The following is a 115,343-nucleotide window of genomic DNA, read 5'->3' as shown; positions in this document are numbered from 1 at the left end:
CGCGCGACGTTACTCCACGGGATGTGCGGCCGGTCTGACCATACCATATCCATATGAATCTCATCGGAGATAACTTTTACACCATGGCGCTGACACAGTTCCGCCATGGTTTCCAGCTCGTCGCGCGTCCACACTTTGCCCGTTGGGTTTTGTGGGCTGCAAAGCAGAAGAATTTTGCTTTCAGGTCGAGACAGGGCTTTCTCCAGCGCAACCATGTCACAAAACCAGCCGTCGGCGCGTTTTTCTAGTCCGACTGCGCACACCTGGCGCTGATTACCTTCAATCGCTTTGTAAAACGCATCGTACGCCGGAGTATGGATAACCACCGCATCGCCCACGGATGACCACTGGCGGATCAACTCCGACACCATATAGATGACCGAGGGGCCATATACCAGCGACTGAGGATCTATTTGAGTGTTATGCCGCGAAAGAAACCAGTGGCTTATCGCCGCCAGAAACTCATCGTTTTTCCAGCGGCTGTAACCCAACACGCCATGTGACAGGCGCTGAGTCAGCGCCTCCAGAATGCAAGGTGCGGTGGCAAAATCCATATCGGAGATGGTGAATGGCAGCAGGTCGGCTGAACCAAAACGGTCGGCAACGTAATCCCACTGAGTACACCAGGTACCGTGCCTGTCCACAACCTTTGAAAAATCAAACATATTGTTATCCTTAAGCCTGTACGGTGTTCATCAGAACCGCGATCTCGTCTTTCACTGACTGGACCTGCGGACCGATAACGACCTGAAGGTTATGCTGATTGAGTTGTACTACGCCAATGGCACGATTGTCCTTCAGAGCCTGTACGTTAACAAGCGACATATCTTTCACTGACAAGCGCAGACGGGTGATGCAATTATCCAGGCTGACAATGTTTTCTGCGCCGCCCAGCGCCGCCAGAATAGCAGGGACGTTATAACCTGATTTACCAGGCGCTCCGGCCATTACTTTTTCGATATTGCTGGCAATTTCGACTTCACGGCCCGGCGTCTTCAAATTGAAACGCGTGATGGCGAAGCGGAAGATCACGTAGTACACCGCAAACCAGATAGCCGCGACAACAGGGACCAGGTACCACTTGGTGGACAATCCGTGCAGGATGCCGAACACCACGAAGTCAATCAGGTTACCGTCAGTGTTACCGATAGTGACGCCAAGCACTGCCATCACGGTGAAGCCAAGACCGGTTAGCAGGGCGTGGATTACATACAGAACCGGAGCGACGAACAGGAATAAGAACTCGAGTGGTTCAGTTGTACCGCCGATGACACAGGCAATCAGACCAGAAATTAATAACCCTTTAATTTTATGACGATTTTCAGGGCGTGCGCAGTGGTACATGGCTAATGCCGCACCCGGTAAACCGCCGAGGAACGCCGGCATTTTACCCTGGGACAGGAAACGTGTTGCGCTTTCAGAGAAACCTTGCGTTGTCGGGCAGCTCAGTTGAGCCTGGAAAATAGTCAGTGCGCCGCTCACGCTATGGCCGCAGACTTCCTGTGTGCCGCCAGCTTCGGTGAAGCGAATGAGTGCCACCAGAATATGGTGCAGGCCAAAAGGCAGCAACAGACGCTCACCGGTACCAAACAGCATAGGACCAAATTCCCCCGCGCTATTGATGATGTGACCGAGTCCGGTAATGCCCATGGCGAAAACCGGCCAAATCAGGGGAATGACTAGCCCGACCAATCCCATCACCACCGAGGAGATGATAGGCACAAAGCGCGTACCACCGAAAAACGCCAGCGCATCCGGCAGACGAATGTTGTGGAAGCGTTCATGCAGCATCCAGACAATGATCCCGGCAATAACGGCACCGAGGATCCCGGTGTCGATCGACTGGATCCCCAGAATGTTTTGCACGTTGTTGGCTTTCAGGATCGCCGCATCTGTGGTGGGTAAGATACCTTTGGCGGTTAACCAGAAATTGACGGCGAGGTTCATGACCGCATAACCGACAAAACCGGCGAACGCCGCAACGCCTTTGTTCTCGCGCGCCAGGCCCAGAGGAATGGCAATACAGAACATGACTGGCAGGAAGCTAAACGCAAATGATCCAACTTTACTCATCCAGGTAAAGATGGCCTGCAGCAGCGGATTCCCCAACGCCGGGATCAGCGTTAAGACATCATGGCTGCTCAACGAGCTGCCGATCCCCAACATGATCCCGCAAAATGAGAGCAGCGCTACAGGCAGCATAAAGGTTTTGCCCAACTGCTGGAAAAATTCCCATAACGTTATTTTTGGTGTGGTTCTCGCCGTCATCAAACGACTCCTTGTAAAGGCTAGCTGACTAATGATGGCGAGAAGATAAAACGTTTTACCTAATTTTAGTGCGGTATAAATCACATTATCGAACGATAATAGGGGGTATAAATATAAGTGATTGATAAAACGTTTTATCTGTCACGTTATCAGGGAGTTTTCTGTTTTTATGGCTATAGCCAAAAAAATAACCATCCATGATGTTGCGCTGGCTGCGGGGGTTTCGGTCAGCACCGTCTCATTGGTGCTCAGTGGAAAAGGGCGAATTTCATCAGCGACTGGGGAGCGGGTGAATGCTGCTATTGAGCAACTGGGGTTTGTGCGTAACCGCCAGGCATCAGCGCTGCGCGGCGGGCAGAGCGGAGTAGTTGGTTTGATTGTACGCGATCTTTCAACGCCGTTTTACGCCGAGCTGACGGCGGGTCTGACGGAAGCGTTAGAAGCGCAGGGGCGCATGGTCTTCTTACTGCACGGCGGTAAAGATGGGGAGCAGCTGGCGCAGCGTTTCGCGATGTTACTCAACCAAGGGGTAGATGGCGTGGTCATTGCCGGGGCCGCTGGCAGCAGTGATGCGCTGCAACAGTTGGCCGCTGATAAAGGGATCCCGGTGGTATTTGCATCACGCGCCAGCTACATGGATGACGCAGACACCGTCAGGCCCGATAACATGCAGGCTGCACAGTTACTGGTTGAACATCTTATCCGCCACGGACACCAGCGTATTGCCTGGCTGGGCGGGCAGAGTTCTTCATTGACTCGCGCAGAGCGCGTCGGCGGTTATTGTGCAACGTTACTAAAATATGGTTTACCGTTTCATAGCGACTGGGTGTTGGAGTGCTCATCCAGCCAGAAGCAGGCCGCAGAAGAGGTAACGGCGCTGTTACGCCGCAATCCCACGATCAGCGCGGTGGTGTGCTACAACGAAATAATCGCCATAGGCGCCTGGTTTGGCCTGATGAGAGCAGGACGTCAGAGTGGTGAAATTGGTGTCGATCGCTATTTCGAACAGCAAATATCGTTGGCCGGATTCGCTGATGTGGCGGAAAACGCGTTGGACGATATCCCGATTACCTGGGCCTGTTCGCCCGCGCGTGAAATGGGATACACCCTTGCTGAACGTATGCTACAACGCATTGCCCACGATGAAGGTCATTCACGCAATCTGACGCTTTCCGCTCGTCTGGTGGCGGCGAAATAAAAAAGCCCGATAAACACTGTTATCGGGCCTGTCACTGACGAGTGATTATTGTTGCGGGATGGCAGGGGCATCCGGCTGTGTAAGAGAAGGCATACCGAACATACCAACAAACTCATCCAGCGGCATTTTTTGTCCGTTCAGCGTCACCTGGCCGTTTGCGTATTGCAGGCTGGTGCCGATAACGTTGTCCTGCAAAGTCGTAATGCGGAACATCTGCCCCATCGCCGCCAGGCCATTAACCTGTTGCTTCGCCAGACCAGCCGCTTCTTCCTGCTGATATCCTTCCAGTTTGGCAATTTGCGTCATGAACTCAGTCGCCATATCGACAGGGATGGTCAGTTTCGCATCCAGCGATTTGACGGAACGATCCACTTCCTGGGCCAGCGTTTGCGGCTCCACCGTGTTTGCTGTCGGATCTTTTAGCAGCAGTGACAGATTAAATGTGGTTTCACCTTTTGCATTCTTCCAGCTCAGTGGAGCAATGGTGACAACCGGTTCGCCTTTCATCAGAATCGGTAGCGCATTAAAGAAGGCTTCGGTGACTTTCTGCTGATAAAGCTCAGGATTTTGGACCACATCAATCTGCGCCATCAGCGCTTTGGTTTGGGCGCTGTACTGCTGGCTGAACTGGTGCAGCGCTTCACCGTCAATCTGACCAACTTTCAACGTCAGCTTACCGCTCCCCATATCCTGGCCCTGCAATTTAAGGCTGTTCAGGGTGTAATCCAACTGGCTGTTGACGGTTTTGCCATCGTTAATCAGATCGGATTTGCCATCGATACCCATGCCTTCCAGCACCGCCAGCTCTTTGCCCTCGACTGAAATCGACAGTTTTTCGAGGGACAATTTCTGATCGCCGATGCGCTCACCAAAGCTTGCGATACTGCTGGAACCTTCAGTTTTCAGGTTATTGAAAGTAACTTGTACTTTCTGATCATACTCATTGACGGCATTGACCAGGCCACTTTGCGCCTCGCCAGTCAGCGACACCGCATTACCATCCTTATCTGCCGTAAACTGGAACTCCCCGCCACTAAAGGCCACTTTTTCGTCGCCTTTCTCGTAGTTCAGCGGTTTGAGGGAGAGATCGGAACGGGTATCCCCACTGTAGCCAATACGGGAATTAATGATGAATGGCGTCTCACCTTTGGCAATATCAAACAGCGGTTTCGTCACGTCGTTATTGACCAGCGTCGTTTTCACGGAGGCCATTGCCGGAACAAGATTCAGTGATTTCAGCTGAGCCAGCGGGAAAGGGCCGTGATCCACGGTTTCATTCAGGACGATGCTTTGTCCCGGTTTCAGCCAGGAATCTGCCTGACCGGCGACAGGTTTCACCACCAACTGCAGTTGGCTATTGAACACGCCGCGCTGGTAGTTTTGATAACTCAGTTCAATGCCCGCCTCTGGGGAGTAGCGTTTTAACTGATCGTTTGCCTGCGTCACCATCTCGGCGAGATGCGTTTCGAGTTTCTTTCCTGTGTACCAGGCGCCGCCCGTCCAGACGATACCCAGTGCAACCACCACACCCGCAGCTACCAGCGATTTTTTCATTTTGATATCCATAAAATAAAACCAGGCGTTTGAAGACGCCTGGAGGAGTGACATGTCTTTAACTCACTACAGCTTAGCAAGAGTTGTTAAAAATATCAGTATCTTGCTACAGCTTGTTATAAACCCGAGCTAAACGGCCCGTGCCGCTGACGTTTACCGGCGATTCATTCGCGCTAATAAAGGCCGACTCACCCGGCTGCAGCACCAGACGCTGCTCGCCCTTGCTCAGCACAGCTTCACCTTCGATGCAGAACAAAATGGCCGCACTTTGCTGGCTGATATCTGCGCCATTGGCGGTCAGTTCATGTAAGGAGAACGCGAAATCGTCGACCGGAATGGGGAAGTCCAGTTCGCTGTCAGTCTTAACTGGCGTGGTCAGCAGTTGATTGGCTGGCTTGGCGACAAACTTAACGTTGGCGACCAGCTCCGGGATATCAATGTATTTTGGCGTCAGTCCGGCGCGCAGCACGTTGTCCGAGTTAGCCATTACCTCCAGCGCCACACCTTGCAGGTAGGCGTGTGGGGTTTCGGCAAATAAGAACATCGCTTCGCCAGGATTGAGCTTCACCACATTGAGCAGCAGCGGGGAGAAGAGCCCGCTGTCATTCGGATAGAAATCGGCGATCAGGCGAATGGTTTGCCACGGTTCACCCTGCTGGCTGTTCAGCGCCGATTTCAGGATCGCCAGCGCATGGGATTTCTCCTCATCCTGCATATTCAGCAAGCTGGCGAAAAGATAGCTCAGACGTTCCGCACTCGGTTCCTGCAGGAAATGCGCAATAGCCGGATGCGCGGCGGACACCGGTTGTAACAATGCGACAATGTCAGAGAACTCGCGGAATGCGTTCATCGCCAGGAACGGTGTCAAAGCAAAAACCAGTTCCGGTTTGTGGTTAGGATCTTTGTAATTGCGCTCGGCGGCATCCATCGGGATCCCCGCCGCGTTTTCTTTGGCAAATCCGATTTCAGAGTTGTGCTTGTTAGGATGAACCTGAATCGAAAGAGGTTGCGCGGCGCACAGCACTTTAAACAGGAAAGGCAGTTCACCAAAGCGTTTCGCAACAGCATCGCCTAACAGTGCGGATTTATCGTGTTCGATGACATCACGCAGAGCGACCGTCTGGCCGTCAGCGTTCAGAACCTGCGAACTGCTTTTCGGATGCGCGCCCATCCACAGCTCAGCCATCGGTTGCTGAGTGGGGTTGGCAATCCCATAAAGTTCCGTTAACGCAGTTTTACTTCCCCAGGCGTAGTTCTGCACTGAGTTGATGAGTTTTTGCATTCTCAAGCCCTGTTTCAATGTGGAATTTTCTACGGCTATTAAACCAAGAAACCCTGAGCGAAGTAACCTGCACATGTAAAAAGTCGTACTTGTCTCAGTTTTTGTTAAAAAATTGTGTAGGATATGGTGACTCGCTTTTAATACCCTGAGTAATTCCGGTTGCAGAAAGCCTTTCCTTCTACAACCCGACCTGCGGCAGGGAAGCAGGGCAATGGAACATCTGCCCAGAGAATAACCAGACCGAGCAGTAAGTGAGAGCACAATGTCAAACAAACCCTTTCATTATCAGCATCCTTTCCCCCTCAAAAAGGATGATACCGAATACTATCTGCTGACCAGCGACCATGTCTCCGTTGCCGAATTTGAAGGGCAGGAGATCGTTAAAGTCGCGCCGCAAGCCTTAACGCTGCTGGCTCGTCAGGCCTTCCATGATGCATCGTTTATGCTGCGTCCAGCGCATCAGCAGCAGGTGGCCGACATTCTGCGTGACCCGGAGGCCAGCGAAAACGACAAATATGTGGCCCTGCAATTCCTGCGGAATTCTGATATTGCGGCAAAAGGTATTTTGCCGACCTGTCAGGACACCGGCACCGCGATTATCGTGGGTAAAAAAGGTCAGCGCGTCTGGACCGGCGGCGGGGATGAAGCTGCGCTGGCGCGCGGTGTGTATAACACCTACATCGAAGACAACCTGCGCTATTCACAAAACGCCGCGCTGGATATGTATAAAGAGGTGAACACCGGTACCAACCTGCCGGCACAGATAGATTTGTATACCGTCGATGGCGATGAATACAAATTCCTGTGTATTGCCAAAGGCGGTGGTTCGGCGAACAAAACCTATCTGTACCAGGAGACCAAAGCGCTGCTCACGCCGGGCAAATTAAAAAATTACCTGGTTGAGAAAATGCGAACGCTGGGAACAGCGGCCTGTCCGCCGTATCACATTGCGTTTGTTATCGGTGGAACGTCAGCGGAAGCCACGCTGAAAACGGTGAAACTGGCGTCGGCTAAATATTACGATGAGCTGCCGACCGAAGGTAACGAACATGGTCAGGCATTCCACGATGTAGAGCTGGAAAAAGAGCTGCTGATTGAGGCACAGAATTTGGGGCTGGGCGCGCAGTTCGGCGGGAAGTATTTCGCTCATGATATCCGCGTGATCCGCCTGCCGCGTCACGGTGCGTCGTGTCCGGTTGGTATGGGCGTTTCTTGCTCAGCCGATCGAAATATCAAAGCTAAGATCAACCGTGAAGGTATCTGGATCGAAAAACTGGAGCATAATCCAGGCAAATTTATACCAGAAGAGTTGCGCCAGGCGGGAGAAGGCGAAGCGGTACGCGTTGACCTCAATCGTCCGATGAAAGAGATCCTGGCCCAGTTGTCGCAGTACCCGGTTTCTACACGTCTGTCGCTTAACGGTACCATCATTGTTGGCCGTGATATTGCGCATGCGAAACTGAAAGAACGTCTGGATAACGGCGAAAGTTTGCCGCAGTATGTTAAAGATCATCCGATCTATTACGCTGGCCCGGCAAAAACGCCGGAAGGCTATGCCTCTGGTTCGCTTGGACCAACCACGGCAGGGCGTATGGATTCGTATGTTGACCAGCTTCAGTCCGCAGGTGGCAGCATGATCATGCTGGCGAAAGGCAACCGCAGCCAGCAGGTGACCGATGCCTGTCATAAGCATGGCGGCTTCTACTTAGGCAGTATCGGCGGCCCGGCAGCGGTGCTGGCCCAGGGCAGTATCAAGAGTCTGGAGTGTGTGGAATACCCTGAACTGGGGATGGAAGCCATCTGGAAAATTGAAGTGGAAGATTTCCCGGCGTTTATCCTGGTGGATGACAAAGGCAACGATTTCTTCAAGCAGATTCAGACGTCGCAGTGCGCACGCTGCGTTAAGTAACGTCAGCCGCCCTTCGGGGCGGTTTTTTTTACCGCACGAACCACCAAACGACAGATTAATCCTCGTTAATACTCATAAGACCAATGCAAATGGGCAATGTCGAAACATAACCTAATCAATTGTTAATGTAAGGAGCAGGTAATGGTAACGGTACGCCGCGAGAATGATTCAATGGGGGCGATTGATGTTCCAGCCGATAAGCTTTGGGGCGCGCAAACCCAACGTTCGCTGGAGCATTTTCGTATCTCTACGGAGAAAATGCCGGTCTCGCTGATCCATGCGCTGGCGCTGACGAAACGCGCCGCAGCAAAGGTTAACCAGGATCTCGGGCTGCTGGCGGAGGATAAAGCCAGGGCTATTATGCAGGCCGCAGATGAGGTGTTGGCGGATAAACACCGCGATGAGTTTCCGCTGGCCATCTGGCAAACCGGGTCAGGTACGCAAAGCAATATGAACATGAACGAGGTGCTGGCAAACCGGGCCAGCGAGTTGCTGGGCGGCGTGCGGGGGATGGAACGGAAAGTTCACCCCAACGATGATGTTAATAAAAGCCAAAGCTCGAATGATGTGTTCCCGACCGCAATGCACGTTGCCGCGCTGCTGGCACTGCGTAACTCACTGATCCCGCAGTTAAATGTGTTAACCAAAACGCTCAGTGATAAATCACACGCTTTCGCGGATATCGTCAAAATTGGTCGTACACATCTGCAAGATGCAACCCCGCTTACGCTCGGCCAGGAGATTTCCGGCTGGGTGGCAATGCTTGAACATAACCTCAGACACATTGAAAACAGCTTACCCCACGTGGCGGAACTGGCGCTGGGGGGAACCGCGGTAGGGACCGGACTGAACACACATCCGGAATATGCCCGTCGGGTCGCGGATGAATTGCGGGACATTACCTATGCGCCGTTCGTTACCGCACCGAATAAATTTGAAGCGCTAGCCACCTGCGATGCTCTGGTTCACGCCCACGGCGCGCTAAAAGGGCTGGCGGCATCGCTGATGAAAATCGCCAACGATGTGCGCTGGCTGGCATCCGGTCCGCGTTGCGGGATTGGTGAAATTTCGATTCCTGAAAATGAACCGGGCAGCTCCATTATGCCGGGTAAGGTCAATCCTACCCAGTGTGAAGCGCTGACCATGCTTTGCTGTCAGGTAATGGGCAACGATGTCGCCATCAACATGGGCGGAGCGTCAGGTAATTTTGAGCTCAACGTTTACCGACCAATGGTCATCCACAATTTCCTGCAGTCGGTGCGTCTGCTGGCTGACGGTATGGAAAGCTTTAACGAGCACTGCGCGACAGGAATCGAGCCTAATCGTGAACGAATCGATCAACTGCTCAACGAGTCGCTAATGCTGGTGACCGCGCTCAATACCCATATCGGTTATGATAAAGCCGCTGAAATTGCCAAAAAGGCGCACAAAGAGGGGCTGACGTTAAAAGCTTCCGCCCTGGCGCTGGGGTATCTAACCGAAGCGGAGTTTGACAGCTGGGTACGCCCGGAACTGATGGTTGGCAGTATGCGGTCAGGCAGTTAATCCGCAACGTACAGGTGCAGCCGGGGAATAATCAATCTCAACGGCTGCGCCTGAGGTTTAAAACGATGCTGAACATTGTCGGCATCATAATTCAGTAACTCGCCGATATCTGGTACGGTCATGCCGTTTTCATTGTTGATCAACGCGATCAAGGGCGTCGGGCAGGCATATTGCACCTGCTTTTGTTCTCCTTTGTACCAGACGCGGGCGATGGGCTGCACTTTTACCGGCCGTTTAATCTTCAGGCGCGCCTGCTGGCCCAGGGCGGCGACATCCTGATATTCCCGTTCAAGCTTCGCCTGCCACTCTTCCCGCGTCCAGGGATGTACGCTGCGCGGCGACGTCAGGCTTTTTTCCAGTTGTTGTAGTACTTCATCGCGTTTCAGATTTTTAATAATGTGTTTGTTGGCCCAGCCAAATCGCAGGGTGGCAGGCTCTCTGACAAGGGTGAGCGTACGATAGGCATTCAGCGTAATCAGTCCCGGCAGGTGGCGATGCACCCATTCGAAACGCGCTGCCGGTGCCAGCCCTGATTCCACCGTGACAATGCGCTCGAAGGTGGTTTTTAGCTGGTTAATACGCTGTATTTGCTCTTCCAGAGCGCGCTGAGCTGCGTTATCTACCTGGTAACACAGTACGCCTGGCAGGCGGACGGCCGCTTTGCTGCTACGATTCTCGGACTGTTGCTGGATAAACAGATGACGATAGTGGCGTAGCGCCAGCGTTTCAGCCTCTTTACCTAAATGTTGCTTAACATCAATGTTCTGCAGTGGGGCATGCTCTGCCTCTTTGGCCACTTCCGGTAACGAGAAGACGCGCGCAATCAGCAGCGTCTGCTGCAACAGATTGTCGTTCAGAAGCGCCAGCTCTTGCTCCATCTGGCGGAAGGTGCCGTTCAGGCGGTCGACGAGATCGTAACGGGCCATAGATTTACCATTTTAGTTACAACATACTTTTTTATAGCACAACCTACACCATTTGACCACCGAGCCGAATGGGTCAGGCAGCTGAAATTTCAGGAATGTTATGCCAGACGGGCCAACTGAAACAAAAGCGGGCGCCGCCGAGTTCACTTTCATCACAAACGACCGTACCGCCCATAGCCAATGCGATCGAGTGAACAATGGCTAGCCCAAGCCCGCAACCACCGGTCGCCCGGTCACGGCTGGGGTCAAGGCGTACAAACGGTTCAAAAACCTGTTCGCGGGCGTCTGGAGCAATACCGGGACCGTCATCCTCCACAACCAGCGTTGCCTGATTGCCATTCAATAACAGGCTCGCTTGCACCGTAGACTGGCAATAGCGTAGGGCGTTATTCAGTAGATTATCCAGTACGCGCTCCATCAGGCGCATATCCAGCGCGCCGTAGTCGCCAATATTAAGATGGCGTAAGCGCACCGCACGCTCAGGATTTACGCTTTGCACATCCTCCAGATGGGTTGTCAGCCAAACGGCCAGGTCTGGTACGCTGAGCTTCAGTTCATTTTGCGGGCGGTCCAGCCGGGCATAGGTCAGTAATTCTTCGATTAACCCTTCCAGTTGACCAATATCGCGATTCAGCGCCTGGGATTCCTGCGCGGTGAGGTTATCACTCATTTCCAGCCGGTAACGTAAGCGTACCAGTGGGGTACGAAGCTCATGGGCAATGCCATCGATAAGTTGTTTCTTACTGGCGATTAGCGCATTGATATTGTCTGCCATCTGGTTAAACGCGATACCCAATCGCTCAAAGCTGGAACCGCTGTCAAAATGGAGGCGTTCGCCCAGATGTCCTTCCCCAAAACGCTGTGCAGCAGCTTCCAGTCGTAGCATTTCCTGCCAGTGCGGACGCATCCAGATAAGTACCGGAAAGGCCAGTGAGATAGCAATAAACGCCATCAACGCGATGTCCAGCAAGCGCATTTGATGAAGAAAATAGAGATAGGGAAGCGGGCCGACGGCCAGCACGTAATGGCTGCGTGGGATCCGTTGAATAAATGTGTACTGATCGTCAAGCGCCACGATATCGCCTTCGCGCAAACGTTGCATTGTTTGAACGTCCAGCGTGTACTTATTTAGCGGTTCAACGCGCAGGTCAAAGGAGAGGTTCAAATCCATCTCCTTCAGCGTTTTACCCCAGTCACGTGGCGGGATCTCGCGAAGCTCGCTGCGCATCAGGTATAACGAGCTTTTCATTAAATCGTCGAGCGATTGTCTGCCTGCGCGCTCTGCGGTGAATTTATAGACCAGGCCGACCAGCAGGGTCATCACCAGAAAGCAGACAAACAGCAGGAGATAAAACTGTACAAACAGCTTCTTCATAAAAAATCACCGAATACATAATATAATGCTCACCGATACTCTCAAAATTGCTGTGATATAAAAATATGAATTTCAATCGCTGTTGTTATTTACTACTCATTTTCACGGCGTTAGGCTGCATTTTCACCTCGCATCCCTTTGTTATATGGTTTTTGCTCGCCAACATACTGACGTTGGCAATGTACGGTGCGGATAAAATGGCAGCGCGCAGGGCCTGGCGCCGAGTACCGGAGTCCACTTTGCTGCTGTTTGGCGTTGTTGGCGGGTGGGGTGGCGCGATAGCCGCTCAACAACTCTTTCGCCATAAAACACAAAAACAGCCATTCAAAACCTACTTTATTATCAGTGTGATAGTTAATGTGTCTGTCATCGGAGCGGCCTATCATTTCTATCCCATTTCATCCTGGTGAACGTCAGTGACAGGCAGCCTGCTTACTTGAGACAGGAAACGTACTTTTCACCTGAGCGCTGCACGATGTCATCGGCATTTTTCGTTATGTCTTTCCCTTCAAACGCGCCATAGAGTTGCTTAAATTTCACCGTACTCAGGCGGTGGGTAATGTCGCTGACCGTTGCGGCTGGCAGTGGCAACATATTGGGGTAGCTCCACATAAAGGAGACGGCATGCGCCCCAGGGGTGACCTGAACGATATCGCCGGAAAGCACCACGCCTTCATCTCGCGCCCAGTGCAGAACGCAGCCGCCAGCAAAGTGTCCGCCGAGGCGTATCACACTGACGTCGCGTGTTAGTTCCAGGGTGTCGCCATCCCAAAATTTAATCCACGGGCTGTCGCGCATTACCCACTTGCAGTCGTTGGCATGGAGATAAATGGGAGCGTTAAATTCGTCAGCCCAGTCTTGCATGGTGGTGTAGTAATGAGGATGCGAAATCGCGATGGCCTTAAGCCCGCCCAGGGACGTTATAAGCATTTTTGTGGCGTCGTCGAGCGTGGCAATGCAGTCCCATAAAATATTGCCTTCTGGAGTACGCAGAATAAACGCCCGTTGATCAATTGCAAAACCAGGAACGGTGCGGATGCTGAGGAGGGTGCTGTCATGTTGCCGCCACTTATTTGTGTGCGAAGCACAAAGTGCGGAAAAATCGACCCATTCCTGCCCGGTCGCGGGGACATACTGACGTTCGTCCTGGCAGATATCGCAATGTTCAGGAAGGGCGTCTGCCACCTCATAGGATGTTCCACAGGCTTTGCATAACGTGATCATCGTGTCTTCCTCTATTGAAAAAACACAGTCAGCATGGCACACCGATACGCAAGGGTGTGGTCTTTCGTGCTCTACACGATAAGCCAGGAATGGTGGGCGTGGGTCGTTGTGGCCCAACCAGCAGAAAGCAGGAATAATGTCTACACCGTCCCTGTCGAGGGTCATTTCCGGCGAAAAATGAGGATAATGTTTGGAAAATAGTCTGTTCAACACCTGGCTCAGCCATTGGGGACTTACTCCTGATGGCCAACCGCTTGAGACGCACACATCACAGCTTTTGCCCGTGGTGACCAAAGATGGTCAGAAAGCCATACTCAAACTCACCGACGATGACAGTGAACGAAACGGCTGCGAACTAATGGTCTGGTGGAACGGGAATGGTGCTGCGAAAGTGCTTGCTCATGCAGCAGGGGCGATGCTGTTAGAACGTGCAACAGGGGCGGGGTCTTTAGCGGACATGTCCTGGTCCGGCAATGATGCGCAGGCCTGTCGCATTATTTGCCATGCAGCCAGTCGACTCCATCTCCCCCGGAATGCGTCAACGCCTGCGTTAACACCGCTACTTTATTGGTTTCGCGATCTGGCTCCTGCCGCGAAAAAGCATGGCGGCATCCTGACGCATTGTGCAGAGGTGGCAAACGTATTGCTCTCCTCTCCCCTGAATGAAGTCGTATTGCACGGTGACTTACACCACGGCAATATTCTTGATTTCGGAACGAAAGGATGGCTGGCTATCGATCCTAAAGGGCTGGTGGGTGAGCGTGGCTTTGATTACGCCAATATTTTTACTAATCCCGATCTTGCCGATCCCACCAAACCTGTCGCCATTGAGCCAGAAAGATTCGCACAACGGGTAAATATTGTGTCTGAAATCGCGAGGATTGAACGGCAACGTTTGCTGATGTGGATTATTGCCTGGTGTGGGTTGTCGTCTGCCTGGTTTCTGCAAGAAGGCGACTGCGCCACGATACCCCTGCGCATCGCAGAGTTAGCGAGCGCGGAACTCGCTTTTGGGGGTAATCAATTTTGATCTACGACACTGGGCTGGTAATTCTTTAGAGTTATCATTAGCCTGGTAAATGTTTTATTAATCAATCAGTGAACGGCGGTGTGGTGTGTTTTTTAGCGCAAATTTGACAGGCTGTGAGCAATGAACGCATTGTTTTTATTATTAAAAAAACGCCCGAACATTATTTTGTTGATGGTCTTACTCATCGGGGCAAACATCGTGGCGTGGCTATGGGCTTTCACCGCGTTTAGCAACAACACGTCGTTACTGGCGCTTAGTTTGATCGCGTGGTGCTATGGTTTGCGCCATGCTGTTGATGCCGATCATATCGCCGCGATTGATAGCGCTACGCGTAAACTCATGCAGCAGAAAAAACGCGCCCTGACGACGGGAGCCTGGTTTTCCCTTGGGCATTCCACCATTGTGGTACTGGCAAGCATTGGCATTGCGTTGACCACCAGCGTGTTTAAGCAACACATGGCATGGTTTCAGAATGTCGGCGGTCTGATAGGCACCACGGTCTCTGCCGTATTTCTGCTGATTCTGGCTACCATTAATCTCGTTATATTCTGTCATGTCTGGAAGGCTTTTCGTCATCTAAAACGCACGGGTACTTACGATGGCACCACAGAGGAAATGACAGTTTCAGGCCCGCTGAACTGGCTTTTCCGCTCGGCGTTTCGGCTGGTAGGCAAAGACTGGCATATGTATTTTGTCGGCTTTTTGTTTGGCCTGGGTTTTGATACCGCTACTGAAATTTCTCTGCTCGGAATTTCTGCTTCAAGCGCGTCCAGTGGCATGTCGGTGTGGTCAATTCTCGTGTTCCCGGCGCTGTTTACCTGCGGCATGGCGCTGATTGACTGCCTGGACAGTATCCTGATGGTTGAGGCCTACGGATGGGCATTCAATAAGCCGCAGCGTAAGCTCTATTACAATATGACCATCACCGGGACCTCGGTAATTGTTGCGCTTTTTATTGGCGGGCTGGAGGCGCTGGGGCTTCTCTCTGACGCATTTTCGCTCCAGGGAGGTTTGTGGGATACCGTCAGCGAGTTGAGTGACCATATGGGGAATGTCGGGTTTGCGATTATTGGCGTCTTTATCGGCTGCTGGATTATTTCTGCAATAAATTACCGTTGGAAAAAATACGACGGGCTGACGTTTAGTTGACACAAAAGAAAGCCTTCCGTGAAAGGGAAGGCTTGGATCTTACCTGAGGGCTGACTAATTCGCGGTGATGATACACACCATCTTCATCACCCAAATCTGGGTGATATTATAAGTGACGGTGTAACGTATAATGGTCGGCCCGATGGGATTACATTTGAGGTTCATCGTCCCAGGCGTGCGGTGCGAACAGATAACCTTTGTTGCGCACCGTTTTGATTCGATAGGGTTCAGTCGCGTTATCGAGCAGTTTTTTGCGTAACCGGGAAATCGCGACATCAACGCTGCGATCCATGCCGTCATAACTTACGCCGCGCAGGTTCTTCAGCAGCGCATCGCGGTCCATAATTTGCCCGGCATGGGTTGCCAGCTCCCACAGTAATTCAAAATCTGCGGTGGAGAGTGAGACTTGCTCGCCGCCGAGCAGCACCGAACGATTGGTTGGGTCGATAGTGAGTGTGCCAAAGCGCAGCGTTGTGTGCGGCGTGATGGTTGCCGCCTGAATGCCTTTAGACTGGACTGAGTGTTCATTCTGGCGCAGATGCAGACGCAGGCGAGCAAGCAGTACAGCTGGCGGCGTTGTCTTCAGAATATAGTCACAGGCACCCATTTCCAGCGCCAGAATATGGTTCATATCGCTGTCCAGCGAGGTGAGCAGGACAATTGGACCCTGCCAGCGTCCGCGCAAATCGCGGCAGATAGTCATCCCATCTTTGCCCGGCAGCATGATATCTAATAACACCAAATCGGGTTGAACTTGCAGGATTTTCTCCTCGGCCAAATCACCTCGAGGCTCAACGATAACCTCAATATCATGCCGGGCCAGATAGGCTGCAATCAGCGAGCCAACTTCGGGATCATCTTCAACAAATACGATGGTGTTCATATCATTCATTTTGAATATAAAACGCCAACATACACCGCCCCGGTTTTTCCTTCCATTAATCTTTTCTAAACAAGAACGCTTCCGTTATGCTAGAGGCTGATGTTATTGATGTGTTAAGGCAGGGTGATGGGACTCGTTATAAAAGCGGCGCTCGGTGCGCTGGTGGTGGTGTTAATTGGTGTGCTGGCGAAAACAAAGAACTACTATATTGCCGGATTAATTCCGTTGTTCCCGACCTTTGCGTTGATTGCCCACTATATCGTGGCCAGTGAACGTGGGATCGAAGCGTTACGTACAACCATTGTCTTCAGCATGTGGTCGATTATTCCCTATTTTGTCTACCTCGTTTCGCTGTGGTATTTCACCGGATTTATGCGCTTACCCGTTGCGCTCGGCGGTTCAGTGGTGTGCTGGGGCCTGAGCGCATGGTTGCTTATTTTTTGTTGGATTAAACTGCACTAACGCAGATGACGTCCGCCATCAAGGGCAAAACTACGCCCGGTGACAAAACAGCTGGTCAACAGATAGTCAATTAAATCAATGACCTCTTTTTCACCCGGCGCTGTTTTCATCAGTGATTTGTTCAATGCCTGCTGACGATACTCTGCATCGTCACCCTCGTTAAACAGGATTAGCGAGGGGGCAATCGCGTTCACTTTCACTTCTGGTGCCAGTTTGCGCGCGAACGAGCGGGTCATGTTGTCCAGCGCCGCTTTGCTGGCTGCATAAGCGATGTGCTTATCGCTGCCACGCTCCACAACATAATCCGTAAAATGGATAATATCGCTGGCCGCGTGTCCATGCCCGCGCAGCAATCCTTCCAGCGCGTGGTTGAGCAGGTAGGGGGTATTGACGTGAATCTGCATCATGGCTGACAGCACTTTGGTTAACGGCGCACCGGGCTTTTCTGCAAGCCAGGCACTGGCATTATGCACAATACCGCGCAGGCCATCCGTCTGTGCTTTGACCTCATCCGCAAAGGCCAGTACGCCTTCATCGGTGGAAAAATCAGCCTGGATACACAGCACGCCCGCATCTCGCAGGCCATCAATAGCCGGATAATGCGTGCGGTAGCTAACGATAACTGGCTGTTTTTGATTAATAAAGTGCCATGCGACGGCGAGGCCGATACGTCGACCTCCTCCGGTGATAAGAATTGGCAAAGGGGGTTTTTTACCCATCGTAATCTCCATGTGTCGCGAACGATGGGGACAATGTTACCCCATCAACATCCAGGTCGCCGGAACAGCAGCAACTAGCAGCAGGCCGATCAGCGCCATTTCCTGGCGTTTTAATACGTTTTCATGCGCGTGTGTTTTACGGGCATAAAGGAAGACCAGCAGCCCTGGCGCATACAGCACCACAGACAGCAGCAGGTGCATCGGACCTGACGCATACAATAACCATATGCCATAAATACTCGCACCGATACCGACAGCCTTATGAATTGGACGAGTGGCAATTTTCAGCAGAAATGCGCCGACCAGTAAATAGGGCACCAGAATCATTTCTGAGGCGATGGTTAATAACGTATTGTAGTCGGAACCTGTGAGCCAGATCAGCACCAGGCAAATCTGTACGCAGATATTGGTCAGCCACAGCGACGCCGATGGCGCGCCTTGCGCGTTCTGCCGCGCAAAAATGCGTGGAAACGCTTTGTGCGTGGAGGCGAGGAACGGCACTTCCGCCGCCATAATCGTCCAGCTTAAATAAGCACCGCACACGGAGACAATCAGACCTGCGGCAATAATAATTTCACCCCATGGCCCCATCATTTTCACCATCAGACCGGCCATTGACGGGTTGCGGATCTCCGCCAGTTCGGGACGTGCGACAACGCCCAGAGACAGCAGGGTGACAAGCAGATAAACGCCCAGCGCGGCGAGTACCGCCAGCAGCGTAGCGCGTCCGACATCGCGTTTGTTTCTGGCACGAGCTGAAACCACCACCGCGCCTTCCACACCGATGAAAACCCACAGGGTGATGAGCATGGTGTTTTTTACCTGCTCCCAGACGGGAACGCCCAACGCTACGCCGGTAAAATCGAGGGTAAAGGTGTCGAGCTTAAACAGCATAAACGCCAGCACGATAAATAGACCAAGCGGCAGTAATTTCGCCAGCGTCGCCACCAGGTTAATACTGGCTGCCGTTTGCACACCACGCAGCACCAGAAAATGGACCACCCACAACAGCACCGATGCGCCAACAATCGACTGCCAGGTATTACCGTCGCCAAACAGACGTAACTCCGGCGTGTCGGTAAAGAAGCTGAGCGCAGAGAAAACAATCACCAGATACGAAACGTTAGCGATAACAGCACACAGCCAGTATCCCCACGCGGAGCAAAAGCCAATCAGCTCACCGAAACCTTCACGTGCATAGGTAAATATGCCGCCATCCAGTTCAGGACGGATACGCGTCAGAATCAGCATGGCAAAGGCGAGCAAAAGGATACCCGCACCGGTAATCGCCCAACCAATCAGTAATGCAGCCGGGCTTGCTACCGCCGCCATATTTTGTGGCAGGCTGAAAACACCAGCGCCGAGCATTGAGCTTAAAACCAGCGCGGTGAGTGCGCTCAGACCCAATTTCTTTTCCATTTGTATCCAGTGACAAAAACGAGAGTGAGAGAATAATTATTTTGGCAAACCGCATAAAAATGGTGAAAGCCACTAAGGCGCGGGATTTTACGGAGAGAAGAGAACGCATGCAATGGGGATAGAGAGATTTGTGACTAATAGTGTGAAAAGTAGTCTTAATACTGCTGTTTTTGTTTCGCCCGAGGGGAGGATGGCGGGAAATTATCAGGTCTACAAGGCTGTAGACCTGATAAGGTACTGAGTATTACTTATACAGGTCAGCGCTGATGGTCATGTTATTACCACGTTCAGACCACTGGCGGGTGATGTGATAATACTTAGCGCCTTTCTTCGCTGCGCGTTTGGCAACCTGGTAAGAGATTTCAGTCATGTTGCCATAGTTACCGGTGAACTTGATGCTGTCGAACGGCACCATCATAGCGGCGGTTGCTTTGTTCAGTTCTTCAACTTTGGTTCCATCCGGCAGCGTGACAGTGTAACGCCCACCTTTGGTGGATTGCGTTTCGAAGAAACGACCGACTTCAGCGCTCGGAGACGCGGTAGTCGCAACGCCTGGGATCTCAACTTTCTTCGCGGCTTCGCCACCGGCGGCTAATGCGGCACGTCCGGCATCTGAATCTGCTGGGATCGCATCAGGGCTTTGTACTACGCGTTTTTTCGCATCAGCTTTATAGATGAATGCGGTAATACGCTGGTTGCCACCCTGGTTGGCATCGACCTGGCGCACGATGTAGAAGGAGTAAGCGCCTTTCTCTTTCGCTGCTTTGGTGATGGCATCGTTCACTTCAGGCTGGCTGCGGTAGAAGCCCTGCACCGTAACGGTATCGAATGGTTCTATCAGAACGGCCTGATCTTTCGGTAATTCCATCACGCCGTTAATGACACGGTTTTTGGACGCTTCCGCTTTTTCAGCATCGGCTTTATAGATGTCGGCTACAACGCGCCAGTTACCGCCGCTGCCAAAATCTGAGGTATCAACAACATAAAAGGAGGCTGCACCGTCTTTATCTGCACGGCGTGATACTGCGGTCACCGCGTCACCGATAGCATTAAAACGACCGGTAACCACAATGCGGTCATAGGGTTTCAGGGCAGCCGCTTGCTCCGGCGTCAATTCTGTCGCTGCATTTACAGAAAAAGCAGTCGCAGAAATAAGTGCGGACGCCAGGAGAGTGTTCTTAAGCTTCATAAAAATAATCCTTCGCCTTGCGCAAACCAGGTACTGGTATTGTTATTGACTAGAAACGTCGCTGATTATTGCATTTAAATTGTGTCAGTGTCTGCGTCATTTTTCACTCATCGTGCCACGTGACGTAACAACACAGATAACATTTTGTGATATGTCGAAAATTTCGGCGTTTGGCGACCAAAACTGATAAAGCAGTTGAATTTCATAAGTTAATTTAATGTTAATCAATTGTTTTTGGCAGGCACGTAATCATGTTTTGCCGCTTCGCTTGAGCGAATTATCGGCCTTTGTGGGCTATTTTTAGGGTATTTTATCTGCCAGCGGTCCGATTCATCTCTATTTCGCGAATTTCATAATAAATACTGTTTTTTGGCGCTAGATCACAGGCGTCATTTTCAGTAGGTTATACAGAGTTTGTTACTGTTTTATTTTATTGGGGTAACACTGACCTCTTTCGAGAGTGCGCGCATGCCTCGTGCGAACATTGATAAACCATCATCACAAATACAGATGGAAGGGAACATTATGCGAATTGGCATACCAAGAGAACGGTTAACCAATGAAACCCGCGTCGCAGCTACGCCGAAGACGGTTGAGCAGCTGCTTAAGTTGGGTTTCAGCGTCGCGGTTGAAAGCGGTGCAGGTCAACTGGCAAGTTTTGACGATAAGGCGTTTGTACAAGCAGGCGCAGAAATTGTTGACGGAAATGCCGTCTGGCAGTCAGAAATTATCCTGAAGGTCAACGCGCCGGAAGAGGCGGAAATCCCGTTGCTCAACCCGGGCACGACGCTGGTGAGTTTTCTTTGGCCCGCGCAAAACCCTGAGCTGTTGCAGAAGCTGGCAGAGCGCAACGTGACGGTTATGGCGATGGACTCCGTGCCGCGTATTTCGCGCGCGCAGTCGCTTGATGCCTTAAGCTCGATGGCGAATATCGCCGGGTATCGTGCCATTGTTGAAGCCGCTCATGAATTTGGCCGCTTCTTCACCGGGCAGATCACCGCCGCGGGCAAGGTTCCACCTGCCAAGGTCATGGTGATTGGTGCGGGTGTGGCAGGTCTGGCTGCTATCGGTGCGGCAAACAGCCTGGGCGCTATCGTTCGTGCTTTTGACACCCGTCCGGAAGTGAAAGAACAAGTTCAGAGTATGGGCGCTGAGTTCCTCGAACTGGACTTTAAAGAAGAGGCCGGCAGCGGCGACGGTTACGCCAAGGTGATGTCCGAAGCGTTCATCAAAGCTGAAATGGCGCTCTTCGCCGCTCAGGCGAAAGACGTTGATATTATCGTTACCACCGCGTTGATTCCGGGCAAACCGGCACCGAAACTGATCACCCGTGAAATGGTCGATTCGATGAAGGCGGGCAGCGTGATTGTCGATCTCGCCGCGCAAAACGGCGGTAACTGCGAATACACCGTGCCTAACCAGGTGACCACCACCGAGAACGGGGTGAAGGTTATCGGTTATACCGATCTGCCAGGCCGACTGCCGACGCAGTCTTCCCAGCTTTATGGCACGAACCTCGTTAACCTGCTCAAGCTGTTGTGCAAAGAGAAAGACGGCAATATCACCGTCGATTTTGACGACGTGGTCGTACGTGGCGTTACGGTAGTTCGCGAGGGTGAAATCACCTGGCCTGCACCGCCTATCCAGGTTTCTGCTCAGCCGCAGGCTGCGCCAAAAGCCGCGCCCGCGCCGAAAGAAGAGAAAAAACCGGCCTCACCGTGGCGCAAATATGCGTTGATGGCACTGGTCGTCATACTGTTTGGCTGGCTTGCTGATGTCGCGCCGAAAGAGTTCCTGGGTCACTTTACGGTGTTCGCGCTTTCCTGTGTAGTGGGTTACTACGTGGTCTGGAATGTGTCGCACGCGCTACACACTCCGCTGATGTCCGTGACGAACGCTATCTCCGGGATCATCGTTGTCGGGGCGTTATTGCAAATTGGCCAGGGTGGCTGGGTGAGTTTCCTGAGCTTTATCGCGGTGCTTATTGCCAGCATTAATATTTTCGGTGGCTTCACCGTGACTCAGCGCATGCTGAAAATGTTCCGGAAAAACTAAGGGGTAACATATGTCTGGAGGATTAGTTACAGCTGCATACATTGTTGCCGCGATCCTGTTTATTTTCAGCCTGGCGGGGCTTTCGAAACACGAAACCTCTCAACAGGGTAACAACTACGGTATCGCCGGGATGGCGATTGCGCTGATTGCCACGATTTTTGGCCCGGAGACCGGCAACGTTGCGTGGATCCTGGTGGCGATGATCATCGGCGGCGCGATTGGTATTCGTCTGGCGAAGAAAGTCGAGATGACCGAGATGCCGGAGCTGGTGGCGATTCTGCACAGCTTCGTCGGTCTGGCGGCGGTACTGGTGGGTTTCAACAGCTACCTGTATCACGACACGGGCCTGGAACCGATTCTGGTTAACATTCACCTGACGGAAGTGTTCCTTGGTATCTTCATCGGTGCGGTGACCTTTACCGGTTCCGTGGTGGCGTTTGGCAAACTGCGCGGTAAGATCTCCTCTAAACCGCTGATGCTGCCGAATCGTCACAAAATGAACCTGGCGGCGCTGGTTGTTTCTTTCCTGCTGCTGGTGGTGTTTGTTCGTACCGAAAGCGTGGGTCTGCAGGTTCTGGCGCTGCTGGTGATGACCATTATTGCGTTAGCCTTTGGCTGGCATCTGGTGGCGTCCATCGGTGGTGCGGATATGCCGGTCGTCGTTTCAATGCTTAACTCCTATTCAGGATGGGCGGCGGCGGCGGCGGGCTTTATGCTCAGCAACGATCTGCTGATCGTCACCGGTGCGCTGGTTGGTTCTTCCGGTGCGATCCTGTCTTACATCATGTGTAAGGCGATGAACCGTTCGTTTATCAGCGTGATTGCCGGTGGCTTTGGTTCTGACGGTTCTTCTACGGGGTCTGATGAAGAAGTCGGTGAGCATCGTGAGATTAATGCGGAAGACACGGCAGAAATGCTGAAGAACTCGCACTCCGTGATAATCACCCCAGGCTATGGCATGGCCGTGGCACAGGCGCAATATCCGGTTGCTGAAATCACCGAGAAACTGCGCGCCCGCGGCATCAAGGTACGCTTTGGTATTCACCCGGTAGCAGGGCGCTTGCCAGGTCATATGAACGTGCTGCTGGCGGAAGCCAAAGTACCCTATGACATCGTGCTGGAAATGGATGAAATCAATGATGATTTCGCCGATACCGATACCGTGCTGGTAATTGGCGCCAACGATACGGTAAACCCGGCGGCGCAGGACGATCCGCGTAGCCCAATCGCCGGTATGCCGGTGCTGGAAGTATGGAAAGCGCAGAACGTTATCGTGTTCAAACGTTCTATGAACACCGGCTATGCTGGCGTGCAGAACCCGCTGTTCTTTAAAGAAAACACCCATATGCTGTTTGGCGATGCCAAAGCCAGCGTGGATGCGATCCTGAAAGCGCTGTAATCGTCAGCGCAAACCAAGACGGCCTCTGCGGAGGTAATGCTTGTCAGTTAACGAGGATGAGTGGCATATACGGAGGTAATGAATCTGTTGCCTCCGGTATATTGCTGCGTTCACCTTATGTTTGTCACTTCTCTGAGGCAATACAACCTGTGAACGTGTTAAGGGTACTATCGCCGTACCCTTAACAATCCCGGCTCCCGGCGGGAAAATTGTTGCTGCGCAATACCCTCCGCTTATTCCTTCAGGCTAACGGGCCGGGCGCGAGGTAGCGTCCCTGCAAAACGCGCCCTGAACCCGCATCCCTGCGGGTTCTCCCTGCCTTACGGAAACACGTCGGCAATTTTCAGCCGGACCAGCCCACACCTGACCCCCTGCGTTTTTTATCTGAACAGCAAAACAGAGTTAACTGGAAGTCAGTGCGTTGCAGCGATGACCCCGTTCCGGCTGAAAATCGATGAGGCGTTGACGGCTGACCGGGTCTGCCCGCAGGACTGCGGGCAGAGGGGGCGGCCTGCAGGGACGCAGGCCCGGCCCCGACCCGACAGGCAGACGGCATAAGACGAATGAATCGCGTAGCGACGATTTTCCCGCCGGGAGCCTGGGTTGCAAGGGAGGCGGCGGTGCACTGCCTCCCTTGCACGTTCACGGGTATCTGCGCTTCAGAAAAGGGATACCGCCGAGGTGAACGGAACCCTGAGCAAGAATCACATGTTCTCCATAATGATTAACTGACGGGCATAACCTCTGCGGAGGCCGTTTTTTTTTAATACTCCCCTATTCATGATTACTGCTCATAAACCCATACGGTTTTAACCGTCTAATCACCGTAAAACGCCGTGTATATTCATTCTTTATTGAGATCGCTCAGCAACACGGCAATGCTTTGACCGCCGTTGGTTTGTTCAAGCGCGATTTTCACGATGATGGTCAGCGGCACAGAAAGCAGCATCCCGACAGGCCCCAGTAACCAGCCCCAGAAGATTAACGACAGAAACACCACCAGCGTAGACAACCCAAGTCCACGCCCCATGATCCGCGGTTCGAGGATATTCCCGAACACCAGGTTAATGACCAGATAACCTGCGAAAACCACCAGGGCGTCATAAAGGCCGCTAAATACCAGCACCTGAGCAATAGGGGGAATGGCGGCCAGCACCGAACCGATATTAGGAATATAGTTGAGTGCAAAGGCCAGCAGTCCCCAGACAAAGGCGAAACGCACGTCGAGTGCGGCGAGCATGCCCCAGGCTACCAGCCCGGTCACAATGCTGATCGCCGTTTTGAGCACCAGATAGTGGGAAACGCTGTCGATGGCGCGTTGAATCGCCGCCATTCCCTCAATGGGACGACTCATCATTTGTTTGAGTTTGTTGGGTAACTGCGGTACTTCCAGCAGCATAAAAACCACCGTCAACAGCAGTAAAAATATCGATGACATGGCATTAGACAACTGCGCCAGTAAATTGGTCACCAGCGTCATTGCCGCGTTCGGGTCGATATATTTGACGAGTTCATCTACGGAAACGCCGATCCCTGCGCGCTGTAACCACGGCTCAAGGTTTTTGAGTGGGATAACCAGTGAAGAGCGATACTGCGGCAGCGTTCGCGCAAGCTCGTTTAAGGATGTACCTAAATACGCTAATAGCAACACCATTAGCATCACAATAATAACAATGAGCAATGATACCGCTATTACGCGCGGTATGCGAAGTTTGACCATCCGCTGCACCACGGGGTTAAGCACGACGGCAATAAATAACGCCAGAATAAATGGGACGATGATATCTGCGGCAACGCGGATGCCGCTCAGGATGATAACCAGCATGCCCAGCATAATGACTATTTTTAGGCCGTTAAGCGTGATGATCGGTTTCGCCATGTGTATTCCTGCATTTTTCATTTTTGAATCTGAATAATAATGTGATTTGCGTCGAGCCGTTATAACAAAAATCAAATGGGGCAGGTAAAGAAGTGAAAAGACTTTGAGTTCGCATTGAAGCTATGGTACAAATCATCTGTGTTTAACTACCGAGGACAATTATCATCCGCGATGATGAGAAGCAACACTGCGGATAATTGTAATATTATGGACAATATGTTCAGGATGTTTTTGCGTTTACCTTCACTTCTTCGTACCTCCTCCACTTTCTTGCTTGCGGGTGAGCAACACTGGCGCAACGCGCTTTAGTCCCTTCTTCTGCCTGAGCTGGCGCTGTGCGCTGAGCTAACTAATTTTATTTTTTGGTTTACTGCATGCAGTAGGCCCAAAGGACTATATTCTCAAGCAGGAGAAGCATTATGTTTTACTGGATATTATTAGGTCTGGCCATCGCGGCTGAAATTACTGGTACGCTGTCAATGAAATGGGCAAGTGTCGGCCATGGTAATTCGGGCTTTATTTTAATGCTGGTAATGATTGCCTTATCGTATATTTTTCTCAGTTTTGCCGTTAAAAAAATTGCCCTTGGTGTGGCCTATGCCTTATGGGAAGGTATCGGTATTTTATTTATTACGCTGTTCAGCGTGCTGTTATTTGACGAAACCTTGTCCACGATGAAGGTGGCTGGACTGGTCTCGCTGGTGTTAGGTATTGTGCTGATTAAATCCGGTACACGAAAACCGACAAAGGCGGGCAGAGAGGTGAGCCATGCAGCAGTTTGAGTGGGTTCACGGCGCATGGCTTGGCATAGCCATTGTGCTCGAAATCGTCGCTAACGTCTTTTTGAAATTTTCAGATGGGTTTCGCCGCAAGACTTATGGCGTGCTGTCGCTGGCAGCCGTGTTAGCGGCCTTTAGCGCGCTGTCCCAGGCGGTAAAAGGTATCGACCTTTCTGTTGCCTACGCCTTGTGGGGCGGCTTCGGGATTGCCGCGACGTTAGCGGCAGGTTGGGTATTGTTTGGTCAGCGCCTGAATCATAAAGGCTGGATCGGTTTGGCGCTGCTGCTTGCCGGAATGGTGATGATTAAACTTGCCTGATCTCAGTGCTGCCCGTTACTACGGGCAGCATAGGTTATTCGTTCGCCAACTCATCCAGCTTATCGCGAAAACCGGTCACGGATATGGCGCGATTATCGGCCCGCCAGCGATCTTTCGCCGCCGGAGCGGAGCTTTGTACACCAATCAACTGCCAGCCAGTATCTGTCTTCAACATCAATGGTGAACCGCTGTCGCCCGGGAGTGTGTCGCACTGATGCGACAAGACGGTATTCTGCGCCCAACCGGTCACCACGCAATCCTGATGCGTGTACAAATCATCGAGATGATCTTCCGGGTAGCCCGACTGCGTAACTTTACGATCTGCGGTTTTCAGCGCCGCGGTTAATGCCGCTTTATCACCTTCAAATAATGGCAGCGGTGTGATGCCAGAAGGTGGGTAACGCAGCACCACCAGACCAAAATCCCACGGGGCCGCGGAAGACGGCACAATCCAGCCATCGCCATCGGCTTTTAAACGTTTTCCGAGCGAGGGATCTACCCGTCCTTCAATGCCGTGGATCTCGTAGCGCCAGACACCCTTTTTCGACACGAAGCGTAATGCCACGGCTTTATCCGGCTTGCCTTTCGGGGGGGTGAGTAAGCAGTGTCCGGCAGTCAGTGCCAGACGTGGTGATATGAGCGTGGCGGTACACAGGTTACCGCTGGCGGTTTCCAGTTGCCCGATAGCGTCCCAAGGAGATTGCGTTGGGTCAGTCACTTTTATGCGATCGTCATGACCAAAAAACAGCGTTTTTACGTTTTCTGCTTCAGCGCTGGCCGTTGCAGGCTGGTCCGCATGCGCAACGACAGGAAGTAAACAAATTGAACCCAGTAACACAGCAATGGTTTTATGCATATCACACTCTGGTGGGGAATTATGATTTTTAACAGCAAACCCTCAGTTAATACTATAGACGGGACGGCGGGAAAGTGGGAGTAAAATCAGATAACTACACTCAGGAAAGATAAAAATGCATGGCAATGAGGGCGCAAATTATCAGGGTAATAAGAATGAACTCAAAGCGATAATGTGACACCATTTTACCCTCCAAAAGGCGGCGCTAAATCAGGTCGATTTAGCGCCGTATGCTATGGCGTGGGGGACGCCATAGTAACTACAAATGTGTTATGCAGCTGGCTGAGCAGCGGGTTTAGCGGTGTCGTGTTTTACGGCTTTTTTGGTGTGTTTTTTAGCTGCCTGAGCTTTCTGCTCTGGTGCTTTTTGTTCTGCAGCGGGTTTGGTCGCTGCTTTTTTGGTGTGTTTTTTAGCAGCCTGAGCTTTCTGCTCTGGCGCTTTCTGTTCTACAGCCGGTTTTGTGGTGGATTTTTTAGCGTGTTTCTTGGCAGCCTGCGCTTTCTGCGGCGCTGCTTTGTGCTGTTTTTTATGATGAGTGGTTTTTGCCGGAGCTGCTTTGGTGGTTGCAGCAGCAGCCGGAGCGGTGGTAGCAGTTGTTTCAGCAGCAAATGCAGCAGAAGACAGACCCATAGCAGCGGCAACAACCAGAGCTAATACTTTTTTCATTCTCATACCCTCGATTTGGTTTTTCATTTAACCCCACTGCGGGGCCGTTGAAATAACTATATCGCTGTAATCACAGGGCTTCCGTGAGTCATTGGTTTCGGCGTGTAACGATATGTACAATGACTCACGGTATGAGATTACAAATAGCGGGCTTCCAGGTGAGCGCGGAAATAACGGCTGCTGAGCGGCTCTCCGGTGGCCTGGGTAATAAGCTGTTCAGTGGTAAAACGGCTGCCATGCTGCCAGATATTCTGACGTAACCAGTCAAACAGGGCACCAAACTCACCTTGCGCAATAGACTGCTCTAAATCAGGCAATGCGCGGTTAGCGGCACTGAATAACTGCGCCGCATACATGGCGCCTAAAGTATAGGAAGGGAAGTAGCCAAAGCCGCCATCGGTCCAGTGAATATCCTGCATACAACCGTTACGATAGTTACCGATGGTTGACAGCCCCAGCCAGGACTGCATTTTCTCATTCCACAATGCCGGGATATCATCTACTTCAATATCGCCATTAATGAGCGCGCGTTCGATTTCATAACGCAGGATAACGTGAGCAGGATAGCTCACCTCGTCGGCATCAACACGGATAAAACCGGGTTTAACCTGCTGGTTCCAGGCGATGAAATTGCTTTCTTCAAACGCAGCCTGATCGCCAAAGTGGCGCGTCACAGCAGGAATTAACCGCGTCAGAAATGCTTTACTGCGCCCCAGTTGCATCTCAAAGAACAGACTCTGGGACTCATGAATAGCGGTTGAGCGTGCCAGTGCGATAGGTTGCCCTGACCAACTGTGCGGCAGATTTTGCTCGTAGCGGGCGTGACCGGTTTCATGGATCACGCCAAACAGCGCGCTAAGTAATTCGTTTTCATCATAGCGGGTGGTGATACGCACATCTTCAGGTACGCCACCACAGAAGGGGTGCGCACTGATATCCAGTCGACCAGCCGTAAAATCGAATCCCAACTGCGCCATCGTTTCAAGGCCCAACTCTCGCTGGATTGCGGTTGGGAAAGGCCCAACCGGGGCGATGAGCGACTGCTGAGACTGCTTTGCCACCACCTTGTTGAGCAGATCCGGTAACCAGCTCTTAACGTCTGCAAACAAGACATCCAATTGGGCACTGGTCATCCCTGGTTCGAATATGTCCAGTAGCGCGTCATACGGCGAACAGCCTGTGGCTTCGGCACGCAGCCGGGCTTCTTCACGACTGTGCTTCACGACCTCTTTCAGGTTTTCGGAAAATCCCTCCCAGTCATTGGCTGGTCGCTGGCTGCGCCAGGCATGCTCACAGCGGCTACCCGCGAGTGATTTCGCTTCTACCAACGATTCAGGTAGTAAGGATGCCTGATGATGCAGTCGCGACATTTCGCGTAGGTTGGCCTGCTCAACATCGTTAAGGTCTTCCTGTTGGGCTGCGGCGATCCACGTGGCCACCTTCGGGTCGGTTAACAACTGGTGCTCAAGCACGCTCAGCTCGGCCAGCGCTTCGCCGCGAGCTTTGCTGCCGCCAGATGGCATCATGGTAAACATGTCCCAACTGGCGATTGCCGAGAGGTGGGAGAAGCGAGAGAGCCGCTGGAACGTGCGGGTGAGCTGATGGTAATTATCATTGTTACTCATTTTTTGTTCTCGTTCTGTTTAGGTGTGATGAGAAGTTTACCGTGATTCATTCACTTTTCATAAACACACCTTTGTACCCGACTTTGCGTAACAGCTTTTTATAGCGAAAAGCCAGTAGCACGAGAAAACAGAGGGCATAAATAATGGGGAGCGGTGATAACACTTTTACCGACCACAGATAATGCAGCGGAAGCAAAACGGCCGCCAGGTAGACGTAGTTGTGCAACGTTTGCCAGCGTTTGCCCATTTTACGCTGCGCGGCTTGCGTGGAGGTCAGCGTCAACAGGAATAAGATTATCCAACCAGTCATGCCCAACGTTAGCCATGGGCGTGAAACCAGTTCACGTCCCAATAATCCCAGATTTTGTATACCCAACTCCAGCAGCGCATAGCTGGCCATATGCAGCGTGGCCCATGCAAAACACCATAACCCTAATAATCGACGGGTGCGATACAACAACGGCTGCTTTGCGTAGCGAGCGAGCGGTGACACCAGCAGGGTAGCAAGCAGAAACTTCAGCGCGGTGATGCCCGTAAAGTGCTGGATATCTTTACCCGGGTCGGCCCCCAACTCACCATGCTGTGCGGCCCAGAAGAGCCATAGCAGGGGTAATAAACCGGCGAGATGCAGCAGTACTTTCAGGCCGGTTATCTGTTTTGCGGTTAACCTCACTTAAAAATACTCCCGTAGATCCATGCCCTGATATAAAGAAGCCACCTCATCGGCATAACCATTAAAAGGCAACGTGGGCTGTCGCTGTACATCGAGAATGCCACCCGAACCGATAAAACGCTCAGTGGCCTGAGACCAGCGGGGGTGATCGACTTGCGGATTGACGTTGGCGTAAAAACCGTATTCGTTAGGTGCCGACATATTCCAGGTCGTCGGCGGCTGTTCACGCGTCAGCTTAATACTGACTATCGATTTAATGCCCTTGAAGCCGTACTTCCAGGGTACGGTCAGGCGTATTGGCGCCCCGTTTTGCGGCGGCAACGCTTTGCCATACACGCCCACGGTCAGAAGGGTAAGCGGGTGCATGGCCTCGTCCAGACGTAAACCTTCAACATAGGGATACTTCAACCCGCCACCAATGAAGCGATCTTTCTGGCCGGGCATTTCATCAGGCGCGTAGCGTGTTTCAAAGGCGACGTATTTGGCGTGGCTGGTGGGTTCAACCAGCGCCAATAATTTATGCAAAGGAAAGCCGACCCACGGTACAACCATCGACCACGCCTCAACGCAGCGCATCCGGTAAATACGCTCTTCTAATGGAAAACGAGTCGTCAGCGCATCATGATCCAACGTTAAAGGTTTGTTCACTTCACCGCTGATGGTTAACGTCCAGGGATCGGTTTTCAGGCTACCGGCATTCGCGGCAGGATCGGCTTTATCCAGACCAAATTCGTAGAAATTGTTGTAGCCCGTGACCTTGTCTTCCGGCGTCAAGGGCAGATTGTTTTGCCAGATCTCGGGTTTTGTGAACTCGAGCGGTTTGCCCGCTGGTGCAGACGGGCGATCGTTGCCTTTAAACCAATTCAGCAGACCGGCTTGTGTCGGGGAAGAGAACGAAGCCGCCGCCGCACCTATCCCAAGAGCTTTGAGGATCTGTCGTCGTTGCATAAAAAAAACGGACTCGGCGGTAACATCAGCTTCCCGAAGTGGATGTTTTTTCTGCATAACTTTTCCTTTTTATTTTCATGTTAAGGAAAACAAATCGACGTTTCCCTGTTGATGCCTGACCTATCTATAACGACATACTGGACGCATGCGTATCCCTGATTCCTCACGAAAAGTTAAAAATTTTGTGATAACTTCCGCCCCTTGCCTGAGGTAAACTTTCAGCATGACGAGAGGGGGATGACACTGATGGCAGGCGCAAAAAAGATATTTTTGGTGGAAGATGACAGCGATATTGCCTCACTTTTGCAACTTAGCCTGAAGGATGAGGGGTACGAAATTATTCATGAAGCTGATGGCGCGCGAGCGGTCGAGCTACTGGAGAAGCACGTCTGGGATGCCGTTATCCTCGATTTAATGCTGCCGGGCGTGGACGGCCTGGAGATATGTCGTCGCATTCGGCAAATGAGTTTCTATCTACCTGTCATTATTATCAGCGCTCGCACCAGTGAAACTCACCGCGTACTGGGGCTGGAAATGGGCGCCGATGATTATTTAGTCAAACCTTTCTCGGTGCTGGAATTGATGGCCCGGGTGAAGGCGTTGTTTCGCCGTCAGGAGGCGATGAGTCAGAACCTGCGTATGGAGGCGGGGATTATCACCGTCCATGGTGTGGAGATTGATCCATTAGCCCGGGAAGTCCGCCTGCAGGGTAAATCCCTCGATTTAACGCCGCGTGAATTCGATCTGCTCTATTTTTTCGCCCGCCATCCCGGGGAGGTCTTTTCGCGTCAGGCGTTGTTAGACCAGGTGTGGGGCTACCAGCACGAAGGATATGAGCATACGGTGAACAGTCATATTAATCGCCTGCGGACCAAAATTGAAAAAGATGCTGCGGAGCCGGAAATTATTCTTACCGTGTGGGGACGGGGCTATAAGCTTGCTGCGGTTAACGCGGAGCATCAACCATGATTTATCGATTGTCGCTGAGCCAGCGTCTGACCCTGGTCTTTACCGCTATTATGTTGATTTGCGCGGTTGCGGTCAGCGTTGTCCAGATCCGCAGCAGTAAACAGTATGGCGACGCTATGGTGCAAAGGCTCTCGCTGGAATTGGCGAGCAAGATTGTCAAAAGTGAGTCGCTTATTGATGCCAGCGGGCAGGTTAATCGGCAGACCTTAAAAGGACTGTTTAATCACCTGATGACGCTCAACCCTAGCGTGGAGCTGTATCTGGTTTCACCGTCAGGCGAGATACTTGCTGATGCCGCTCCGCCTGGGCATATTCAGCGCCAGAACATTAGCGTACAGCCGATCCAGGTTTTCCTTAATTCGGACGAGCTGCCCGTTTATGGCAATGATCCGCGCAGCAGCCAGCAAAAGGTATTCAGCGCCGCGCCAGTTTTATTTAACGGCAAGCTGCATGGCTATTTGTACATTATTCTCCAGGGCGAAGATCTCAATATGCTGGCGAATGCCGCCTGGCAAAAAACGCTTTGGAACACCGTGACCGGGACGTTAATACTGGTTTTATTAGCCGGTGCAATCGCGGGGTACCTGGTGTGGAGATGGGTGACGAATCCGGTGAAAAGGCTGACAGGTCAGGTGGTTAATCTGGAGCAGGACAGCATTAGCGTCATAAAACAGCTGGCGCAGAAAAAGCCCGATTTAGCTCCGGCGAATGAAATTGCGTTGCTGAACAATGCATTTATTGAGTTAGCACAGAAAATTGCTCACCAATGGGATTTATTAGCTGACAGCGATCGTCAGCGCAGAGAGTTTATCGCTAATATTTCGCACGATTTACGTACGCCGCTCACTTCACTGCTGGGGTATCTGGAAATGCTGTCGCTGAAAGCCGATACGATGACGCCGGAGGAAAACCGGCATTATCTAAGCATTGCACTGCGCCAGGGGCATAAGGTTCGCCATCTGTCACAACAGCTTTTTGAGCTGGCGAGACTTGAGCATGGCGGCATAAAACCGCAGCGTGAACGTTTTGCTATTGGCGAGCTGATCCAGGATGTGGCACAGAAATTTGATCTACCCGTTGCCACGCGTCATTTGCAGTTGCACCTTGACGTAATTGGTCCGTTACCGCTGGTGAATGCCGATTTATCGATGATGGAAAGAATCGTCACTAATTTGCTGGATAACGCTATCCGTCATACGCCTGACGGGGGCGAAGTGTGGCTAAAAGTCTGGCGTGATGAAGACCGCTTGTTAGCAGAAGTGCAGGACAGCGGGCCTGGCGTCGAAGAGGCTGTTCGCGAAGTCTTATTTCAGCGCCCGACGGCGTTACTACCCCGTGAGCAGCGGGCTGAGCGTGGTGGTCTGGGCTTACTGATCGTGCGCAGAATGCTCGAACTGCATGGGGGAGATATCCGCCTGATTAATTCGACGGCAGGGGCCTGTTTCCGTTTTTCGTTGCCGCTGGCGGAATCCCCACTGAGTAGCTGATGAGAATGTTCCGCTGAAAAGAGTCTGTAACGCTATACGCGTTGTAAATCGTGGGCATTGCGTAAAAGTTGGTAGGTTGTCAGTGATAATGAGAATTTTTATCATATATTGATAATTCATCAAGTTATCTTTGATAAGCGCAAGGAGATCGTATGTCACTGGATGCCGACAACCTGTATATCGTCAGGACCAAAGCGGTTGCTGGCTGTTTTACCATGTTTTTGCTGATGTTTGGCCTCACGTTTATTCCGTTGTTTTTCCCCGCCAGCCAGGTTCTGCTTGCCAAAGGGCTACTTTTTCCGCTGCTGTTTGCGCTGGAATTTGTTGTGCTGGTCCCGCTGTATTACTTCTTCTTCAGAAAAAGAGAGGGGCTGGGAAAGGGAATTTTCAACGCCAGGTGGTTTGCCATTTTGTTCGTGGCGCTGCTGTTTATTCAGCTTATCCTGCCATGGTTTCTGGGCCTCAGACAAACCGAAGCGTGGGTGACCAGCCAGATATCCCTAAACAGCTACGCGCTGTGGTTATCCACTCTGACCCTGATATTTATTGCGCCAGTGTATGAAGAGATTGTTTTCAGGGGCTGTTTATTTAACGCATTCCAGTACTGGTTCAATAATAAAACCTGGCTGTCGTCGGTGGTGGTATCGGTCATTTTTGCCATCATGCATACCCAGTATGTGGATCTGCGCACGTTGCTGATGCTGTTTCTTGTGTCGCAGGTTTTGATCATCGCCAGACTGAAAAGCAACGGCCTGCTGATGCCGGTTATGCTGCATATAGCGATGAACGGGACGGTTATTGCCCTGCAAATGGGAGCTCAGACGTTACAGCATGGTTGATGAAGGCGATGCCCGGAACCCGGGCATCGTGGATTATACGTGCAGACGATGGTGCAGACGTGCACCGACCAGCAACGCCAGCACCAGCATCAGGGCGATAAATCCGCCCACGCCGTTCCAGCCGTAGCTGTGCCAGAATACGCCACCCAGCGTACCGGCAATACTGGAACCCAGATAATAGCTGAACAGATACAGGGAAGATGCCTGGCCTTTAGCGCGTTTTGCCCGTGGTCCAATCCAACTGCTTGCCACAGAGTGCGCAGCAAAGAACCCGGCTGAAAAGAGCAGCATCCCGGCGAAGATCAGCCACAGTGATGTGAACAGGGTCATCAACAGTCCAACCAGCATCACGCCGGTTGAAAAGAGCATTACCGGACCACGTCCATAGCGGGTGGTCATCGACCCCGCTTTCGGTGAGCTCCAGGTCCCGGTCAGATAGGCCACGGACAACAGACCGACAACCGCCTGGCTGAGTTCCCACGGCGAGAGCATCAGACGGTAGCCGATGTAATTAAACAGCGTGACAAACGACCCCATCAGTAAAAAACCTTCCGCAAACAGCAGCGGCAACCCTTTGTCGCGCCAGTGCAAACGAAAGTTGATAAACAGCGTTTTCGGTCGCAGCGACGTTGGTCTGAAATGACGAGATTCCGGCAAGATTTTCCAGAACATCAGCGCAGAGGCGAGGGCAAAACAACCGATCGCCGCCAGCGCGATACGCCAGTTAAAAAAGTCGGTAAACACGCCGCTTATTAAACGGCCACTCATACCACCAATCGAGTTACCGCTGATATATAAGCCCATTGAGAAGGCGACGAAGCTGGGATGTATTTCCTCGCTCAGATAGGTCATTCCCACTGCCGCCACGCCGCTGAGCGAAAGACCTATCAGCGCACGCATGATTAAAATACCGTGCCAGCTGGTCATCATCGTCGAAAGCAACGTACAACAGGACGCGAGCAGCAGGGCGGTAACCATCACCGGCTTGCGGCCTATCGCATCGGAAAGTGGACCGGTAAACAGTAAACCGATCGCGAGCATCGCCGTTGAGATGGAAAGCGAAATACTGCTGCTGGCGGGAGAGACCCCAAACTCGTGCGAGAGCACTGGCAGTATGGGTTGCACGCAATAGAGGAGAGCAAATGTCGCCAGTCCGGCCGAAAACAGCGCCAGCGTGACGCGCATAAATGGGGATGTTCCGCGTTTGATAAAACTATCCGGCGGGGTAACTCTCTGTTCATCAACATCGCTTGTCGGCGCGGTATCGACAGTGGTTGTACGGCTCACTTGAAATCCTTGCTCAATCAATTACCTCTACATGACTAGCTTTAAGAGTATGAAAATCGCATTATTCTGTCTAATATATTAATAATCTCAAATGATATCTTAAAAATATGAATATCGAGCTGCGTCATTTACGTTACTTTGTAGCGGTTGCCGAAGAATTGCATTTTGGCCGGGCGGCGGCACGGCTGAATATTTCGCAACCGCCGCTGAGCCAGCAAATCCAGATCCTCGAGCAGCAGGTCGGCGCCCGACTTCTGGCGCGCACTAACCGCAGCGTGGCGCTGACCTCTGCCGGAAAGCAGTTTCTGGCAGACAGTCGGCAGATCCTGGGGCTGGTTAATGAGGCCGCTGCCAGGGCTGAGCGTCTGCATCTGGGAGAAGCGGGGGAATTGCGTATCGGCTTTACGTCATCGGCACCGTTTATCAAAGCGGTTTCAGATACGTTATCCCTCTTTCGCCAGAGCTACCCCGCTGTACATATGCAAACCCGTGAAATGAACACACGCGAGCAAATTGCCCCGCTCAATGAAGGAACGCTGGATTTGGGACTTCTGCGCAACACGCAGCTTCCGGAAACGCTGGAGCGTGAAATCATTCTGCATGAGCCGCTGATGGCGATGATCCCGCGCGCGCATCCGTTGGCGCAAAAGCCCGTGGTCACATTGGCGGAGTTGGCCAATGAGCCATTTGTCTTTTTTGATCCGCATGTGGGGACGGGGTTGTATGACGATATTCTTGGCCTCATGCGTCGCTATGGACTGAAGCCGACTATCACTCAGGAGGTTGGCGAGGCGATGACTATCATCGGGCTGGTGGCCGCAGGATTAGGCGTTTCCATTCTTCCCGCTTCCTTTAAACGGGTGCAATTGTATGAAATGTGTTGGATCCCGATAGCGGAAGAAGATGCCGTTTCGGAAATGTGGCTAGTGTGGCCAAAACATCATGAGCAAAGTCACGCCGCGCAACGCTTTCGCGAGCAACTGCTGGCGGTCGTTCAGGCGATTAATTTAGTTTAAAAATGGGCGAAAATGTGCAGTAAATCACAAGGCTAAGTAAAAAGTTGACGGAAGCCATTGAAGTGCTTCACCATAGCCCGCAGATTATTTCGGAGCGCGAAAATAAAGGGAGTAAGTGGTGGTTGCTGATAGTCAGCCTGGGCATATCGATCAAATTAAGCAGACCAATGCGGGCGCGGTTTATCGCCTGATTGATCAGCTGGGTCCGGTATCGCGTATTGATCTCTCTCGCCTGGCACAATTGGCGCCTGCCAGTATTACTAAAATTGTCCGCGAAATGCTCGAAGCGCACCTGGTGCAAGAGTTGGAAATCAAGGAAGCGGGCAGCCGTGGACGTCCGGCCGTTGGGCTGGTTGTGGAAACGGAAGCCTGGCACTATTTATCCATTCGTATCAGTCGCGGCGAGATCTTTCTGGCGCTGCGCGATCTGAGCAGCAAACTGGTGGTTGAAGATTGTCTTGAAATGGCGCTGGTCAGTGAAACACCATTGCTGGAACGCGTTATTACCCAGGTCGATCAGTTTTTCATCCGCCACCAGCAAAAGCTGGAGCGCTTAACCTCCATCGCCATTACCTTACCCGGCATTATTGATACTGAAAACGGTATCGTTCATCGCATGCCATTCTACGACGATGTCAAAGAGATGCCGCTGGGTGAAGCGCTTGAAAATCATACCGGCGTGCCGGTCTATATTCAGCACGATATCAGCGCCTGGACTATGGCCGAGGCGCTTTTTGGCGCATCGCGCGGTGCGCGCGACGTCATTCAGGTGGTGATCGATCATAACGTGGGGGCCGGAGTAATCACCGACGGTCATCTACTGCATGCCGGCAGCAGTAGTCTGGTGGAAATTGGTCATACCCAGGTGGACCCCTACGGCAAACGCTGTTATTGCGGCAACCATGGTTGCCTGGAAACGATCGCCAGCGTCGACAGCGTGCTCGAACTGGCACAGGTACGCTTGAAGCAGTCGATGAGTTCTTCTCTACACGGGCAACCGTTAACGGTAGACGCGCTGTGTCTGGCGGCGATGCAGGGGGATTTATTGGCGAAAGATATCATTAGCGGCGTCGGGACCCATGTCGGACGGATTCTTGCCATCATGGTGAATTTGTTCAACCCGCAAAAGATATTGATTGGTTCGCCGCTCAGTAAAGCGGCGGATATTTTGTTTCCCACTATTGCTGACAGCATTCGTCAGCAAGCGCTCCCGGCCTACAGTCAGCATATTGTCGTCGAAAGTACGCAGTTCACCAATCAAGGGACGATGGCAGGGGCGGCACTCGTGAAGGACGCGATGTATAACGGTTCTTTGTTGATTCGTCTATTACAGGGTTAACATTTTTTAACTGTTGTACGAAAAATTGCGCTATCTCAAGCCGATTCTCGTCGTCATACCTTAGACTTTCTCCACTGTATTATTTTCCTGACTTATATTTTCAAAGCATAACGGTGGAGTTAGTGATGCTGAAGCGTTTCTTTATTACAGGTACAGACACTTCTGTTGGGAAGACCGTGGTTTCCCGCGCATTACTACAAGCGTTAGCGTCAGGGGGTAAAAGCGTTGCGGGCTACAAACCCGTGGCCAAAGGAAGCAAAGAGACACCTGAAGGTCTGCGCAACAAAGATGCGCTGGTGCTGCAAAGCGTGTCCACTATCGAACTGCCCTACGAGGCGGTCAACCCGATTGCGTTGAGTGAGGATGAAAGCAGCGTAGCGCATAGTGGTCCGGTCAATTACACCCTGTTATCCAACGGCCTCGCAAGCCTCAGCGAAAAAGTGGATCACGTTGTCGTTGAAGGCACCGGAGGCTGGCGGAGCCTGATGAACGATCTGCGTCCGTTATCTGAATGGGTGGTGCAGGAACAACTGCCGGTGCTGATGGTGGTGGGTATCCAGGAAGGCTGTATTAATCATGCCATCCTCACCGCACAGGCGATTGCCAGCGACGGACTGCCTTTGATTGGCTGGGTCGCGAACCGAATCAACCCGGGGCTGGCGCATTATGCGGAAATCATTGATGTGCTGGGCAAAAAATTACCCGCACCGCTGATCGGTGAACTGCCTTATCTGCCTCGCGCAGAGCAACGCGAGCTGTCTCAGTACATCCGTCTGTCAATGCTCGGCAGCGTGTTGTCGGTAGATAGAGTCCTGGCGTAACGTTCGCGACAGCACAGACGCCACCACACAGGCAATCAGCAATCCGGGGAGCAGACGATACTCCCCGGTCATTTCACAAACCATCAGTGTCGACATTATTGGCGCATGCGTGGTCGCTGCCAGCAGCGTGGCCATCCCCGTTAATCCCAGCAGAATGGCAATCTCATCCGGACCCGGAAGCCATAATCCCCACACTCGTCCCAGCAGCATACCCACCGAAAGACCGACAAACAGCGTTGGCGTAAACACACCGCCAGGCGCACCGGAACCACTGCTGGCAAGCACCGCCAGTAATTTGCAGATGAAGATCCCGCTTACCACGGCCAGCAGCGGTGGGGAGAGTAAATATGACTGCACCACGCTGTAGCCGTTACCCCAGACCGCAGGCGTGAGCAATGACAGCAGGCCAACGATCAGCCCGCCAAGCGCCAGTTGCCACGGGGGCGAGAGTTTTAAGCGCAAAAACCCATTATGGCTGGCGGTCATCAACCACATGAATAGCGGTCCGCAAACGCCGGCAGCCAGACCGGTGCTGATGATCATGACGTATTCCAGCGCATGCAGTTCCCGTGTGAAGTGCACGGCATACAACAGCGCATTGCTGGCGCTCAGCATATTGGTGGTGAGCAAGGCGACGACGGCGGATACCACTACCGGTCCCAGTGACGCGAGGATCAAGGTGCCAAACAACACTTCAGCAATAAATAGACTGCCCGCCAGTGGGGCATGATACGCTCCGGCCATACCCGCAGCGGCTCCGCAGGCAATCCATAACTTCCATTCTGTGCGCGGGGTGAAGCGTTGAGCAAAGCTGGAGGCTGCCAGCGCTGCCAGTAAAATCATGGCACCTTCGCGCCCGATGGCACTCCCGCTGGAGACGACCAGTAACGAGGCCAGCGATTTCACCAGGCTTGCACTGACGTCAAATTGTCCGTTAGTTTGCAAGGCTTCCATGTAATCAGTGGGAGCCTGCGGGCGTAACCGGTTGAACGTTTGCCATCCCCAAAGCAGCAAACCCGCCGCCAGCCCTCCTAACGCAGGTGTCAGCATGCGTCTTACAGGGGAAAGGTTTGTTGCCGCGTTGACCAGACTCCCTGTGTCATTGCTCAGGAACAACCATTCAAGAAGGAGCATGGCGTGGCGAAATCCTGCGACGGCCAACGCAGCAAGGATACCAATCAGCGCAGCAATCAGCAGGCGGCGGAACATGGCGCGCAGGTCAGGATAAGCATGTAAATGATGCATGAGTGGCCAGACAGGAAATTTCAGACGCTTTATTTTGCGGCTATTTGGCAACAGAAGCAAAAGCTCAGCGTGCGCAACAGGATGCTACACAGGCAGGACACATCCTGCCTGTGATGAAACTAACGGAAAAGTGGCTTATCGGCTATCGGGATCAGTAACTGCGACTGCCATTGCGCCAGCGTCAGACGGGCCAGCTCCCCCAGCGCCTGGTAAAACGGGTGATCAGCTTTTTCGATAAACACATCAAGGAAGCGGGATGACCACGGGAACAGATGCCAGGCCAGTAGTTGTTCGCACTCGGTGTGGCGTTCATTTTCAGCAAGCCAGGCCGTCAGCAACAGCAGTGAACCAAAGTGATCTTCTGGCTCATTTTGCTGCATGGCAAACTGGATGCCGTTGTCCCGCATCCACTGACGAAGTGCCAGCGTAGAGTCGCCAAACAACACGTTTTCACGATCCAGCCAGACAGATCCCCAGGGCGGAGAGGGCAGCGCATATGGACCGACAAACAGGCGTTGCCAGGCCTGCGGGAGAGGCTCATCGACCTCGGCTTGTAGCCGTGCAGCCAGCGGGAAAAGCATTGCCTGATCGAGCGGCCACTGCGCCTGCCAGCCATCGGCTCTTAACGCACTGACTAATGCAGAGGCTTCCGCGCTATCTGGCGCATAGTAAAACAGTGCGCCGAGTACACGCGCCGCGGTAGAAAAGTTGTCACCTTGCGAAAAATGGGTCATGCAAACAATCCTGAACAGTGCGGGTTGCCCCGCACCCGAAAGTTAACCTGCAACAGCCATTCCGACTGTCATATGTAAACCGTAAAACAATCCGCGGCCAATGATTTCACCGGCGAGGACTAACACTAAGCCCAGCGCCAGGCCGCCGACGGATGGTGCTTTACGACGGATCAGCGGGCATATCCAGCAGCCCAGACCGGCGGCCAGCAGAATGATGCGCCAGACCTGTAAGCTTCCGTAGTCGGGAACCAGCGCGCTGGCGGATTGTACCGAACTGTGGATCCCGCCGAGCGACAGTCCCTGCAGAACAATAACCGCCACGATCACCAGTAGGGCCAAAACGCTCACGTAGGCGAATCTGGCGGTGCCAGAGGAAACACCCGCAGCACGCAGTAGCAGGGCGGCAAACAGCGGTCCGCTTAGCAACATCGTCATAAAAAATGCCACCGTAGTGTAGCCGTTATACCAGGTCGGGACAGTGTCTATCTGGTAGACGCTGGTCATCGCCAGCACAAATACCAGACCCAGCAGCATGCCCACCAGCAGCCAGATTTTACCTAACGCTGCGGGCATTTTACCGAGAAACGCCACCAGCCACCACAGGCCACCGACGGCGAAAAACAGTGAACCACTGGCGATTTCGTTACTCAGCGCAGATGCGCCAACTCTATTCAGCGAGTTAAAGGCGCGCAGTGGCGAACCCAGGTGCATTACCGAGGCGAGAAAGGCGATGCCCATTACCAGCCACAGAAAAAACATGCTGCGCACGATACGTTGTTTTGCCACCTCGTCTTTAGCGGTCAGCCAGCCATAACCACTCACTATCAGCGCCCCGGCCACGCACTGGCCCAGCACCGTAAACAGGACCAGCGGCCATTCATGCCATCCATTGCCCATGTTACACCTCCTGCGGATTCGCCAGATAACCCGTGGTATCCCCGGTCGGGCGGCTATTGGCGTTGGGTTTGATCACAATGTTCGGTTTGGTGAAGTGCGCACCTGGCAGCGGAGCGACCGCCGCCAGTTCACCGTGCTTTTTGCGCAGCTCATCAATTGGACCAAAGTCCAGCGCGCGCAGCGGACAGGACTCGACGCAGATGGGCTTTTTGCCGTCGGCCACGCGGTCATGACAGCCATCGCACTTGGTCATATGACCTTTGGCGGCATTGTACTGCGGTGCGCCGTACGGGCAGGCCATGTGGCAGTAGCGACAGCCTATGCATATGTCTTCATCCACCACCACAAAACCATCTTCACGCTTATGCATAGCGCCGCTGGGGCAAACCTTGGTGCAGGCCGGATCTTCGCAGTGGTTACAGGCAATGGAGAGGTAATAGGCGAAGACATTCTGTTGCCAGACGCCGTTATCTTCCAGCCAGTCGCCTCCAGCGTATTCGTAAATACGCCGGAAACTGACGTCGGGAGTGAGATCCTTGTAATCTTTGCAGGCCAGCTCGCAGGTTTTACACCCCGTGCAACGGCTGGAATCAATAAAAAATCCATACTGAGTTGTCATGGGTTAGTCCTTATGCCTTCTCGATCTCGACCAGGTTAGTATGCTGTGGGTTGCCTTTTGCCAGCGGCGACGGGCGCTGAGTTGTCAGCGTATTGACGCAGGCGCCATGGTCAATCTTATCGCCAGCCATATCGGCATCGTGCCATGCACCCTGGCCCATTGCGCTTACTCCGGGCAAAATTCGTGGCGTTACTTTTGCTGGGATACGCAGTTCACCGCGATCGTTAAAGACTCGCACCATATCGCCATTTTCAATCCCCCGTTTTTGGGCATCGACGGGATTTATCCATACTTCCTGACGACAGGACGCCTGGAGAACATCGATATTGCCGTAGCTGGAGTGGGTGCGGGATTTGTAGTGGAAACCAAACATCTGCAGCGGGTATGAACTGCGTTTCGGGTCATCCCACCCTTCAAACGTGGATGCATAAACGGGAAGCGGACTGATTACCTCGTCCTTTTGCAGTTCCCATGTACTGGCAATTTTCGCCAGTCGGCTGGAGTAAATTTCAATCTTGCCAGACGGCGTTTTGAGCGGGTTGGCCTGTGGATCCTCGCGGAATTTTCTATAGGCGACAAAGTGCCCATTAGGATCTTTGCGTTTATAGATCCCCATTTTTTTCAGCTCGTCATAAGTCGGGAGCGCGGGGTCTTTAGCCAGCATTTTTGCATACAGATACTGAAGCCACTGCTCCTGGGTACGGCCTTCAGTAAACCGTTGATAGACATCATCGCCAAGACGTTTTGCGACTTCACTCATTATCCAGTAGATCGGTTTGCGCTCGAACTTAGGCGACGTCGCGGGTTGAATAAAAATGAGGTAACCCATGTTGCCTGCATAATCGTTAGGAATGATGTCTTCCTGTTCGACGGTCATTAAATCAGGCAGCAGAATATCGGCATATTTGGCCGAAGAGGTCATGAAGTTTTCAATGACCACAATCATTTCGCATTTCGTGTCGTCCTGAAGGATCTCATGCGTTTTATTGATATCTGAGTGCTGATTGGTGATGGTGTTGCCCGCGTAGTTCCAGATAAATTTAATCGGCACATCGAGCTTATCTTTCCCACGTACGCCATCGCGGGTAGCGGTCATTTCCGGGCCCCGGACGATTGCGTCGGTCCAGCTAAAGCAGGATATCTGGGTCTTAATGGGATTTTCTGGCAGCGGCATACGCTCAATCGTGATGGTGTAGGTTGATTCTCGTGCACCGCTATTGCCGCCGTTGATGCCGACGTTGCCGGTCAGGATCGGCAGCATCGCGATTGCGCGTGAGGTCAGCTCGCCGTTAGCCTGGCGTTGCGGACCCCAGCCCTGACAAATATATGCGGGTTTTGTACTGCCGATTTCCCGAGCCAGTTTGATAATGCGCTCGGCTGGGATCCCGGTAACATGTGAGGCCCACTGGGGAGTTTTAGCGATACCGTCATCACCGTTGCCCAAAATATAGGCTTTGTAGTGCCCATTAGCGGGTGCGTCGGCGGGCAGGGTTTTCTCGTCGTAACCGATGCAGTATGTATCCAGAAACGTCTGGTCAACGAGATCTTCGTGAATCAGGACCCAGGCGATTCCGGCTACTAATGCGGCATCGGTGCCTGGACGAATAGGGATCCATTCATCTTCACGACCCGCTGCGGTATCGGTATAACGCGGGTCGATGACGATCATCCGGGCATTAGAGCGCTCCCTGGCCTGTTCCAGGAAGTAAGTTATTCCACCTCCGCTCATACGCGTTTCGGCGGGATTATTGCCGAACATCACCACCAGCTTCGTGTTTTCGATATCGGAGGTGCTGTTGCCTTCGTTTGAACCATAGGTATAAGGCATTGCCGCCGCGATTTGTGCGGTACTGTAGGTGCCGTAATGACTCAGGAATCCGCCATAGCAGTTCATCAGGCGAGCGACCAGCGAGGCATAAGGGGAGGAGCGAGTAATGTTGCCGCCTACAATGCCAGATGTGTAGTTGATATACACGGCCTCGTTACCGTATTTGTGCACGGTATTTTTCAAACTGGCACTGATGGTGTCCAGTGCTTCCTGCCAGGTTATACGCTCAAATTTACCTTCACCACGTTTGCCTACGCGCTTCATGGGGTAATTCAGGCGATCCGGATGATTGATCCGTCGACGGATTGAGCGGCCACGCAAACAGGCGCGAACCTGGTGTTGACCATAAATATCGTTCCCGGTCGTATCGGACTCCACCCATACGACTTCATTATCTTTAACGTGGGGTTGCAGGGCACAACGGCTGCCGCAGTTTACGGAACAAGCGCCCCAAACCACTTTTTCTTCAACGGGTTGTATCGCCTGCTGTACCGCTGCGGCGGCAGTGCGCATTCCGAAAGGTAACGACAGCCCACCCGCGGCAAGCGCCAGCGAACCGTTTGCCGAGGATTTCACTAACGTCCTGCGGCTAATGCCTCCATATTGCTCAGTTTTTGACATTACTCACCCCATTATAGTTATCGCTATATATTAATTCCTATAACGAAATTAATAGCATGCTAATAATGGTTTGAGTTTACCCACTTATGGGTATGTCATCTTAATGCATATCAAACTGGAGTGACCCTCCGCGTACGGAGGGCGTGATTTATTGCGGTTCGGCGACGTGCCCGTCCTGGGCAGGGGTGCTATTGGCAGGGGCGTTGCCACTGTTGGTTCGGGTATAGAGAATTTTGTGCGTATCGTTTGCACAATGTCCCACGACCAGTGAATCAGGCTGATCGGCCTGATCGTTGGGGACAATGTTCAGCGTAAAGCTGGATTCAGCAACGCCATTATTAATGATGCGCTGTTCGATATCACTTTTCACACGTTCACATGACGCCGGTGCCGCCAAAACCTGCGGGGACGCGACGGCCAGTAAGAGCGCGGCAATTCCTGTTATGTATTTCATCATCAGCTCCTTTATGATCGACCTGGACTAAGATTAGCATTTCTGGTGTAAATAACTGTATTTGCTAATATGATTGAGAATTATCTTCTTATCCCGGTGAAAAATGTGAAGAAAAAGATCTTATTAGGTTTCCTGTGCGTCGTGCTGGCCGGGTGTGATAACGCCAAAGGCCTGGATTCCTTTACGCCGGAAATGGCCAGTTTTTCCAATGAATTTGATTTCGATCCGCTGCGCGGGCCGGTTAAAGATTTCAGCCAGACGCTGCTTAATGACAAAGGTGAAGTCACCAAGCGCGTTGTCGGTACGCTCTCACAGGAAGGGTGCTTCGATACGCTTGAATTGCATGATATTGAAAGCAATACCGGCATGGCGCTGGTCCTGGATGCTAACTATTACCGGGACGCCAAAACGCTGGAAAAACGGATCCGCTTACAGGGTAAATGTCAGTTAGCAGAACTGCCTGCGGCGGGCGTGGTATGGGATACCGACGATAACGGTTTTGTCGTTTCCGCCACGGGAAAAGAGATGAAGGTGCAATATCGCTATGATGCGGAAGGTTACCCGCTGGGTAAAACCACCGTCAATAAGGACAATACCTTGCAGGTTGATGCCAAACCGTCGGTTGACCCGTTGAAGAAGCTGGATTACACCGCGGTAAGCCTGCTCAATAACCATCCGTTAGGTAATGTAAAACAAACGTGCAAGTATGATGACTATGCTAATCCTGTCAACTGCCAGCTTGTTATCGTTGACGAGAGCGTGAAGCCGGCAGTTGAACACCATTACTCGATTGAAAACACCATCGATTACTATTAGTCAGTCTTTACTGAGCGGTAGGTTGCAGCAGGTTAGGACCTGACGTTTTATGTTCTGCCAGATACTGCTGCTGGAAGATACACATGCGGATTGTGTTGCGGTATTGGCCGTTGATAAAGAATTCATGAATCAGTTCGCCTTCGACCATAAAGCCGAGTTTACGGTAGATGTGGATGGCTTTTTCGTTCTCTTTATCAACGATCAGATACAGCTTATATAAGTTAAGTACGGTAAAGCCGTAATCCATCGCCAGCTTAGCAGCCCGGGAAGCCAAACCTTTGCCCTGATATTCCGGCGAAATAATGATCTGGAATTCTGCCCGGCGGTGCACATGGTTAATTTCAACCAGCTCTACCAGTCCGGCTTTTTCACCGTCGCATTCCACAACAAAGCGACGTTCACTTTGGTCGTGAATATGCTTGTCATACAGATCTGACAGCTCCACAAATGCTTCGTAAGGTTCTTCAAACCAGTAACGCATTACGCTGGCGTTGTTATCAAGCTGATGGACAAATCGTAAATCTTCACGCTCCAGCGGGCGCAGCTTAACACTGAGGGCGCTAGTCATATCGTATCCTTTCAATATCTTTCAAAGTGCAATCATTATGGGGCAACGGTGCGGCCAGTGCGGCGGTCGAGGCAGCGCAGGGTGTTGGGCTCCCAGTACGCATTAATATTAGCGCTCTGTTCGCACTTATCACGGCTATCGAAAGCAGCGTCGGTTTTGTCCCACTCTTTCTCTGCACGCTTGTTGACCTTCTGGCGTAGCTGACGCGTATCGTTCCATTGTTCCTTTTCCATTGCTGCCTGTTGACGACTTTGCGCACTGTCCCCGGATTCAATGATCAGTTTACTGGTTTCAGCAAATGCGGAAGAGGTGTACACAGCCGCAGCCAGCGTCAGCATAGCCGTCAGGCACAGGCGTTTGGTCAGTGTAATATTCATGGTGAATTCCTTTTATGGGAAAGGGAAAAAACAATAAAACAGGGCTAAATTCTACACTATTCTGGCTTGCGGGCATACCCACTCAGCGGAGATGGATACGCTAACGACATTCTGTCGTATCATGGTTAAACCGAAGGTAACTGAATAACATCAATGCTTAAGACCACATTCCTTTTTTTCATCACCGCGTTATGCGAAATCATTGGCTGCTTTTTACCCTGGCTCTGGCTTAAGCGAGGGGCTACGGCTTGGCTGCTGATACCCGCCGGGATGTCACTGGCCTTATTCGTCTGGTTACTGACGCTGCATCCGGCAGCAAGCGGGCGTGTGTACGCGGCCTATGGTGGAGTTTACGTGGTGACAGCGTTGCTTTGGCTACGTATTGTTGACGGCGTAAAACTTAGCCTGTACGACTGGTCAGGCGCGCTGGTGGCATTGTGCGGCATGCTGATTATTGTGGCTGGGTGGGGGCGCGCATAGCGCCTTTTTTGTGATCGAACAGTGCTTTTTTGATCTTCATACTTGTATGGTAGTAGCTCAGTTGGGTAAATTTCCTGCATCACAAGAACAAATGCAAGGAATAAGAGATGAAGATTGTTGGGGCTGAAGTGTTTGTCACCTGTCCGGGGCGTAATTTTGTCACGTTGAAAATTACGACAGACGATGGGATCACTGGGCTGGGAGATGCCACGTTAAACGGACGCGAGTTATCCGTAGCGTCCTATCTGAAAGATCATGTTTGTCCGCAGCTGATTGGTCGCGATGCGCACCGAATTGAGGATATCTGGCAGTTTTTCTACAAAGGCGCGTACTGGCGTCGTGGTCCGGTCACCATGTCGGCGATTTCCGCGGTGGATATGGCATTGTGGGACATCAAAGCGAAAGCGGCGAATATGCCGTTGTACCAGCTGCTCGGCGGTGCATCTCGTGAAGGCGTTATGGTTTACTGTCACACCACAGGCCATACCGTTGATGACGTACTCGAAGATTATGCGCGCCATAAAGAGATGGGCTTTAAAGCAATTCGCGTGCAGTGCGGCGTGCCGGGTATGAAAACCACTTACGGTATGTCTAAAGGCAAAGGACTGGCCTACGAACCCGCCACCAAAGGGCAGTGGCCAGAAGAGCAGTTATGGTCAACGGAGAAGTACCTCGATTTCACACCAACACTGTTTGAAGCCGTGCGCGACAAGTTTGGTTTCAACGAACATCTTCTGCACGATATGCACCACCGTCTGACGCCAATTGAAGCGGCCCGTTTCGGCAAAAGCATCGAGCAATATCGTCTGTTCTGGATGGAAGACCCAACCCCGGCTGAAAACCAGGAATGCTTCCGCCTGATCCGCCAGCATACGGTCACGCCGATTGCGGTAGGGGAAGTTTTCAACAGCATCTGGGACTGCAAACAGCTTATCGAAGAGCAACTGATCGACTATATCCGCACCACCATCACCCATGCGGGCGGTATCACTGGCATGCGTCGAATTGCCGATTTCGCGTCGCTGTATCAGGTACGTACCGGTTCGCATGGACCTTCCGATCTGTCCCCAGTATGCATGGCCGCCGCGTTGCACTTTGATCTGTGGGTGCCGAACTTCGGCGTACAGGAATATATGGGGTATTCCGAGCAAATGTTGGAAGTGTTCCCGCACAACTGGACCTTTGATAACGGCTATATGCATCCTGGAGACAAACCAGGTCTTGGGATCGAGTTTGATGAAAAGCTGGCGGCGAAATATCCGTATGACCCTGCATATCTGCCTGTTGCTCGTCTGGAAGATGGCACGTTGTGGAACTGGTAAGGAGTGATTTGCTATGAAAAGTATTGTGATTGAAAAACCGAATACGCTGAATATTGCCGAGCTACCGGTACCAGAACCCTCTGCAGGCGAAGTCAGGGTTAGGGTGAAACTGGCGGGAATTTGTGGTTCTGACAGCCATATTTATCGCGGACACAATCCATTTGCAAAATACCCACGTGTGATTGGCCACGAGTTTTTTGGCGTGATTGATGCGGTAGGTGAAGGTGTTGACCGTTCGCGAATGGGCGAGCGAGTATCCGTTGATCCGGTTATCAGTTGCGGACATTGTTATCCCTGTTCAATTGGTAAACCTAACGTTTGCACATCGCTGGTGGTGCTGGGCGTGCATCGCGATGGCGGTTTTAGCGAGTACGCTGTCGTGCCAGAGAAAAATGCCTGGACGATCCCCGATGCCGTGCCTGATGAGCATGCCGTTATGGTTGAGCCTTTTACCATCGCCGCAAACGTAACCGGGCAAATAAATCCAACAGAAAACGATATTGCGCTGATTTATGGCGCGGGTCCTATGGGACTGACCACCGTACAGGCGCTTAAACGTGTCTATAAAGTAAAAACAGTGGTGATTGCTGACAGAATCGATGAACGCCTTAGCATGGCGAAGCAGTGCGGTGCAGACTGGGCAGTCAATAATAGTCAGCAATCGTTGCAAGATTTCCTGACGGAAAAAGGGCTAAAACCGACCATCATCGTGGATGCAGCTTGTCATCCATCTATTTTACAGGAGGCTATCACGCTGGCATCGCCAGCCGCGCGGATTGTTCTGATGGGCTTCTCCAGCGATCCTTGTCAGATTGTTCAACAAGGCATTACCGGGAAAGAACTTTCAATTTATTCCTCAAGATTAAATGCGAACAAATTCCCGGTTGTTATTGATTGGTTAGTCAACGGACTAATCGAGCCTAACCAACTTATTACCCATACTTTTGACTATCACCACGTTACCGACGCAATTGAATTGTTTGAGAAAGATCAGCAGCACTGCTGCAAAGTTTTACTCACATTCACTGAATAATATAAATAACTGCGAGTAAGTGGTACGCATCTTACCTCTTAGAGATAGCCAATATGAATCAAGAAAAACACGAAAGATCAACGAAGGATCTGGTCAGAGCCGCCGTATCCGGATGGTTAGGTACTGCGCTCGAATTTATGGATTTCCAATTATATTCTCTGGGGGCCGCGCTGGTATTCCATGAGATATTTTTCCCGGAACAGTCTGCAGCGATGGCGCTCATTTTAGCAATGGGTACCTATGGTGCAGGATATATTGCTCGTATCGTTGGAGCATTTATATTTGGCAAAATGGGAGACAACATTGGGCGTAAAAAGGTGCTGTTTATTACCATCACCATGATGGGGATCTGCACAACATTAATCGGCGTACTGCCAACGTATGCGCAAATCGGTATCTTTGCTCCCGTATTGCTGGTGACGCTGCGTATCGTACAAGGGCTTGGCGCGGGGGCTGAAATCTCGGGCGCAGGGACTATGCTTGCTGAGTATGCGCCAAAAGGCAAACGCGGCATCATTTCCTCGCTTGTCGCCATGGGGACAAACTGTGGAACCCTTAGTGCAACTGCTATCTGGGCGGTGATGTTCTTTGCTCTTGACCGGGAAGAACTGTTAGCCTGGGGCTGGCGAATTCCGTTCCTGGCAAGTGTCGTGGTAATGATTTTTGCCATCTGGTTACGTATGAACCTCAAAGAAAGTCCGGTATTTGAGAAAGTTAATGATGAGGAAAATTCTCCTGCATTAAATAATTCGTCGGAAAATACACTAGGGGCGATGTTTACCAGTAAATCCTTCTGGCTGGCAACCGGTTTACGGTTTGGACAGGCGGGTAACTCTGGGTTAATCCAAACCTTCCTTGCTGGGTATTTAGTGCAGACGTTGTTATTTGATAAATCAATACCCACCGATGCTTTAATGATTAGTTCGGTACTAGGATTTATTACGATACCGCTGCTCGGTTGGTTGTCTGATAAGTTTGGTCGCCGGTTGCCTTATATTATTCTGAATATTTCGGCAATTATTCTGGCTTACCCAATGCTCTCAATCGTCGTGGATAAAACGTATAGTCCGGGCGTTATTATGACGGCACTGATTGTTATTCATAACTTTGCCGTATTGGGATTATTTGCTCTCGAAAATATTACCATGGCTGAAATGTTCGGTGCCCGTAACCGATTCACACGCATGGCGATTTCAAAAGAGGCGGGTGGGCTGGTTGCCGTTGGTTTTGGTCCGGTTCTGGCTGGTATCTTCTGTAACATGACTAACTCCTGGTGGCCAATTCTGGTGATGGTCATTGCCTACTCACTGATCGGTTTGTTTTCCGCGCTGCTGATGCCAGAGGTGAAAGACCGCGATCTGAGTGCGCTTGAGGATGCTGCTGAGGTGAGTAAAGCCGATAAGATGCGTTGTTCAGCGACCCAGACAAGCTAATCCACAGCCGCAGCATGAACGGAGGCGCTCGTTCTCCGTTTATGCTGGTACACAGCTTTAAGTGATGTCATACCAATCATTAAAAGCTTAATGCAAATCAAAACATACAACCATACAGGCGTTACTCTGAATCAATCCTGATTTCATTGATAAGTAGGTCATACCATGCAAAACAAGCTCTTAACGGCAAAGGCTGCACTTCCCGACTACGATCGTACAAAACTGGTCCCGCGTATTGTTCATCTGGGGTTTGGCGCATTTCACCGCGCACATCAGGGGGTTTACGCTGACATTCTCGCTGCAGATCACGGCAGTGACTGGGGCTATTGCGAAGTGAACCTGATTGGCGGCGAGCAGCAGATTGCCGATCTGAAACAGCAAGATAACCTGTATACCGTTGCAGAAATGTCTGCGGATGCATGGACTGCAAGAGTCGTGGGCGTGGTGAAAAATGCGCTGCATGCGCAGGTTGATGGTCTGGAAAGCGTACTGGCTGCGATGAGTGAACCGCAGGTTGCGATTGTTTCCCTGACCATTACCGAGAAAGGGTATTGCCATTCTCCGGCGACCGGTCAATTGATGTTAGACAACCCGATGATTGCCGCCGATCTACAAAATCCAAAACAGCCAAAAACTGCGCCAGGCGTTGTGGTTGAGGCGCTTGCACGCCGCAAAGCTGCGGGGTTACCCGCTTTTACCGTGATGTCCTGCGACAACATGCCGGAAAACGGTCATGTGATGCGCAATGTTGTCACCGCGTATGCCCGGGCGGTGGATGCGGAACTGGCTGCGTGGATCGAACAACATGTCACATTCCCGTCGACAATGGTTGACCGCATTGTCCCTGCAGTTACCCAGGATACGCTGGACAAAATTGAACACATTACCGGCGTACGCGACCCGGCAGGCGTGGCATGTGAACCGTTCCGTCAGTGGGTTATAGAAGATAACTTTGTCGCTGGCCGCCCTGAATGGGAGAAGGCGGGAGCGGAGCTGGTTGCTGATGTCATTCCGTTTGAAGAGATGAAACTGCGTATGCTCAACGGCAGCCACTCTTTCCTTGCTTATCTGGGGTATCTGGCGGGATATCAGCACATTAACGATTGCATGGGCGATGAAAATTATCGCCTCGCCGCGCGCGCGCTGATGTTGCAGGAACAAGCGCCCACGTTAAAAGTGAAAGGAGTGGATCTTCCGCACTATGCCGATCTGTTAATTGAGCGCTACAGCAACCCGGCACTGCGTCATCGCACCTGGCAGATCGCGATGGACGGCAGTCAAAAACTGCCGCAGCGTATGCTGGACTCCATTCGCTGGCACATTGTGCACGGTAGCCACTTTGAACAGCTGGCGCTGGGCGTGGCTGGCTGGATGCGTTACGTCGGCGGTGTGGATGATCAGGGCCAGGCGATTGAAATCAGCGATCCGCTGTTACCGGTGATCCAGAAAGCGGTGCATAGCAGTAACGAGGGCGAAGATCGTGCCCAGGCGCTGCTGGCGATCGATGCTATTTTTGGTCGTGAACTGCCGCAGGTAGAATTGTTCAAGAATCAGGTCACACAAGCCTATCTTGCTTTACTGGCTGAAGGGGCGAAAGCAACCGTTGCGAAGTATGCAGCAAAACTGAAGTAACGAGAACATCATTTAAGTCGCCATCTGGCTATAAACGGGCCAGATGGCGCATTGTTTTCTGGCATTCACACCAATTAGTTCATGCCCAAACGAATCAGTTCGAGGGGGGCATATTTACCTTCACACCCTTCGATTTCCACTGTTTTCCCGCGGCGAATTTGCTCCGCGGTCAGGCCATCGGTATCTATCGCTGTAATGCGGCCTGTAAGTCCGGTGTCGCTAATCATGACGCGGCTGCCAGTGGTGATTGCGTTACGGTTACGATCGTATGTTTTCATGGTGTTTTCTCCTTTCCAACTTACCGTCAAAGCCCGTGGGCTCTAGTCCCACGTAACGGGCGCAATATAAATACGCTTCTCGTTAATGATTTTTTTTGTTTTCGATCAAAATCACAGCTTTTTTTATGCAGATGTGCGGGAGAGGAGAAACTCACCTCGGTGTGAGGTGAGCGTAATATTAATCTTCGCTGAACCAGTCGCTATTTTCCTGACGGATTAGCTGAACGGACTCACCAATTTCCTGGAGATGCAGCATCATTGCGCGCTCTACGGCATCGCCATCATGTTTCTCAAGTGCGGTAAAAATATCGTGATGCTGACGCAGCAGCATTTCAGGCGGAGAGATATGATCCAGGCTCATATAGCGAACGCGGTCAATCGTGGCCTTAATATTCTCAACGGTGTCCCAGGCGAGCTGGCACTCGGCGATTAAAGCCAGTTTCTGATGAAATTCGTCATCTAGCTGGAAGAAATCATTGATTTGTTTTCGATCAATCGCGATGCGTTGCTGATGCAGATTTTGTTCGAGCTGATAGCACTGTTTATCGGTGATCAGTGATGCGGCGCGGCGGACCACGGCACATTCAATTGCCTGGCGAACAAAACAGCCGTTCTGCACCTGCGACAGCGAAATTTTGTTTACGTAGCTGCCACGCTGCGGGCGGATCTGAATCAGACCGTTCTCTGCCAGTTTGATGAATGCTTCTCGTACCGGCTGGCGTGACACATTAAAGCGTATGGAAACCTCTTTCTCCGACAGCGGCGTACCGGGTGCAATCAGACAGTGCACGATATCACGACGAAGAATACGGTAAATCTGTTGATTTACCGGTTGTGTAGGGTTGAGCTGCGTTTCTACGGTCATTCATTCTTACTTTTTAGAGAGTTAACCCGGAGATCTTATCACTTATTTCAGGCTATCTATACCCGGCGCAAGGCCGGGCAGAGAAATTAGCTCCGATGAATACTCAGTCCGGCAAAAGACTGTGTGACAGGCATCATTTCAAGGGTGTTAATGTTGACATGAGCGGGTAAGGACGCCACCCACCATACCGCTTCTGTAACATCTTGCGGGGTCAGCGCAGTGGTATTTTCGTAGGCTTTTTCAGCTTTAGCGTCATCGCCTTTGAAACGTACGTTAGAGAATTCCGTACCGCCAACCAGACCCGGTTCAATGTCGGTAACGCGAATCGCAGTGCCGTGTAAGTCAGTACGTAAATTCAGGCTAAACTGGCGAACAAACGCTTTGGTCGCACCGTAGACGTTCCCACCAGCGTATGGCCAACTGCCCGCGGTAGAACCGATATTGATAATATGACCGCGGTTGCGCTCAACCATGCCTGGCAGAACGGCACGGGTCATATAAACCAGGCCTTTGTTGTTGGTGTCGATCATATTTTCCCAGTCTTCAACGCTGGCCTTGTGGGCTGGCTCAAGGCCCAGCGCCAGTCCCGCGTTGTTGACCAGAACATCAATATCGCGCCATTCAGCGGGTAAGGCGTCCAGCATCTCTTCAATTGATGCACGATTACGTACGTCCAGTTGCGCGGTATAGAGGCGGTCACCCAGCTCATCTTTGAGTTCCTGCAGGCGCTCCTGGCGGCGTCCGGTGGCAATAACTTTATGCCCATTCTCAATAAAACGACGCGTAATGCACTCACCAAAACCTGCGGTTGCTCCGGTTACTAAAACGATCATCTCACTGTTCCTCAACGCTTTTTATGTAGTACTACCATAGCACGTCATTTCCGTTCAGAGCTATTCCTGCTTAACGCGATTGCGGTCGATTACCGGGAAGTCTACTCTGGTAAACAAATCGTTTTCAGGAGTGAAAGATGTCGTTAACGAATCCATTTTTACATCACAGCACATTGCCGTATCAGGCACCGCAGTTTGATCAAATCGACGTGCAGCATTATCGTCCAGCGTTTGATGAAGGCGTGCGGCAAAAACGCGCCGAGATCGACGCTATTGTGCAAAACTCACAGGTTCCTGATTTTGCTAATACGTTGCTGGCGCTTGAACAAAGCGGGGGGCTGCTCACGCGTGTGACCAGCGTTTTCTTCGCGATGACGGCGGCGCACACCAACGATGAACTACAGCGCCTTGACGAAGAGTTTTCCGCAGAGCTGGCGAACCTTGCCAATGATATTTATCTCAATGGCGCGCTTTTCGCCCGTGTCGAAGCTGTCTGGCAACGGCGTGGTACGCTAAGTCTGGATAGCGAATCAATACGTCTGCTGGATGTTGTGTATCAGCGTTTTGTAATGGCCGGCGCCCGTCTGAACGAGACCGATAAAGCCAAACTTAAAGCGCTCAATACGGAGTCAGCCACGCTGACCAGCCAGTTCAATCAACGGTTGCTGGCAGCCAACACGTCAGGTGCTATGGTGGTGGATGATATCCGGCAGCTGGAGGGGCTGAGCACAGAAGAAATTGCCATTGCCGCCGAAGCTGCAAGGGCGAAAGGGCTTGAAGCGCGTTGGGTTATCCCGCTATTAAACACAACACAGCAACCGGCGCTTGCGGTTTTACGCGATCGTCAGACCCGCGAAAAACTGTTCACCCGCGCATGGACGCGGGCTGAAAATGATGATGGCAACGACACGCGAGCTATTATTCAGCGACTGGTAGCAATCCGGATGCAGCAGGCGCAACTGCTTGGTTTTGCCAATTACGCAGCCTGGAAAATTGCCGACCAGATGGCAAAAACGCCGGAAGCGGCACTGACATTTATGCGATCTATTGTTCCAGCCGCGCGGGCGCGGGCGTTGGATGAGCAGGCTGAAATCCAGAACGTTATCTTTCAAGAACACGAGTCGTTTAGCGCCGAGGCCTGGGACTGGTCGTTTTATGCCGAGCAGGTCCGTCGTGAGAAATATGACCTTGATGAGGCACAGCTCAAACCTTACTTTGCCCTTGATTCGGTGCTGAACGAGGGTGTTTTCTGGACGGCCAATCAACTCTTTGGCATCAAATTCGTTGAGCGATTCGACATTCCGGTTTATCACACGGATGTTCGGGTATGGGAAATATTCGATCATGATGGCGTAGGGTTGGCGCTATTTTACGGTGATTTCTTTGCCCGGGAATCAAAAAGCGGCGGAGCCTGGATGGGCAATTTTGTTGAGCAATCGCTGCTTAACGAAACCAGACCGGTTATTTACAACGTCTGTAATTATCAAAAACCAGCACAGGATCAGCCTGCATTGCTGCTGTGGGATGATGTTATTACGCTATTTCATGAATTTGGACATACATTGCACGGTCTGTTCGCCACTCAGCGTTATGCCACGCTTTCTGGAACCAACACTCCGCGTGATTTTGTCGAGTTTCCTTCACAGATCAACGAACACTGGGCGAGCCATCCTCAGGTCTTTGCCCGTTTTGCCCGACATGTTGATACCGGGGAGCAAATGACGCAGGCATTGCGGGATAAAATGCAGCGGGCCAGTCTGTTTAACAAAGGTTACGACATGACCGAACTGCTCAGCGCTGCATTGCTGGATATGCGCTGGCACTCTCTGGAGTTGAGCGAGTCATCTCATCCGGTCGATCAATTTGAACAGCAGGCGCTGGCGGCGGAAGGTTTGGATCTCAAGGCCGTGCCGCCACGTTATCGCAGCAGTTATTTTGCCCATATCTTCGGTGGCGGTTATGCCGCAGGTTATTATGCCTATCTGTGGACGCAAATGCTGGCCGATGACGGCTACCAGTGGTTCGTAGAGCAGGGCGGATTAACCCGTGAAAACGGACAAAAATTCCGCGAAGCAATTTTGTCCCGCGGAAACAGCACTGATTTAACTGAACTTTATCGCCAGTGGAGCGGGCGTGAACCGCGCATGGAACCCATGCTGGAACATCGTGGTTTGAGCGCTTAAGACAGGTCAGCCAGAAAATTAAACCGGGCGTGGTGCCCGGTTGTTAGCTGGATTTTTTCTTCAGCAAAATGAATCGTTGTTGGGTATTGATGCCTTGCATCTCATAGAGACGCTCGGGTAGGGAGTGCTGCTGGTGAAAGGTCGGCATTGTTTTCCTGTTCTTACGTTACTTGACTGGTTTGCTTTGGGAAGGAAGGTAGGTATTGCCGCAGTTGGGGCAGACTAACGTTATGTTGTTTTTTATTCTCGACAGGCTGTGCATTGACTGGCGGCAGCAGTGAGGACAGGTACTTTTCACTGGTCGTAAAGTACGCATCTTAATATCTTTGAGTATCGACATATTGATTGTCCTTGTGATGGGGTGCTTACCATACACTATGAAGCAATAAATAGCTCATTTTATAACCATTGCGATAACATGGATTACTGTACGGTTTGCAAGAATCTCATTAGCGGCCAACATGTCTTATAGAAGGTAGTTACGTTTCGTTTAACGTTCATTGGGGTTGTCGATGATAGATTAGCCAACTATCCGTTATCTTCGCAGGGAATTGCCAGGTAGCGTATAAAAGCAAAACACAAATCTATCCATGCAAGCATTTACCGCTGGTTTATCCGGCGGTTTTTTTTATCTGTACATCAGGGAAAAGGTGCCGGGAGGGGGAATTCAGGTAAAAAAATGGCCCCTTGTGCAGCTACGCAGCAAGGGGTCGGTTCAGGACTATCTCCGTTCATCAATCATCCCATCTGTGGCTAAAATACGCGGCCAGGAAACCGGAAAATAAAATAATTCCCAGAACAGCCATAAAAATATTCATATTACCCAGCATAGTAAATGCTCCTTTATTTGTGAGTTTCCTCTCTTACCTTAAGTTCACCTCGCTTATGACTATAGTAGCAATTCAATCTTAAACAAAGGCTGAACTGTGTGATTATTTCGGCGGAAAAGTAAAATTTTGACGTGATTACGTCGGGAAAAATAAATAATAGTGACAAGGCTCGGTTATCTGCGAACAAATAACCATGTTTTTATACCGGGGCGCGCCGTTATGACCGTGTGTGACAGACACAGATTGTTGCACGTTTATAATGCAGAGTTGTCTCATTGTGGTTCAATGTTTCACGCGATTAATCCTTCTGGCGGCAAAAATTAATACTGATTTTTGTGCCTAAAACTCTAATTCATTGATTTTATATGATGTTTTAATATCTGGCATCGTTTTTGCCTTATCACTTCTGAATACCCTTAATTTGCACCGTTTTGTCTGCCCGGCTGCACCGGAGCTTTCAACAAGACTAATTTCAGGAGTGAAACTATGCAGCGTCGTACATTTTTAAAAGCTTTTGCGCTTTCCGCCTCTGTTGTCGCAATGGGAATGAGTTTTAGCGTTCAGGCGGCCGACACTATTAAGATTGGCATCATGCATTCGTTATCCGGCACCATGGCTATTTCCGAAACGCCGCTGAAAGATGTGGCGTTGATGACTATTAATGAAATCAATGCGCAGGGTGGTGTGTTGGGCAAAAAGCTGGAACCGGTGGTGGTTGACCCGGCTTCGAACTGGCCGTTATTTGCTGAAAAAGCACGTCAGTTACTGAGCCAGGACAAGGTAGCGGCGGTTTTCGGTTGCTGGACATCGGTTTCGCGTAAATCGGTTTTACCGGTATTTGAAGAATTGAACGGTCTGCTGTTTTACCCGGTGCAATATGAAGGTGAGGAGATGTCGCCTAACGTCTTCTATACCGGCGCTGCGCCTAATCAGCAGGCGATCCCGGCGGTTGAGTATCTGATGAGTGAGGACGGCGGCAGCGCTAAGCGCTTCTACCTGCTGGGTACGGACTATGTCTATCCGCGTACGACTAACAAAATTTTACGCGCCTTTTTGCATTCGAAAGGCGTGGCCGATAAAGACATCGAAGAGGTGTATACCCCATTCGGACACAGCGATTACCAGACCATTGTTGCCAGTATTAAAAAATTCGCCGCAGGGGGAAAAACGGCGGTGGTATCGACCATCAACGGGGATTCTAACGTTCCATTCTATAAAGAGTTAGCGAACCAGGGCCTGAAAGCCACGGATGTTCCGGTGGTGGCATTCTCTGTGGGTGAGGAGGAGTTGCGCGGTATCGATACTAAACCGCTGGTGGGCAACCTGGCTGCGTGGAACTACTTTGAGTCCGTAGATAATGCGGCCAACAAGAAGTTCGTCGCGGATTACCGGGCGTATGCCAAAGCGCATAAGCTACCGAATGCTGATTCGGTGGTGACCAACGACCCTATGGAAGCCACTTATGTTGGCCTGCATATGTGGGCGCAGGCAGTAGAAAAAGCCGGAACTACCGATGTGGATAAAGTCCGGGCTGCTATGGCAGGACAATCATTCGCAGCACCATCAGGATTTACCCTGACCATGGATGCGACCAACCATCACCTGCATAAACCCGTCATGATTGGCGAGATTGAAGGCAACGGCCAGTTTAACGTGGTGTGGCAAACCGAAGCGCCGGTTCGCGCCCAGCCGTGGAGTCCGTATATCACCGGTAATGATAAAAAATCTGAACAGCCCGTTAAAACCGCCAGCAACTGATCTTACGCCCTCCTGCGGGAGGGCAACGCTTTGGAGAATGCTCATGAAAGCCATGCGCTTTATTCGTGGTGTGTTGTTGCTGACGTGGCTTTTGCCGTGGATAGCGCAGGCCGCAGATGCCGATACCTTTACCGCCGCCAACCGGACTCAGCAGGCCGCCTTGCTAGAACAATGGTCGGTAAAACCCGATGTTCAACGCTTGCCGGTGCTCAAAGCGTTGAGTGATGAGAACCTGCTGACAGATAACGCGAAAAACGCGTTCATCATGAACGGCTCGCACGTACAACCGCTAGGAACGGCGGCAGGCCCGAACGGCGAGCTAAAAAAAATCCGCCTGACTAACCGCCTGCGTAATCTGGTTGCCGGAACCTTGGCCGTCCACCAGCTCTTAAGTGACAGTGTCACGCAAAGGAGCGGGGCAGCGCGTACATTACAGCGTGAGGCCCAGCCGGGGATGCTGCCGTTTTTGCAGCAACGACTGGCCCAGGAGCCCGATGCTGGCGTGAAATCTTTACTGGCTATTGCACTGGCAAACCTGCAACTGACCAGTACTTCGCCTGAGATCAGACGTCAGGCAATCGAACTGCTAGGGGCGTCGAACGATCCTGAAACCCAGGCGCGCCTGCAGCCATTCACCCATGCTGAACATGAACCTGATGCCCGCGTTCGTGCTGCCGCTGACGAAAGCCTGAATTCCATCGCGCATCGCATGAAGGTTGGCGATCTTCTTGGACAGGCATTTATGGGATTGTCGCTGGGTTCCATTTTGCTGCTGGCGGCATTGGGTCTGGCGATAACCTACGGCTTACTTGGCGTCATTAATATGGCGCATGGTGAGATGTTAATGCTCGGCGCTTACGGTACCTGGATGGTGCAACAGCTGATGGGCCAGTTTTTCCCGCAATGGTTGGCCTGGTATCCGGTTATTGCGCTTCCGGTCGCCTTTTTGCTTACCGCTGGGGTTGGAATGCTACTCGAGCGCGGAGTGATCCGCCATTTATACGGGCGTCCGCTCGAAACCCTGCTGGCAACGTGGGGGATCAGTCTGATGCTTATCCAGTTGGTGCGTATGTCCTTCGGCGCGCAAAACCTTGAAGTCGCTAATCCGGATTGGCTTTCCGGGGGCATTCAGGTTTATGCCAATCTGATTTTGCCGTGGAACCGAATTGTGGTGCTTGGCTTTGCCATTCTGGTGCTGTTCTTCACCTGGCTGTTGTTGAATAAAACCCGTCTCGGGCTGCGCGTACGTGCGGTGACGCAAAATCGCAATATGGCGGCTTGCTGCGGCGTACCTACCGGACGTGTGGATATGCTGGCCTTTGGTCTTGGTTCAGGGATTGCCGGACTGGGGGGCGTCGCGCTCTCGCAGTTAGGCAACGTAGGACCGGAGCTGGGGCAAAGCTACATTATCGATTCGTTTCTGGTGGTGGTGCTGGGCGGCGTGGGACAACTCGCGGGGAGTGTAGCCGCTGCGTTTGGGCTTGGGATCTTCAACAAAATTCTTGAGCCACAGGTGGGAGCGGTTCTCGGTAAGATTATGATTCTGGTGCTGATTATTTTGTTTATTCAGAAACGTCCTCAGGGGCTGTTCGCGTTGAAAGGGAGGGTTATTGACTGATGACGATGCCAATGACATTAACGCTGGCGCGTAAAGCGCCGCGCGCGACACGCATCCTGGGGCTGGGTTTACTGCTGGCGCTGATTATTCTGCCGTTTCTGGCGCTGTTACCTGCGGATCATCCGCTGGCCATATCGGTGTGGACATTGACTCTGGCCGGGAAAATTCTCTGCTATGCCATTGTGGCTGTGGCGCTGGATCTGGTGTGGGGCTATGCGGGAATGCTCTCGCTGGGCCACGGTATTTTCTTTGCGCTGGGGGGATATGCGATGGGAATGTACCTGATGCGCCAGGCTTCCGGCGAAGGATTACCGGCCTTTATGTCGTTTCTGTCGTGGACCGAGCTGCCCTGGTTTTGGTGGGGAACGCAACATTTTATCTGGGCGATGTTGTTGGTTGTGTTGGTGCCGGGCCTGCTGGCGCTGGTATTTGGCTGGTTTGCCTTCCGTTCAAAAATCAAAGGGGTCTATTTCTCCATCATGACTCAGGCCCTGACTTTCGCCGGAATGTTACTGTTTTTCCGCAACGAAACCGGCTTTGGGGGAAATAACGGTTTTACCGGTTTTACCACCATTCTGGGATTTCCGGTAACCGCGACCTCAACCCGTATCGCACTGTTTCTGGCGACGGTCATGCTGCTGGTGCTGGCAATATGGCTGGGACTGGCGCTGGCCCGCAGTAAGTTTGGTCGAATTCTCACTGCCGTGCGCGACGCCGAGAACCGACTGATGTTCTGTGGTTACGATCCGAAAGGTTTCAAGCTGCTGGTGTGGACGCTTTCCGCCGTGCTGTGTGGCCTGGCGGGGGCGTTGTATGTTCCGCAGGTGGGAATCATTAACCCCAGCGAAATGTCGCCGACCAACTCGATAGAAGCGGCGATTTGGGTTGCCCTCGGCGGGCGTGGAACCCTGATTGGCCCGGTATTTGGCGCCGTACTGGTGAACGGCGCTAAAAGCCTGTTTACCGTCATTATGCCGGAATACTGGCAACTGTTTCTTGGCCTGATCTTTATTGGCGTTACGTTGTTTTTACCTCGTGGTGTGATGGGTCTGTTTCGCAAGGGAGACAAATAATGCAGCCAGATGAAGGGCTTTTTACTCGCCAGATGCCAGGCGATCGGTTTCGCAACCAAACGGACCCGGTGCTCCAGCTGGAAAAAATTAACGTTAACTTCGATGGATTCCAGGCGTTAACGGATCTCACGCTCAATATTGGCGTTGGGGAGCTGCGTTGCATCATTGGTCCCAACGGTGCCGGAAAAACGACGCTAATGGATGTTATTACCGGTAAAACCAGGCCGCAAAGTGGTCGGGCGATATACGATCAGTCGACCGATTTAACAACGCTGGACCCCATCGCCATTGCACGTCAGGGGATTGGGCGGAAGTTTCAGAAACCCACGGTGTTTGAAGCGTTAACGGTAGAGGAGAATCTGGAGCTGGCGCTGAAAAGCGATAAATCTGTCTGGGGTTCTTTACGGGCGCACCTCACCGGCGAACAACGGGATCGTATAGATGAAATACTGGCGCTGTTGCGGCTGGGCAACGAGCGAGCCCGCCGCGCCGGGCTGCTTTCTCACGGGCAAAAACAGTTTCTCGAAATTGGCATGCTGTTGGTACAGGAGCCGCATTTACTGCTGCTGGATGAACCCGCGGCGGGCATGACGGATGCGGAGACGGAATACACTGCGGAGCTGTTTCGTAAGCTTGCCGGGAAGCACTCGCTGATGGTTGTTGAGCACGATATGGGATTTGTCGAAACCATTGCCGATCGCGTCACGGTCTTACACCAGGGACGCGTTCTGGCTCAGGGAAGTCTGCGCGAAGTGCAGGCCAACGAGCAGGTTATTGAAGTTTATCTCGGGCGTTAAGGAGCACAGATGCTGCAGGTGAAAGAACTGAATCAATATTATGGTGGCAGCCATATTCTGCGAAGTGTGAACTTTGAGGCGCGTATCGGCGAGGTGACATGTCTGCTGGGGCGTAACGGCGTGGGGAAAACGACGCTTCTGAAGTGCCTGATGGGGCTTATTCCTGCCCGCAGTGGGAGTGTGTTCTGGCAGGAGAAAAATGTCACTCACTGGAAGCCGCATCAGCGGGTCAGGGCCGGTGTGGCGTATGTACCACAGGGTCGCGATATTTTCCCGCGTCTGACGGTAGAAGAGAACCTGCTGCTCGGCCTTTCCCGTTTTTCAGCACAGGAGGCCAGACGTGTGCCGGATGATATCTATGCGCTCTTTCCGGTTCTACAGGAGATGAAACATCGGCGGGGTGGAGATTTGTCCGGCGGGCAACAGCAGCAACTGGCGATTGGGCGAGCGCTGGCCAGTCGCCCGCAGTTGTTAATCCTCGATGAGCCCACGGAGGGGATCCAGCCGTCGGTGATTAAAGAAATTGGGCAGGTGATTTCTCAACTGGCGCACCGGGGTGACATGGCCATTTTGCTGGTAGAGCAGTTCTATGATTTTGCGCAGCAACTGGCCGACAAATACTTACTCATGTCGCGAGGCAGCATTATTCAAAGCGGTGACGGTAAAAATATGGAATCCGAAGGCGTTCGAGGGCTGGTCGCCATTTGAGATTCGCGACAGAGCGGCTTTGGCTCTGTCGCGATCATCATTAGCAGACTGCCGTCTGGCCCCAGGGTTTGGCGCGCATGCCTTTTATCATTAGCGCCCAGGCAAGAACGATCGCCACCATCAGCGCCACAAACAGCGACCACGGTGGCAATGTGGTTAAAATGACGCCGCTGACTAATGGGTTTACCGCTGCGCCCAACCAGCCTAACGACTGGGCAGAAAAATAGCTGGCTTTCATTCCTGCAGGCGCGATGTTGTCGATGAGCATGTATTCACCCGGTGCGTAAATGACTTCGCCGATAGTGAAAAAGGCCGCAGAAATGCCCCATAACACCAGGTTGTTGCCGGAGAAGGTGAAGCCAACCAGACCGACCACAAAGAACAGCGTGCCTACAGTCATTAGCGGGCGGATATTGGTGGCGGTGAGCCTGCGCCCAAGGGCATATTGCAGTGATACCACAATGGCGGCGTTAACAGGCAGGACGACTGCCACCACTTTCTCGGCAAAATCGCCGTCTGCAACCACCATAACGTATTGCGAAATACAGGACGCAAAGGCACCACCAACGAATGACGCCAAAAATGCTGACAGCGTAAACCAGAATAATGCTCTGTCGCGCAGCAGTACCGAGGGGGACCAAACTGCGGCGTTCAAACCTTCTGATGCTGCTGGTGAACGTTTTACCCAGGTCTGGATAAATACCAGAGGGAGTGCTGAACATGCAGCAGCGAGCCAGAACGGCAGGTTAATGCTTTGCATCACCAGTAGCGTGCCCAGCGGTGGGCCTACGGTCCAGCCGATGTTCAGCACGGTATAGTTAAGCGAGAAAATTTTAGTTTTGTTGGTCGCCGAGAGATTATCGGCAAACTAGGCTTTCAGCACCGTGGCGAAGACGGAGTAGGCGCAGTTGATCAGGGCAAAGAGCAAAACCACTACCACTACGTTATGCACCAGTGGAATAGCAATAAAGCCAGAGGCAAAGCCGCAGATAGCCAGCAGCATATAGCGTTTTTTATCAAACTTGTCGGCCAGAATACCAAAGCCAAGGCTGAACACGACGCCAATGGTCAGTGCGACCGTCATCGCATAACCGATCAGGTCGACGCTCAGATTGTACTGTCGGCTGAGGTAGATCGTCATAAAGGGCAGCGTGGCGCCACGCCCAATCGTTAATAACAATGATGACGCGAGTAACGCGAGAGTGGACCTTCTCAGAGAGATATTCATTTTCCTGCCCGACAATGCATGTTGTTATGTTTTTTTTAGATATCAGAAACAAATAGCATGCTAAAAGTGTGATGTACACTCAATAAGTTGTCCGAAAATGCCCTGTGTGGCCTACCTGAATTAATGATCTGTTACGGCACAACGATTTCCGTTACTTTAATTTGTTTACAAAAATTTAATATTCGCAGGGGCGGTGGTATGTCGCGTAAAGACGGGTTATTAGCGTTACTGGTCGTTGTGGTTTGGGGGCTGAACTTTGTCGTCATCAAAGTGGGGCTCCACAATATGCCACCCTTAATGCTGGCAGGGTTGCGTTTTTTACTGGTGGCATTTCCGGCGATTTTCTTTGTTGCCCGGCCGAAAATTCCGCTTTCACTGCTGCTCGGCTATGGGCTGACCATCAGTTTTGGGCAGTTCGCGTTTCTCTTTAGCGCCATCAAATTCGGTATGCCTGCCGGGTTAGCTTCTCTGGTATTACAGGCTCAGGCGTTTTTCACCATCATTCTGGGGGCATTCGCCTTTGGTGAACGTCTGCAAGGTAAACAACGGGTAGGGATTGCGCTGGCCATATTTGGCGTGCTGGTGCTGATTGAGGCCAGTCTGAACGGACAGCATGTCGGCATGCTCGGTTTTATGCTGACGCTGGCGGCGGCACTAAGCTGGGCCAGCGGTAATATCTTTAATAAAAAAATCATGCAGCATACGTCACGCCCGGCGGTGATGTCGTTGGTGGTATGGAGTGCGTTGATTCCTGTTGTCCCATTCTTCCTCGCCTCAATACTCCTCGATGGCCCAACGCAAATTATCCAAAGTCTGGTGACGATAGATATGACCACCATTCTGTCACTGGTTTATCTGGCGTTTGTGGCAACCATTGTGGGTTATGGCATCTGGGGATCTTTACTCGGGCGTTATGAAACCTGGCGTGTCGCGCCGTTGTCGCTGTTGGTGCCGGTTGTTGGACTGGCGAGCGCGGCCGTGCTGCTGGATGAAACGCTTACCGGATTACAACTGCTCGGTGCGCTGCTGATCATGGCAGGATTGTACATTAATGTGTTTGGCTTTCGGTTGCGTAAGACTGCGCAGGCGAGAGGGTAAAAAAAGCCCCGCAGTGACGGGGCAAAAAAATTATAGGTTGCGCATATTGTAATAAGGCACACCTAATTCGTCGGATTTGTCGCTGCCTGCACCCATATGATTAAAATCGAACGGGGACCGATCGTGTGCAGGCGGCATAATCATCGCGTCACGACTGTTTTGTGTGGCAGGCTGCGCGGTCTGTTCCGCCATGCTCTGGCCCGAAACAACATACAGCAGGGCCAGCATCGCATAAGACAGAAGTTTCATGATTTCCTCGGTTACGTCGTTAACTGGCGATTAGCAATTACATTGATTGAGTGGCAGCAAATAGCGTGATTCGCCGTGCATATTCGTCATACGGTATTTATGCGGCGGAACATCAAAATAGTTTTTGAATGTCCGGGTCAGCGTTTGCTGGGACTCAAAGCCGTAACGCTCCGCCAGATAAAGGATCGGCTCGTTACTCTCTTTTAATTTTTGCGCTATTTCAGTCATTTTACGGCTACGGATGTATTGACCCAGTGAATGACCGGTTTCTTTTTTAAACATCCGTTGCAGGTGCCATTTGGAGTAACCTGAACGCTCTGACACCTTTTCCAGCGAGAGCGGCGATTCAAGGTTATTTTCGATCCAGTCCAAAATGCTATGAATAGTGATTGTGTCAGTATTGCGTCTGGACATCGTCATACCTCTTTCTGTTTACGGCAGGATTTTCTTCAGCAAATGCTCAAGCGTGGTCACTTCATCCGCCGTTAAGTTTTTTGTTAGTTCCTGGTGCAGTTCTTGCCCTACTAATTGATGACACTGCTCGCAAATTGCCGCGCCATGCTCGGTGAGTTTCACCAGCACGCCTCGCTTGTCATGTGGATTCGGAAGCCTTTCTATCCAGCCTTTACAGGCCAGCCTGTCCAGCATCCGCGTCAGGGCGCCGAGATCGACAGACAGCACTTTTTTCAATTCGACAGGGGTAATACACACCGCGCAACGGATGGAGCAGAGCACCTTGAACTGTGATGCCGTGATATCTAGCGGTGACAGATAGTCGTTTAGCAAACGATCTTTTTTCTGATTAACCATGTAGATCAAACGACCCAGTGGGATGATTTCGTTAAACAGATCACTGGTGCTTTTCACAATGGTTGCCCTGGCAAGTAGTTAGTCACGGCTGATATTATTGCTTAGGCAAATATAAGTCAAATGAATGGGTCAGCAAATGCCACGTTTTGCTAAATCATCAGACTCAATTTTTGGCGAGTGGAATTTTAACGGTTTGAAAATTATGGCTTATACGTGCGGATGAAAAATGAATCCTTACACCGCGAAAATGGCTTATCTCCCGGATTTCACCGTATACTTGCCGTTGACGATTAACGCACAGGAAAGATGACATTATGATGGACTTGTTTAAAGCAATAGGACTGGGGCTGGTAGTCCTGTTACCGTTGGCAAACCCGTTAACCACCGTGGCGTTGTTCCTCGGCCTTGCCGGCAACATGAACAGCGCAGAGCGTAACCGTCAGTCACTCATGGCGTCCGTTTACGTGTTTGCCATCATGATGGTGGCGTATTATGCCGGACAACTGGTGATGAATACCTTCGGGATTTCGATTCCCGGGTTACGTATCGCGGGTGGGTTAATCGTTGCGTTTATCGGCTTTCGAATGTTGTTTCCACAGCAGAAGGCACATGACTCCCCGGAAGCGAGAAGCAAATCAGAAGAACTGGAAGATGAACCGACGGCGAATATTGCATTTGTTCCGCTGGCCATGCCAAGCACCGCGGGTCCGGGTACGATTGCAATGATCATCAGCTCGGCGTCCACCGTGCGTCATGGGGCTGAGTTTCCGGACTGGGTGATAATGATCGCACCGCCGATTATTTTTGCGGTGGTCGGGGTTATCTTGTGGGGCTGTTTGCGCAGTTCAGGCGGGATCATGCGCCTGGTCGGCAAAGGTGGTATTGAGGCGATCTCCCGTCTGATGGGCTTCCTGCTGGTATGTATGGGCGTGCAGTTTATTATTAACGGCGTGCTGGAAATCATTAAAACTTACGCTTAAAACAACGTGCCCGGTATTGTCTATCGGGCACGCTTTTATGAATGCTGAGGCTGCTCTTCCAGTGATACTGGCCATTTACGGAAGATAATCACCGACCATATGAACGCCACAACCGCAGGCACTGCACCTACGTAACCAATCGTAGACATTGACCAGTGCAGACTCACCTGATTTCCCACCAGCGCGCCAGCGCCTATCCCGATATTAAAGATACCAGAGAAAAGGGCCATTGCGACGTCGGTGGCATCCGGGGCCAGCGCCAGCACTTTCACCTGCATACCCAGGCCTATCAACATAATGGCGATGCCCCAGAATATACTCAGGACGGCCAGATGCATTTCGCTGTCCGCTGCGGGCAGTAACAGCACCAGGCACACCGTCAGCAGGGCAATGGCGCTACTAATCAATACGGAAGCATGTTGATTACCCAGCTTGCCAAAAATGACGCTACCGACAATCCCCGCGCCACCCAGAACCAGCAGCAGCACGGTGGCAAAGTTTGCGCTCAGTCCGGCGACGGTCTGTACAAACGGTTCGATATAGCTGTAGGCCGTGTAATGCGCGTTGACCACAATCACCGTCAGCAGATACAGGCTCATCAATGCCGGACGGCGGAATAAAACCGGCAGGCTTTTTAATGAACCGGAATGCTCACTGGGTAATTTTGGCAGGAGCTTAATCAAGCAAAGTAGGGTGACTAACGCCCCCATACCGATGGCGAAGAAGGTGGTACGCCAGCCAAAATACTGGCCAACAATGCGCCCGATAGGCAGGCCCAGCACCATCGCCAGCGCGGTGCCGGTCGCAATCAGGCTGAGAGCCTGCGCGCGTTTCCCGGCAGGAGCCAGGCGAATCGCCAGCGATGCGGTGATCGACCAGAAAATAGCGTGGGCAAAAGCAATACCGATACGACTGATCACCAGCACGGTAAAATTCCATGCCAGGAAAGAGAGAACGTGGCTGGCGATAAAAACGACAAACAGGCAGATCAGAAGTTTGCGGCGTTCTACCTGGCTGGTAAGCAGCATGAAAGGCAGCGACATCAGGGCGACAACCCAGGCGTAGATCGTCAGCATGATCCCGACCTGAGCGGTCTGCATATTAAAACTTTGTGCGATGTCGGATAACAAACCGACAGGGACAAACTCAGTGGTATTGAAAATAAAACCGGCAATGGCAAGCGTAACTACCCGAAGCCATGCGACCTTGCGGGAAACAGTGTCTGTTGTCATATCAATTAGGTGGATTAGCTGCGAAAAGGTAAGGCCACGATCTTAAAACTTTTGCTGGCTAAAATACAATCATTTCGTGATGCAGATCTCATTTCATTGACTGGGTGGCAAAATTGACTGCCGAACATTTCGCGTAATTTTAACTATTTCATTATTAATGAAATTCCGGGCGTGAGAATTCACCCGGAACGCTATTTATGGCGTTGTTTGAGAATCGCGAATTATTCCGTGCTTTTCGACAACTGAGGGTTCAATACCTCAATAAACGCTTCCAGTTGCCTCGTCATTGCCCCTCTGCGCCAGACCAGCCACGTATTCAGCCAGCGCCAGTTTTCGCTTAGCGGCCAGGCGTTGACCTGGTGGTGTCCTGGCATGCTCTCCAGCATCGAACGCGGGATCAGCGCGATACCCGCACCGGCAATGACGCAAGCCAGCATGCCGTGATACGACTCCATTTCATGAATGGTGCCGGGCATTGCGCGATCGGCATGAAACCAGCTTTCAAAATGGCGACGATAGGAACAGTTGGCGCGAAAGGCGTAAATGCTGCAACCGTTAACGTTGCTGGCCCGCTGGATAGGGGGATGACCGTGCGGAGTGACTATCATCATCTCTTCACGGTAGACCGGCATTCCTTCAAGACCTGGATGAGTAATTGGGCCGTCGACAAAGGCGGCGTTCAGCGTCCCGTCGAGCACGCCGTCCAGCATCGTGCCTGAAGGACCTGTCGCCAGCGCAAACTGAATTTTGGGGTAACGCTGATTATATTCAGCCAGCGTGGCGGGGATCCGCACAGCGGCAGTACTTTCGAGTGAGCCAAGAGAGAACAACCCCTGCGGTTCATCGCCGGCGACGACCATTCTCGCCTCGTCAACCAGGGCGAGGATCCGCTGGCTGTAGCGTAAAAAATTGTGCCCGGACGGGGAAAGCCGCAAACGCTGATTTTCACGAATAAACAGATCGACGCCAAGGTCGGCTTCAAGCTGGCGAATACGGGTGGTGAGATTGGATGGCACGCGATGCACCTTCGCGGCGGCCTGCGTAATACTGCCTGTCTCCGCGACGGCGTTAAACATTTCCAGTTGCGTCAGATCCATAATATTCTCTTTTCGTGAATGGTGTGGTTAATATTATTCATTTTTCAGAAAGAGTAAATATGCGCATGATATGACCATACCCTGCGATAAAGAGAGGCACTTATGACTATCACAGCAGCAACACATGCGATTTCCGTTAACCCTACCAACGGTGAAAGGTTGGCGGCAATGCCGTGGGCCAGTACTGAAGAGATTGCACATGCGCTGAGCCTTGCCGCGAATGGCTACCGCGAATGGAAACACACTGCCGTTGAGCAGCGTGCGCAAACGCTGCGTCATATCGGGCAGGCTCTGCGTCATCGCGCCGAAGAGATGGCGCAGTGTATCTCACGTGAAATGGGGAAACCCATCAAGCAGGCGCGTGGTGAAGTTGCCAAATCAGCCGCATTGTGTGACTGGTACGCCGAACATGGACCGGCGATGCTCAACCCGGAACCTACGCTGGTGGAGAACAACCAGGCGGTGATTGAGTATCGCCCCGTTGGAACTATTTTGGCGATCATGCCGTGGAACTTCCCGCTCTGGCAGGTACTTCGCGGCGCCATTCCAATTCTGCTGGCCGGAAATGGCTATCTGTTAAAGCATGCGCCAAACGTAACCGGCTGTGCTGCGATTATCGCGCAGGTTTTTGCTGATGCGGGCGTTCCCGCGGGTGTTTATGGTTGGGTGAATGCCGATAACGCCGGGGTAAGTCAGATGATCAATGACCCGCGTATCGCGGCGGTAACGGTGACGGGCAGCGTTCGAGCCGGTGCGGCGATTGGTGCTCAGGCGGGTGCGGCGCTGAAAAAATGCGTGCTTGAACTGGGGGGTTCCGATCCGTTTATTGTCCTTAATGATGCTGACCTCGATCTGGCCGTTAAGGCGGCGGTCGCCGGTCGTTATCAGAACACCGGACAGGTTTGTGCGGCAGCAAAGCGCTTTATTATCGAAGAAGGAATTGCGGCAGAATTTACGGCTCGTTTTGTGGCGGCCACGAGCGCGCTCAAAATGGGCGACCCGCTGAACGAAGAAAACGATCTGGGTCCGATGGCAAGATTTGATCTGCGCGATGAGCTGCATCAGCAGGTCGAAGCCTCCCTTGCCGAAGGCGCGCGGTTACTTCTCGGCGGGGAAAAAATCGCGGGTCAGGGCAATTACTATGCCGTGACGGTTCTGGGGGATGTCACCCCGGAGATGACGGCTTTTCGTCAGGAGCTGTTTGGCCCGGTTGCAGCGATTACCGTTGCAAAGAATGCGGAACATGCCTTAGCGCTGGCTAATGACAGTGATTTCGGCTTATCAGCCACGGTGTTCACCGCGGATGAAGCTCTGGCGCAGAAGATGGCGTCACGCCTGGAGTGTGGGGGCGTATTTATCAATGGTTACAGCGCCAGCGATGCCCGCGTTGCTTTTGGCGGCGTGAAGAAAAGTGGTTTTGGCCGCGAGCTTTCACACTTTGGTCTGCATGAGTTTTGTAATGTACAGACCGTCTGGAAAAACCGCCTCTGATGGTGTGGGTGCCTCCGACGGGGGCACCGGCCTTAATTCTGCGATGTTTCGGTCTGCGTCATGAATCTCACCCGCTCATGCAGACCGTGGCCAGATTCCGCCTTCCGGCCTGACGCTGCGTATTCAGCTCTGTTATACTCGCAGGCCTTTCATACCTGCGAGCAAGGAGCATGTTGTGGCCAGGGCCATGGACAATTCAATTTTAGAGACCATTGTGCAGCAGGTTCGTCCGCTGATTGGTCAGGGTAAAGTCGCTGATTACATTCCTGCCTTAGCTTCTGTCGACGGTTCAAAACTGGGTATTGCTATTTGCACCGTCGATGGACAGCACTATCAGGCGGGGGATGCGCAAGAGCGCTTTTCTATTCAGTCAATTTCAAAGGTGCTCAGTCTGGTCGTGGCGATGCGTCACTATCAGGAAGATGAGATCTGGCAACGTGTCGGCAAGGATCCTTCCGGTCATCCTTTCAACTCACTGGTGCAGTTGGAAATGGAGCAAGGGATCCCACGCAATCCCTTTATCAACGCCGGGGCGCTGGTGGTTTGCGATATGCTGCAAGGACGTCTGAGCGCACCGCGTCAACGGATGTTGGAAGTGGTACGGGCGCTAAGCGGCGTTTCGGATATCGCCTATGATGCGACGGTGGCGCGTTCTGAGTTTGAGCACTCGGCGCGTAACGCGGCTATTGCCTGGCTAATGAAGTCCTTTGGCAATTTTCACCATGACGTGACCACCGTTTTGCAAAATTACTTTCACTACTGCGCACTGAAAATGAGCTGTGTGGAGCTGGCGCGCACGTTCGTCTTTCTGGCGAATCAGGGACATGCTTTTCATCTTGCAGAGCCCGTGGTGACGCCTATGCAGGCCCGGCAGATCAACGCGCTGATGGCGACCAGTGGCATGTATCAGAACGCAGGGGAATTTGCCTGGCGAGTGGGCTTACCGGCGAAATCTGGTGTGGGGGGCGGTATCGTGGCTATCGTGCCTCACGAGATGGCGATTGCCGTCTGGAGTCCGGAACTGGATGCGGCGGGAAATTCGCTGGCGGGTATCGCCGTGCTGGAGCAATTAACGCAACAACTGGGGCGCTCGGTTTACTGATGAACACGCTCGATCCTCTTTTTGCCCGGCTGGCGAAATCAACGTTTCGCTCGCGGTTTCGCCTTGGCCAGAAAGAAAGGCAGTATTGTCTGGATAAAGGCGCGCCGGTTATCGAACAACACGCCACGGATTTTATTGCCAAACGGCTGGCGCCCGCGTTTCCTGCCAATGACGGTAAGCAGACACCTATGCGCGGGCATCCGGTATTTATCGCTCAACATGCCACGGCGACCTGTTGTCGGGGATGTCTGGCGAAATGGCATGATATCCCTCAGGGTGTGGCGTTAAACGATGAACAGCAGCGTTACGTTGTCACGGTTATCTATCACTGGCTAGTGATCCAGATGAACAAGCCATAGATAACATAATCCTATGATATGACTCCTTGTGTTGTGCAATTGTTAAAAGCAGTATGAAGGGGGTCATTCTAAGGAGAAAAAAAATGGCTTCCTGTAAACCCTGCTTTGTGCTGAGCGCGGCCCAGATTCTGTCGAGAATCGATGAATTCAGCGACATCCTTGAAACATGCGTCAATGATGGCGCCTCTGTCAGCTTTATGCTCCCTTTTAGTGGTGATAAATCACGGCCTTTCTGGATAAGTGTCGCGCAAAGCGTTGACCGTGGAGAAAGGATTGTTCTGGGTACACAGAACGCACAGGGGGTGCTTGTCGGTACCGTCCAGCTCATTATCGATCAACCCGAAAATCAACCTCATCGTGCTGATGTCGCCAAGCTGCTGGTTCACCCCTCAGCGCGGCGCGGTGGTGTTGCCCGGACGTTGATGAACGAACTCGAAAACTGCGCGCGTCAGCAAGGGAAAACGCTGCTGGTGCTTGATACAGCGACGGGCAGTGGTGCTGAGTTGTTCTACCACAATTCTGGATGGCAAAAAGTAGGGGTGATACCGGACTATGCAAAAATGCCTGACGGGAAGCTGACCGGAACCACACTTTTCTACAAAACTCTCTAATTTGTCGCCGGGGATTGATCAAAACAGGGTTTCAATGTATTAAAGTTTGCTAACCTATTGGACCAATTCAATCAGGTTGTATGACTAATTAAAAAGGGAACCCATTGTGCAAACACTAAATCGTCGCGATTTCCCCGGTGCTCAGTATCCTGAACGCATTATTCAGTTTGGTGAAGGAAACTTCCTGCGCGCCTTTGTTGACTGGCAAGTCGATTTGCTGAACGAACATACCGATCTGAACGCTGGTGTAGTCATTGTTCGTCCCATCGAAAGTACCTTCCCGCCATCGCTGAGTACGCAGGATGGTCTTTATACCACCATCATTCGTGGTTTGAATGAGAAGGGCGAGGCCGTAAGCGATGCCCGTTTGATCCGTTCGGTTAACCGCGAAATCAGCGTCTATAGCGAATACGATGAGTTCCTGAAGCTGGCGCATAATCCAGATATGCGTTTTGTGTTCTCCAACACGACTGAAGCGGGCATCAGCTACCACGCGGGCGATAAGTTTGAGGATGCACCGGCCGTGAGTTATCCGGCTAAACTGACCCGACTGTTGTTCGAACGCTTCAGCCATTTTAATGGCGCGTCGGATAAAGGCTGGATTATCATTCCTTGCGAACTGATTGATTACAATGGTGATGTGCTGCGTGAACTGGTCCTGCGCTACGCTCAGGAGTGGGCGCTGCCGGAGGCATTTATTCAGTGGCTGGATCAGGCCAACGTATTTTGCTCCACGCTGGTGGACCGCATTGTTACCGGTTATCCGCGTGACGAAGTGGAGAAACTGGAAGCTGAGTTGGGCTATCACGATGCCTTCCTCGACACTGCAGAACACTTCTATCTGTTCGTTATTCAGGGACCGAAGTCATTAGCTGCAGAACTGCGTCTGGATAAGTATCCGCTCAATGTCCTGATTGTTGATGACATCAAACCGTACAAAGAACGGAAAGTGGCGATTCTCAACGGCGCACACACCGCACTGGTTCCCGTTGCCTGGCAGGCAGGGCTGGACACCGTGGGGGAGGCGATGAATGACGCAGAGATTTGCGCCTTCGTTGAAAAAGCAATTTATGAAGAGATCATTCCGGTACTGGATTTACCCCGCGATGAGCTGGCGTCTTTCGCCAGCGCGGTGACCGGTCGATTCTGCAATCCGTACATCAAGCATCAGTTGCTGTCGATTGCCCTGAACGGCATGACTAAATTCCGTACCCGTATTTTGCCGCAGCTGCTGGCAGGGCAACAGGCTAGCGGTAAACTGCCGGCGCGCCTGACGTTTGCGCTTGCCGCGCTGATTGCTTTCTATCGTGGAGAGCGTAACGGTGAGGCTTATCCGGTCCAGGATGATGCGCACTGGGTGGCACGTTTTCAACAGCTGTGGTCCCAGCATCATGACCGCCAGATAAGCACCGACGAGTTAGTCAAATCGGTACTGGGCGTTAAAGAACACTGGGAACAGGATCTGACTCAGGTTTCCGGACTCGTGGAGCAGGTTTCAGCCGATCTGGATACCATTCTGGCCAAAGGCATGCGTGAAGCCGTTAAGCCATTGTGCTAAGAAGACAACCCGGCTCAGGCCGGGTTTTTTATAGAACATTCTTTAGTTACAACATACTATTGTTTATTAATGACTACACCGTTCTGTAACCCCGGTGCGTTGCGGTTCTGGCAGAGCAAAAGTTGTTTAGTTAATGTTGCGATTAACTTGCAACATTGATCATGATCGCGTCTAATGTGATGGATTTCACATTTTCCCGAAGAAAACCATGATCGTTCGCCCCCAACAACACTGGCTACGCCTGATATTCGTTTGGCATGGGTCAGTATTATCTAAAATCTTTTCACGACTGCTGCTGAACTTCCTGCTCTCCATCGCCGTTATTATCATGCTTCCGTGGTATACGATGCTGGGAATCAAATTCACGCTGGCGCCATTCAGCATTCTCGGCGTGGCGATTGCAATCTTTTTAGGTTTTCGCAATAACGCCTGTTATTCACGTTACGTTGAGGCCCGACACCTGTGGGGGCAGTTGATGATTGCTTCCCGATCGCTACTGCGTGAGGTAAAAACCACCTTACCGGACGACGCCGAATTAGGGCAGTTTGTTCGTCTGCAAATCGCGTTTGCCCACTGTTTACGCATGACTTTACGTCGAAAGCCGCAGGCAGAGCCGTTGGCGAAGTACCTCAGCGAGAAAGATCTGCAGACGGTATTTGCCTCACAATCTCCAGCAAACCGCATTTTGTTGTTGATGGGAGAGTGGTTGGCCGTGCGCAGGCGTAATGGTCAACTGTCAGACATATTATTTCATAGTTTAAACAATAGGTTAAACGATATGTCTGCGGTACTGGCTGGTTGTGAGCGGATTGCGAATACGCCGGTCCCGTTTGCTTATACTTTGATCCTTCATCGCACGGTATACCTGTTTTGTATCATGCTGCCATTCGCGTTAGTGGTGGATCTGCACTACATGACACCGTTTATCTCGGTGCTTATTTCCTATACTTTTATCTCGCTCGACACGCTTGCAGAAGAGCTTGAAGATCCGTTTGGCACAGAGAACAATGACCTGCCGCTGGATGCGATTTGCAATGCGATCGAAATCGATTTGCTGCAGATGAACGATGAAACAAATGTGCCAGCAAAACACATGCCTGATAAGCATTACCAACTAACTTAGTTACGTTCGTTTTGCCACCAGGCTGGCTGCATATCGGAAAACGAATGAAACTCTGGCGCCAGGTCTTCATCGTTAGGGTCATCAAAAGCCCCGGCTAAAAGTGCAATTACCGGGGCATCATCAATAGCGCCCACGGAACTGCCGCACTGAGGGCAAAAGGCTCGACAACTCGTTTCTGATGAGCGCCAGGTTGTCGGTTTTCCGGCTTTTCCCGTCCATTCTACATTTTCTGCATCAAACTCAATCCAGACGACGGTCGGTGCGCCCGTATGTTTCCGGCATATATCGCAGGAACAGGTATGGGAATTATTAGGACTGCTGGCCGTGAAGCGGATCGAACCACAAAGACACCCACCAATGTAGACTTTAGACATAACAACTCCCGTCGGAAACACGTGGCAAGACACTAGCAGATGCCTCGCATTGTCACTAGATCCTTATGTTAAAAAGGCGAGGGCGCGCATAGGCGATCCTCTATTCCTGTGATCTATCAGATGATAAATGCTTAATTATTGCGTCGGGCAACAATAAACAATCGGGGAAATGCCAGTAAAATTTTGCCATTTTCCTGCAGTGGATATTGCTCCTGAAGTAGTTCGTGGTAGCGTGCCAGATACTGACGTTGCTCGCTTTCTCTCAAATCCTGTAACCAGGGGCGCAGGCCTGTAGAACTTACCCAGTCGATAATTGCTTGATGAGAATCCATAATGTGATAATACGTGGTGCGCCAGATATCCACCTCACAGCCAGTTTCGGTCAAAATATCATAGTAGGCATGTACGCCAGGAAGTGGCGCACGACCCCGGTCCGGGAAACCCTGTTCATAAGCCACTTCGCGCATCAGAACATGCGTGGGTTCCAGCCAGTTATCCGGCATTTGTACGGCCAGAACGCCGTTGCGACCCAGCAGCGATACCAGGTTCGGCAATAGTTCATAGTGATCGGGTACCCATTGTAAAGACGCATTTGCGTAAAGCAGATCCACAGGATGCTCGGGCTGGAACTGACTGATATCCGCTTCAATAAAATGGCATTGCGGTAATGCGTTGCGCGCTTCATTCAGCATGGCGGGTGAGGAATCAACCCCGGTTATTACAGCCGAAGGCCAGCGCTGATGCAGTAATGCCGTGCTGTTTCCAGGACCACAGCCAAGATCAACAACTGAACGAACACTCTCTAACGCCACTCTGTTGAGTAATTCCGCTGCGGGTCTTGAACGTTCAGTTTCATATTGCAGATAAAGCGAAGGGTTCCAGTCAGCCATGAATGAATCTCCAGTATGAGAGAAAAAGGCAGAAAGGACCGCATAAGTCCTTGCCGGTGAGCCATTTCATTTAGAAGATTATATGATAATGAAGGATAAGGGCAGAAATATGCCAGGAAGACAGATTGGCATGTCTGTGGTTTGCCTGCGTGAACTACAGTTATCAGTTTTGATGTTCAGTGTTAGCGCTGGTAACGGCATTTGAAAAGAGGTTTTGCCATCATTATTGAGCAGCACAGAGCTTCAGATTCTACCTTACTCTATGTGTGTCAAAGCTCAGTAGAAATGTCTAGGCGCTGGCTCATTAGAAATGACCATCTAATTATTGGTCAAAATTACTTTATAACTATGAGTGTGATATCATGCTTAGCCTTTTTCTTTAAATTATCGCAGGAGCACTTATGAGTGATAACTTTCCCTTTGCTATTTTTAACGTCAAGTTTGCCCCTTGGAATGATAGAAATCAAATCAGCAAAAAAACGTTAAAAATCAAGTTCGGAATTGTGAGCAAAAAAGATGAATGTCCTTATTTCAACCTCATAAATATACACGAAAGACTGATAAAACCCAAAAAAAGACATGTTCATATATCCACAAAAATAAGTTTCCCAATAAGTGATGAGAGAGGTTTCCGTAAGCTAATCCAAAAAATGGAAAATGGAGAGGATATAAACTCACATCTTAGTAAATTAATTTTTAATACAAATAAAAATGATGGAATGTTATTAGATTTTGGCCTTCATCATTTTCATTTAGGTGAAAAAATAGAATTAAAAAAGAAACAAAAGACCACGTCGAAAAATGATTTTATTGATAGAACTGGCGCTCTGCTTGTCGCATTAGTCAGAGATGATGATATTTATTGCTTAGGTGTTTTTGACCATGGAAATGACTTATGGATTAATACTGATCTCATTGAAATAATACATGCTGAGTGGCCTCATGCTTTAGATAAAAATAGAATCAATTCGGTCATTTCTATATCCCCAGAACCAAATAGTATTGATAGAAAAAAATATAGAGATAGTAATTTCAACACAATAGTTGAAGTTAGTGATGGAACATACTATCAAATGCTTGGCGGTGGGTTTAATGCCGCAGGGAGTAGTGCATTAGCTGGGCTGAAATTTGCCAATAATAATCTTACTGTTTCATTACTTGAGTACTATGCTCCATCAAAAATAGTGCAAATGATTATTAATCATTCATTTGTATCTGATAAAGGAGCGATACACTTAAAATTATTAACTATACCTCATTTTTATCAAAATATTATCTTCCATGAAGATACTGGAGATTTTTATGTTATAGGGTTTTATGAAACAAAGGGCTATAGAAAAGATGGGGTTTTATTTGATGCGTGGGTAGAATACTATAATTTACGATATTTGTCAGAAAATGCTGTCTATCATGAAAATTTTGCTCTAAGCCATATTGCAGCAATAGTTATAGCAGCTACAAAATGTTATAAAAATACCAATCGCAGTATCTTACCTATTATCTAGACCTGATTGCATCAAAGCACTTATTGCCTCATCAACAAACCTTGTAACAAATGCGCTGCGGGTTGAATTTGCACCGCGAAGCGGTTCGGGGTTCTGTGACACACGAACTTTACCCCGGTTTTCCGACGTCTTCCTTTGTATATAATATCATTGAAGTTATTTGCATTTCTCAGAAATTTTCTCAGGATTTGATTGCATTAGCTGCAAACAGCGCACACATCGCTGCTGGTCAGTGAGTATGAGGTTTCACCAAGTTCACCTTTTTCCAAAGATGGCCTCAGAGCTCCCCTGAAGTTTTATCATGGCTTCAAGCAGGTCATCTTCGTTCAGTGAGCGCTGGGATTTGTTGATACTAGGGGCGTGCCGTCTGCGGGAAGGCTCATCACCAGAACAAGGTAACGATTTTGAGCGATTATTGTCCCGTTTTCTCTGGACCTGACGGGCAACATCCAACACATGGCCAAGTCTCTTGTTATCCACAATTGCTACGGGATCAACCTCAGAAAGCCGGTCATAGGTGGAGCAGGGCAGTAGCACGCCATTCAGTCTCAGTTCCTTATGTCCGTCAGGATAGTGCCAGACATCAATATACTTGCCGATGGCGCTTCTACTGTATTCGCTGTCCTCAATCAGATAGAGCATTTTGTCATACTGTACGGTCAGGTTTTTTGACACCCGCCGTGGCTCTCGCCAGGTAAATTCCGCATCCAGGTCATCGTCTAATGCCAGCGGACGGTGCGCGTTAAAATCATGCAGGGGGGCTTTGGCAAAGCGCCGGTTATAATCTGCCATGTATTCTTCAGTAAATGCATTCGCAGCTTCTATCGTACTGATCCCTTTAAGCCTGAGCTCCTTAACCAGTCGGTCCTGAAGTGTCAGATGAGCACGTTCCACGCGCCCCTTGGCCTGGCTGGTTTCCGCGCACAAAGGGGTGATGTTAAGGCAGCGCATGGCCCGGGCAAACTGCGTTTCACCTGGACCGGTGGTGGCATGTTTATTATTGACCCGGAAGACACTCGCTTTATCGCTGTAAAGGATCATGGGTTTACCGTATTTCTCGATATAGCCACGGGTCGCTTCAAAATAGGTAAAGGTGGACTCAGATTTCACAAACAGCAGGTGCATCAGACGACTGGTGGCATCGTCGACATAGACCAGTGCCGTACAGGGCCGACCCCGGTTTTCAAACCAGTGATGGTCACAGCCGTCAATCTGTATCAGCTCGCCAGTACAGGGCCGCCGGTAACGGGGCTGATGAATTTTCGGTGCCGGGGGATCCAGAGTCCGGCTTTTATCATAAGGCGTCTGATGGTTTCCTTGCCCAAGACCAGACCGTGAACTTCCTCCAGTTTTTCCCGGGCCAGCGTGGGTCCAAAATCGCGGTAGCGTTCCCGGATGATACTCAGTGCCAGGTCAGTCAGTGATTTGGGCAACAGACGGTTGCCAGTGCGACCGCGACTCTGATTGTTCATACCAAGCGGCCCGGACTGGCGATAACGCTTCAGCAGACGGCTGCAATGACGTGGCGTGATGCCGAGTATCTCGGCAGCCTGGCCAGGACGCAGGTTACGTTCAATGACATCCTGAAGGATTTTGAGGCGGTTGATTTCTTTCACGGTGAACATCCCGGCGTCATGTATAGCCACAGAAAACTCCTCATCAGGAAAAAGCGAGTCGTTGTCTAGACATACAGGTCTGAAAACTATAGCCTGGACATTCCTAATGAGCCACAAATAGACATTAGCATTGAGCCCCTACAATGTGAGTGCGCATAATGTATATTATGTTAAATTTCCTACGAAGGTCATTTATTTCACCATTCACATCCACACACAGATAAATCAATACGTTGTGATTTCTGACTTCCCTCCCGTTTCTTTGTTAATCATAAGGTCAAAGCTGTGTATTTACTAAATCAGTTGGTTATCTCGGGTTACATACGGCAATGGATCCTGATGGACATGGAAAGCTGTCTGCCATTGTTGTATCCCCTCAGATACCACATTGACCATCTGGCTCACCGCTCATTGTCCACACAGTCAGCTTCGCTTCAGTCTGTGAAGTTTTTGCAACCAGTATCTGAAGACGATAAAAATACTGCCCTACGCAGACGCCATGAACGACGGGATGAACACGCTTACCTGCCCCGTTAAAAAAATGATCTTGATTCTCTTTATGGTGCGTTTGCGCTCCTGGTCATCCGGCTTGCCAGAACGTCAGAGCCTGTAACAGAACGCGTTTCGGAGGCACTGGCCGGCGGCCTGTTTTCTTATTTTCGTAAAGAGCAGATCATTCATACACTCGAAAGACTCAAACGAGACCCGTTTGTCCCTTATCAGGGGTATATGCTGTCGGCCGCCGAATATGCCGGACAGGTTCCCTTTTTCAATGACATACTGGACCGGTATATTGAGGCGTTTAGCCGCAGCAGGACAGCTGATATCCTGGCAGCAGAAGTGGATACGGAACGACTGAGAAAGAGCGATATCCGTCTGACGGCAGAGTTGCCGGGTGCGTTGTCAGAAGATCCTCTCCTTTCACGGTTCAACTTCACTGCGGACCCGGATTTCCGACATGACTGGTAAATGAGGTGCTATTCAGCAGAAGTGCCCAGAGAATATGTGGCCCGCCATCTGAACACAAATTTTTACGGCGATTTTCCTGCCACGGCAGACCTGAAGGGAAGCATGCTTCACCGGCTGCATTTTATGCTGGGTAGAAAACGATGGCATCCAGCGTATTTCTTCCGTTGCGGATGACCTCAGCGAGTACCGTAGTATGCAGGTAGCTGTTTTCCTTTGCCTGACTATCAGCCAGCATTTCAGCAAGGAAACTGTCTATCAGGAAAACAGTAGTTTTTTGCACCTCCGAAAACGGAGCGAGAGTCTTTTGCACCCGCGAGAAATTCTCGCTGTTCCACTTATGCGCCCTAACAATATCGCCTAAAAAACCGCAATGCAGCCTCTGTTCCGGTTTCAGGGTGAATGCAGACACATGGATCTTATCCCCTGGCTGGGCGCCGATTTCTGCCAGGCAGCCATGATTGCTAATAGAGGCGTATAAAATAGACATTCCCTACGCCACCAGAATGGCCGCATCCAGCTCGCTATCCCCCGCTCGCTCATCAGCTGCGTGCGTTCGGCCTTTTTGTGTTTTTCCGTCATTCTCAACGCAAGAAATAAGATGGGGGCACCACGCGGAATAGCGCTTCTATCTTGCTCGCCAAGACAACGCCTTCGGTATATTTGCCCGCCGCTTTCGCGGCAGAGAGCAGTAGCTGGCGCTGGGCATCCGTTAGGGTTTTAAATCGATCCAGCTGTTCCACCTATTTTCAATGTGGTGGATGATTTTAACGGCGATAGAAATGTACAGCGAAATACGCCTGGCATGAAACCAGAATCGGGGCTGCAGGCGCTCGCACTCTGGCTGAAATGCTGACCCAAGACGGCATCCGAATGAGCCGTTAGCCGTTGGACATAAATCGTGCATTGCGCCAGTTTTGAATGGCAATGGCGGCCGTATCACGAGTAATAGCGATATTTGCCTGCAGGACATCAATATTCTGCTGCAGGGCGGCCCCAGAATCGCAGAGCGTATCCATCGCCGATGATATATTGCTAAAAGGGATCTCCGTGACCGAATAGAGGCTGTGTTTACGGTGCCAGCCCTTTGCTTTGGCATTTAGCCGGGCAAGGGAAGCATAGAAATATTTCGAGTAGCTTCGCTCAAATTGTATGTTCAATTGTTCTTTAAAAATGGATGGCTCCACCGGCTTACCAAAATGCAGAAGCAGGGCATGAAGGGCCGCTAAATAGTCGTCGATGTCGATGTTTTTATAGGCACAGGCTGGCGTGGTGTAGAGCATGCGATCCACCTGAACAACACTCCCCTGTTCAATCATGTTGTCTAGATAAAACGACGCATGTGCTAGGCTTTTACTCTTCAGCAAATTGGCAATTTCAGGTTTCGTTAGTGGCTTATCGTTGTTGTTCATCGCTTCAACGATGACGTCCTTTTGCGTGATGTTCTTAAAGCCTTTCTCCAGCCCGACCGAATCCGCCTGGGATTTTCCGTCAAAGTAAAAACCGTAATCCTCTCCGAAATGTTTTACAAAATGGCGAATGACATAGTAGTCATGCTTTTTCAGATTGCGCGAGGCAAGGTAAAACTCATTCAAGTGGAATACCGGACGGGAATTTTTCTCAGCGTATTCCATCATTTCCAAGAAAATGTCGTCTATCAGCGTCGCATCGGCTTCGATAAAACTGGTGTGTTTGTAGGTACCCTTGCCGGACAGATAGATATAATCAGGTAGGTTAAATGCTTCGTGATCCAGGCGGTCCTCGTAAACAGGGATGCGTGAATAATTATTCCCATTGATTAATTTCGCAATATCCATCCAAGGCAGCCCTTTTTCGTGTTTTATTAGCACGCAGGCGCTGGCCTCCGCTTTCTTTAGTTGCAGGGGGAAGACGTTTTCATCTTTAAGCTGGATGACGCCTTGTTGCGCAAGATGACGAATCGCATTGTCAACGTAGGGTATTTCGATGCTGCAGACGGAGGGGATAAACTCCCGGATGTCGTCAAGGTGGATTGGTGCGCCATTCTCGGCAAAGTAGGTATTCAGGATTGCTTTATCAATCTCGGGATAGACATGAGCGATAAGCTCTGTCTGACCTGACACCATATCCAGAAATTCGAAGAAGTCACGTTCCGAGGAGAAACAAGAAAAAAGCGTCTGCATTTTCACACTAAGGTCCGGCGATATCTCAGGCTCCAGTGCCTCCCAAACCGATGGTTGACTGACCCGCATATGCCCAAGGAATTCTTGTCTGATATCGACCTGAATCTGGCGAATGCGCTCTCTCGAAACGACGTAATCGGCCCCGATCTCTTCGAGGGTCTTTTTTTCTTCGACGAACCCCCAGCGGCGTTGGGCAATGTCGACCTTCATTTCACTGCTTTTATCGAAGTAAGATTCGATATCTTCCAGTAAAACGGCTTCAAGTTTATTTAATGGGCAGTTTATAAGCCGTTTTGGAACGATCAAGACGGATTCAAGCGCCAGGTAGTCAATGTCACCATTCTGAATGGCGATGATCTCTTCCCGTAACCTGTCTCTGAATGCCAATAACTGTGTGATGCTTCCTTTTCCCCAGGTCGGAATGGCTACTAATTGCTCATGTTCGGCATGCAAAATAGCCTGCAACATCTCGCCCATATCTAATGAGATGGTCACTCCCTCCTTCCCGGTACTATGCTGAGGACAGGCTTTCATTCGGAGAACTATCATGGAAAACATTGCGCTCATTGGTATCGATCTGGGTAAAAACTCTTTCCATATTCATTGCCAGGATCGTCGCGGGAAGGCTGTTTACCGTAAAAAATTTACCCGGCCAAAGTTGATCGAATTTTTGGCGACATGCCCCGCTACAACCATCGCAATGGAAGCCTGTGGCGGTTCTCACTTTATGGCACGCAAGTTGGAAGAGTTGGGGCATTCCCCAAAGCTGATATCACCACAATTTGTCCGCCCGTTCGTTAAAAGCAATAAAAACGACTTTGTCGACGCCGAAGCTATTTGTGAAGCTGCATCGCGTCCGTCTATGCGTTTTGTGCAGCCCAGAACGGAATCTCAGCAGGCAATGCGGGCTCTGCATCGTGTCCGTGAATCCCTGGTTCAGGATAAGGTAAAAACAACCAATCAAATGCATGCTTTTCTGCTGGAATTTGGCATTAGCGTTCCCCGAGGAGCTGCCGTTATTAGCCGACTGAGTACCATTCTTGAGGATAATAGTTTGCCTCTTTACCTCAGCCAGTTATTGCTGAAATTACAACAGCATTATCACTATCTTGTTGAGCAGATTAAAGATTTGGAATCCCAGTTGAAACGAAAGTTGGACGAAGATGAGGTTGGACAGCGCTTGCTGAGCATTCCCTGCGTCGGAACACTGACAGCGAGTACTATTTCAACTGAGATTGGCGACGGGAAGCAGTACGCCAGCAGCCGTGACTTTGCGGCGGCAACAGGGCTTGTACCTCGGCAGTACAGCACGGGAGGTAGGACGACATTGCTGGGAATTAGTAAGCGAGGTAATAAAAAGATCCGAACTTTGTTGGTTCAATGTGCCAGGGTATTCATACAAAAACTGGAACACCAGTCTGGCAAATTGGCCGATTGGGTCAGGGATTTACTGTGCCGGAAAAGCAACTTTGTCGTCACTTGTGCTCTGGCAAACAAGCTGGCCAGAATAGCCTGGGCCCTAACGGCACGACAGCAAACTTATGTAGCATAACGGCAGAAATACACCGGTTTAAAGAATTACTGATCTGGTTTTGCGAATACTGATATTGATGATACTAACGGCCCACCGGCCTGTTGAGGAACCTGTAAAACGGAAAGGCTCATTGAAGCCGTATATTTTCTGGAGGTTCATCAGGCGCGGAACTCATCAAGGCGCGGGAATAAAATCCCATTCAGACGCCGGATAGATTCAAGCAAGCCAACTTGTCGTCAAAATCGGTGTTGCAAAAACGGGAGTGACCATAGATTCCGTTTTAAGATAGCGACTAAATTTTTCCAGTGCTTTCGTATAGTTGGCTTCCACGCCCGCAAGGCTCAACCGCATCTGGCTGATATCTACCTTCGCGAAATCAATGCCCATATTAGTAGTGTCGATAGCCTCAACGTAAGGTGAAGACTGAGCCAACTGTTGCAATTCTTTAAAAGTCTCAATATACAGCACACCGACACCAGGCTGTTCAGCCAGCTCGTTGACTGACAACGAGATGAGTTCTCCGAAGGTTTCACCAGACACAAAATCTGGGTTTATCAGTTGAATGTTTTTCAATCGCTTGATTAATTTCATAAATCGTTCAGGCAATTGAATCGTTTCCAGCGAGGTGGATAAGGCGGGGATCCGCAGACATTCCATCACCGGTTCATCACGCGCTACCTCGGGCTTTTCCTCAAACTCAGTTTCAACATGCCTGATTTCCGCGCCATCTAAGTGAAGCGTCTGCCCGAGGGGGAGCGAAATCTCTACTGCTCGCAGCAAATCTGCAAAATAGACATTTTTCTTCATTGCCATGAATTGCTGCATACTGAGTTTTTCACAGAACTCCCAGGCACTGAGCGTTTCTCCGGCCGTGAGCTGACTTTCTTCGACCAGGTTATGGATGAGTTTATTGAGAGCTCGGTCGAGCTGAAGTTGATCTACAACGATGTCAATTTTTTCCATATTAAAGCGCGTCTTTTAGTTTTTTGAGAAACACGAATGCCGATTGATATTTGTTCTTAATCTGTTCCTGCACATCCGACGGTAATTGCTTAAAGCTGACAAGGTTCAAAGGCTGTCCCCGGTACGTTTCGATCCACGGGCAAACTTCCGCTTCCTGCAACGGCATATCACTCACGTCCTGCGGAGCTGTCACTTTAATTAGGGCACTGACAAGGTTGTCGTAATCTGGCAGAAGCTGTTGAATCTCTTTTTCGCTGAATTCGTACAACGGGTTCACGCCAAAATTCAGTGAAATCGTGTAAAAACTTGGTGCTATATTGTTCCCCCCGATAAAGGTATCGAGAAATTCAATCAGTCTCGTGCGCATGGAAGGAATATCCACGTCTTCATTGAATGCGGCTGCCAGGTAGCTCAAATAAGAGCCGAAATGGGTGGCAATTTGATCAAGGCTAACGTCATCTAACTTTTGTTCTAGTTCTGTAATGGAGGGCAACTCGTCATTTTTTTCGCGATATCGGCGCAACTTATCCAGCAGTACATCGCGGCTATTAAGCTGCATTTTCATCTCTTCCAGCAGAGCCAGTACTTTCGCCGCCTCTGCGCTGAAATGCACCTCCAGCGAAGTGTCATGATAAACCCCGGGCGCGTCCATCTCCTCCGGATCATCAATAGTGCTTTCGTGATACCTTGGCTGCTGTTCAATCTCTTTTGCTAGGCCCTTAACCTCATTCAACCGCTCAAGGGATCCAACAAAATCTAAGACATGAACAAACTCTTTATTTGGCGTTTTGCGCAACCCACGTCCTAACTGTTGTAACCAGATTGTACGTGACCCGGTATAACGCATAAAGATCAACAGGTTGGTTTCTGGAATATCAATACCTTCATTGAACAGGTCGCACACTAAAATGTATTTATAATCCCCTTCCCTGAACAATCGAATATTTTCTCGTCGTTCCTGGTCATACATTTTTGAGTGCACAAGGGTGGCAGTGCCGGGCTCAAAGAACGCTATAAGATGATTCATATGCTGGATATTCCGGCAAAAGATGATCCCTTTTACGTCCTCTATCCCCTGCTCGATCACTGTTTTGTCGATGAGGCGGACAATCTCATGATCCTTTTTATGCAAAAAAAGCAGTTTATCGATATCGGATAGAGAAAGACCGCTCTCAAGCTGGTCGATCTTATCCTGATCCAGATCGTCAAGCAGGACAAGATATTTGGGGAATGCCAGTTTTTTATTTTTGAGTGCCCAAACCAGATCGAATTTACCGATATGCCCATCGGCGCCACCAAAGAAACTCACTACATCGCGGTTATCCGCCCGGTAAGGGGTCGCGGTTAGGCCAATCAGGAGTTGCGGTTGGAAACGCGACACCACCGCAGAATAGGTTTTTGCCAGCGTATGGTGGGCTTCATCGACTATGACGTAATCAAATGCCCCTGCAGATAGCGCATCGAGTTTGCTATAGAGCGTATCAAATGAAGCAAAGACGAAATCAGTCTCTTCGGGATGTGTGCCACCGAAACAGGCAGAAAAACTGTAGTTACCAATACCCAAAACGTTTTTAAATGCAGTAACAGATTGCAGTAAAATCTCAACCTGATGTGCCAGAAATAGCACTCTTGGCCTGCGGCTATTTTGTTGGATTAAGCGCTTAATTAAGTGGGCAACAGTATAGGTTTTGCCTAATCCCGTCGCCATTTCAATCAGCAGTTTTGACTTTCCTGCCGCATGAAGTGCAAGGGCTTCGTTTATCACATCCTGCTGATAAGTTCGCGGCTTAATGTCACGGCCAATCTCGGAATGCTTAATGACCCACAGATTTTGCAACTCATCCCGGTCTATCAACTCAACGCCGAGTCGTAACGCCCGCGCCTTAACTTCAGAGGTAAACCAGGAGTTGGTGACTAAAATTTTATAGGTAACATTTGCCAGCGTGGCGCCGGTAACTAGTTGATTAAGAGCCTTCACATCTACTGTCGTACCCAGTTGGCGCTGTTTCACCTCAATGGCAAACTTTCGTCTCCCTTTCCAGGCGAAAATATCGACCCCGCCATCACCGTGTTTGAATTCTTTGCCTGTTTTGGTAATTTCGGCATCGGTCCATCCTGATGCGACAAACAAATCGCGAACGAAAATTTCAAAGTCCGAAGAGGAAAGTTTATCGATGTCTTTAAATTCTGCGATTAAAGGTTTGTACTGCGGAATTACAGAAACCGTCATAACATCATTATCCTCCATAAAAAAACCTTATTAACTTCATAGCCACATGCTCCCGCGAAATGTAGGGGCGACTTGCCGGAGTGATGTCAGGCTTCCTGCCCTGAACAACGTCCACCAATGTAAACAGGAAATAGAGATTTCTCTCGAACCTGGATAAAGTTGATGTGTGCAATCGAAACAAAGGGTGACCTCCACCTGGAAGCCTGCGCGATTGCTGGCAGTGGTACTGTAAGCATACCCGTTGAGTATTCCGCGTTTTTGACCCTGGCCAGTATCTGAAGATTACAGAAATATAAATCCCTTTGTCGTCAGTACTGGAGTCATACCTAGTCGAACTGTCATGTTTTCATTCCCGATGTTATTGTCAATGTCATAAGTGCGATCCAGCCCCGCAACAATCGACTTATCAGCTAGTTCAGGAACTGTTCTACACCTACTGGCGACAATGTTGGTAATGTTATAAATGGGAATGTACAAATCATATCCACCGGAATAGTACTGACCCTTATGCAGCAGTTGTGGGTCCTGTGTAAAACCCTCAAGATTATCCACGACTTCACGCAACCCCGGGCTGAACTTGAGAATAGCCGCAATTTCTTCTTTTTTCCAAGCCTGAGGTTTGCCATTTAGCAATGGCCGTAAAGCTTTAGCAAGATCGCAGATTGGAATGATGACCTGCTCGCTGTGGCTCAACAATACGGATTGATGGGTGAAGAACACTCGAGTCTCCTGGACATCCCCTTCATGCTGAAAATAATTTCTGATCAACCGGAGAAGCTTAAATTCGGGATAATCGTTGAAATCAATTTCAAAAGCCCTTTTAAAACGGTCATTTACCGTCTGAAGGTTATTGAGAAATGAGATCAATGTATTTCCGTCTCTTATTTCGGTATACCGGAGATCCATTAGCTCGAAACTGCTGTTAAAAAAACGGTCGATAAACGCATAATCTTCCATTATCTCATTCCTTAAAATTAGCCAGTGACTGGGAAATCTGGTAGCTAGGTCTGACCCAGAAGTTCATCAACATACGCCATAATCGACCTGACAAGATTAATGGCGAACCGCGCTTGCGTGGGATGGGCCATGCTTTAGTGGTTGCGAAGATTATTTATGCTATGCAGTATCGAACCGGCCGAACGAAGCATTTTAAACACATCCTCGTTTCTTCCGTCATCAGGAATACTCTTTAGATACGCAGTTATCAGTCCCAGCAACCCGGGGACATTATCATTTGTACTATCTGTAACTATGCCATGGTTCGCGCACATTTGGCGCAAAGATGCATGTAAGGCAGTGTGGACACGATCATATGCCCGCTGCGGCCCATTTTCATCAAGTAGAAGTGCCGCATCTTCCAACGCCTGATAGATGTTCTCATTAACATTTTTGACAGGCGTCGCCGAGACGTTTCGGTGTCCACTCTGATTAACAATGGAGTGAATTTCTTCATAAACGTCATTGGATTTATGTTTTACCAGGTGCTCCACCCTGTCCAGCTTCCATATTTTAGCCAGATTACCAGGGGCTCTGTTCAGGGTATCGCTTAAAGCCGACATGGCCATTCCTTTCAGCTCAGGGTTCTGCCAGTGAACATGTCTGTAGAAGTTGTGGAGTCCCTGTGGGATATCTTCACAATCTGTAATGACAAAAAGCTCCTGCCAGTCGCCTTCGCTAAAATAATCAGCCAGAATTTTGGCCAGTTCGATTTGTGATTTTTTGTTCAACATACTGCTCTCTTGACCTGCCCCCAGGATTAGATACAACCGTCAATTAGTAATGTCGGATTGTTCAGTGCTCAATTTCCCTTTTCGCCATTCATTAATGATTTTCCTTGTATAAGTAATATCGCGGAACTAGTGTTCATTCAGGCATTCATCGCGAAAGCGTCCGTTAAAGCTCTCAATACACCCGTTTTGCGTAGGCTTGCCCAGCTGAATAAGCTGAAGCTCCACACCACGTCCAAAGAACCACGGTTCCAGCGCACGGCAGGTAAACTCAGGCCCCTAATCTGTTCTTATTGTTGCCAGATAGCCATGGAACAACGCAATGCTGCCCAGAATACGCGTTACCTGAACACCCGATATGCTGAACGTCAGACATTCCTTAATGAAATCATCTACACAGGTCAGACACTTGATCCTGCGTCCGGTGACCAGCGCATCCGTGACAAAATCCATCGACTAGGTCAGGTTGGGAGCCGCCGGACGCAGTAGCGACAGATGTTCTGTTGCCAGTCCTTTACGACGTCGTCTGCGTTTTACGCCTAGCCCGCAGAGATGATAACGACGGTACACGCGCTTGTGATTAACATGAAGGCCTTCACTACACCGCTGTTGCCATATGCGCCTGTAGCCGAAACGTCTGCGCTCCAGTGCAAGTTCGTGATACGGCCTGACACTAAAGAGATTGCATCGCATAGAGAAAGCTCGCCATCTGACATAAGGAGGCGTGCTTTCATGATGTTATAACGCTCTAACCAGTCTCTCGACACTCATCAGGTAGTCATTAAGTGAGTGGATCATCCTTTCCAGATGTAAGTTTATTTCGGACTCTCGCCAGCGAGTGTTTGCATAGATGTCTTCCAGCTTCAGTGAAATGCCTTGACCCCGGTGACGTTCTTCAAACTCGGCCTTTTTGATACTAAAGCCTTTGTTACTCATTTCTGAATTAAGGCTGCGGGTTACAAGCGCCAGATTGCCAAAGTTATGCAAAAGGTCATCTGGAATAGAATCCTTGGGCTTCTCAGGATTCTGCGGAGTGATATGCTCTACAGAATTTTTTGCTGTCATCCTGAATCTCTCGACAGTAGATCCGGCTTGTTCTTTAAGCTTGAGATAAAGTACGAACTCCAGTTTATAGAACCAGTAGTGAGGATACTGAGTTCCATTATCAAAGCGCTGGTTAAGGCTTTTGTTCGCATCCAATAACGTTTCTTTATGCCAGGGTTCTGCCAAGTATCTGTGGGTCCTTTCGATCAAAGATGCGTCTGGCTCACTGCACAACAAGTGATTATCCAGATGACAAAGATACAAGAAGGCATTTGATTCACTATGTGCGAGGAGAAAGTTCAGTAATGGCGTTAACCAGTAATGTGTTGTCATCTGTTGAGAGTGATACAGCATGCTCTGAAGCAAAGCAAAATCAGGCTCTGCATCTCTGGACTGACGCTGCAGATAAGCAGAGTTTCGTGCACGACTCCTGTTGATATACAGGCGGCGAATCGCATGTACACGTTCACCTTCAACGCTCACCCATTTGATGATGTGTTTATCGAAGAGGTAGCGAACTTGCCATAACAGCTCAATGAACACCTTAATATCCGTGGGATCAGGCTCAAATTTTAGCCAGTGCATATCAAACAAGGCCAATAAGTCTTTATCTGAAACTTTGCTGATATCACTGGAGAAATAACCAGGGGTTTTCTGAAGGTATATGCGAAGCACATGTTGAAGAAGCATAGAGAACGTGATGATGCTGTTTATTGGATCAGGTGATTCAACATCCTCTAATACGGTTTTCTCATTGGCATCAGACGTAAACGACGTTGCTGCCATTAAAATGGATGCCAAGCCGGTTGGATCACATTCTTCACCAGCCTTTTGCATCCTCAATGCCGCTATGACCGAAACAGGGTCTGCCAGAGCCTCTCGTTCAAAATTGTACAAAGGGTCATTTATGCTTGACTCGTACAACGTAACTAAATCGACTCCAGTGGTACGTCGCAGGTTTCGTTCAAGGTAATCGTTCATGTGTGAGCTGGCATCCCACAACAATCCATAAACCTCTCGCTCGTCTACAGGAAGTTTTTGAAGCAGGCGTGCTTTCAAAATTTCGTGGTGTTGTAACTGAACACCACGATTATTGATTACCTCAAATAAATTATTCAGGTCAGTATTTGACGGCACCTTGGTCAGTACCAGCTTCACGTTATGACGAATGAAACGCGTGAGCTCGAATTTGTTGAGAGTTTTGTTGTTCAACGTTGAATAATTGTGGAAATAGGCACGTATCTCTTCAAGTGCATCCTCCAGTACTTTCGCTTCAGGCAAACTCCCACTTTCGTTACAGTGCAGCTTTTCGAAGAACAGGGTCACCTCAGGTCGAATAGAAAAGCTGATTCGCGGATGTACACCAGTGCCGGTTTCGACCTGACTGTAGTCAGTGAGTAGTTCTTTCAACACCACACTTATCAACCACAATGTTGTGAAACGCTGCTGGCCATCTATAAGATCAAAGACGGGAAAAGAGCGGTTATTCAGTATGATGTTTTCACGTTCAATCACGATCGTATTGCCGAGATAGAAAGTACTTTCACGTGCCTGGCAAGCTGATACCAGGTCATCAAGTAATATATGGATCTGCTCCCTACCCCAGACATATAAGCGCTGGTAAATTGGTATATTGAATAAATAACGTTTTTCTACCACGTCATTAAGCGTAATGATATCTGAGGTGAAATTATTCATGAGGGCACATCTTATCCGGGTTAGCATTCGAACTTGCCTTAAACGGTAAAAGTTCAGTCTTTACCTTTTCGTCCATGTAGGGCGCCTTTTTTACAGAAAGGTTAAGAAGCTCGTAGTAATGCGCGACCGCGGTAACATATATCTCCTGAACCTTACTCCCACTGTTCAAAATTTCTTCCTGCCAGCCATCATTTAATGCATATGCTTTATTGTTCTTTTCTTGATTCAGAAAACAAATTACTTCCTCACACTCATAGGCATGGGCGATGACATCCAGCAGGTTACGTTTTGCGTCCCTGAGAAACCTGACAGGCGTCTCGCGACGAACATCAGCTTGAGTTAGTCGTATTGCGCCCAGGCAGTGGTCCAGATACAGAGCAAAACGTAGCAGCCCATGACTCCCTAGGCGATCAAAATAAGTTAGTAAAGCCAGACGAAACAGATTCTGTAAGTAAGGAGATAATGTGCAAACCACACATTTGTAGAATTTCTGAGTCGCTTTTATCTCCGGTTCAACGGACTCGGAGAACAAAAGCAGTTGTAGCAACGCGGCATATTTTTCCGCATACAGGAAAAAGCCAACTCCACGGCTAATAGGCTGGCGTAACGCAAAAGGCAAGTGTGCAGCTTGGTGACCAAAGTGTTGCGGGGCTGGTGTGAGATAATAATCATTTGATGGCAGTAGCTCGAGATTTTGTCCCCACTGATTGGCTCCTGCAGGATAGAGCGTCACGTGTCCAATCTCGGACTTCCTGCTTTGTTCACCAAAGTGGGTAAGCATTTCTTCCCGATTCGCAAGCTCTTTAACGTCAGAACCTCGCCAGTTTCTTCCACGCCATAAGTAGTAGTGAAACAGGTCATGAGCAAAATCATAACCCTGATTTGCTGTCGTGAAGCCGCCACGTTGCTGCACTTGCTCCCATTTCCTTGCACAAAGGCTTTGCAACTGTTCAACTTGGTTGATGTTGTCGCTCTGAATAGCACGCAGATGGTATGCCTTAAGCAGATCGGTACTCCCCAATGGCACCCCTCGATTATTCTGGGTATCAAAAAAGGTGAAAGCCAAATCTTCATGTTTAACAATAATTACTGTTAAACGCAGGCTGGCAAAAATCGTGTTAAACGAGGCACAAAAGCTCTGGTGTTGCTGAAACCATGACTGCATGACATTTTTAGTTTTTTGCACATTCACAAAAGAGTATGATGATCGGAATTCAAAGTGAATAAATTCTGGCAACGTCCCATTTAACACCCAATGTAGTATCGCAAGCGTCGTAAGTCTTTGCTGTCCGTCAACCACGCAGAACGTATTGCAGTCATTGCTTCGCTTATGGTGTATTAAAATTGCGCCCAGATAATATTCACCGGGTAAATTGGAAGGCTCGGCAGTAATGAACCTGCCGAAATCTTCTAACAACTGAATGACTTTTTCTTCTGTCCATACATAAGCGCGCTGGTAACTGTCCAACACCATACGCGGTGACATTGCTGCAAGTTCAGTGAAACTTGCCAGACGAACCTGCACATCCTCTTTACGGTCATTCGAATTTCCTTCATTCGCTGCATCCTTTGATATGAATGCTGCATCTTTTATCCTAGGCATAGGACCTGCAACGTCTGAAATCAACATGTCCTTACTCGCTTCACTCACTTTCTGAGATATCCTTTTTTAGCGACTCTGCAGTTTGTTCGGATGTAAACAATAAAATCGGTTAATGTCCACTTTTGTATTGGTTGATCATGCTGTAATGCATTCCTATCTTGCACCTACTATGGCTGGTCTCCCTCTCTGACATCAAAATCACCATGCCCATTGAGATTTGCGTGTAGTGGTACACTGGATTTGGAAACGAAAAATACAAGGGTTAAGAAAAAGCCACAACGTATTGGAATGAAAACCGAAATGTTAAAAAAGAGTACCGGGCTCTTGATGTCAGATACTGTAGCCCTTAGGTAAACCCTGCCAGCCTTGACAACGCTACCGCCCTCAGAGACACCATTTCCGATTAAGTATTAGCGCATCTAAATGTTACCTAAGTTGATGGATTATTCAAGAAAACAATCAGATAACCCCTGAAGATTGATGTGTCAGGTTTTCGACTACGATGGGAAAAGTTAAAGTAACGCTTGCTGTAAGAAAATGCCCATAAGATGCGTATTCCCTGCTAGTTCATGAAGTTCTTTGCAGGTGAATTCATCTGTATATTAAATAATACATTTAAAACAATGAGATATGAGAGAGGATTTTATGAACTAGATTTTTACTCAACATAAGTTAAATGCAATTTGGTATTTGCTGGATGCTTAGTTCATACCCCTTAGCTGACGCCGTTCCATCAAATCCTTACCCTTCCCTTATCTGCTACGGTAAAAAGTTTTCGTCAGATGACCCCGAATGCAGATCCCTCTTTAGCCATTCTCAGTTTGGCGGTTCCGGTTGGTACACAGTGATGAAAAACGATAAGGTCAGAGCTGTTGTCGCCTTCGAGTCAGGAAGCCAGGAAGCGGTTTTTTTCATTACTGGAAAAGCTCCCCCTGCTAATCCTGACTGAAAACTGCTGGACATGACTGTCTGCCTTGAGCAAAAGCAGACAGTCACTTTGATTTTCTACCGTAAATTTTTTCTTTTTTTATAATTAATGTATCGGGCTAGATATTTTTGTAACAACTTTATAAGTTAAAGATCTGCCGCAATAACAGATTCCTTTATTTATAATTAGAGGTTTGCAACGTTGTGATAGACTTTTTGAACATCATCGTCATCTTCAAGGGCATCAACGAGTCCTGCAAAGATTTCTAAATCTTCTGGTGAAAGTTCAACTTCTGATTGAGCAATCATTTCTAATTCTGTTGTTGAGAATTCATTAATCCCTGCGGCTTTCAGGGCTGCAATTCCTTTATGAAGGTCTGTAGATTCAGTATAAATAACGATGTTTCCCTCTTCTTCGGTTACATCGCGAACATCTACATCAGCATTAAGCAAAATTTCAAAAATATGGTCAGGATCTGTTCCTGCAAATACAATCACCCCGGTATTGTCAAACATATAGCTGACAGCACCTGCTGCTCCGATATTCCCGCCTTTTTTATTGAAAATTGAGCGGACATTAGCAATCGTACGGTTAACATTTGACGTCAACGTTTCAGCGATAATCAGTGAACCACTTGGACCAAAGCCTTCGTAACGCCCTTGCACGAACGTTTCATCGCTGCCGCCTTTGGCTTTATCAATTGCTTTATCAATAACGTGTTTAGGAACCTGTGCTTGTTTCGCACGTTCAATAACGAATTTTAAAGCTGAGTTTGATTCTGGGTCTGGTTCACCTTGTTTGGCAGCAGCATAGATTTCTACACCGAATTTTGCATATATATTAGACGTTGCACCGTCTTTAGCAGTTTTTTTAGCAACAATATTTGCCCATTTACGTCCCACTGGAATAGTCTCCTCAGAAATTCATTTACATTACACGCAGATTAATAACCTGCGAATTTTTCCGCGATATTATATCATGATATGTAAACTCTCGTCCATGAAAAACAAAATACCCATGTTTTACTAAATGTTACTTTAATTTTATCAATAGTTAACATTATGGATATGTTATTTTCGGTTTTTTTAGATCTTTTGTTTTTTTATTTTAATAGTCGAATGACAGCGATAATACATAAATAAAGAGAAGCTGGAGTAACAATCCAGGTATAAATACCCACTTAAGATTAATGAACGCATCTAATCCAGATCTTTTCTTCAGCAATGTTTGGCTGATGTTTACTTCTTAATCATGAAAGCCTGAGGAACAGATGCCATTGCTGGTCGCCCCGCTTTCTTGTAACCTTCTTCCCGTTGCACTACTGACAAAATCTGGAACCACTGAACTGGACTTCATATGAATGCTCATATTTCTAAAGACCCTTTACATGGCGTAACGCTTGAAATGCAGGTCAATGTACTGGTTGATCGTTATGGTTGGGCTGAGCTGGCGCAACGCATTAATATCAACTGTTTTAAAAATGAGCCGAGTGTTAAATCCAGTCTGAAGTTTCTGCGCCGCACGCCGTGGGCGCGGGCAGAAGTTGAAGCGCTGTACCTGGATTCACTGCATGATCTGGCCTCAAATAACACCACCGAACCGGCGTTCGATCCCTGGGCTAACAGCCGCAACAAGAAGAATTAAGAGCAAAATCTGATGTCAGCATCCGGTTTTATTTCAGCAAATTATCAGAAAAAACTGGCGAATATTCTCGCCCGTTCCCGAGCCAGGCTGCCGCGTACCAACAAGACATGGTTCGCGCTGCTCGTAGGCAGTATGTTGCTACTTGGCAGTTGTTCTTCACAGCCGCCCGGTTCAAAAATCACCCCACTGCCCCCGGTGGGCAAACCACAGCAGACCAAGGAGCCGGTGCGCGGTATCTGGCTGGCAACGGTTTCGCGTCTTGACTGGCCGCCGATTTCATCCGTCAACATCAGCTCGCCTGCCGTTCGTATCAGCCAGCAGCAAAAGGCGCTGACTGACAAGCTGGATAATCTGAAACGTCTTGGTATTAACACCGTTTTTTTCCAGGTGAAGCCCGATGCCACTGCGCTGTGGCAATCTACAATCTTGCCGTGGTCAGATACCCTGACCGGTAAAATTGGTCAGGATCCGGGTTACGATCCGTTACGGTTTATGCTCGATGAAGCGCATAAACGCGGAATGAAAGTCCATGCCTGGTTTAACCCCTACCGCGTGTCCGTTAACACTAAACCGGCAACGGTTACCGAATTAAACAACACGCTGTCACAGACGCCTTCCAGCGTTTATGTCTTGCATCGGGACTGGATCCGTACCTCGGGCGAGCGTTTTGTGTTAGATCCCGGTATTCCCGAAGTGCGTGACTGGATAACCAGTATCGTGGCGGAAGTGGTTGAGAATTACCCGGTTGACGGCGTGCAATTCGATGATTACTTCTATACCGAGTCTCCCGGCTCTGCGCTCAACGACAGCCAGACCTTCAGAAGATACGGCCAGGGATTTGTCTCCAAAGCTGACTGGCGGCGCGATAACACGCAACGCCTGATCGCTCAGGTTTCACGAACCATTAAGAAACTCAAACCTGAAGTTGAATTTGGCGTCAGCCCTGCGGGCGTGTGGCGCAACCGTTCGCACGATCCGGCGGGCTCCGACACGCGCGGCGCGGCAGCCTATGATGAATCGTATGCGGACACCCGCCGCTGGGTGCAACAAGGCTTGCTGGACTACATCGCCCCGCAGCTGTACTGGCCTTTTGCCCGCGATGCGGCGCGTTACGATGTGTTGGCGAAATGGTGGGCAGATGTCGTCAAATCAACCAACACCCGCCTGTATATTGGGGTGGCGTTGTACAAAGTCGGTGAGCCGTCGCGAAAAGAACCTGACTGGACGGTCAAAGGCGGTGTGCCGGAGCTGAAAAAACAGCTCGATCTGAACGAGTCTGAACCGCACATTAACGGCACAATTTTGTTTCGCGAAGATTACCTTAATCAGCCGCAAACGCAGGAAGCCGTGACCTATATTCGCAGTCGTTGGGGGCGTTAATGGTCGTCCGAATTAGATTTATAACGCAAGAGCGCCCGGTAATACGGACGCTCTTAACCGATCCATCAGGCAACTGAAGGCTCAGGCAATCTGAATGATGAGACCAGCATCGCCAGCTGTTCCGCCTCCTCTTTCAGCGCCTGCGTTCGCGCGGCGGCATCATCTATTAACGAGGCGTTTTGCTGAACGGTGCTGTCCATTTCGGTAACGGCCAGCGTAACTTCGGAAACGCCCTTGCGTTGTTCTTCACCCGCAACGCGTATTTCCCCCATTAACTGACGTACCTGACGTACATTACTGACCAGTTCTCCCAGACGTTCGCCCGCATTGTGAATTTGCTGGCTTCCGCTACCTACATGAGAAACGGATTCATCGATCAATGCTTTTATTTCCTGCGCGGCGGTGGCGCTGCGCTGGGCCAGCGTGCGCACTTCGGAGGCCACAACGGCAAACCCTCTCCCGGCATCACCTGCTCTGGCGGCTTCAACCGCGGCATTCAGGGCGAGAATATTGGTCTGGAACGCAATGCTGTCGATAACCGCGACAATTTCCACCATTCTGCCGGATGAGGCACTGACGTTATCCATTGTAGAGATAACACCCTGCATAACATCGCCGCAGCGGTTGGCCGTTTGCGCGGTGCTATCAGAGAGTTCATCCGCCAGTTGTGTATTACTGGCATTTTGATGAACGGTCGCATTTAACTGTTCCATTGCCGCCGAACTCTCTTCCAGCGCAGCGGCCTGTTGCGTCACGCGAGATGAAAGTTCCATATTACTGTCTGCCAGGCTGACAGCGTTATTCGCCACCACTACGCTACTGCTTCTGACAGTGATCAGAATGGCTGAGATTTTATCGACGAACAGGTTAAACGCTTCGGCGATAGCGGAAATCTCATCTTTGCCACGCACATCCAGGCGACGGGTAAGATCGCCTTCTCCCTGCGCAATGTCATCAAGAGCCTGACGGGTATCATCGAGACGTGAAATCAGTCGGCGAACCACCAGCCAGGATCCCACCAGCAACAGGGTCATGATCGGGATCAACACTTCCAGCACGTCCTGCATCATCACTTTGGCAAGGCCGACGATACGCGATTCAGGCGTCGCAAGACCAACAACCCAACCGGTATCAGCCATCGGGAACAGCATTACCCGTGAAGCCGAATTCAGGACGTTATCATTTGCAAGCGTAATCGTTTTCACCCCGTCCGCTGGGCGCAGAGATTTCAGACCGTTTTCCACCGGGATAAGCCATTGCGCGCTTTGCGCCAGATCGTTAATGGTTTTATATTTCGCCAGATCGGCCTGCGGGAAATAGAGGATTTGTCCCTGCTTGTCCACCACAAACGCGTAACCACCGGTGCTGTTTCCCTGTTGCTGCATGAAAGTGGCGACGTTATCCAGGCGAATATCGGTGGTGGCGACACCGGCAAACTTGCCCGCCAGTTGATAAGGTACGCTGCACGTCACCATGTTGACGCCTGAACTGGTGTCCTGGTAGACATCAGACCATAAGCAACTGTTTTGTGAATGCCCTTTAGCATGCTGATACCAGTTTTCATTGTGGTATCCGCTTGATCCTTCGACGTTATAGTCGTTGGAATACACCAGTTTACCTTCAGCATTACGCGCCCAGAAAAAGCTTCTTTTCTCCACACCTGCGGTGAAAGCGTCTGGTTCTGGCCAGATGCCGCCGCCGGTAATAATCGAATCTTTATCTTCACCAATCAGATGCGGAACGACGCTTTGGTAAAGAGATTCATCATTTGGCAGCACCTCAGCCAGTCGTGACAAGCTGACGGTCTCACCTTCAATTCGGGACAATACGGTACTCAACTGGCGGGTTAAACCTTGCCCTGTTTCTTCGATCAGGGCGGTGTTGATTTCAACGACGCGCGGTTGACCACGCCAGAGCATAATCACCACAATAACAAGGGTCGTGACTGCAAGCAGCAGAATGCCGCCGATGGTTAAACGCGTTGAAATACGAGTAGGATACCAGGCCATACAAACTCCTTCTGCAAAAGGCTAACTTTTATCCAGTATCGGCACAGGCGTTTATATCTTTATAAATTTTTCTTAAGTATCACAAAATAAATATGTGACATTGTCACAAATAGCAAAACCCAGCACTTTGGCTGGGTTTTAATAATGACTTAATCTTATTTGGATAATTCTTTTTTGATTTCGTCTTTTATTTTACTTAATTCGCTCTGCGGATGTTTTTTACAAAGTTCAACGGTCAGAGGAACTGCAGTAGTCACGGTTTCGTTATAGTCTACGTAATCGCCACCCTTGAAATCTTCATCTTCATTGAGCACCCAGAAAGCCACCGGGGCCATAGTTTGCGGGTTCAAATCAATAAACTCCTGGCAATTCATGCCTTTTGGAGTCACTTCAGTTTTAGCGTTATCAGTTGCTGCATTGACGCTGACACTGGTTAACAGCGCTGCGACCAGAATACCTGCTGTAGAAAGGGAGAATTTATTCATTGTAGTACTCCATTTATAATATAAATAATATCTACACTTGCGCTTCAAACCGTTAATGTAGTTCGCAAAAAATAATACCCCTAACGTCATAAGAATAAAGATTGCCACCATTGATATGGCTGAAATTTATATTTCACATTACTGATTCTGATGTCTGGGCGTAAAACGTGGCCACAATGTGATCGTTCCGACGAAATCAGCAGATTCATACCCCTCTTCCCCTGTCGCTGCACCAAAACTGAACTACGCTGCACAAATGTTGATCATTAGTTAACGGATATGGGCTGATTTTTAACAAAAATGGTCAGCGTGCCGCTGTTACCAACATGGCACGCGTCCTGCATTGTTAATTTGCTAACAGTGAACCGTACTCTGACAAACAATTAACAGCGAGAAGGTAATGACAGCGAAACCGGAGTTATTTACCCGTATAGAGCAGACCTTTAGCCAACTGACGCCCAGCGAAAAGCGCGTGGCCGGGTGGCTGTTAGCCCATGCTGTGCAGATCCCTTTTGAAACCGCGGATGGTATTGCTAAAGCGACCGGAACCAGCGGCATTACCGTTGGACGCTATCTGCGTAAACTGGGCTTTCGCAATCTGGAAGATGCAAAAGCCAGCCTGCGGGAGCTACCCGTCGTCGCCTATCAACCCTGGGGGATGAACGAGCGGTTGGACTCCTGGCACCAGCAACAAAGCCTGCCAGATCGCGCGCAGCAGTCGCTGTTACTGGAAATCGACGCCATTACCTATGTCTATCAACTCGCGCAAGGCGAAACGTTTTTACGCATAGCGCAGCGGCTGGCGCATGCGGAAGCCGTGTATATCCTTGGGATCCAGTCCACCCGCGGGATCGCTAACGCCTTTTTCAGTCACCTGGAATACCTGCGGCCTAAAGTCAGCTACTCCGAAGGGCTTTCCGGCAGTTGGGTCGAGTCGCTGAATTCAGGATTCACCCAGCCTTACGTGGTGATCACCGATATGCGCGCCTATTCCGCAATCTCGCGACAATATTGCCGCGTTGCCACAGAACGCTGCATTCCGCTGGCGTTAATCACCGATGTGTGGTGCCCGTGGGCCAGAGACTATTCCATTGACTTACTTCAGGTGAAAACTGACACCGGACATTTCTGGGACTCACTGGCTCCAGTGAGCTGTCTGTTCAACTTATTACTCTCTGCGGTGGTGGCACAACTGGGTGACTCCCTCGCAGAACGCCTGCAAACCAATCGCCAGTTACAACAACAATTTGGTCAATTCGAACAATAAACAGGAAACGTGCTATGTCAGAAACCCCAGAACTGGTCGATCTGTCGGTGATATTCCCGTCGCTGCATATCGATCTTAAATACGCTACGGCAGACAACATTACCGGCGCCCCTATCTACCGGGAAGCTCGTTGCCTGTTGCACACCGAGGCGGTCACTGCGCTGGCGAAAAGCATCAGTATTGCGCAACTGGCGGGCCTGAAACTTGTGGTATACGACGCGTATCGCCCGCAGCAGGCGCAGGCGGTGCTGTGGAATGCGTGTCCGGATCCTCAGTATGTTGTCGATGTAGCGATAGGATCTAATCACAGCCGCGGGACGGCCATTGACGTTACGCTAATGGACGATCGTGGCAATCTTCTCGATATGGGCGCGGGCTTTGATGAGATGCACGACCGTTCCCATGCCTGGCACCCTTCTGTTCCTCCGGCTGCGCAGCGCAACCGCCTGCTGCTCAATGCCATTATGTTTGGCGGCGGTTTTGTCGGTATCACCAGCGAGTGGTGGCATTTTGAATTACCTGATGCCGCCCGCTATCCGCTGCTTGACGATCAGATAGATTGTTACACTGTCACACCCATAACAACACAACATTCCCTTTAATTCTGGAGCCTGGTTATGAAGACTACACTTGCGTTAAACGCGTTTTTTCGCCCCGCTCTGATAGCCGTTGCGCTGGCGTTTGCCCTGCCCGCTGCGCAGGCCGCCGTTCCCAAAGATATGCTGGTGATCGGCAAAGCTGCCGACCCGCAGACGCTCGATCCCGCCGTGACCATCGATAACAACGACTGGACGGTCACCTATCCCTCTTATCAGCGGCTGGTTCAGTACAAAACGGATGGCGGTAAAGGCTCCACGGAAGTTGAAGGCGATTTGGCCAGCGGCTGGAAGGCCTCTGACGACCAGAAAGAGTGGACGTTTATCCTGAAAAACGATGCCAAATTCGCCGACGGAACGCCGGTGACGGCTGATGCGGTAAAGCAATCTTTTGAACGCCTGCTCAAAATCGGCCAGGGGCCTGCAGAAGCGTTCCCGAAAGATCTGAAGGTCGAGGCTATCGATAACAATACGGTGAAGTTTACCCTCAGCCAGCCATTTGCGCCGTTCCTGTATACGCTGGCCAATGACGGGGCTTCAATTATTAACCCGGCCGTCTTAAAAGATCATGCCGCAGACGATGCCCGCGGATTCCTGGCGCAGAACACGGCAGGCTCCGGTCCCTTCATGCTCAAAAGCTGGCAAAAGGGACAGCAGTTGGTACTGGTTCCTAACCCATATTATGCCGGTGCAAAACCGGCGTTTAAGCGGGTTTCGGTAAAAATCATCGGTGAAAGCGCCTCTCGCCGTCTGCAATTGTCGCGGGGTGATATCGACATTGCCGATGCGCTTCCGGTTGACCAGCTTGCCGCCTTAAAACAGGAAGGCAAAGTTAACGTGGCGGATTATCCCTCGTTGCGCGTGACCTATCTGTATCTGAATAACAGTAAAGCGCCGCTCAATCAGGTGGATTTACGCCGCGCCATCTCGTGGGCCACCGATTATAAAGGCATGGTAAACGGGATCCTGAGCGGCAACGGTAAGCAAATGCGGGGTCCGATCCCTGAAGGCATGTGGGGTTTTGACGACAAGGCCATGCAGTACAGTTTCGATGAAGCCAAAGCGAAAGCGGCGTGGGACAACGTTGCCACCAAACCTGACAGCCTGAGCTTCCTGTACTCGGATAATGACCCCAACTGGGAACCTATCGCGCTCGCGACCCAGGCAAGCCTTGGCAAACTGGGCATTAAGGTGAAGCTGGAAAAACTGGCGAACGCCACCATGCGTGACCGCGTGGGCAAAGGAGATTACGACATTGCCATTGGCAACTGGAGCCCAGATTTCGCCGATCCGTACATGTTTATGAACTACTGGTTTGAGTCAGATAAGAAAGGCTTGCCGGGTAACCGTTCGTTCTATGAAAACGGTGAGGTCGATAAGCTGCTGCGTAGCGCGCTGGCCACGACCGATCAGGTTGCCAGAACCAATGACTACCAACAGGCGCAAACTATCGTGATTGATGAAGCCGCCTACGTCTATTTATTCCAAAAAAACTATCAGTTGGCGATGAACAAAGACGTCAAAGGATTTGTATTCAACCCCATGCTGGAACAGGTCTTCAATATCTCCACCATGAGTAAATAAGCCACGTTAATGCGGAGCCGCTCTGGCTCCGCAAGGGGAAGCTAATGACATTCTGGAGCATTTTACGCCAGCGATGCTGGGGACTTATTCTGGTGGTTATCGGTGTTTGCGTAATCACTTTTATTATTTCGCACCTGATACCTGGCGACCCCGCGCGGCTATTGGCGGGCGATCGCGCCAGTGATGAAATTGTCGAAAATATTCGCCAACAGTTGGGGCTGAACCAGCCGCTGTATGTCCAGTTTTTTCGCTATGTCAGCGACATTTTTCACGGCGATTTAGGCACCTCTATTCGCACCGGACGTCCGGTGCTGGATGAGCTGCGCATCTTCTTCCCCGCCACCCTTGAGCTGGCTTTCTGCTCCTTGTTGCTGGCGCTGGTTATCGGTATTCCTTTGGGCATTTTATCTGCGGTCTGGCGCAACCGCTGGCTTGATCACCTCGTTCGCCTGATGGCAATCACCGGTATCTCCACGCCAGCATTCTGGCTGGGGCTGGGGGTTATCGTGCTGTTTTATGGTCATCTGCAAATTTTACCCGGCGGTGGACGTTTAGATGACTGGCTGGATCCGCCAACTCACGTCACCGGGTTCTATCTGATTGATGCACTGCTGGAAGGCAATGGCGAAGTCTTTTTCAATGCGCTTCAGCACCTGATCCTGCCATCACTGACGCTGGCCTTTGTGCACCTGGGGATCGTTGCCCGCCAGATTCGCTCCGCCATGCTGGAGCAACTGAGTGAAGATTACATTCGCACCGCTCGTGCCAGCGGGTTGCCGGGCTGGTACATCGTGTTGTGTTACGCGTTGCCAAATGCGCTTATCCCCTCGATAACCGTTCTCGGCCTGGCATTGGGCGATCTGCTCTACGGTGCGGTGCTGACTGAAACGGTCTTCGCCTGGCCGGGAATGGGCGCCTGGGTGGTGACGTCGATTCAGGCGCTCGACTTCCCGGCGGTAATGGGATTTGCCGTGGTGGTCTCTTTCGCCTATGTGCTGGTTAACCTGGTAGTGGATTTACTCTACTTGTGGATCGATCCACGAATTGGACGCGGAGACGCACAATGATGCTCACACAAGAAACGCCAGCCGCGCCTCAGACAACACGCCGTCGCACGGACTGGGCTAAACTGTTCTGGATGATGAAAAGCAGCCCGCTGACGCTGGTTGGCGGGGTCATCATTGTGTTGATACTGCTGCTGATGGTGCTGTCGCCGTGGATAATCCCTCACGACCCTAATGCCATCAATTTGAGTGCGCGCCTGCTGCCCCCGTCAGCCGCTCACTGGTTTGGTACCGATGAAGTCGGCCGCGATCTGTTCAGCCGCGTTCTGGTGGGTAGCCAACAATCGGTCGTTGCGGGTCTGGTCGTGGTGGGTATCGCCGGGGGATTGGGTTCGCTGCTGGGCTGTTTGTCTGGCGTCATGGGCGGACGCGCCGATGCAATTATTATGCGAATAATGGACATTATGCTGTCCATTCCCTCGCTGGTGCTGACGATGGCGCTGGCCGCCGCGTTGGGTCCAAGCCTGTTTAACGCCATGCTGGCGATTGCTATCGTACGTATTCCGTTTTATGTGCGCCTCGCACGCGGTCAAACGTTAGTAGTGCGCCAGTTTACCTATGTGCAGGCGGCGCGGACCTACGGCGCATCACGCTGGCATCTGATTAGCTGGCACATTTTACGTAACTCTCTGCCCCCGCTAATTGTGCAAGCGTCGCTGGATATCGGCAGTGCGATCCTGATGGCCGCCACGCTCGGATTTATCGGTCTGGGCGCACAGCAGCCCAGCGCTGAATGGGGAGCGATGGTCGCAATAGGCCGTAACTATGTGCTTGATCAGTGGTGGTATTGCGCTTTCCCCGGCGCCGCCATTCTGATTACCGCCGTGGGCTTTAATCTCTTTGGCGATGGTATTCGCGATCTGCTTGACCCGAAAGCCGGAGGAAAACAGTCATGACACAACCCGTGCTGGAAATCGAAGATTTGCATTTGAGTTTTCCCGGCTATAAAGCTGACGTGCATGCGCTTAACCATGTATCGCTGCATATCAACCGCGGAGAAATCGTTGGCGTGGTTGGTGAGTCCGGTTCCGGTAAGTCCGTGACGGCCATGCTCACCATGCGTCTGCTGCCGGAAGGCAGTTATCATATCCACCAGGGACGCGTTTCGCTGCTGGGGGAAGATGTGCTCAATGCCAGCGAGAAGCAAATGCGCCAATGGCGCGGCGCACGCGTAGCGATGATCTTTCAGGAACCCATGACGGCGCTGAATCCGACCCGACGCATCGGTCAGCAAATGGTGGAGGTTATCCGCCATCATCAGGCGTTAAGCCGCACGGATGCCCGTCAGAAAGCCATCGCTTTACTCCAGGAGATGCAAATCCCGGACGCGGCGGAAGTCATGAAGCGTTTCCCGTTTGAGCTTTCCGGCGGGATGCGCCAGCGCGTAATGATAGCGCTGGCCTTTTCGTGTGAACCGGAGCTTATTATTGCCGATGAACCGACCACCGCTCTGGACGTCACGGTGCAACTGCAGGTGCTGCGTTTGCTGAAGTTAAAAGCGCGAGCCAGCGGGACAGCCGTGTTATTTATCAGCCATGATATGGCAGTGGTTTCACAGTTATGCGACCGGTTGTACGTCATGTATGCCGGAAGCGTGATTGAGAGTGGCCCAACGCAAACCGTTATTCAACGCCCGACGCATCCCTATTCCATTGGTCTGCTGAAATGCGCGCCGGAACACGGCGAGCCGCGCGCATTGCTGCCCGCCATTCCCGGCACCGTGCCGAACTTAACCTGCTTACCGACGGGATGCGCGTTTCGCGAGCGCTGCTTTGCCGCTGGCCCCCGTTGTGAAGAAACACCTGCGTTACGCAGTCAGGGAGGCGGGGATCAACAATCTGCCTGCTGGTATCCGCAACTGGAGACAACACATGTCTGATTTTTTACTGGCGCTGCAGAATGTTCATGTCAACTTCCCTGCGCGTAAAAACTGGCTCGGCAAGGTAACGGAACGGGTGCATGCGCTCAATAGTCTGGATTTACAGATCCGTCAGGGGGAAACGCTGGGGATTGTTGGCGAGTCCGGTTGTGGAAAGAGTACGCTGGCGCAACTGCTGATGGGGATGCTGAAACCCAGTCAGGGCAACTATGCGCGCCGTGGTGACAAGCAGCATACCGGTATGCAAATGGTCTTTCAGGATCCCCTTTCATCGCTGGATCCGCGCTTACCGGTATGGCGGATTATCACCGAACCGGTGTGGATCCAAAAACGTCCTGCAGAACGTGAGCGCCGTATGCTTGCTGAAGATTTGGCGCGACAAGTGGGAATTCGTCCTGAATATCTCGACCGCCTGCCGCATGCGTTTTCCGGTGGACAGCGCCAGCGTATTGCCATCGCCCGGGCGTTGTCATCAGAGCCGGACGTGATTGTGCTTGATGAACCTACTTCGGCGCTGGATATCTCCGTGCAGGCACAAATTCTCAATCTGCTGGTGTCATTGCAGGCGCGCAGAAACCTGACCTACGTGCTGATCTCGCACAACGTGTCGGTGGTCCGCCATATGAGCGACCGCGTGGCGGTGATGTACCTCGGGCAAATTGTTGAGCTGGGCGATGCGCAGCAGGTTCTCACGCAGCCCGCCCATCCCTACACGCGATTATTGCTGGATTCGGTCCCTAAAACGGGAGCACCGCTGGCGGAGGATTTGGTGTTACGGAAAACCGAACTACCGGGGAACCGAACGCTGCCCCAGGGTTGTTTTTTCCGTGACAGGTGCCCACTGGCGACCAGCGGCTGTGAGAAGAAACAGGCATTGCTGAAAAGTGATAGCGGAGGTGAAGTTCGCTGCTGGCGGGCGGTTGCATGAGCTGAACGGTTGGCGTATTGCGTGAGAGTCAGGTGCAATACGCCTTTTTCAGTGAATCCACCAGCACTTCAGAAGCGGTAGATAACTTATGATGCGCCGAACGCAAAACGCCGATCCGACGCTGGATCACCGGCGTATCCAGATCGATACAGGTTGCGCCCAGCTCTGTCATTTGCGTACGGCACAATGCGGGCACGGCGCTGCCGCCCAGTCCGCTCGCCACCAGGCGACCAACCGTCACCAGTTGATGGCTCTCCAGCGCCACCTCCAGCGTATGCCCACTTTGCACCAGCTGTTCTTCCAGCATCAGGCGCACGGCGGAAGGACGTTGCAGGGTGATAAAATCCAGCGTCAGCAATTCGCGCCACGCAATACGATCCCGGCCCGCCAGTTTGCATGTCGGCGGAACAATCGCGATAAAACGATCCACGCCGAGCGGGGTGAAATGCAGATGCCCTGAAGAGTCCGGCTCAAAGGCAATGCCCATCTCCACCCGCCCTTCACTGACCATCTCAATCACTTGTTCGTTAATCACGTCATGTACCGTTACGTTGATCCCGGAGTAGGAATCACGAAACGTTTTCAGTACCGATGGCAGGACGTTAGCGGCGAATGAGGGCATGGCGGCAATAGAAATTTTCCCGCGCTGCAGCGTAAAGCGTTGGCGCATTGCCTCTTCCGTATTCTCCCAGTCCGCCAGCAGCTGTCGCCCCATGTTGAGCAGCGTTTCTCCCTCCTGCGTCAGGGTCACTTTGCGGGTGGTTCTCAACAGTAACGCCCCGCCCAGTGAATCCTCCAGTCCTTTAATCGCCAGGCTTAAAGCGGGTTGCGACATATTCAGTCTTTCACTGGCATGAGCAAAATTCAGAGTGTGAGCTACCGCTAAAAACGCGCGTAACTGTTTGATGCTCATTCCCATTTCGCATTCCTTTAACCTGTTGAATACCTTTAATTAACATTAAATTGATAAAAAAACCCAATGAGTGAGTCACAAATTTAAAATTAACAAATCATTTTTCACCCCCAATGATGTCGGCAAGGACAACAGGAGGGGCAAGTATATGGCTGGACTGGATAAACGGGTTGCCACCTATCAAGAGGCGCTGGAAGGACTGACCGATAACATGACGCTGCTGGCGGGCGGTTTTGGCTTATGTGGGATCCCCGAGAACCTGATTGCCGAAGTACGCCGTCGGGAGGTTCAGGGGCTTACGGTTGTGTCAAACAACTGCGGCGTGGATGGTTTTGGCCTTGGCGTTCTGCTGGAAACGCGCCAGGTACGCAAAGTGGTCGCATCTTATGTAGGTGAAAACGCCCTGTTTGAGCAGCAGGTTCTCAGCGGCGAACTGGAAGCTATTCTGACGCCACAAGGCACGCTGGCTGAGCAGTTGCGCGCGGGCGGCGCGGGGATCCCGGCATTCTTTACCGCGACCGGATACGGAACCCCGGTCGCGCAAGGGAAAGAAGTTCGCGAGTTTGCCGGACGCCCTTACATCTTAGAGCAGGCGATAACCGGTGATTTTGCGTTGGTTAAAGGCTGGAAAGCCGACTGGTACGGCAACGTTATTTATCGCCACACCGCACAGAATTTTAATCCGCTGATGGCTGCCGCTGGGCGTATTACCGTCGTGGAAGTTGAAGAAATTGTCCCTCCCGGAGAGCTGGACCCCGCCGCAATTCACACCCCCGGAATTTACGTTAACCGCATTATCCAGGGCCAGTTTGAAAAACGTATTGAACAACTCACCCTGCGCCAGAAAGGAGCCTGACCATGTTAACGCGTGAACAAATGGCGATGCGTGTCGCCCGCGAACTGCGAGACGGTTATTACGTCAACCTTGGGATTGGTATTCCTACTCTGGTGGCGAACTACATTCCTGAAGGCATGGACGTAATGCTGCAATCGGAAAACGGCTTGCTGGGTATGGGCCCATTTCCCACGGAAGACGAAATTGATGCTGACATGATCAACGCCGGGAAACAGACCGTGACGGCGCGCAAAGGCGCGGCAATCTTCGACTCGGCGCAATCCTTCGCCATGATCCGTGGCGGTCACGTCGACCTGACGGTGCTCGGCGCGTTTGAAGTGGATGTTAACGGCAATATCGCCTCATGGATGATCCCCGGAAAAATGGTGAAAGGCATGGGCGGCGCGATGGATTTGGTTGCCGGAGCCGACAACATCATCGTGGTGATGACGCATGCCTCTAAAAGCGGCGAGTCGAAACTGCTTCCCGCCTGCACCCTGCCGCTGACCGGCGTGGCCTGTATTAAACGCGTGCTTACCGATCTGGCGCTGCTGGAGATTTCCGACGGGGCGTTCATTCTGCGCGAGCGAGCGCCGGGCATCAGCGTCGATGAGATTGTCGCCAGAACCGCCGGCAAGCTGATCGTTCCCGAAAATGTCCCCGAAATGCACTTTAGCTGAGGAGCTGACCATGCAGGATGTTGTTATTGTCGCGGCAACGCGCACCCCAATTGGCAGTTTTCATGGCGCGCTGGCGCCGCTTTCCGCGGTTGAACTAGGTTCAGTGGTGATCCGTGCGCTGCTGGAAAAAACCGCCGTGGCACCTGAGCAAATTGATGAAGTGATCTTCGGCCAGGTTCTGACGGCAGGCTGCGGCCAGAACCCTGCCAGGCAAACGGCGTTACGCGCAGGACTGCCGGTCACCACGCCCGCGTTAACCCTGAATCTGGTGTGCGGCTCGGGCATGAAGGCGGTGCATCAGGCGGTCCAGGCGATTCGCTGCGGCGATGCGCAAATTGTGATTGCCGGTGGGCAGGAGAGCATGAGCAATGCGCCCTATTTCCTCGACGGCGCCCGGGCGGGACTGCGGCTCGGTCATGCCAGCATGAAAGACAGCGTGGTGCATGACGGTCTGTGGGATGCGTTTAACGACTATCACATGGGGATTACCGCGGAAAATCTGGCGGATAAGTTCGTGATCGGTCGCGAGCAGCAGGACGCCTTTGCCCTGCGCTCACAGCAAAAAGCGGCCGCCGCCATTGAAGCCGGTCGTTTTAGCGCGGAAATCACGCCAGTCAGCGTCCCGCAGGGCAAAAAACCGCCGCGTGTCGTGGATCGTGACGAACAGCCTCGTCCGGATACGCAGGCTGAAAAGCTGGCGCAGCTCAAACCAGCGTTTCGCCCAGGTAACGGCACGGTGACCGCCGGGAATGCCTCTTCAATCAACGATGGCGCCGCCGCAGTGATGTTGATGAGCGCCGCCAAAGCAGCAGAACTCAATCTGCCGGTTCTTGCCAGAGTGGCGGGCTACGCTGTCTCCGGCGTCGACCCTGCGATTATGGGTATTGGGCCGGTAGAGGCATCACTTCAGTGCCTGAAGCGAGCTGGCTGGACGTTGAATGATGTCGATCTCATTGAAGCCAACGAAGCCTTTGCCGCGCAAGCGCTGGCGGTTGGCGAATCCCTGAACTGGGACAGCAATCGGGTGAACGTAAACGGCGGCGCGATTGCGCTGGGCCATCCCATTGGCGCGTCAGGTTGCCGAATTCTGGTGACTTTGCTGCACGAAATGGCCCGCCGTAACGCCGCCAAAGGGCTGGCTACGCTGTGCGTAGGCGGCGGTCAGGGGGTGGCGCTGGCGGTTGAGCGCCCGCAGGAGGTATCTCATGAAAAGTAAGCATATCTGCGTACTGGGCGCGGGTTTAATGGGTGTCGGTATTGCCACCCACTTCGTCCGTTATGGTCACGATGTCTGGCTGTACGACACCGATAGCAACCGTATTGCAGACATTGGCGCAGTTGCCAGCGGTATTCTGGATGAACTGATTGCCACCGAACAGTTTCCTAAAAACGACAAAGAACAGGCTGTGAGTCGTCTGCATGGCACTACCTCACTGCAAGATATCGCCGCGTGCGGGTTACTGATCGAAGCCATCCCAGAGAGACTCGAACTCAAGCACGCGTTGTATGCACAACTGGAAGCACTGATCGCGCCTGAGGCCGTCATTGCCAGTAACACCAGCGGCCTGCCGCCGGATGCGCTGGCAGAAAAGCTCGCCCATCCTGAGCGGTTGTTAATCGCCCATTTCTGGCACCCGCCGCATTTTATTCCGCTGGTTGAGATTGTACCCGGCACGGCCACGAAGCCGGAATATCTGCAGGAGCTGCAACAACTGCTGCTTTCGATGCAGCTGGAAGCCGTCGTGCTCGACCGCGCCGCGCCGGGGTTTGTCGGTAATCGCCTGCAGTTCGCTCTGCTACGTGAAGCGTTGCATATCGTAAAAAGCGGGATCGCCAGCGCAGAGGTGGTGGATCAGGTAATGCGCGCCTCGCTCGGTCGTCGCTATGCGATGGTCGGTCCGCTGGAGGCGGCGGATATGACCGGACTTTCTACGGTACAGGACATTTGTCGGCATCTGCTACCGGAGCTGGCAACCGGGAGCGACATGATGTCTCTGGTCACTGACAAGGTGGCTAACGGTGATACCGGTTTGCGCAGCGGTCAGGGATTTTATCGCTGGGATGATTCGCGCAAGGAATATATCCAGCAACGCAGAGAGCATCAGCTGCGCTTTGCCCTGAAACCGTAACTTCTCTTTCTGTACCCCACTATAACAATGATATTGAGGAGTCATGATGAGTGTATTAATCGCCCTGGCAGCGTTGGGCCTGCTGATGCTGGCAGCCTATCGCGGATATAGCGTCATCCTGTTTGCCCCCATCGCGGCATTAGGTGCTGTATTGCTCACCGAACCCAGCGCCGTCGGCCCTGCCTTCACCGGCCTGTTTATGGAAAAAATGGTCGGTTTTGTGAAGCTTTACTTCCCGGTGTTCTTACTGGGCGCTGTGTTTGGCAAGTTAATCGAGTTATCGGGTTTTTCTCGCTCCATCGTTGCTGCCGCTATCAACATTCTCGGGCGTCGTCACGCCATCCCTGTGATTGTGCTGGTGTGTGCACTGTTGACCTACGGCGGCGTATCGCTGTTCGTGGTGGCATTTGCGGTGTATCCGTTTGCGGCGGAGCTGTTCCGTCAGAGTAATATTCCGAAGCGCCTGATTCCGGCCACCGTTGCGCTGGGCGCGTTTTCCTTCACCATGGACGCTCTGCCAGGCACGCCGCAGATCCAGAACATTATTCCGACCAGCTTCTTTGGAACTAACGCCTGGGCCGCGCCCTGGCTGGGTTTGATCGGCTCTCTGTTTATCATCGTTGTCGGTCTGGTTTATCTCGAGCGCCAGCGTCGTAAAGCGCAGGCAAAGAATGAAGGGTATGGCACTGAACTGTTAAACGAGCCGGAAACGCCGGATAACATTAACCTGCCGAACCCGATAATTGCTATCTCTCCGCTGATCCTTGTTGGCGTTTTTAACCTATTATTTACCCACTGGATCCCGCAATGGTATGGCGCTACGCATCAACTGGAACTTCCGGGCCTTGCCAAACCGATTACCACCGAAGTCGGTAAAATCACCGCTATCTGGGCGGTAGAAGCGGCGCTGATTTCTGGGATCCTGCTGGTGGTACTCTTCGGCTATCGCAACATTAAAGGTCGCCTGGCGGAAGGGAGCCGAACGGCGGTTGGCGGCGCGATCCTCGCGGCCATGAACACCGCATCAGAATACGGTTTTGGCGCAGTGATCGCCGCCCTGCCAGGTTTCCTTGTGCTGTCAAAAGCGCTGGCGGCCATTCCCGACCCGCTGCTCAATGAGGCTATCAGCATCACCACGCTTGCCGGGATCACCGGCTCGGCGTCTGGCGGGATGAGTATTGCCCTCGCCGCCATGTCTGACACTTTTATTGCCGCCGCCCATGCCGCCAATATTCCCCTCGAGGTCTTCCACCGCGTGGCGTCAATGGCCAGCGGTGGTATGGATACCCTGCCACATAACGGTGCGGTCATTACCCTGCTGGCCATAACCGGTCTTAGCCATCGTCAGGCGTACGGCGGGATATTCGCCATTACCGTAATTAAAAGTCTGGCCGTGCTGTTTGTTATCGGCGTCTTCTACACCACCGGAATTGTTTAAGGAGAATCATCATGAACTTAACGGGAAAAACCGCTCTGGTTACCGGCTCTACCAGCGGTATTGGATTAGGCATCGCACAGGTGCTGGCGCAAGCGGGCGCTACCCTGATCCTTAACGGATTTGGTGATGTGGAAGCCGCCAAAGATGCCATTGCACAATATGGCAAAACGCCAGGCTATCATGGCGCGGACCTGAGCGATGAAGCGCAAATTGCCGACATGATGCGCTATGCCGATAGCGAAT

The 115,343-nt window shown here is 51.1% G+C and carries 104 protein-coding genes and 5 pseudogenes (2 of these 109 running past the window's edge); 55 read left to right on the top strand and 54 right to left on the bottom strand.

The genetic code is table 11. The features are described from left to right. Nucleotides 1–665, bottom strand: partial view of a MalY/PatB family protein gene (locus HV345_RS12680; protein ID WP_103766272.1) — the 5' portion only. The gene continues 508 nt to the left of window position 1, outside the view; the window shows 665 of its 1,173 coding nt (coding positions 1–665); its start codon is at nt 663–665; its stop codon lies beyond the left edge, outside the window. Between the two features lie 10 nt (nt 666–675). Then, nucleotides 676–2,268: a maltose/glucose-specific PTS transporter subunit IIBC gene (gene malX, locus HV345_RS12675; protein ID WP_075848264.1), complete on the bottom strand. Its 1,593-nt coding sequence runs from the start codon at nt 2,266–2,268 to the stop codon at nt 676–678. Nucleotides 2,269–2,437: 169 nt separating this feature from the next. Here malX and HV345_RS12670 point away from each other — a divergent pair, with 169 nt between their 5' ends. After that, on the top strand, nt 2,438–3,466 hold the full coding sequence (locus HV345_RS12670; protein ID WP_016153014.1) for a Mal regulon transcriptional regulator MalI: 1,029 nt from the start codon (nt 2,438–2,440) through the stop codon (nt 3,464–3,466). A 45-nt stretch (nt 3,467–3,511) separates the two neighbouring features. Here HV345_RS12670 and HV345_RS12665 read toward each other — a convergent pair whose 3' ends face one another. Next, on the bottom strand, nt 3,512–5,020 hold the full coding sequence (locus tag HV345_RS12665) for a YdgA family protein (RefSeq protein ID WP_029139531.1): 1,509 nt from the start codon (nt 5,018–5,020) through the stop codon (nt 3,512–3,514). Nucleotides 5,021–5,126: 106 nt separating this feature from the next. Next, nucleotides 5,127–6,302, bottom strand: coding sequence for a mannose-6-phosphate isomerase (manA, locus tag HV345_RS12660; RefSeq protein ID WP_019076743.1), 1,176 nt, complete (start codon nt 6,300–6,302; stop codon nt 5,127–5,129). 262 nt (nt 6,303–6,564) lie between these two features. Between manA and fumB the strand changes: the two genes are divergently transcribed. Both fumB and fumC read left to right on the top strand, forming a co-directional pair. Beyond that, a complete protein-coding gene (gene fumB / locus HV345_RS12655) occupies nt 6,565–8,211 on the top strand; it encodes a class I fumarate hydratase (protein WP_181635628.1) in 1,647 nt (548 codons plus the stop codon). Between the two features lie 141 nt (nt 8,212–8,352). Next, on the top strand, nt 8,353–9,756 hold the full coding sequence (fumC, locus tag HV345_RS12650) for a class II fumarate hydratase (protein WP_181635627.1): 1,404 nt from the start codon (nt 8,353–8,355) through the stop codon (nt 9,754–9,756). Here the strand turns inward: fumC and tus are convergent. Further along, entirely contained in the window at nt 9,753–10,682 is a 930-nt protein-coding gene (gene tus, locus HV345_RS12645; RefSeq protein WP_047500512.1) for a DNA replication terminus site-binding protein, read from the bottom strand. The two genes, fumC and tus, sit on opposite strands and share 4 nt — an antisense overlap. 73 nt (nt 10,683–10,755) lie before the next feature. Then, nucleotides 10,756–12,057 carry a two-component system sensor histidine kinase RstB gene (gene rstB, locus HV345_RS12640; protein WP_016153020.1) on the bottom strand — a complete coding sequence of 434 codons (1,302 nt, stop codon included), beginning with the start codon at nt 12,055–12,057 and terminating at the stop codon, nt 10,756–10,758. A gap of 65 nt (nt 12,058–12,122) precedes the next feature. Between rstB and HV345_RS12635 the strand changes: the two genes are divergently transcribed. After that, a complete protein-coding gene (locus HV345_RS12635) occupies nt 12,123–12,467 on the top strand; it encodes a DUF1294 domain-containing protein (RefSeq protein WP_149381836.1) in 345 nt (114 codons plus the stop codon). 22 nt (nt 12,468–12,489) lie between these two features. Here the strand turns inward: HV345_RS12635 and HV345_RS12630 are convergent, their stop codons facing one another. After that, a complete protein-coding gene (locus tag HV345_RS12630; RefSeq protein ID WP_181635626.1) occupies nt 12,490–13,281 on the bottom strand; it encodes an MBL fold metallo-hydrolase in 792 nt (263 codons plus the stop codon). Between the two features lie 190 nt (nt 13,282–13,471). Here HV345_RS12630 and HV345_RS12625 point away from each other — a divergent pair, with 190 nt between their 5' ends. Continuing rightward, nucleotides 13,472–14,311 carry an aminoglycoside phosphotransferase family protein gene (locus HV345_RS12625; protein WP_181635625.1) on the top strand — a complete coding sequence of 280 codons (840 nt, stop codon included), beginning with the start codon at nt 13,472–13,474 and terminating at the stop codon, nt 14,309–14,311. Nucleotides 14,312–14,431: 120 nt separating this feature from the next. Further along, nucleotides 14,432–15,460 (top strand): HoxN/HupN/NixA family nickel/cobalt transporter, encoded by a 1,029-nt coding sequence (locus HV345_RS12620; RefSeq protein ID WP_019076749.1) that lies wholly within the window; start codon nt 14,432–14,434, stop codon nt 15,458–15,460. A gap of 148 nt (nt 15,461–15,608) precedes the next feature. On the opposite strand, the gene rstA is transcribed toward HV345_RS12620, so the two are convergent. After that, nucleotides 15,609–16,352, bottom strand: a complete 744-nt coding sequence (gene rstA / locus HV345_RS12615; protein ID WP_016153025.1) for a two-component system response regulator RstA — start codon at nt 16,350–16,352, stop codon at nt 15,609–15,611. Between the two features lie 117 nt (nt 16,353–16,469). Between rstA and HV345_RS12610 the strand changes: the two genes are divergently transcribed. Beyond that, a complete protein-coding gene (locus HV345_RS12610; RefSeq protein ID WP_016153026.1) occupies nt 16,470–16,805 on the top strand; it encodes a GlpM family protein in 336 nt (111 codons plus the stop codon). Here the strand turns inward: HV345_RS12610 and folM are convergent. From folM to ydgH, 3 genes are all read right to left on the bottom strand, one after another. Then, a complete protein-coding gene (gene folM, locus HV345_RS12605) occupies nt 16,802–17,524 on the bottom strand; it encodes a dihydromonapterin reductase (RefSeq protein ID WP_016156453.1) in 723 nt (240 codons plus the stop codon). The two genes, HV345_RS12610 and folM, sit on opposite strands and share 4 nt — an antisense overlap. Nucleotides 17,525–17,560: 36 nt before the next feature. Next, nucleotides 17,561–18,943, bottom strand: a complete 1,383-nt coding sequence (locus HV345_RS12600) for an amino acid permease (RefSeq protein WP_016153028.1) — start codon at nt 18,941–18,943, stop codon at nt 17,561–17,563. Nucleotides 18,944–19,187: 244 nt separating this feature from the next. Further along, nucleotides 19,188–20,132: a DUF1471 family protein YdgH gene (gene ydgH, locus HV345_RS12595; RefSeq protein ID WP_016156455.1), complete on the bottom strand. Its 945-nt coding sequence runs from the start codon at nt 20,130–20,132 to the stop codon at nt 19,188–19,190. 525 nt (nt 20,133–20,657) lie between these two features. On the opposite strand from ydgH, the gene pntA reads away from it, so the two are divergent. Together pntA and pntB are read left to right on the top strand one after the other, a co-directional pair. Next, on the top strand, nt 20,658–22,187 hold the full coding sequence (gene pntA / locus HV345_RS12590) for a Re/Si-specific NAD(P)(+) transhydrogenase subunit alpha (RefSeq protein WP_029139532.1): 1,530 nt from the start codon (nt 20,658–20,660) through the stop codon (nt 22,185–22,187). Between the two features lie 10 nt (nt 22,188–22,197). After that, nucleotides 22,198–23,586, top strand: coding sequence for a Re/Si-specific NAD(P)(+) transhydrogenase subunit beta (pntB, locus tag HV345_RS12585; protein ID WP_016153031.1), 1,389 nt, complete (start codon nt 22,198–22,200; stop codon nt 23,584–23,586). 844 nt (nt 23,587–24,430) lie between these two features. On the opposite strand, the gene HV345_RS12580 is transcribed toward pntB, so the two are convergent. Further along, nucleotides 24,431–25,465, bottom strand: a complete 1,035-nt coding sequence (locus HV345_RS12580; RefSeq protein WP_019076755.1) for an AI-2E family transporter — start codon at nt 25,463–25,465, stop codon at nt 24,431–24,433. A 416-nt stretch (nt 25,466–25,881) separates the two neighbouring features. Here HV345_RS12580 and mdtJ point away from each other — a divergent pair, with 416 nt between their 5' ends. Continuing rightward, the gene (gene mdtJ, locus HV345_RS12575) at nt 25,882–26,247 is read left to right on the top strand and encodes a multidrug/spermidine efflux SMR transporter subunit MdtJ (protein ID WP_161623250.1); all 366 of its coding nucleotides are present in this window, start codon (nt 25,882–25,884) and stop codon (nt 26,245–26,247) included. Further along, on the top strand, nt 26,234–26,563 hold the full coding sequence (gene mdtI / locus HV345_RS12570; protein ID WP_016153035.1) for a multidrug/spermidine efflux SMR transporter subunit MdtI: 330 nt from the start codon (nt 26,234–26,236) through the stop codon (nt 26,561–26,563). Before mdtJ ends, mdtI begins: the two co-directional genes overlap by 14 nt. A gap of 34 nt (nt 26,564–26,597) precedes the next feature. Here mdtI and HV345_RS12565 read toward each other — a convergent pair whose 3' ends face one another. From HV345_RS12565 to msrP, 5 genes are all read right to left on the bottom strand, one after another. After that, nucleotides 26,598–27,419 carry a serine protease gene (locus tag HV345_RS12565; protein ID WP_181635624.1) on the bottom strand — a complete coding sequence of 274 codons (822 nt, stop codon included), beginning with the start codon at nt 27,417–27,419 and terminating at the stop codon, nt 26,598–26,600. A 270-nt stretch (nt 27,420–27,689) separates the two neighbouring features. Beyond that, complete coding sequence (gene asr, locus HV345_RS12560) at nt 27,690–28,085, bottom strand: acid resistance repetitive basic protein Asr (protein ID WP_003028934.1); 396 nt, start codon at nt 28,083–28,085, stop codon at nt 27,690–27,692. A 137-nt stretch (nt 28,086–28,222) separates the two neighbouring features. Beyond that, nucleotides 28,223–29,710: a carboxypeptidase M32 gene (locus HV345_RS12555; RefSeq protein ID WP_095715962.1), complete on the bottom strand. Its 1,488-nt coding sequence runs from the start codon at nt 29,708–29,710 to the stop codon at nt 28,223–28,225. A gap of 46 nt (nt 29,711–29,756) precedes the next feature. Then, entirely contained in the window at nt 29,757–30,383 is a 627-nt protein-coding gene (gene msrQ / locus HV345_RS12550) for a protein-methionine-sulfoxide reductase heme-binding subunit MsrQ (RefSeq protein ID WP_181635623.1), read from the bottom strand. Next, a complete protein-coding gene (gene msrP / locus HV345_RS12545) occupies nt 30,384–31,388 on the bottom strand; it encodes a protein-methionine-sulfoxide reductase catalytic subunit MsrP (protein WP_019076759.1) in 1,005 nt (334 codons plus the stop codon). A gap of 189 nt (nt 31,389–31,577) precedes the next feature. On the opposite strand from msrP, the gene HV345_RS12540 reads away from it, so the two are divergent. The 3 genes from HV345_RS12540 (at nt 31,578) to HV345_RS12530 (ending at nt 34,626) form a co-directional block, all read left to right on the top strand. Continuing rightward, nucleotides 31,578–32,300: a response regulator transcription factor gene (locus tag HV345_RS12540; protein WP_181635622.1), complete on the top strand. Its 723-nt coding sequence runs from the start codon at nt 31,578–31,580 to the stop codon at nt 32,298–32,300. Continuing rightward, nucleotides 32,297–33,787, top strand: a complete 1,491-nt coding sequence (locus tag HV345_RS12535) for an ATP-binding protein (RefSeq protein WP_181635621.1) — start codon at nt 32,297–32,299, stop codon at nt 33,785–33,787. The genes HV345_RS12540 and HV345_RS12535 overlap by 4 nt, the downstream gene beginning before the upstream one ends. A 152-nt stretch (nt 33,788–33,939) precedes the next feature. After that, nucleotides 33,940–34,626, top strand: a complete 687-nt coding sequence (locus HV345_RS12530; protein WP_181635620.1) for a CPBP family intramembrane glutamic endopeptidase — start codon at nt 33,940–33,942, stop codon at nt 34,624–34,626. A gap of 33 nt (nt 34,627–34,659) precedes the next feature. Here HV345_RS12530 and HV345_RS12525 read toward each other — a convergent pair whose 3' ends face one another. After that, nucleotides 34,660–35,913, bottom strand: coding sequence for an MFS transporter (locus HV345_RS12525; RefSeq protein ID WP_046276321.1), 1,254 nt, complete (start codon nt 35,911–35,913; stop codon nt 34,660–34,662). A gap of 107 nt (nt 35,914–36,020) precedes the next feature. Between HV345_RS12525 and HV345_RS12520 the strand changes: the two genes are divergently transcribed. From HV345_RS12520 to bioD, 3 genes are all read left to right on the top strand, one after another. After that, nucleotides 36,021–36,929, top strand: a complete 909-nt coding sequence (locus HV345_RS12520) for a LysR family transcriptional regulator (RefSeq protein ID WP_181635619.1) — start codon at nt 36,021–36,023, stop codon at nt 36,927–36,929. A 118-nt stretch (nt 36,930–37,047) separates the two neighbouring features. After that, the gene (mlc, locus tag HV345_RS12515) at nt 37,048–38,268 is read left to right on the top strand and encodes a sugar metabolism global transcriptional regulator Mlc (RefSeq protein WP_016153045.1); all 1,221 of its coding nucleotides are present in this window, start codon (nt 37,048–37,050) and stop codon (nt 38,266–38,268) included. A gap of 125 nt (nt 38,269–38,393) precedes the next feature. After that, nucleotides 38,394–39,089, top strand: coding sequence for a dethiobiotin synthase (gene bioD, locus HV345_RS12510; RefSeq protein WP_016153046.1), 696 nt, complete (start codon nt 38,394–38,396; stop codon nt 39,087–39,089). On the opposite strand, the gene clcB is transcribed toward bioD, so the two are convergent. From clcB to HV345_RS12480, 6 genes are all read right to left on the bottom strand, one after another. Beyond that, on the bottom strand, nt 39,045–40,334 hold the full coding sequence (gene clcB, locus HV345_RS12505) for a voltage-gated ClC-type chloride channel ClcB (protein WP_049281797.1): 1,290 nt from the start codon (nt 40,332–40,334) through the stop codon (nt 39,045–39,047). The two genes, bioD and clcB, sit on opposite strands and share 45 nt — an antisense overlap. A gap of 119 nt (nt 40,335–40,453) precedes the next feature. Beyond that, nucleotides 40,454–41,068 (bottom strand): Tat proofreading chaperone DmsD, encoded by a 615-nt coding sequence (dmsD, locus tag HV345_RS12500; protein ID WP_016153048.1) that lies wholly within the window; start codon nt 41,066–41,068, stop codon nt 40,454–40,456. A 42-nt stretch (nt 41,069–41,110) separates the two neighbouring features. Then, complete coding sequence (locus tag HV345_RS12495) at nt 41,111–41,965, bottom strand: dimethyl sulfoxide reductase anchor subunit family protein (RefSeq protein ID WP_047417536.1); 855 nt, start codon at nt 41,963–41,965, stop codon at nt 41,111–41,113. 1 nt (nt 41,966) lies between these two features. After that, nucleotides 41,967–42,584: a DMSO/selenate family reductase complex B subunit gene (locus HV345_RS12490; protein ID WP_016153050.1), complete on the bottom strand. Its 618-nt coding sequence runs from the start codon at nt 42,582–42,584 to the stop codon at nt 41,967–41,969. A 10-nt stretch (nt 42,585–42,594) separates the two neighbouring features. After that, nucleotides 42,595–45,033, bottom strand: coding sequence for a selenate/tellurate reductase subunit YnfE (gene ynfE / locus HV345_RS12485; protein ID WP_181635618.1), 2,439 nt, complete (start codon nt 45,031–45,033; stop codon nt 42,595–42,597). 148 nt (nt 45,034–45,181) lie between these two features. Further along, nucleotides 45,182–45,490: a DUF1161 domain-containing protein gene (locus tag HV345_RS12480; RefSeq protein ID WP_085951053.1), complete on the bottom strand. Its 309-nt coding sequence runs from the start codon at nt 45,488–45,490 to the stop codon at nt 45,182–45,184. 102 nt (nt 45,491–45,592) lie between these two features. Here HV345_RS12480 and HV345_RS12475 point away from each other — a divergent pair, with 102 nt between their 5' ends. Further along, nucleotides 45,593–46,303: a YnfC family lipoprotein gene (locus tag HV345_RS12475; RefSeq protein WP_029139534.1), complete on the top strand. Its 711-nt coding sequence runs from the start codon at nt 45,593–45,595 to the stop codon at nt 46,301–46,303. 7 nt (nt 46,304–46,310) lie between these two features. Here HV345_RS12475 and speG read toward each other — a convergent pair whose 3' ends face one another. Together speG and HV345_RS12465 are read right to left on the bottom strand one after the other, a co-directional pair. After that, nucleotides 46,311–46,871 carry a spermidine N1-acetyltransferase gene (gene speG / locus HV345_RS12470; protein ID WP_006684613.1) on the bottom strand — a complete coding sequence of 187 codons (561 nt, stop codon included), beginning with the start codon at nt 46,869–46,871 and terminating at the stop codon, nt 46,311–46,313. Nucleotides 46,872–46,906: 35 nt separating this feature from the next. Next, the gene (locus tag HV345_RS12465; protein ID WP_016153054.1) at nt 46,907–47,248 is read right to left on the bottom strand and encodes a DUF1283 family protein; all 342 of its coding nucleotides are present in this window, start codon (nt 47,246–47,248) and stop codon (nt 46,907–46,909) included. A 153-nt stretch (nt 47,249–47,401) separates the two neighbouring features. Between HV345_RS12465 and HV345_RS12460 the strand changes: the two genes are divergently transcribed. From HV345_RS12460 to HV345_RS12440, 5 genes are all read left to right on the top strand, one after another. Further along, complete coding sequence (locus HV345_RS12460; protein ID WP_016153055.1) at nt 47,402–47,728, top strand: YnfA family protein; 327 nt, start codon at nt 47,402–47,404, stop codon at nt 47,726–47,728. Between the two features lie 107 nt (nt 47,729–47,835). Further along, a complete protein-coding gene (rspA, locus tag HV345_RS12455) occupies nt 47,836–49,050 on the top strand; it encodes a starvation-sensing protein RspA (protein WP_016153056.1) in 1,215 nt (404 codons plus the stop codon). A gap of 13 nt (nt 49,051–49,063) precedes the next feature. After that, the gene (locus HV345_RS12450; RefSeq protein WP_131350735.1) at nt 49,064–50,083 is read left to right on the top strand and encodes a Zn-dependent oxidoreductase; all 1,020 of its coding nucleotides are present in this window, start codon (nt 49,064–49,066) and stop codon (nt 50,081–50,083) included. A gap of 53 nt (nt 50,084–50,136) precedes the next feature. Further along, nucleotides 50,137–51,516: an MFS transporter gene (locus HV345_RS12445; protein WP_181635617.1), complete on the top strand. Its 1,380-nt coding sequence runs from the start codon at nt 50,137–50,139 to the stop codon at nt 51,514–51,516. Nucleotides 51,517–51,681: 165 nt separating this feature from the next. Then, nucleotides 51,682–53,148, top strand: coding sequence for a mannitol dehydrogenase family protein (locus HV345_RS12440; protein WP_181635616.1), 1,467 nt, complete (start codon nt 51,682–51,684; stop codon nt 53,146–53,148). 74 nt (nt 53,149–53,222) lie between these two features. On the opposite strand, the gene ydfZ is transcribed toward HV345_RS12440, so the two are convergent. The 3 genes from ydfZ to ydfG all read right to left on the bottom strand — a co-directional run bounded on the left by ydfZ (nt 53,223) and on the right by ydfG (nt 55,124). Next, the gene (ydfZ, locus tag HV345_RS12435) at nt 53,223–53,426 is read right to left on the bottom strand and encodes a putative selenium delivery protein YdfZ (protein WP_003032393.1); all 204 of its coding nucleotides are present in this window, start codon (nt 53,424–53,426) and stop codon (nt 53,223–53,225) included. Between the two features lie 178 nt (nt 53,427–53,604). After that, nucleotides 53,605–54,291: a GntR family transcriptional regulator gene (locus HV345_RS12430; protein WP_181599258.1), complete on the bottom strand. Its 687-nt coding sequence runs from the start codon at nt 54,289–54,291 to the stop codon at nt 53,605–53,607. Nucleotides 54,292–54,377: 86 nt separating this feature from the next. Next, on the bottom strand, nt 54,378–55,124 hold the full coding sequence (gene ydfG, locus HV345_RS12425; protein WP_131345729.1) for a bifunctional NADP-dependent 3-hydroxy acid dehydrogenase/3-hydroxypropionate dehydrogenase YdfG: 747 nt from the start codon (nt 55,122–55,124) through the stop codon (nt 54,378–54,380). Between the two features lie 137 nt (nt 55,125–55,261). Between ydfG and dcp the strand changes: the two genes are divergently transcribed. After that, nucleotides 55,262–57,307: a peptidyl-dipeptidase Dcp gene (dcp, locus tag HV345_RS12420; protein ID WP_181635615.1), complete on the top strand. Its 2,046-nt coding sequence runs from the start codon at nt 55,262–55,264 to the stop codon at nt 57,305–57,307. Between the two features lie 166 nt (nt 57,308–57,473). On the opposite strand, the gene HV345_RS26690 is transcribed toward dcp, so the two are convergent. Next, nucleotides 57,474–57,623, bottom strand: a complete 150-nt coding sequence (locus HV345_RS26690) for a YnfU family zinc-binding protein (protein WP_367397983.1) — start codon at nt 57,621–57,623, stop codon at nt 57,474–57,476. Between the two features lie 418 nt (nt 57,624–58,041). Continuing rightward, nucleotides 58,042–58,137, bottom strand: a complete 96-nt coding sequence (gene mgtS / locus HV345_RS12415) for a protein MgtS (RefSeq protein ID WP_003032406.1) — start codon at nt 58,135–58,137, stop codon at nt 58,042–58,044. A 486-nt stretch (nt 58,138–58,623) separates the two neighbouring features. Between mgtS and urtA the strand changes: the two genes are divergently transcribed. The 5 genes from urtA to urtE are packed head-to-tail and all read left to right on the top strand — an operon-like array spanning nt 58,624 to nt 64,091. Further along, the gene (urtA, locus tag HV345_RS12410; protein ID WP_181635614.1) at nt 58,624–59,895 is read left to right on the top strand and encodes an urea ABC transporter substrate-binding protein; all 1,272 of its coding nucleotides are present in this window, start codon (nt 58,624–58,626) and stop codon (nt 59,893–59,895) included. Between the two features lie 43 nt (nt 59,896–59,938). Continuing rightward, nucleotides 59,939–61,513: an urea ABC transporter permease subunit UrtB gene (gene urtB / locus HV345_RS12405; protein ID WP_181635613.1), complete on the top strand. Its 1,575-nt coding sequence runs from the start codon at nt 59,939–59,941 to the stop codon at nt 61,511–61,513. Then, the gene (urtC, locus tag HV345_RS12400) at nt 61,513–62,586 is read left to right on the top strand and encodes an urea ABC transporter permease subunit UrtC (RefSeq protein WP_046276388.1); all 1,074 of its coding nucleotides are present in this window, start codon (nt 61,513–61,515) and stop codon (nt 62,584–62,586) included. The genes urtB and urtC overlap by 1 nt, the downstream gene beginning before the upstream one ends. Continuing rightward, nucleotides 62,586–63,383, top strand: coding sequence for an urea ABC transporter ATP-binding protein UrtD (gene urtD, locus HV345_RS12395; RefSeq protein WP_103928204.1), 798 nt, complete (start codon nt 62,586–62,588; stop codon nt 63,381–63,383). The genes urtC and urtD overlap by 1 nt, the downstream gene beginning before the upstream one ends. A 9-nt stretch (nt 63,384–63,392) precedes the next feature. Continuing rightward, nucleotides 63,393–64,091 carry an urea ABC transporter ATP-binding subunit UrtE gene (gene urtE / locus HV345_RS12390; RefSeq protein ID WP_046276386.1) on the top strand — a complete coding sequence of 233 codons (699 nt, stop codon included), beginning with the start codon at nt 63,393–63,395 and terminating at the stop codon, nt 64,089–64,091. A gap of 40 nt (nt 64,092–64,131) precedes the next feature. Here the strand turns inward: urtE and ydeE are convergent. Next, nucleotides 64,132–65,319, bottom strand: a pseudogene (ydeE, locus tag HV345_RS12385) (efflux MFS transporter YdeE). A gap of 198 nt (nt 65,320–65,517) precedes the next feature. On the opposite strand from ydeE, the gene eamA reads away from it, so the two are divergent. Next, nucleotides 65,518–66,417 carry an O-acetylserine/cysteine exporter gene (eamA, locus tag HV345_RS12380; protein ID WP_019076776.1) on the top strand — a complete coding sequence of 300 codons (900 nt, stop codon included), beginning with the start codon at nt 65,518–65,520 and terminating at the stop codon, nt 66,415–66,417. A 30-nt stretch (nt 66,418–66,447) separates the two neighbouring features. Here the strand turns inward: eamA and marB are convergent, their stop codons facing one another. The 3 genes from marB to marR are packed head-to-tail and all read right to left on the bottom strand — an operon-like array spanning nt 66,448 to nt 67,533. Beyond that, complete coding sequence (marB, locus tag HV345_RS12375) at nt 66,448–66,666, bottom strand: multiple antibiotic resistance protein MarB (protein WP_016153071.1); 219 nt, start codon at nt 66,664–66,666, stop codon at nt 66,448–66,450. A gap of 30 nt (nt 66,667–66,696) precedes the next feature. Continuing rightward, on the bottom strand, nt 66,697–67,080 hold the full coding sequence (gene marA, locus HV345_RS12370) for an MDR efflux pump AcrAB transcriptional activator MarA (protein ID WP_003032424.1): 384 nt from the start codon (nt 67,078–67,080) through the stop codon (nt 66,697–66,699). A gap of 18 nt (nt 67,081–67,098) precedes the next feature. Then, nucleotides 67,099–67,533, bottom strand: a complete 435-nt coding sequence (marR, locus tag HV345_RS12365; protein WP_181635612.1) for a multiple antibiotic resistance transcriptional regulator MarR — start codon at nt 67,531–67,533, stop codon at nt 67,099–67,101. 257 nt (nt 67,534–67,790) lie between these two features. Between marR and HV345_RS12360 the strand changes: the two genes are divergently transcribed. Next, nucleotides 67,791–68,456: a MarC family NAAT transporter gene (locus tag HV345_RS12360; protein ID WP_181635611.1), complete on the top strand. Its 666-nt coding sequence runs from the start codon at nt 67,791–67,793 to the stop codon at nt 68,454–68,456. Between the two features lie 35 nt (nt 68,457–68,491). On the opposite strand, the gene HV345_RS12355 is transcribed toward HV345_RS12360, so the two are convergent. Both HV345_RS12355 and HV345_RS12350 read right to left on the bottom strand, forming a co-directional pair. Next, nucleotides 68,492–69,688: a sugar transporter gene (locus HV345_RS12355; RefSeq protein ID WP_181635610.1), complete on the bottom strand. Its 1,197-nt coding sequence runs from the start codon at nt 69,686–69,688 to the stop codon at nt 68,492–68,494. A gap of 221 nt (nt 69,689–69,909) precedes the next feature. Further along, nucleotides 69,910–70,785, bottom strand: coding sequence for a LysR family transcriptional regulator (locus HV345_RS12350; protein WP_181635609.1), 876 nt, complete (start codon nt 70,783–70,785; stop codon nt 69,910–69,912). A gap of 102 nt (nt 70,786–70,887) precedes the next feature. Between HV345_RS12350 and sad the strand changes: the two genes are divergently transcribed. The 6 genes from sad (at nt 70,888) to HV345_RS12320 (ending at nt 77,029) form a co-directional block, all read left to right on the top strand. Further along, entirely contained in the window at nt 70,888–72,276 is a 1,389-nt protein-coding gene (gene sad, locus HV345_RS12345; protein ID WP_181635608.1) for a succinate-semialdehyde dehydrogenase, read from the top strand. Between the two features lie 175 nt (nt 72,277–72,451). Next, the gene (gene glsB, locus HV345_RS12340) at nt 72,452–73,378 is read left to right on the top strand and encodes a glutaminase B (protein ID WP_016153077.1); all 927 of its coding nucleotides are present in this window, start codon (nt 72,452–72,454) and stop codon (nt 73,376–73,378) included. Continuing rightward, nucleotides 73,378–73,737, top strand: coding sequence for a DUF4186 domain-containing protein (locus HV345_RS12335; protein ID WP_016153078.1), 360 nt, complete (start codon nt 73,378–73,380; stop codon nt 73,735–73,737). The genes glsB and HV345_RS12335 overlap by 1 nt, the downstream gene beginning before the upstream one ends. 83 nt (nt 73,738–73,820) lie before the next feature. Next, nucleotides 73,821–74,348: an N-acetyltransferase gene (locus HV345_RS12330; protein WP_181635607.1), complete on the top strand. Its 528-nt coding sequence runs from the start codon at nt 73,821–73,823 to the stop codon at nt 74,346–74,348. 106 nt (nt 74,349–74,454) lie between these two features. Next, nucleotides 74,455–75,906 carry a tagaturonate reductase gene (locus HV345_RS12325; RefSeq protein ID WP_181635606.1) on the top strand — a complete coding sequence of 484 codons (1,452 nt, stop codon included), beginning with the start codon at nt 74,455–74,457 and terminating at the stop codon, nt 75,904–75,906. Nucleotides 75,907–76,114: 208 nt separating this feature from the next. Continuing rightward, the gene (locus HV345_RS12320) at nt 76,115–77,029 is read left to right on the top strand and encodes a bestrophin family protein (protein WP_016153081.1); all 915 of its coding nucleotides are present in this window, start codon (nt 76,115–76,117) and stop codon (nt 77,027–77,029) included. On the opposite strand, the gene HV345_RS12315 is transcribed toward HV345_RS12320, so the two are convergent. Continuing rightward, a complete protein-coding gene (locus HV345_RS12315; RefSeq protein ID WP_016153082.1) occupies nt 77,026–77,403 on the bottom strand; it encodes a GFA family protein in 378 nt (125 codons plus the stop codon). The genes HV345_RS12320 and HV345_RS12315 overlap by 4 nt on opposite strands. Nucleotides 77,404–77,534: 131 nt before the next feature. Beyond that, nucleotides 77,535–78,293, bottom strand: a complete 759-nt coding sequence (tam, locus tag HV345_RS12310) for a trans-aconitate 2-methyltransferase (RefSeq protein WP_016157955.1) — start codon at nt 78,291–78,293, stop codon at nt 77,535–77,537. A gap of 401 nt (nt 78,294–78,694) precedes the next feature. Between tam and HV345_RS12305 the strand changes: the two genes are divergently transcribed. Further along, the gene (locus HV345_RS12305; RefSeq protein WP_181635605.1) at nt 78,695–79,798 is read left to right on the top strand and encodes a hypothetical protein; all 1,104 of its coding nucleotides are present in this window, start codon (nt 78,695–78,697) and stop codon (nt 79,796–79,798) included. A gap of 255 nt (nt 79,799–80,053) precedes the next feature. Here HV345_RS12305 and HV345_RS12300 read toward each other — a convergent pair. After that, nucleotides 80,054–81,423: pseudogene (locus tag HV345_RS12300) on the bottom strand (ISNCY family transposase). Nucleotides 81,424–81,951: 528 nt separating this feature from the next. Between HV345_RS12300 and HV345_RS26685 the strand changes: the two are divergent. Then, a pseudogene (locus HV345_RS26685) lies at nt 81,952–82,518 on the top strand (hypothetical protein); the annotation flags it as partial. Here HV345_RS26685 and HV345_RS12290 read toward each other — a convergent pair. From HV345_RS12290 to HV345_RS12280, 3 genes and pseudogenes are all read right to left on the bottom strand, one after another. Continuing rightward, the gene (locus tag HV345_RS12290) at nt 82,505–82,870 is read right to left on the bottom strand and encodes a hypothetical protein (RefSeq protein ID WP_255467543.1); all 366 of its coding nucleotides are present in this window, start codon (nt 82,868–82,870) and stop codon (nt 82,505–82,507) included. The pseudogene HV345_RS26685 and the gene HV345_RS12290 sit on opposite strands and share 14 nt — an antisense overlap. 3 nt (nt 82,871–82,873) lie before the next feature. Then, a pseudogene (locus tag HV345_RS26425) lies at nt 82,874–83,123 on the bottom strand (hypothetical protein); the annotation flags it as partial. A 138-nt stretch (nt 83,124–83,261) separates the two neighbouring features. Then, nucleotides 83,262–85,037 (bottom strand): sigma factor-like helix-turn-helix DNA-binding protein, encoded by a 1,776-nt coding sequence (locus HV345_RS12280; RefSeq protein WP_255467542.1) that lies wholly within the window; start codon nt 85,035–85,037, stop codon nt 83,262–83,264. Between the two features lie 52 nt (nt 85,038–85,089). Here HV345_RS12280 and HV345_RS12275 point away from each other — a divergent pair, with 52 nt between their 5' ends. Beyond that, nucleotides 85,090–86,094: an IS110-like element IS4321 family transposase gene (locus HV345_RS12275; protein WP_000427623.1), complete on the top strand. Its 1,005-nt coding sequence runs from the start codon at nt 85,090–85,092 to the stop codon at nt 86,092–86,094. Between the two features lie 198 nt (nt 86,095–86,292). Here HV345_RS12275 and HV345_RS12270 read toward each other — a convergent pair whose 3' ends face one another. The 8 genes and pseudogenes from HV345_RS12270 to HV345_RS12235 form a co-directional block, all read right to left on the bottom strand. Continuing rightward, the gene (locus tag HV345_RS12270) at nt 86,293–87,039 is read right to left on the bottom strand and encodes a hypothetical protein (RefSeq protein ID WP_255467541.1); all 747 of its coding nucleotides are present in this window, start codon (nt 87,037–87,039) and stop codon (nt 86,293–86,295) included. A 1-nt stretch (nt 87,040) separates the two neighbouring features. Continuing rightward, complete coding sequence (locus tag HV345_RS12265) at nt 87,041–89,269, bottom strand: DEAD/DEAH box helicase family protein (RefSeq protein WP_181635603.1); 2,229 nt, start codon at nt 89,267–89,269, stop codon at nt 87,041–87,043. 282 nt (nt 89,270–89,551) lie between these two features. Then, complete coding sequence (locus HV345_RS12260; protein ID WP_181635602.1) at nt 89,552–90,226, bottom strand: hypothetical protein; 675 nt, start codon at nt 90,224–90,226, stop codon at nt 89,552–89,554. A 134-nt stretch (nt 90,227–90,360) separates the two neighbouring features. Beyond that, nucleotides 90,361–90,999 (bottom strand): abortive phage infection protein, encoded by a 639-nt coding sequence (locus tag HV345_RS12255; protein WP_255467539.1) that lies wholly within the window; start codon nt 90,997–90,999, stop codon nt 90,361–90,363. A 39-nt stretch (nt 91,000–91,038) separates the two neighbouring features. After that, a pseudogene (locus tag HV345_RS12250) lies at nt 91,039–91,653 on the bottom strand (integrase core domain-containing protein); the annotation flags it as partial. A gap of 81 nt (nt 91,654–91,734) precedes the next feature. Beyond that, nucleotides 91,735–93,738 carry a DUF262 domain-containing protein gene (locus HV345_RS12245; RefSeq protein WP_181635601.1) on the bottom strand — a complete coding sequence of 668 codons (2,004 nt, stop codon included), beginning with the start codon at nt 93,736–93,738 and terminating at the stop codon, nt 91,735–91,737. Further along, the gene (locus HV345_RS12240; RefSeq protein ID WP_220132116.1) at nt 93,731–95,389 is read right to left on the bottom strand and encodes a DUF262 domain-containing protein; all 1,659 of its coding nucleotides are present in this window, start codon (nt 95,387–95,389) and stop codon (nt 93,731–93,733) included. The genes HV345_RS12245 and HV345_RS12240 overlap by 8 nt, the downstream gene beginning before the upstream one ends. Before the next feature lie 1,065 nt (nt 95,390–96,454). After that, nucleotides 96,455–97,171, bottom strand: coding sequence for a YebC/PmpR family DNA-binding transcriptional regulator (locus tag HV345_RS12235; RefSeq protein WP_046276377.1), 717 nt, complete (start codon nt 97,169–97,171; stop codon nt 96,455–96,457). A 454-nt stretch (nt 97,172–97,625) separates the two neighbouring features. Here HV345_RS12235 and HV345_RS12230 point away from each other — a divergent pair, with 454 nt between their 5' ends. Then, the gene (locus HV345_RS12230; RefSeq protein WP_181635600.1) at nt 97,626–97,913 is read left to right on the top strand and encodes a VF530 family DNA-binding protein; all 288 of its coding nucleotides are present in this window, start codon (nt 97,626–97,628) and stop codon (nt 97,911–97,913) included. Nucleotides 97,914–97,925: 12 nt separating this feature from the next. Next, nucleotides 97,926–99,293 (top strand): glycoside hydrolase family 10 protein, encoded by a 1,368-nt coding sequence (locus tag HV345_RS12225; protein WP_181635599.1) that lies wholly within the window; start codon nt 97,926–97,928, stop codon nt 99,291–99,293. Between the two features lie 65 nt (nt 99,294–99,358). Here the strand turns inward: HV345_RS12225 and HV345_RS12220 are convergent, their stop codons facing one another. Both HV345_RS12220 and hdeB read right to left on the bottom strand, forming a co-directional pair. Continuing rightward, on the bottom strand, nt 99,359–101,302 hold the full coding sequence (locus HV345_RS12220) for a methyl-accepting chemotaxis protein (RefSeq protein WP_181635598.1): 1,944 nt from the start codon (nt 101,300–101,302) through the stop codon (nt 99,359–99,361). Nucleotides 101,303–101,457: 155 nt separating this feature from the next. Next, a complete protein-coding gene (hdeB, locus tag HV345_RS12215; RefSeq protein ID WP_003019999.1) occupies nt 101,458–101,787 on the bottom strand; it encodes an acid-activated periplasmic chaperone HdeB in 330 nt (109 codons plus the stop codon). 400 nt (nt 101,788–102,187) lie between these two features. On the opposite strand from hdeB, the gene HV345_RS12210 reads away from it, so the two are divergent. The 7 genes from HV345_RS12210 to HV345_RS12180 are packed head-to-tail and all read left to right on the top strand — an operon-like array spanning nt 102,188 to nt 109,105. Beyond that, nucleotides 102,188–103,054 carry a MurR/RpiR family transcriptional regulator gene (locus HV345_RS12210; protein ID WP_016156533.1) on the top strand — a complete coding sequence of 289 codons (867 nt, stop codon included), beginning with the start codon at nt 102,188–102,190 and terminating at the stop codon, nt 103,052–103,054. Between the two features lie 14 nt (nt 103,055–103,068). Next, a complete protein-coding gene (gene ddpX / locus HV345_RS12205) occupies nt 103,069–103,656 on the top strand; it encodes a D-alanyl-D-alanine dipeptidase (RefSeq protein ID WP_016156534.1) in 588 nt (195 codons plus the stop codon). A gap of 15 nt (nt 103,657–103,671) precedes the next feature. Continuing rightward, complete coding sequence (locus HV345_RS12200) at nt 103,672–105,234, top strand: ABC transporter substrate-binding protein (RefSeq protein ID WP_181635597.1); 1,563 nt, start codon at nt 103,672–103,674, stop codon at nt 105,232–105,234. Between the two features lie 44 nt (nt 105,235–105,278). Then, complete coding sequence (locus tag HV345_RS12195) at nt 105,279–106,301, top strand: ABC transporter permease (protein WP_016153091.1); 1,023 nt, start codon at nt 105,279–105,281, stop codon at nt 106,299–106,301. Then, a complete protein-coding gene (ddpC, locus tag HV345_RS12190) occupies nt 106,298–107,194 on the top strand; it encodes a D,D-dipeptide ABC transporter permease (protein ID WP_181635596.1) in 897 nt (298 codons plus the stop codon). Before HV345_RS12195 ends, ddpC begins: the two co-directional genes overlap by 4 nt. Next, nucleotides 107,191–108,177 carry an ABC transporter ATP-binding protein gene (locus HV345_RS12185; RefSeq protein WP_016156537.1) on the top strand — a complete coding sequence of 329 codons (987 nt, stop codon included), beginning with the start codon at nt 107,191–107,193 and terminating at the stop codon, nt 108,175–108,177. The genes ddpC and HV345_RS12185 overlap by 4 nt, the downstream gene beginning before the upstream one ends. Beyond that, nucleotides 108,170–109,105, top strand: coding sequence for an ABC transporter ATP-binding protein (locus HV345_RS12180; RefSeq protein WP_181635595.1), 936 nt, complete (start codon nt 108,170–108,172; stop codon nt 109,103–109,105). Before HV345_RS12185 ends, HV345_RS12180 begins: the two co-directional genes overlap by 8 nt. Before the next feature lie 28 nt (nt 109,106–109,133). Here HV345_RS12180 and HV345_RS12175 read toward each other — a convergent pair whose 3' ends face one another. Next, on the bottom strand, nt 109,134–110,024 hold the full coding sequence (locus HV345_RS12175) for a LysR family transcriptional regulator (RefSeq protein WP_016153095.1): 891 nt from the start codon (nt 110,022–110,024) through the stop codon (nt 109,134–109,136). Between the two features lie 142 nt (nt 110,025–110,166). Between HV345_RS12175 and HV345_RS12170 the strand changes: the two genes are divergently transcribed. The 6 genes in view from HV345_RS12170 to HV345_RS12145 are tightly spaced (at most 43 nt apart) and all read left to right on the top strand, a layout consistent with a single transcriptional unit that may run on beyond the window. Further along, nucleotides 110,167–110,874: a CoA transferase subunit A gene (locus HV345_RS12170; protein ID WP_181635594.1), complete on the top strand. Its 708-nt coding sequence runs from the start codon at nt 110,167–110,169 to the stop codon at nt 110,872–110,874. A 2-nt stretch (nt 110,875–110,876) separates the two neighbouring features. Further along, nucleotides 110,877–111,533 carry a CoA transferase subunit B gene (locus HV345_RS12165; RefSeq protein ID WP_080858776.1) on the top strand — a complete coding sequence of 219 codons (657 nt, stop codon included), beginning with the start codon at nt 110,877–110,879 and terminating at the stop codon, nt 111,531–111,533. A gap of 10 nt (nt 111,534–111,543) precedes the next feature. After that, nucleotides 111,544–112,749: an acetyl-CoA C-acetyltransferase gene (locus HV345_RS12160; RefSeq protein WP_016156539.1), complete on the top strand. Its 1,206-nt coding sequence runs from the start codon at nt 111,544–111,546 to the stop codon at nt 112,747–112,749. Next, on the top strand, nt 112,739–113,662 hold the full coding sequence (locus HV345_RS12155) for a 3-hydroxyacyl-CoA dehydrogenase family protein (protein WP_181635593.1): 924 nt from the start codon (nt 112,739–112,741) through the stop codon (nt 113,660–113,662). Before HV345_RS12160 ends, HV345_RS12155 begins: the two co-directional genes overlap by 11 nt. A gap of 43 nt (nt 113,663–113,705) precedes the next feature. Continuing rightward, nucleotides 113,706–115,100, top strand: coding sequence for a GntP family permease (locus tag HV345_RS12150; RefSeq protein WP_196615732.1), 1,395 nt, complete (start codon nt 113,706–113,708; stop codon nt 115,098–115,100). A gap of 11 nt (nt 115,101–115,111) precedes the next feature. Continuing rightward, nucleotides 115,112–115,343 carry the 5' portion of a 3-hydroxybutyrate dehydrogenase gene (locus HV345_RS12145; RefSeq protein ID WP_047359111.1) on the top strand. 539 nt of this gene lie beyond the right edge of the window, so 232 of the gene's 771 nt are visible here — the first part of the coding sequence; it begins with the start codon at nt 115,112–115,114; its stop codon lies beyond the right edge, outside the window.

Source organism: Citrobacter sp. RHBSTW-00986, from assembly GCF_013783065.1.
Lineage (GTDB): Bacteria > Pseudomonadota > Gammaproteobacteria > Enterobacterales > Enterobacteriaceae > Citrobacter > Citrobacter braakii.
Note: the sequence above shows the minus strand (reverse complement) of the source record. Positions and strands in the feature narration are given on the sequence as shown.

What these genes read in the sequence shown, in the direction of transcription:
- malX (WP_075848264.1), bottom strand. Translation starts at nt 2,268, where the DNA reads ATGACGGCGAGAACCACACCAAAAATAACGTTATGGGAATTTTTCCAG.
- HV345_RS12670 (WP_016153014.1), top strand. Translation starts at nt 2,438, where the DNA reads ATGGCTATAGCCAAAAAAATAACCATCCATGATGTTGCGCTGGCTGCG.
- HV345_RS12665 (WP_029139531.1), bottom strand. Translation starts at nt 5,020, where the DNA reads ATGAAAAAATCGCTGGTAGCTGCGGGTGTGGTGGTTGCACTGGGTATC.
- manA (WP_019076743.1), bottom strand. Translation starts at nt 6,302, where the DNA reads ATGCAAAAACTCATCAACTCAGTGCAGAACTACGCCTGGGGAAGTAAA.
- fumB (WP_181635628.1), top strand. Translation starts at nt 6,565, where the DNA reads ATGTCAAACAAACCCTTTCATTATCAGCATCCTTTCCCCCTCAAAAAG.
- fumC (WP_181635627.1), top strand. Translation starts at nt 8,353, where the DNA reads ATGGTAACGGTACGCCGCGAGAATGATTCAATGGGGGCGATTGATGTT.
- tus (WP_047500512.1), bottom strand. Translation starts at nt 10,682, where the DNA reads ATGGCCCGTTACGATCTCGTCGACCGCCTGAACGGCACCTTCCGCCAG.
- rstB (WP_016153020.1), bottom strand. Translation starts at nt 12,057, where the DNA reads ATGAAGAAGCTGTTTGTACAGTTTTATCTCCTGCTGTTTGTCTGCTTT.
- HV345_RS12635 (WP_149381836.1), top strand. Translation starts at nt 12,123, where the DNA reads ATGAATTTCAATCGCTGTTGTTATTTACTACTCATTTTCACGGCGTTA.
- HV345_RS12630 (WP_181635626.1), bottom strand. Translation starts at nt 13,281, where the DNA reads ATGATCACGTTATGCAAAGCCTGTGGAACATCCTATGAGGTGGCAGAC.
- HV345_RS12620 (WP_019076749.1), top strand. Translation starts at nt 14,432, where the DNA reads ATGAACGCATTGTTTTTATTATTAAAAAAACGCCCGAACATTATTTTG.
- rstA (WP_016153025.1), bottom strand. Translation starts at nt 16,352, where the DNA reads ATGAATGATATGAACACCATCGTATTTGTTGAAGATGATCCCGAAGTT.
- HV345_RS12610 (WP_016153026.1), top strand. Translation starts at nt 16,470, where the DNA reads ATGGGACTCGTTATAAAAGCGGCGCTCGGTGCGCTGGTGGTGGTGTTA.
- folM (WP_016156453.1), bottom strand. Translation starts at nt 17,524, where the DNA reads ATGGGTAAAAAACCCCCTTTGCCAATTCTTATCACCGGAGGAGGTCGA.
- HV345_RS12600 (WP_016153028.1), bottom strand. Translation starts at nt 18,943, where the DNA reads ATGGAAAAGAAATTGGGTCTGAGCGCACTCACCGCGCTGGTTTTAAGC.
- ydgH (WP_016156455.1), bottom strand. Translation starts at nt 20,132, where the DNA reads ATGAAGCTTAAGAACACTCTCCTGGCGTCCGCACTTATTTCTGCGACT.
- pntA (WP_029139532.1), top strand. Translation starts at nt 20,658, where the DNA reads ATGCGAATTGGCATACCAAGAGAACGGTTAACCAATGAAACCCGCGTC.
- pntB (WP_016153031.1), top strand. Translation starts at nt 22,198, where the DNA reads ATGTCTGGAGGATTAGTTACAGCTGCATACATTGTTGCCGCGATCCTG.
- HV345_RS12580 (WP_019076755.1), bottom strand. Translation starts at nt 25,465, where the DNA reads ATGGCGAAACCGATCATCACGCTTAACGGCCTAAAAATAGTCATTATG.
- mdtI (WP_016153035.1), top strand. Translation starts at nt 26,234, where the DNA reads ATGCAGCAGTTTGAGTGGGTTCACGGCGCATGGCTTGGCATAGCCATT.
- HV345_RS12565 (WP_181635624.1), bottom strand. Translation starts at nt 27,419, where the DNA reads ATGCATAAAACCATTGCTGTGTTACTGGGTTCAATTTGTTTACTTCCT.
- asr (WP_003028934.1), bottom strand. Translation starts at nt 28,085, where the DNA reads ATGAAAAAAGTATTAGCTCTGGTTGTTGCCGCTGCTATGGGTCTGTCT.
- HV345_RS12555 (WP_095715962.1), bottom strand. Translation starts at nt 29,710, where the DNA reads ATGAGTAACAATGATAATTACCATCAGCTCACCCGCACGTTCCAGCGG.
- msrP (WP_019076759.1), bottom strand. Translation starts at nt 31,388, where the DNA reads ATGCAGAAAAAACATCCACTTCGGGAAGCTGATGTTACCGCCGAGTCC.
- HV345_RS12540 (WP_181635622.1), top strand. Translation starts at nt 31,578, where the DNA reads ATGGCAGGCGCAAAAAAGATATTTTTGGTGGAAGATGACAGCGATATT.
- HV345_RS12535 (WP_181635621.1), top strand. Translation starts at nt 32,297, where the DNA reads ATGATTTATCGATTGTCGCTGAGCCAGCGTCTGACCCTGGTCTTTACC.
- HV345_RS12530 (WP_181635620.1), top strand. Translation starts at nt 33,940, where the DNA reads ATGTCACTGGATGCCGACAACCTGTATATCGTCAGGACCAAAGCGGTT.
- HV345_RS12520 (WP_181635619.1), top strand. Translation starts at nt 36,021, where the DNA reads ATGAATATCGAGCTGCGTCATTTACGTTACTTTGTAGCGGTTGCCGAA.
- bioD (WP_016153046.1), top strand. Translation starts at nt 38,394, where the DNA reads ATGCTGAAGCGTTTCTTTATTACAGGTACAGACACTTCTGTTGGGAAG.
- clcB (WP_049281797.1), bottom strand. Translation starts at nt 40,334, where the DNA reads ATGCATCATTTACATGCTTATCCTGACCTGCGCGCCATGTTCCGCCGC.
- dmsD (WP_016153048.1), bottom strand. Translation starts at nt 41,068, where the DNA reads ATGACCCATTTTTCGCAAGGTGACAACTTTTCTACCGCGGCGCGTGTA.
- HV345_RS12495 (WP_047417536.1), bottom strand. Translation starts at nt 41,965, where the DNA reads ATGGGCAATGGATGGCATGAATGGCCGCTGGTCCTGTTTACGGTGCTG.
- HV345_RS12490 (WP_016153050.1), bottom strand. Translation starts at nt 42,584, where the DNA reads ATGACAACTCAGTATGGATTTTTTATTGATTCCAGCCGTTGCACGGGG.
- ynfE (WP_181635618.1), bottom strand. Translation starts at nt 45,033, where the DNA reads ATGTCAAAAACTGAGCAATATGGAGGCATTAGCCGCAGGACGTTAGTG.
- HV345_RS12480 (WP_085951053.1), bottom strand. Translation starts at nt 45,490, where the DNA reads ATGATGAAATACATAACAGGAATTGCCGCGCTCTTACTGGCCGTCGCG.
- speG (WP_006684613.1), bottom strand. Translation starts at nt 46,871, where the DNA reads ATGACTAGCGCCCTCAGTGTTAAGCTGCGCCCGCTGGAGCGTGAAGAT.
- HV345_RS12465 (WP_016153054.1), bottom strand. Translation starts at nt 47,248, where the DNA reads ATGAATATTACACTGACCAAACGCCTGTGCCTGACGGCTATGCTGACG.
- HV345_RS12460 (WP_016153055.1), top strand. Translation starts at nt 47,402, where the DNA reads ATGCTTAAGACCACATTCCTTTTTTTCATCACCGCGTTATGCGAAATC.
- rspA (WP_016153056.1), top strand. Translation starts at nt 47,836, where the DNA reads ATGAAGATTGTTGGGGCTGAAGTGTTTGTCACCTGTCCGGGGCGTAAT.
- HV345_RS12450 (WP_131350735.1), top strand. Translation starts at nt 49,064, where the DNA reads ATGAAAAGTATTGTGATTGAAAAACCGAATACGCTGAATATTGCCGAG.
- HV345_RS12445 (WP_181635617.1), top strand. Translation starts at nt 50,137, where the DNA reads ATGAATCAAGAAAAACACGAAAGATCAACGAAGGATCTGGTCAGAGCC.
- HV345_RS12440 (WP_181635616.1), top strand. Translation starts at nt 51,682, where the DNA reads ATGCAAAACAAGCTCTTAACGGCAAAGGCTGCACTTCCCGACTACGAT.
- ydfZ (WP_003032393.1), bottom strand. Translation starts at nt 53,426, where the DNA reads ATGAAAACATACGATCGTAACCGTAACGCAATCACCACTGGCAGCCGC.
- HV345_RS12430 (WP_181599258.1), bottom strand. Translation starts at nt 54,291, where the DNA reads ATGACCGTAGAAACGCAGCTCAACCCTACACAACCGGTAAATCAACAG.
- ydfG (WP_131345729.1), bottom strand. Translation starts at nt 55,124, where the DNA reads ATGATCGTTTTAGTAACCGGAGCAACCGCAGGTTTTGGTGAGTGCATT.
- dcp (WP_181635615.1), top strand. Translation starts at nt 55,262, where the DNA reads ATGTCGTTAACGAATCCATTTTTACATCACAGCACATTGCCGTATCAG.
- HV345_RS26690 (WP_367397983.1), bottom strand. Translation starts at nt 57,623, where the DNA reads ATGCGTACTTTACGACCAGTGAAAAGTACCTGTCCTCACTGCTGCCGC.
- mgtS (WP_003032406.1), bottom strand. Translation starts at nt 58,137, where the DNA reads ATGCTGGGTAATATGAATATTTTTATGGCTGTTCTGGGAATTATTTTA.
- urtA (WP_181635614.1), top strand. Translation starts at nt 58,624, where the DNA reads ATGCAGCGTCGTACATTTTTAAAAGCTTTTGCGCTTTCCGCCTCTGTT.
- urtB (WP_181635613.1), top strand. Translation starts at nt 59,939, where the DNA reads ATGAAAGCCATGCGCTTTATTCGTGGTGTGTTGTTGCTGACGTGGCTT.
- urtC (WP_046276388.1), top strand. Translation starts at nt 61,513, where the DNA reads ATGACGATGCCAATGACATTAACGCTGGCGCGTAAAGCGCCGCGCGCG.
- urtD (WP_103928204.1), top strand. Translation starts at nt 62,586, where the DNA reads ATGCAGCCAGATGAAGGGCTTTTTACTCGCCAGATGCCAGGCGATCGG.
- urtE (WP_046276386.1), top strand. Translation starts at nt 63,393, where the DNA reads ATGCTGCAGGTGAAAGAACTGAATCAATATTATGGTGGCAGCCATATT.
- eamA (WP_019076776.1), top strand. Translation starts at nt 65,518, where the DNA reads ATGTCGCGTAAAGACGGGTTATTAGCGTTACTGGTCGTTGTGGTTTGG.
- marB (WP_016153071.1), bottom strand. Translation starts at nt 66,666, where the DNA reads ATGAAACTTCTGTCTTATGCGATGCTGGCCCTGCTGTATGTTGTTTCG.
- marA (WP_003032424.1), bottom strand. Translation starts at nt 67,080, where the DNA reads ATGTCCAGACGCAATACTGACACAATCACTATTCATAGCATTTTGGAC.
- HV345_RS12360 (WP_181635611.1), top strand. Translation starts at nt 67,791, where the DNA reads ATGATGGACTTGTTTAAAGCAATAGGACTGGGGCTGGTAGTCCTGTTA.
- HV345_RS12355 (WP_181635610.1), bottom strand. Translation starts at nt 69,688, where the DNA reads ATGACAACAGACACTGTTTCCCGCAAGGTCGCATGGCTTCGGGTAGTT.
- HV345_RS12350 (WP_181635609.1), bottom strand. Translation starts at nt 70,785, where the DNA reads ATGGATCTGACGCAACTGGAAATGTTTAACGCCGTCGCGGAGACAGGC.
- sad (WP_181635608.1), top strand. Translation starts at nt 70,888, where the DNA reads ATGACTATCACAGCAGCAACACATGCGATTTCCGTTAACCCTACCAAC.
- HV345_RS12335 (WP_016153078.1), top strand. Translation starts at nt 73,378, where the DNA reads ATGAACACGCTCGATCCTCTTTTTGCCCGGCTGGCGAAATCAACGTTT.
- HV345_RS12330 (WP_181635607.1), top strand. Translation starts at nt 73,821, where the DNA reads ATGGCTTCCTGTAAACCCTGCTTTGTGCTGAGCGCGGCCCAGATTCTG.
- HV345_RS12320 (WP_016153081.1), top strand. Translation starts at nt 76,115, where the DNA reads ATGATCGTTCGCCCCCAACAACACTGGCTACGCCTGATATTCGTTTGG.
- HV345_RS12315 (WP_016153082.1), bottom strand. Translation starts at nt 77,403, where the DNA reads ATGTCTAAAGTCTACATTGGTGGGTGTCTTTGTGGTTCGATCCGCTTC.
- tam (WP_016157955.1), bottom strand. Translation starts at nt 78,293, where the DNA reads ATGGCTGACTGGAACCCTTCGCTTTATCTGCAATATGAAACTGAACGT.
- HV345_RS12305 (WP_181635605.1), top strand. Translation starts at nt 78,695, where the DNA reads ATGAGTGATAACTTTCCCTTTGCTATTTTTAACGTCAAGTTTGCCCCT.
- HV345_RS12290 (WP_255467543.1), bottom strand. Translation starts at nt 82,870, where the DNA reads ATGTCTATTTTATACGCCTCTATTAGCAATCATGGCTGCCTGGCAGAA.
- HV345_RS12275 (WP_000427623.1), top strand. Translation starts at nt 85,090, where the DNA reads ATGGAAAACATTGCGCTCATTGGTATCGATCTGGGTAAAAACTCTTTC.
- HV345_RS12270 (WP_255467541.1), bottom strand. Translation starts at nt 87,039, where the DNA reads ATGGAAAAAATTGACATCGTTGTAGATCAACTTCAGCTCGACCGAGCT.
- HV345_RS12265 (WP_181635603.1), bottom strand. Translation starts at nt 89,269, where the DNA reads ATGACGGTTTCTGTAATTCCGCAGTACAAACCTTTAATCGCAGAATTT.
- HV345_RS12260 (WP_181635602.1), bottom strand. Translation starts at nt 90,226, where the DNA reads ATGGAAGATTATGCGTTTATCGACCGTTTTTTTAACAGCAGTTTCGAG.
- HV345_RS12255 (WP_255467539.1), bottom strand. Translation starts at nt 90,999, where the DNA reads ATGTTGAACAAAAAATCACAAATCGAACTGGCCAAAATTCTGGCTGAT.
- HV345_RS12245 (WP_181635601.1), bottom strand. Translation starts at nt 93,738, where the DNA reads ATGAATAATTTCACCTCAGATATCATTACGCTTAATGACGTGGTAGAA.
- HV345_RS12230 (WP_181635600.1), top strand. Translation starts at nt 97,626, where the DNA reads ATGAATGCTCATATTTCTAAAGACCCTTTACATGGCGTAACGCTTGAA.
- HV345_RS12225 (WP_181635599.1), top strand. Translation starts at nt 97,926, where the DNA reads ATGTCAGCATCCGGTTTTATTTCAGCAAATTATCAGAAAAAACTGGCG.
- HV345_RS12220 (WP_181635598.1), bottom strand. Translation starts at nt 101,302, where the DNA reads ATGGCCTGGTATCCTACTCGTATTTCAACGCGTTTAACCATCGGCGGC.
- hdeB (WP_003019999.1), bottom strand. Translation starts at nt 101,787, where the DNA reads ATGAATAAATTCTCCCTTTCTACAGCAGGTATTCTGGTCGCAGCGCTG.
- HV345_RS12210 (WP_016156533.1), top strand. Translation starts at nt 102,188, where the DNA reads ATGACAGCGAAACCGGAGTTATTTACCCGTATAGAGCAGACCTTTAGC.
- ddpX (WP_016156534.1), top strand. Translation starts at nt 103,069, where the DNA reads ATGTCAGAAACCCCAGAACTGGTCGATCTGTCGGTGATATTCCCGTCG.
- HV345_RS12200 (WP_181635597.1), top strand. Translation starts at nt 103,672, where the DNA reads ATGAAGACTACACTTGCGTTAAACGCGTTTTTTCGCCCCGCTCTGATA.
- HV345_RS12195 (WP_016153091.1), top strand. Translation starts at nt 105,279, where the DNA reads ATGACATTCTGGAGCATTTTACGCCAGCGATGCTGGGGACTTATTCTG.
- ddpC (WP_181635596.1), top strand. Translation starts at nt 106,298, where the DNA reads ATGATGCTCACACAAGAAACGCCAGCCGCGCCTCAGACAACACGCCGT.
- HV345_RS12185 (WP_016156537.1), top strand. Translation starts at nt 107,191, where the DNA reads ATGACACAACCCGTGCTGGAAATCGAAGATTTGCATTTGAGTTTTCCC.
- HV345_RS12180 (WP_181635595.1), top strand. Translation starts at nt 108,170, where the DNA reads ATGTCTGATTTTTTACTGGCGCTGCAGAATGTTCATGTCAACTTCCCT.
- HV345_RS12175 (WP_016153095.1), bottom strand. Translation starts at nt 110,024, where the DNA reads ATGGGAATGAGCATCAAACAGTTACGCGCGTTTTTAGCGGTAGCTCAC.
- HV345_RS12170 (WP_181635594.1), top strand. Translation starts at nt 110,167, where the DNA reads ATGGCTGGACTGGATAAACGGGTTGCCACCTATCAAGAGGCGCTGGAA.
- HV345_RS12165 (WP_080858776.1), top strand. Translation starts at nt 110,877, where the DNA reads ATGTTAACGCGTGAACAAATGGCGATGCGTGTCGCCCGCGAACTGCGA.
- HV345_RS12160 (WP_016156539.1), top strand. Translation starts at nt 111,544, where the DNA reads ATGCAGGATGTTGTTATTGTCGCGGCAACGCGCACCCCAATTGGCAGT.
- HV345_RS12155 (WP_181635593.1), top strand. Translation starts at nt 112,739, where the DNA reads ATGAAAAGTAAGCATATCTGCGTACTGGGCGCGGGTTTAATGGGTGTC.
- HV345_RS12150 (WP_196615732.1), top strand. Translation starts at nt 113,706, where the DNA reads ATGATGAGTGTATTAATCGCCCTGGCAGCGTTGGGCCTGCTGATGCTG.